Annotated in this window: 108 protein-coding genes, 1 tRNA gene, 1 other RNA gene, 4 pseudogenes and 1 other annotated feature (2 of these 115 cut by a window edge); of the genes and pseudogenes, 59 read left to right on the top strand and 55 right to left on the bottom strand. The window is 51.0% G+C overall.

Annotation, left to right across the window (positions count from 1 at the left end; translation table 11 throughout):
• From ribD to pgpA, 5 genes are all read left to right on the top strand, one after another.
• A protein-coding gene (gene ribD, locus MUG06_RS09725; RefSeq protein ID WP_243078417.1) for a bifunctional diaminohydroxyphosphoribosylaminopyrimidine deaminase/5-amino-6-(5-phosphoribosylamino)uracil reductase RibD crosses the window boundary here: on the top strand, positions 1-308 show its 3' portion. The gene continues 796 nt to the left of window position 1, outside the view; 308 of the gene's 1,104 nt are visible here — the last part of the coding sequence; the start codon falls outside the window, past its left edge; the stop codon is at positions 306-308.
• Between the two features lie 91 nt (positions 309-399).
• Complete coding sequence (ribE, locus tag MUG06_RS09720) at positions 400-870, top strand: 6,7-dimethyl-8-ribityllumazine synthase (RefSeq protein WP_215847456.1); 471 nt, start codon at positions 400-402, stop codon at positions 868-870.
• Between the two features lie 19 nt (positions 871-889).
• Positions 890-1,309, top strand: a complete 420-nt coding sequence (gene nusB, locus MUG06_RS09715) for a transcription antitermination factor NusB (RefSeq protein WP_215847455.1) — start codon at positions 890-892, stop codon at positions 1,307-1,309.
• Positions 1,310-1,364: 55 nt separating this feature from the next.
• Positions 1,365-2,342 carry a thiamine-phosphate kinase gene (gene thiL, locus MUG06_RS09710; RefSeq protein WP_215847454.1) on the top strand — a complete coding sequence of 326 codons (978 nt, stop codon included), beginning with the start codon at positions 1,365-1,367 and terminating at the stop codon, positions 2,340-2,342.
• Complete coding sequence (pgpA, locus tag MUG06_RS09705) at positions 2,329-2,829, top strand: phosphatidylglycerophosphatase A (protein ID WP_215847453.1); 501 nt, start codon at positions 2,329-2,331, stop codon at positions 2,827-2,829. The genes thiL and pgpA overlap by 14 nt, the downstream gene beginning before the upstream one ends.
• A gap of 79 nt (positions 2,830-2,908) precedes the next feature.
• Here pgpA and MUG06_RS09700 read toward each other — a convergent pair whose 3' ends face one another.
• The 4 genes from MUG06_RS09700 to xseB form a co-directional block, all read right to left on the bottom strand.
• The gene (locus MUG06_RS09700; protein ID WP_243078416.1) at positions 2,909-3,883 is read right to left on the bottom strand and encodes an aldo/keto reductase; all 975 of its coding nucleotides are present in this window, start codon (positions 3,881-3,883) and stop codon (positions 2,909-2,911) included.
• Positions 3,884-3,976: 93 nt separating this feature from the next.
• Entirely contained in the window at positions 3,977-5,842 is a 1,866-nt protein-coding gene (gene dxs / locus MUG06_RS09695) for a 1-deoxy-D-xylulose-5-phosphate synthase (protein ID WP_243078415.1), read from the bottom strand.
• A gap of 19 nt (positions 5,843-5,861) precedes the next feature.
• The gene (ispA, locus tag MUG06_RS09690) at positions 5,862-6,761 is read right to left on the bottom strand and encodes a (2E,6E)-farnesyl diphosphate synthase (protein ID WP_243078414.1); all 900 of its coding nucleotides are present in this window, start codon (positions 6,759-6,761) and stop codon (positions 5,862-5,864) included.
• Positions 6,761-7,003 carry an exodeoxyribonuclease VII small subunit gene (xseB, locus tag MUG06_RS09685; RefSeq protein WP_215847450.1) on the bottom strand — a complete coding sequence of 81 codons (243 nt, stop codon included), beginning with the start codon at positions 7,001-7,003 and terminating at the stop codon, positions 6,761-6,763. Before xseB ends, ispA begins: the two co-directional genes overlap by 1 nt.
• A 236-nt stretch (positions 7,004-7,239) precedes the next feature.
• Here xseB and thiI point away from each other — a divergent pair, with 236 nt between their 5' ends.
• Complete coding sequence (gene thiI, locus MUG06_RS09680; protein ID WP_243078413.1) at positions 7,240-8,688, top strand: tRNA uracil 4-sulfurtransferase ThiI; 1,449 nt, start codon at positions 7,240-7,242, stop codon at positions 8,686-8,688.
• Positions 8,689-8,721: 33 nt separating this feature from the next.
• Here thiI and yajL read toward each other — a convergent pair whose 3' ends face one another.
• Both yajL and panE read right to left on the bottom strand, forming a co-directional pair.
• Positions 8,722-9,324, bottom strand: coding sequence for a protein deglycase YajL (gene yajL, locus MUG06_RS09675; RefSeq protein ID WP_215847449.1), 603 nt, complete (start codon positions 9,322-9,324; stop codon positions 8,722-8,724).
• Positions 9,278-10,198, bottom strand: coding sequence for a 2-dehydropantoate 2-reductase (gene panE / locus MUG06_RS09670; protein WP_243078412.1), 921 nt, complete (start codon positions 10,196-10,198; stop codon positions 9,278-9,280). Before panE ends, yajL begins: the two co-directional genes overlap by 47 nt.
• Positions 10,199-10,333: 135 nt before the next feature.
• Here panE and MUG06_RS09665 point away from each other — a divergent pair, with 135 nt between their 5' ends.
• Positions 10,334-10,825 carry a YajQ family cyclic di-GMP-binding protein gene (locus tag MUG06_RS09665; protein WP_215847448.1) on the top strand — a complete coding sequence of 164 codons (492 nt, stop codon included), beginning with the start codon at positions 10,334-10,336 and terminating at the stop codon, positions 10,823-10,825.
• 165 nt (positions 10,826-10,990) lie between these two features.
• Here MUG06_RS09665 and MUG06_RS09660 read toward each other — a convergent pair whose 3' ends face one another.
• From MUG06_RS09660 to MUG06_RS09625, 8 genes are all read right to left on the bottom strand, one after another.
• Positions 10,991-12,355, bottom strand: coding sequence for an MFS transporter (locus MUG06_RS09660; RefSeq protein ID WP_215847447.1), 1,365 nt, complete (start codon positions 12,353-12,355; stop codon positions 10,991-10,993).
• 131 nt (positions 12,356-12,486) lie between these two features.
• Complete coding sequence (cyoE, locus tag MUG06_RS09655; protein ID WP_243078411.1) at positions 12,487-13,374, bottom strand: heme o synthase; 888 nt, start codon at positions 13,372-13,374, stop codon at positions 12,487-12,489.
• 13 nt (positions 13,375-13,387) lie between these two features.
• Positions 13,388-13,717: a cytochrome o ubiquinol oxidase subunit IV gene (locus tag MUG06_RS09650; RefSeq protein ID WP_215847445.1), complete on the bottom strand. Its 330-nt coding sequence runs from the start codon at positions 13,715-13,717 to the stop codon at positions 13,388-13,390.
• Positions 13,717-14,334, bottom strand: a complete 618-nt coding sequence (locus MUG06_RS09645) for a cytochrome o ubiquinol oxidase subunit III (RefSeq protein ID WP_243078410.1) — start codon at positions 14,332-14,334, stop codon at positions 13,717-13,719. The genes MUG06_RS09650 and MUG06_RS09645 overlap by 1 nt, the downstream gene beginning before the upstream one ends.
• A complete protein-coding gene (gene cyoB / locus MUG06_RS09640; protein WP_215847443.1) occupies positions 14,334-16,316 on the bottom strand; it encodes a cytochrome o ubiquinol oxidase subunit I in 1,983 nt (660 codons plus the stop codon). Before cyoB ends, MUG06_RS09645 begins: the two co-directional genes overlap by 1 nt.
• A 4-nt stretch (positions 16,317-16,320) precedes the next feature.
• Complete coding sequence (gene cyoA / locus MUG06_RS09635) at positions 16,321-17,247, bottom strand: cytochrome o ubiquinol oxidase subunit II (protein WP_243078409.1); 927 nt, start codon at positions 17,245-17,247, stop codon at positions 16,321-16,323.
• A 445-nt stretch (positions 17,248-17,692) separates the two neighbouring features.
• Positions 17,693-19,183, bottom strand: coding sequence for a muropeptide MFS transporter AmpG (gene ampG, locus MUG06_RS09630; RefSeq protein WP_243078408.1), 1,491 nt, complete (start codon positions 19,181-19,183; stop codon positions 17,693-17,695).
• 55 nt (positions 19,184-19,238) lie between these two features.
• Positions 19,239-19,817: a lipoprotein gene (locus tag MUG06_RS09625; RefSeq protein WP_215847441.1), complete on the bottom strand. Its 579-nt coding sequence runs from the start codon at positions 19,815-19,817 to the stop codon at positions 19,239-19,241.
• A gap of 280 nt (positions 19,818-20,097) precedes the next feature.
• Between MUG06_RS09625 and bolA the strand changes: the two genes are divergently transcribed.
• The 9 genes from bolA to MUG06_RS09580 all read left to right on the top strand — a co-directional run bounded on the left by bolA (position 20,098) and on the right by MUG06_RS09580 (position 30,490).
• Positions 20,098-20,412: a transcriptional regulator BolA gene (bolA, locus tag MUG06_RS09620; protein ID WP_215847440.1), complete on the top strand. Its 315-nt coding sequence runs from the start codon at positions 20,098-20,100 to the stop codon at positions 20,410-20,412.
• Between the two features lie 293 nt (positions 20,413-20,705).
• Positions 20,706-22,010, top strand: coding sequence for a trigger factor (gene tig / locus MUG06_RS09615; protein ID WP_243078407.1), 1,305 nt, complete (start codon positions 20,706-20,708; stop codon positions 22,008-22,010).
• Between the two features lie 336 nt (positions 22,011-22,346).
• On the top strand, positions 22,347-22,970 hold the full coding sequence (gene clpP / locus MUG06_RS09610) for an ATP-dependent Clp endopeptidase proteolytic subunit ClpP (protein ID WP_215847439.1): 624 nt from the start codon (positions 22,347-22,349) through the stop codon (positions 22,968-22,970).
• 134 nt (positions 22,971-23,104) lie between these two features.
• Positions 23,105-24,376 carry an ATP-dependent protease ATP-binding subunit ClpX gene (gene clpX / locus MUG06_RS09605; protein WP_215847438.1) on the top strand — a complete coding sequence of 424 codons (1,272 nt, stop codon included), beginning with the start codon at positions 23,105-23,107 and terminating at the stop codon, positions 24,374-24,376.
• Positions 24,377-24,568: 192 nt separating this feature from the next.
• Positions 24,569-26,923: an endopeptidase La gene (gene lon, locus MUG06_RS09600; RefSeq protein WP_243078406.1), complete on the top strand. Its 2,355-nt coding sequence runs from the start codon at positions 24,569-24,571 to the stop codon at positions 26,921-26,923.
• A gap of 215 nt (positions 26,924-27,138) precedes the next feature.
• Positions 27,139-27,414, top strand: coding sequence for a nucleoid-associated protein HU-beta (gene hupB, locus MUG06_RS09595; protein ID WP_243078405.1), 276 nt, complete (start codon positions 27,139-27,141; stop codon positions 27,412-27,414).
• Positions 27,415-27,660: 246 nt separating this feature from the next.
• Positions 27,661-29,529, top strand: a complete 1,869-nt coding sequence (gene ppiD, locus MUG06_RS09590; protein ID WP_243078404.1) for a peptidylprolyl isomerase — start codon at positions 27,661-27,663, stop codon at positions 29,527-29,529.
• 140 nt (positions 29,530-29,669) lie between these two features.
• Positions 29,670-29,993: a helix-hairpin-helix domain-containing protein gene (locus MUG06_RS09585; protein WP_243078403.1), complete on the top strand. Its 324-nt coding sequence runs from the start codon at positions 29,670-29,672 to the stop codon at positions 29,991-29,993.
• A gap of 98 nt (positions 29,994-30,091) precedes the next feature.
• The gene (locus MUG06_RS09580; protein WP_243078402.1) at positions 30,092-30,490 is read left to right on the top strand and encodes a YbgC/FadM family acyl-CoA thioesterase; all 399 of its coding nucleotides are present in this window, start codon (positions 30,092-30,094) and stop codon (positions 30,488-30,490) included.
• A 41-nt stretch (positions 30,491-30,531) separates the two neighbouring features.
• On the opposite strand, the gene queC is transcribed toward MUG06_RS09580, so the two are convergent.
• Positions 30,532-31,227 carry a 7-cyano-7-deazaguanine synthase QueC gene (gene queC, locus MUG06_RS09575; RefSeq protein WP_243078401.1) on the bottom strand — a complete coding sequence of 232 codons (696 nt, stop codon included), beginning with the start codon at positions 31,225-31,227 and terminating at the stop codon, positions 30,532-30,534.
• 41 nt (positions 31,228-31,268) lie between these two features.
• On the bottom strand, positions 31,269-32,987 hold the full coding sequence (locus tag MUG06_RS09570; RefSeq protein ID WP_215847433.1) for an SgrR family transcriptional regulator: 1,719 nt from the start codon (positions 32,985-32,987) through the stop codon (positions 31,269-31,271).
• A gap of 94 nt (positions 32,988-33,081) precedes the next feature.
• Between MUG06_RS09570 and cof the strand changes: the two genes are divergently transcribed.
• On the top strand, positions 33,082-33,903 hold the full coding sequence (gene cof, locus MUG06_RS09565; RefSeq protein ID WP_243078400.1) for an HMP-PP phosphatase: 822 nt from the start codon (positions 33,082-33,084) through the stop codon (positions 33,901-33,903).
• Positions 33,904-33,937: 34 nt separating this feature from the next.
• Here cof and MUG06_RS09560 read toward each other — a convergent pair whose 3' ends face one another.
• A complete protein-coding gene (locus MUG06_RS09560) occupies positions 33,938-34,972 on the bottom strand; it encodes a PLP-dependent cysteine synthase family protein (protein ID WP_243078399.1) in 1,035 nt (344 codons plus the stop codon).
• 116 nt (positions 34,973-35,088) lie between these two features.
• Here MUG06_RS09560 and MUG06_RS09555 point away from each other — a divergent pair, with 116 nt between their 5' ends.
• The 5 genes from MUG06_RS09555 (at position 35,089) to amtB (ending at position 41,027) form a co-directional block, all read left to right on the top strand.
• Positions 35,089-35,550, top strand: coding sequence for an Lrp/AsnC family transcriptional regulator (locus MUG06_RS09555; protein WP_243078398.1), 462 nt, complete (start codon positions 35,089-35,091; stop codon positions 35,548-35,550).
• A 24-nt stretch (positions 35,551-35,574) separates the two neighbouring features.
• A complete protein-coding gene (locus MUG06_RS09550) occupies positions 35,575-37,344 on the top strand; it encodes a SmdA family multidrug ABC transporter permease/ATP-binding protein (RefSeq protein WP_243078397.1) in 1,770 nt (589 codons plus the stop codon).
• Positions 37,337-39,112, top strand: coding sequence for a SmdB family multidrug efflux ABC transporter permease/ATP-binding protein (locus MUG06_RS09545; protein WP_243078396.1), 1,776 nt, complete (start codon positions 37,337-37,339; stop codon positions 39,110-39,112). The genes MUG06_RS09550 and MUG06_RS09545 overlap by 8 nt, the downstream gene beginning before the upstream one ends.
• A gap of 257 nt (positions 39,113-39,369) precedes the next feature.
• Positions 39,370-39,708: a P-II family nitrogen regulator gene (gene glnK / locus MUG06_RS09540; protein ID WP_003850469.1), complete on the top strand. Its 339-nt coding sequence runs from the start codon at positions 39,370-39,372 to the stop codon at positions 39,706-39,708.
• Positions 39,709-39,740: 32 nt separating this feature from the next.
• The gene (amtB, locus tag MUG06_RS09535; RefSeq protein WP_215847429.1) at positions 39,741-41,027 is read left to right on the top strand and encodes an ammonium transporter AmtB; all 1,287 of its coding nucleotides are present in this window, start codon (positions 39,741-39,743) and stop codon (positions 41,025-41,027) included.
• 67 nt (positions 41,028-41,094) lie between these two features.
• On the opposite strand, the gene tesB is transcribed toward amtB, so the two are convergent.
• Positions 41,095-41,958, bottom strand: a complete 864-nt coding sequence (gene tesB, locus MUG06_RS09530; protein WP_215847428.1) for an acyl-CoA thioesterase II — start codon at positions 41,956-41,958, stop codon at positions 41,095-41,097.
• Positions 41,959-42,149: 191 nt separating this feature from the next.
• On the opposite strand from tesB, the gene MUG06_RS09525 reads away from it, so the two are divergent.
• Complete coding sequence (locus MUG06_RS09525; protein WP_215847427.1) at positions 42,150-42,707, top strand: YbaY family lipoprotein; 558 nt, start codon at positions 42,150-42,152, stop codon at positions 42,705-42,707.
• 40 nt (positions 42,708-42,747) lie between these two features.
• Here the strand turns inward: MUG06_RS09525 and MUG06_RS09520 are convergent, their stop codons facing one another.
• Positions 42,748-43,059, bottom strand: coding sequence for an MGMT family protein (locus MUG06_RS09520; RefSeq protein WP_243078395.1), 312 nt, complete (start codon positions 43,057-43,059; stop codon positions 42,748-42,750).
• A gap of 174 nt (positions 43,060-43,233) precedes the next feature.
• On the opposite strand from MUG06_RS09520, the gene ffs reads away from it, so the two are divergent.
• Positions 43,234-43,330, top strand: an RNA gene (ffs, locus tag MUG06_RS09515) — signal recognition particle sRNA small type.
• Positions 43,331-43,489: 159 nt separating this feature from the next.
• Here ffs and MUG06_RS09510 read toward each other — a convergent pair.
• From MUG06_RS09510 to MUG06_RS09500, 3 genes are all read right to left on the bottom strand, one after another.
• Positions 43,490-43,705 carry an HHA domain-containing protein gene (locus MUG06_RS09510; protein WP_243078394.1) on the bottom strand — a complete coding sequence of 72 codons (216 nt, stop codon included), beginning with the start codon at positions 43,703-43,705 and terminating at the stop codon, positions 43,490-43,492.
• 24 nt (positions 43,706-43,729) lie between these two features.
• On the bottom strand, positions 43,730-44,107 hold the full coding sequence (gene tomB / locus MUG06_RS09505) for an Hha toxicity modulator TomB (protein WP_215847425.1): 378 nt from the start codon (positions 44,105-44,107) through the stop codon (positions 43,730-43,732).
• A gap of 148 nt (positions 44,108-44,255) precedes the next feature.
• The gene (locus MUG06_RS09500; RefSeq protein ID WP_243078393.1) at positions 44,256-44,606 is read right to left on the bottom strand and encodes a hypothetical protein; all 351 of its coding nucleotides are present in this window, start codon (positions 44,604-44,606) and stop codon (positions 44,256-44,258) included.
• Between the two features lie 350 nt (positions 44,607-44,956).
• Between MUG06_RS09500 and MUG06_RS09495 the strand changes: the two genes are divergently transcribed.
• Genes MUG06_RS09495 through MUG06_RS09485 form a run of 3 tightly spaced genes read left to right on the top strand, consistent with a single transcriptional unit; the run spans position 44,957 to position 47,354 of the window.
• Positions 44,957-45,625 carry an ATP-binding cassette domain-containing protein gene (locus tag MUG06_RS09495; protein WP_243078392.1) on the top strand — a complete coding sequence of 223 codons (669 nt, stop codon included), beginning with the start codon at positions 44,957-44,959 and terminating at the stop codon, positions 45,623-45,625.
• Complete coding sequence (locus MUG06_RS09490) at positions 45,622-46,461, top strand: metal ABC transporter permease (RefSeq protein WP_243078391.1); 840 nt, start codon at positions 45,622-45,624, stop codon at positions 46,459-46,461. The genes MUG06_RS09495 and MUG06_RS09490 overlap by 4 nt, the downstream gene beginning before the upstream one ends.
• A gap of 14 nt (positions 46,462-46,475) precedes the next feature.
• Positions 46,476-47,354 (top strand): metal ABC transporter substrate-binding protein, encoded by an 879-nt coding sequence (locus MUG06_RS09485; RefSeq protein ID WP_243078390.1) that lies wholly within the window; start codon positions 46,476-46,478, stop codon positions 47,352-47,354.
• 45 nt (positions 47,355-47,399) lie between these two features.
• On the opposite strand, the gene ykgO is transcribed toward MUG06_RS09485, so the two are convergent.
• The 4 genes from ykgO to MUG06_RS09465 form a co-directional block, all read right to left on the bottom strand.
• Positions 47,400-47,540 carry a type B 50S ribosomal protein L36 gene (ykgO, locus tag MUG06_RS09480; RefSeq protein WP_215847420.1) on the bottom strand — a complete coding sequence of 47 codons (141 nt, stop codon included), beginning with the start codon at positions 47,538-47,540 and terminating at the stop codon, positions 47,400-47,402.
• A 13-nt stretch (positions 47,541-47,553) separates the two neighbouring features.
• Entirely contained in the window at positions 47,554-47,808 is a 255-nt protein-coding gene (locus MUG06_RS09475; RefSeq protein ID WP_215847419.1) for a type B 50S ribosomal protein L31, read from the bottom strand.
• Positions 47,809-47,975: 167 nt separating this feature from the next.
• The gene (locus MUG06_RS09470; RefSeq protein WP_243078389.1) at positions 47,976-51,131 is read right to left on the bottom strand and encodes an efflux RND transporter permease subunit; all 3,156 of its coding nucleotides are present in this window, start codon (positions 51,129-51,131) and stop codon (positions 47,976-47,978) included.
• Positions 51,132-51,147: 16 nt separating this feature from the next.
• The gene (locus MUG06_RS09465; protein WP_215847417.1) at positions 51,148-52,350 is read right to left on the bottom strand and encodes an efflux RND transporter periplasmic adaptor subunit; all 1,203 of its coding nucleotides are present in this window, start codon (positions 52,348-52,350) and stop codon (positions 51,148-51,150) included.
• Positions 52,351-52,492: 142 nt separating this feature from the next.
• On the opposite strand from MUG06_RS09465, the gene acrR reads away from it, so the two are divergent.
• Positions 52,493-53,131: a multidrug efflux transporter transcriptional repressor AcrR gene (gene acrR, locus MUG06_RS09460; RefSeq protein WP_243078388.1), complete on the top strand. Its 639-nt coding sequence runs from the start codon at positions 52,493-52,495 to the stop codon at positions 53,129-53,131.
• Here acrR and rsmS read toward each other — a convergent pair.
• Both rsmS and MUG06_RS09450 read right to left on the bottom strand, forming a co-directional pair.
• Positions 53,128-53,283, bottom strand: coding sequence for a pleiotropic regulatory protein RsmS (gene rsmS / locus MUG06_RS09455; RefSeq protein WP_243078387.1), 156 nt, complete (start codon positions 53,281-53,283; stop codon positions 53,128-53,130). The genes acrR and rsmS overlap by 4 nt on opposite strands.
• Positions 53,284-53,374: 91 nt before the next feature.
• Positions 53,375-53,905, bottom strand: coding sequence for a primosomal replication protein (locus tag MUG06_RS09450; protein ID WP_215847414.1), 531 nt, complete (start codon positions 53,903-53,905; stop codon positions 53,375-53,377).
• Positions 53,906-53,962: 57 nt separating this feature from the next.
• On the opposite strand from MUG06_RS09450, the gene MUG06_RS09445 reads away from it, so the two are divergent.
• From MUG06_RS09445 to htpG, 6 genes are all read left to right on the top strand, one after another.
• The gene (locus tag MUG06_RS09445; protein ID WP_243078386.1) at positions 53,963-54,352 is read left to right on the top strand and encodes a DUF454 family protein; all 390 of its coding nucleotides are present in this window, start codon (positions 53,963-53,965) and stop codon (positions 54,350-54,352) included.
• Positions 54,353-54,496: 144 nt separating this feature from the next.
• Positions 54,497-55,048 (top strand): adenine phosphoribosyltransferase, encoded by a 552-nt coding sequence (apt, locus tag MUG06_RS09440; protein WP_215847412.1) that lies wholly within the window; start codon positions 54,497-54,499, stop codon positions 55,046-55,048.
• Between the two features lie 158 nt (positions 55,049-55,206).
• Entirely contained in the window at positions 55,207-57,243 is a 2,037-nt protein-coding gene (gene dnaX, locus MUG06_RS09435) for a DNA polymerase III subunit gamma/tau (RefSeq protein ID WP_243078385.1), read from the top strand.
• Positions 56,585-56,646 (top strand) — a sequence feature (DnaX frameshifting element). It overlaps the preceding gene by 62 nt.
• A 55-nt stretch (positions 57,244-57,298) precedes the next feature.
• Entirely contained in the window at positions 57,299-57,628 is a 330-nt protein-coding gene (locus MUG06_RS09430) for a YbaB/EbfC family nucleoid-associated protein (RefSeq protein ID WP_215848326.1), read from the top strand.
• Positions 57,628-58,233 carry a recombination mediator RecR gene (gene recR, locus MUG06_RS09425; protein ID WP_215847411.1) on the top strand — a complete coding sequence of 202 codons (606 nt, stop codon included), beginning with the start codon at positions 57,628-57,630 and terminating at the stop codon, positions 58,231-58,233. Before MUG06_RS09430 ends, recR begins: the two co-directional genes overlap by 1 nt.
• 97 nt (positions 58,234-58,330) lie before the next feature.
• Entirely contained in the window at positions 58,331-60,205 is a 1,875-nt protein-coding gene (gene htpG, locus MUG06_RS09420) for a molecular chaperone HtpG (RefSeq protein WP_243078384.1), read from the top strand.
• A gap of 35 nt (positions 60,206-60,240) precedes the next feature.
• On the opposite strand, the gene MUG06_RS09415 is transcribed toward htpG, so the two are convergent.
• On the bottom strand, positions 60,241-61,110 hold the full coding sequence (locus MUG06_RS09415) for a LysR substrate-binding domain-containing protein (protein WP_215847410.1): 870 nt from the start codon (positions 61,108-61,110) through the stop codon (positions 60,241-60,243).
• A 195-nt stretch (positions 61,111-61,305) separates the two neighbouring features.
• Between MUG06_RS09415 and MUG06_RS09410 the strand changes: the two genes are divergently transcribed.
• The 4 genes from MUG06_RS09410 (at position 61,306) to MUG06_RS09395 (ending at position 65,376) form a co-directional block, all read left to right on the top strand.
• Positions 61,306-62,169: a DUF6024 family protein gene (locus MUG06_RS09410; protein ID WP_243078383.1), complete on the top strand. Its 864-nt coding sequence runs from the start codon at positions 61,306-61,308 to the stop codon at positions 62,167-62,169.
• A 128-nt stretch (positions 62,170-62,297) separates the two neighbouring features.
• Positions 62,298-62,942, top strand: coding sequence for an adenylate kinase (gene adk, locus MUG06_RS09405; RefSeq protein WP_215847409.1), 645 nt, complete (start codon positions 62,298-62,300; stop codon positions 62,940-62,942).
• A 114-nt stretch (positions 62,943-63,056) separates the two neighbouring features.
• Positions 63,057-64,016, top strand: coding sequence for a ferrochelatase (hemH, locus tag MUG06_RS09400; RefSeq protein WP_215847408.1), 960 nt, complete (start codon positions 63,057-63,059; stop codon positions 64,014-64,016).
• A gap of 58 nt (positions 64,017-64,074) precedes the next feature.
• Positions 64,075-65,376, top strand: a complete 1,302-nt coding sequence (locus tag MUG06_RS09395; protein ID WP_215847407.1) for an inosine/guanosine kinase — start codon at positions 64,075-64,077, stop codon at positions 65,374-65,376.
• A gap of 58 nt (positions 65,377-65,434) precedes the next feature.
• Here MUG06_RS09395 and ybaL read toward each other — a convergent pair whose 3' ends face one another.
• Positions 65,435-67,144: a YbaL family putative K(+) efflux transporter gene (gene ybaL / locus MUG06_RS09390; protein WP_243078382.1), complete on the bottom strand. Its 1,710-nt coding sequence runs from the start codon at positions 67,142-67,144 to the stop codon at positions 65,435-65,437.
• Between the two features lie 423 nt (positions 67,145-67,567).
• Between ybaL and ushA the strand changes: the two genes are divergently transcribed.
• Positions 67,568-69,334: a bifunctional UDP-sugar hydrolase/5'-nucleotidase UshA gene (ushA, locus tag MUG06_RS09385; protein WP_279233930.1), complete on the top strand. Its 1,767-nt coding sequence runs from the start codon at positions 67,568-67,570 to the stop codon at positions 69,332-69,334.
• A gap of 45 nt (positions 69,335-69,379) precedes the next feature.
• On the opposite strand, the gene MUG06_RS09380 is transcribed toward ushA, so the two are convergent.
• Positions 69,380-69,811 carry a multidrug/biocide efflux PACE transporter gene (locus MUG06_RS09380; RefSeq protein ID WP_243078529.1) on the bottom strand — a complete coding sequence of 144 codons (432 nt, stop codon included), beginning with the start codon at positions 69,809-69,811 and terminating at the stop codon, positions 69,380-69,382.
• An 89-nt stretch (positions 69,812-69,900) separates the two neighbouring features.
• Between MUG06_RS09380 and MUG06_RS09375 the strand changes: the two genes are divergently transcribed.
• Entirely contained in the window at positions 69,901-70,770 is an 870-nt protein-coding gene (locus tag MUG06_RS09375) for a LysR family transcriptional regulator (protein WP_243078381.1), read from the top strand.
• Here MUG06_RS09375 and ybaK read toward each other — a convergent pair.
• From ybaK to copA, 3 genes are all read right to left on the bottom strand, one after another.
• Positions 70,767-71,246: a Cys-tRNA(Pro)/Cys-tRNA(Cys) deacylase YbaK gene (gene ybaK / locus MUG06_RS09370; RefSeq protein WP_243078380.1), complete on the bottom strand. Its 480-nt coding sequence runs from the start codon at positions 71,244-71,246 to the stop codon at positions 70,767-70,769. The two genes, MUG06_RS09375 and ybaK, sit on opposite strands and share 4 nt — an antisense overlap.
• Positions 71,247-71,443: 197 nt before the next feature.
• Entirely contained in the window at positions 71,444-72,247 is an 804-nt protein-coding gene (locus tag MUG06_RS09365; RefSeq protein WP_215847405.1) for a TraB/GumN family protein, read from the bottom strand.
• A 69-nt stretch (positions 72,248-72,316) separates the two neighbouring features.
• Positions 72,317-74,830 carry a copper-exporting P-type ATPase CopA gene (gene copA / locus MUG06_RS09360; protein WP_243078379.1) on the bottom strand — a complete coding sequence of 838 codons (2,514 nt, stop codon included), beginning with the start codon at positions 74,828-74,830 and terminating at the stop codon, positions 72,317-72,319.
• Positions 74,831-74,926: 96 nt separating this feature from the next.
• On the opposite strand from copA, the gene cueR reads away from it, so the two are divergent.
• The gene (gene cueR / locus MUG06_RS09355) at positions 74,927-75,343 is read left to right on the top strand and encodes a Cu(I)-responsive transcriptional regulator (RefSeq protein WP_243078378.1); all 417 of its coding nucleotides are present in this window, start codon (positions 74,927-74,929) and stop codon (positions 75,341-75,343) included.
• Here the strand turns inward: cueR and MUG06_RS09350 are convergent.
• From MUG06_RS09350 to tesA, 5 genes and pseudogenes are all read right to left on the bottom strand, one after another.
• On the bottom strand, positions 75,319-75,777 hold the full coding sequence (locus MUG06_RS09350; RefSeq protein ID WP_243078377.1) for an NfeD family protein: 459 nt from the start codon (positions 75,775-75,777) through the stop codon (positions 75,319-75,321). The two genes, cueR and MUG06_RS09350, sit on opposite strands and share 25 nt — an antisense overlap.
• Positions 75,777-76,695: pseudogene (locus MUG06_RS09345) on the bottom strand (SPFH domain-containing protein). Before MUG06_RS09345 ends, MUG06_RS09350 begins: the two are co-directional and overlap by 1 nt.
• A gap of 57 nt (positions 76,696-76,752) precedes the next feature.
• On the bottom strand, positions 76,753-77,610 hold the full coding sequence (locus MUG06_RS09340) for a co-chaperone YbbN (protein ID WP_215847400.1): 858 nt from the start codon (positions 77,608-77,610) through the stop codon (positions 76,753-76,755).
• Between the two features lie 79 nt (positions 77,611-77,689).
• On the bottom strand, positions 77,690-78,463 hold the full coding sequence (locus tag MUG06_RS09335; protein ID WP_243078376.1) for an SDR family oxidoreductase: 774 nt from the start codon (positions 78,461-78,463) through the stop codon (positions 77,690-77,692).
• 29 nt (positions 78,464-78,492) lie between these two features.
• Complete coding sequence (tesA, locus tag MUG06_RS09330; protein WP_215847398.1) at positions 78,493-79,119, bottom strand: multifunctional acyl-CoA thioesterase I/protease I/lysophospholipase L1; 627 nt, start codon at positions 79,117-79,119, stop codon at positions 78,493-78,495.
• On the opposite strand from tesA, the gene ybbA reads away from it, so the two are divergent.
• From ybbA to MUG06_RS09315, 3 genes are all read left to right on the top strand, one after another.
• A complete protein-coding gene (ybbA, locus tag MUG06_RS09325) occupies positions 79,087-79,773 on the top strand; it encodes a putative ABC transporter ATP-binding protein YbbA (protein ID WP_215847397.1) in 687 nt (228 codons plus the stop codon). The two genes, tesA and ybbA, sit on opposite strands and share 33 nt — an antisense overlap.
• On the top strand, positions 79,770-82,187 hold the full coding sequence (gene ybbP, locus MUG06_RS09320) for a putative ABC transporter permease subunit YbbP (protein WP_243078375.1): 2,418 nt from the start codon (positions 79,770-79,772) through the stop codon (positions 82,185-82,187). Before ybbA ends, ybbP begins: the two co-directional genes overlap by 4 nt.
• Before the next feature lie 88 nt (positions 82,188-82,275).
• Positions 82,276-83,034 carry a class I SAM-dependent methyltransferase gene (locus MUG06_RS09315; RefSeq protein ID WP_243078374.1) on the top strand — a complete coding sequence of 253 codons (759 nt, stop codon included), beginning with the start codon at positions 82,276-82,278 and terminating at the stop codon, positions 83,032-83,034.
• Positions 83,035-83,094: 60 nt separating this feature from the next.
• Here the strand turns inward: MUG06_RS09315 and purK are convergent, their stop codons facing one another.
• The 4 genes from purK to ppiB all read right to left on the bottom strand — a co-directional run bounded on the left by purK (position 83,095) and on the right by ppiB (position 86,008).
• Complete coding sequence (gene purK / locus MUG06_RS09310) at positions 83,095-84,159, bottom strand: 5-(carboxyamino)imidazole ribonucleotide synthase (protein WP_243078373.1); 1,065 nt, start codon at positions 84,157-84,159, stop codon at positions 83,095-83,097.
• Positions 84,156-84,665 carry a 5-(carboxyamino)imidazole ribonucleotide mutase gene (gene purE, locus MUG06_RS09305; protein ID WP_243078372.1) on the bottom strand — a complete coding sequence of 170 codons (510 nt, stop codon included), beginning with the start codon at positions 84,663-84,665 and terminating at the stop codon, positions 84,156-84,158. Before purE ends, purK begins: the two co-directional genes overlap by 4 nt.
• 132 nt (positions 84,666-84,797) lie before the next feature.
• Complete coding sequence (gene lpxH, locus MUG06_RS09300; RefSeq protein ID WP_243078371.1) at positions 84,798-85,514, bottom strand: UDP-2,3-diacylglucosamine diphosphatase; 717 nt, start codon at positions 85,512-85,514, stop codon at positions 84,798-84,800.
• Complete coding sequence (ppiB, locus tag MUG06_RS09295; RefSeq protein WP_215847394.1) at positions 85,514-86,008, bottom strand: peptidylprolyl isomerase B; 495 nt, start codon at positions 86,006-86,008, stop codon at positions 85,514-85,516. The genes lpxH and ppiB overlap by 1 nt, the downstream gene beginning before the upstream one ends.
• Positions 86,009-86,225: 217 nt before the next feature.
• Between ppiB and cysS the strand changes: the two genes are divergently transcribed.
• Both cysS and MUG06_RS09285 read left to right on the top strand, forming a co-directional pair.
• Positions 86,226-87,611 (top strand): cysteine--tRNA ligase, encoded by a 1,386-nt coding sequence (gene cysS / locus MUG06_RS09290; protein ID WP_215847393.1) that lies wholly within the window; start codon positions 86,226-86,228, stop codon positions 87,609-87,611.
• 49 nt (positions 87,612-87,660) lie between these two features.
• Positions 87,661-88,766 (top strand): annotated as a pseudogene (locus MUG06_RS09285) (AAA family ATPase).
• A gap of 26 nt (positions 88,767-88,792) precedes the next feature.
• Here the strand turns inward: MUG06_RS09285 and ybcJ are convergent.
• Together ybcJ and folD are read right to left on the bottom strand one after the other, a co-directional pair.
• Complete coding sequence (ybcJ, locus tag MUG06_RS09280; RefSeq protein ID WP_215847391.1) at positions 88,793-89,005, bottom strand: ribosome-associated protein YbcJ; 213 nt, start codon at positions 89,003-89,005, stop codon at positions 88,793-88,795.
• Positions 89,005-89,871: a bifunctional methylenetetrahydrofolate dehydrogenase/methenyltetrahydrofolate cyclohydrolase FolD gene (folD, locus tag MUG06_RS09275; RefSeq protein ID WP_215847390.1), complete on the bottom strand. Its 867-nt coding sequence runs from the start codon at positions 89,869-89,871 to the stop codon at positions 89,005-89,007. Before folD ends, ybcJ begins: the two co-directional genes overlap by 1 nt.
• 179 nt (positions 89,872-90,050) lie before the next feature.
• On the opposite strand from folD, the gene MUG06_RS09270 reads away from it, so the two are divergent.
• Positions 90,051-90,127 (top strand) — tRNA-Arg (locus MUG06_RS09270).
• A 14-nt stretch (positions 90,128-90,141) separates the two neighbouring features.
• Here the strand turns inward: MUG06_RS09270 and MUG06_RS09265 are convergent.
• A pseudogene (locus MUG06_RS09265) lies at positions 90,142-90,447 on the bottom strand (site-specific integrase); the annotation flags it as partial.
• Between the two features lie 17 nt (positions 90,448-90,464).
• Here MUG06_RS09265 and MUG06_RS09260 point away from each other — a divergent pair.
• A pseudogene (locus MUG06_RS09260) lies at positions 90,465-90,656 on the top strand (IS3 family transposase); the annotation flags it as partial.
• Positions 90,657-90,990: 334 nt separating this feature from the next.
• Here the strand turns inward: MUG06_RS09260 and MUG06_RS09255 are convergent.
• On the bottom strand, positions 90,991-92,301 hold the full coding sequence (locus MUG06_RS09255; RefSeq protein WP_243078370.1) for an amidase: 1,311 nt from the start codon (positions 92,299-92,301) through the stop codon (positions 90,991-90,993).
• A gap of 528 nt (positions 92,302-92,829) precedes the next feature.
• Here MUG06_RS09255 and MUG06_RS09250 point away from each other — a divergent pair.
• From MUG06_RS09250 to MUG06_RS09230, 5 genes are all read left to right on the top strand, one after another.
• The gene (locus MUG06_RS09250) at positions 92,830-93,168 is read left to right on the top strand and encodes a hypothetical protein (protein ID WP_243078528.1); all 339 of its coding nucleotides are present in this window, start codon (positions 92,830-92,832) and stop codon (positions 93,166-93,168) included.
• A gap of 1,390 nt (positions 93,169-94,558) precedes the next feature.
• On the top strand, positions 94,559-94,834 hold the full coding sequence (locus MUG06_RS09245) for a cupin (RefSeq protein ID WP_243078369.1): 276 nt from the start codon (positions 94,559-94,561) through the stop codon (positions 94,832-94,834).
• Between the two features lie 108 nt (positions 94,835-94,942).
• The gene (locus MUG06_RS09240; RefSeq protein ID WP_215847387.1) at positions 94,943-95,104 is read left to right on the top strand and encodes a hypothetical protein; all 162 of its coding nucleotides are present in this window, start codon (positions 94,943-94,945) and stop codon (positions 95,102-95,104) included.
• Between the two features lie 132 nt (positions 95,105-95,236).
• Positions 95,237-95,659, top strand: a complete 423-nt coding sequence (locus MUG06_RS09235) for a DUF4186 domain-containing protein (RefSeq protein ID WP_215847386.1) — start codon at positions 95,237-95,239, stop codon at positions 95,657-95,659.
• A 139-nt stretch (positions 95,660-95,798) separates the two neighbouring features.
• The gene (locus MUG06_RS09230) at positions 95,799-96,116 is read left to right on the top strand and encodes a hypothetical protein (RefSeq protein WP_215847385.1); all 318 of its coding nucleotides are present in this window, start codon (positions 95,799-95,801) and stop codon (positions 96,114-96,116) included.
• A gap of 82 nt (positions 96,117-96,198) precedes the next feature.
• On the opposite strand, the gene MUG06_RS09225 is transcribed toward MUG06_RS09230, so the two are convergent.
• Positions 96,199-97,353, bottom strand: coding sequence for an AI-2E family transporter (locus MUG06_RS09225; protein ID WP_243078368.1), 1,155 nt, complete (start codon positions 97,351-97,353; stop codon positions 96,199-96,201).
• A gap of 365 nt (positions 97,354-97,718) precedes the next feature.
• Between MUG06_RS09225 and MUG06_RS09220 the strand changes: the two genes are divergently transcribed.
• The gene (locus MUG06_RS09220) at positions 97,719-98,042 is read left to right on the top strand and encodes a hypothetical protein (protein ID WP_243078527.1); all 324 of its coding nucleotides are present in this window, start codon (positions 97,719-97,721) and stop codon (positions 98,040-98,042) included.
• 63 nt (positions 98,043-98,105) lie between these two features.
• Here MUG06_RS09220 and MUG06_RS09215 read toward each other — a convergent pair whose 3' ends face one another.
• Positions 98,106-101,873 (bottom strand): NAD(P)-binding protein, encoded by a 3,768-nt coding sequence (locus MUG06_RS09215; protein WP_243078367.1) that lies wholly within the window; start codon positions 101,871-101,873, stop codon positions 98,106-98,108.
• 596 nt (positions 101,874-102,469) lie between these two features.
• On the opposite strand from MUG06_RS09215, the gene MUG06_RS09210 reads away from it, so the two are divergent.
• Positions 102,470-103,162, top strand: coding sequence for a YetF domain-containing protein (locus tag MUG06_RS09210; protein WP_243078366.1), 693 nt, complete (start codon positions 102,470-102,472; stop codon positions 103,160-103,162).
• 23 nt (positions 103,163-103,185) lie between these two features.
• Here the strand turns inward: MUG06_RS09210 and MUG06_RS09205 are convergent, their stop codons facing one another.
• From MUG06_RS09205 to MUG06_RS09195, 3 genes are all read right to left on the bottom strand, one after another.
• Positions 103,186-103,878 carry a GNAT family protein gene (locus MUG06_RS09205; RefSeq protein ID WP_243078365.1) on the bottom strand — a complete coding sequence of 231 codons (693 nt, stop codon included), beginning with the start codon at positions 103,876-103,878 and terminating at the stop codon, positions 103,186-103,188.
• 141 nt (positions 103,879-104,019) lie between these two features.
• Positions 104,020-105,213, bottom strand: a complete 1,194-nt coding sequence (locus MUG06_RS09200) for a zinc-dependent alcohol dehydrogenase (protein WP_243078364.1) — start codon at positions 105,211-105,213, stop codon at positions 104,020-104,022.
• 181 nt (positions 105,214-105,394) lie between these two features.
• Positions 105,395-105,988: a hypothetical protein gene (locus tag MUG06_RS09195; protein WP_243078363.1), complete on the bottom strand. Its 594-nt coding sequence runs from the start codon at positions 105,986-105,988 to the stop codon at positions 105,395-105,397.
• A gap of 572 nt (positions 105,989-106,560) precedes the next feature.
• Between MUG06_RS09195 and MUG06_RS09190 the strand changes: the two genes are divergently transcribed.
• Positions 106,561-107,850 carry an HAAAP family serine/threonine permease gene (locus MUG06_RS09190; RefSeq protein ID WP_243078526.1) on the top strand — a complete coding sequence of 430 codons (1,290 nt, stop codon included), beginning with the start codon at positions 106,561-106,563 and terminating at the stop codon, positions 107,848-107,850.
• Between the two features lie 53 nt (positions 107,851-107,903).
• Here the strand turns inward: MUG06_RS09190 and MUG06_RS09185 are convergent, their stop codons facing one another.
• On the bottom strand, positions 107,904-108,440 hold the full coding sequence (locus tag MUG06_RS09185; RefSeq protein ID WP_309140181.1) for a DUF523 domain-containing protein: 537 nt from the start codon (positions 108,438-108,440) through the stop codon (positions 107,904-107,906).
• 851 nt (positions 108,441-109,291) lie between these two features.
• On the opposite strand from MUG06_RS09185, the gene MUG06_RS09180 reads away from it, so the two are divergent.
• Both MUG06_RS09180 and MUG06_RS09175 read left to right on the top strand, forming a co-directional pair.
• On the top strand, positions 109,292-109,765 hold the full coding sequence (locus MUG06_RS09180; protein WP_243078362.1) for an RcnB family protein: 474 nt from the start codon (positions 109,292-109,294) through the stop codon (positions 109,763-109,765).
• 102 nt (positions 109,766-109,867) lie between these two features.
• Positions 109,868-110,707, top strand: a complete 840-nt coding sequence (locus MUG06_RS09175; RefSeq protein ID WP_243078361.1) for a Cof-type HAD-IIB family hydrolase — start codon at positions 109,868-109,870, stop codon at positions 110,705-110,707.
• 282 nt (positions 110,708-110,989) lie between these two features.
• Here MUG06_RS09175 and MUG06_RS09170 read toward each other — a convergent pair whose 3' ends face one another.
• Positions 110,990-112,135, bottom strand: a complete 1,146-nt coding sequence (locus MUG06_RS09170) for an iron-containing alcohol dehydrogenase (RefSeq protein WP_243078360.1) — start codon at positions 112,133-112,135, stop codon at positions 110,990-110,992.
• Between the two features lie 294 nt (positions 112,136-112,429).
• On the opposite strand from MUG06_RS09170, the gene gntT reads away from it, so the two are divergent.
• Positions 112,430-113,746: a gluconate transporter gene (gene gntT, locus MUG06_RS09165; protein ID WP_215847377.1), complete on the top strand. Its 1,317-nt coding sequence runs from the start codon at positions 112,430-112,432 to the stop codon at positions 113,744-113,746.
• 39 nt (positions 113,747-113,785) lie between these two features.
• On the opposite strand, the gene MUG06_RS09160 is transcribed toward gntT, so the two are convergent.
• On the bottom strand, positions 113,786-114,515 hold the 3' portion of the coding sequence (locus tag MUG06_RS09160; protein WP_215847376.1) for a malate/lactate/ureidoglycolate dehydrogenase. It continues 353 nt past the right edge of the window; 730 of the gene's 1,083 nt are visible here — the last part of the coding sequence; the start codon falls outside the window, past its right edge — the gene reads right to left on this strand; the stop codon is at positions 113,786-113,788.

Genomic DNA, 114,515 nt, shown 5'->3' with positions numbered 1-114,515 from the left:
GCGTCACGCAAATTGGCGTGCCGCTGCGTGAACAGCAGTTGGATCTGGTCGCCATGATGATGCTGCTTGGCAAGCGACAGATTAACAGCGTTTGGGTTGAAGCCGGCGCGTCCCTGGCCGGTGCGCTGCTGCAAATTGGCTTGGTTGATGAGTTGATTGTGTATGTCGCGCCTAAGCTTTTAGGTGATGAGGGACGCGGCTTGTGTCAGCTGCCCGGTTTACAGCAACTTGCTGATGCACCAAGCTTTTCATTCAGCGATGTCCGTCAGGTCGGCACGGATTTGCGTCTGACCTTGACACCGCAATAATGCAGGCGGAAAAGCGAGAGCAAGCCGCCGAAGAGTATGATAGAATCCGCCCCCCTGCGCGGGGCCAAACAAACCCCCTGAAAGGATAAGTATGAAAGTTATCGAAGCTGCTGTTGCTACGCCTGAGGCCAATGTTGCCATCGTTATCGCGCGTTTTAACAACTTCATTAATGACAGCCTGCTGGATGGCGCGATCGACGCTCTGAAGCGTATCGGTCAGGTCAAAGATGAGAACATCACCGTTGTTTGGGTTCCCGGCGCTTATGAACTGCCACTGGCAGCACGTGCGTTGACGAAAACAGGCAAATATGATGCCGTGATCGCCTTGGGCACTGTCATTCGTGGTGGCACTGCACATTTCGAATATGTTGCAGGTGAAGCCAGCTCCGGTATCGCCAGCGTTGCAATGAACAGCGAGATTCCTGTCGCGTTCGGCGTGCTGACCACCGAAAATATCGAGCAGGCCATTGAGCGTGCTGGTACCAAAGCCGGTAATAAGGGTGCAGAAGCAGCCTTGACCGCGCTCGAAATGATTAACGTATTGAAAGCCATCAAAGCCTGATTTTTGTAAGGGGAATTTTGTGAAACCTGCTGCTCGTCGTCGCGCCCGTGAGTGCGCTGTCCAGGCGCTTTACTCCTGGCAGTTGTCTAACAACGACATTGCCGATGTGGAATACCAGTTTCTGGCGGAACAAGACGTCAAAGACGTCGATATTTCTTATTTCCGCGAACTGCTGTCCGGTGTGGCGACCAACAGCGCGTATCTGGATGGTCTGATGAAACCTTACCTGTCGCGTCAGCTGGAAGAGCTGGGCCAGGTAGAAAGAGCTGTGCTGCGCATCTCGCTGTATGAATTGAGCAAGCGTGCTGATGTGCCTTATAAAGTAGCCATCAATGAAGGTATTGAGCTGGCGAAAGTGTTTGGCGCAGAAGACAGCCACAAGTTTGTCAACGGCGTGCTGGATAAAGCGGGTCCACAGATTCGACCCAATCGTAAGTAAATAAAAAGGCCGGCTTGCCGGCCTTTTTTCATTATTGGTTAAGCGGAACGCAACTATGTCTTGTGGTGAATTTGAACTCATCGCACGCTACTTCAATCGCAGAACGCGCAGCCGCCGTGATGTCGAAACCGGCATTGGTGATGATTGTGCGCTTCTGAGCGTGCCAGAAAAACAGACGCTGGCGATCAGCACCGATACGTTGGTGGCTGGCATACACTTCCTTCGTGATATCCATCCCGCAGATTTAGGCTACAAAGCGCTGGCCGTTAACCTCAGCGATCTCGCCGCAATGGGTGCGGATCCCGCCTGGCTGACGCTGGCAATGACCTTGCCTGAAGTCGACGAAACCTGGCTGGCGGCATTCAGTGAAAGCCTGTTTGAGCTGCTGGAATATTACGATATGCAGCTTGTGGGCGGCGACACCACGCGCGGACCACTTAGCCTGACGCTGGGTATTCATGGTCTGGTGCCGCAAGGCCGCGCCTTGAAACGTTCCGGCGCTAAACCTGGCGACTGGATTTTCGTTACCGGCACCTTGGGCGACAGTGCGGCGGGACTGGCGTTGTTACAGCATCGTAAACGTATCAACGATCCGGCGGTTCATGAAGCGCTCATTAAGCGTCACTTGCGCCCAATGCCGCGCATCCTGCAAGGACAGGCGCTGCGTTCTTTGGCATCATCGGCTATCGATCTCTCTGATGGTTTGATCTCCGATCTCGGCCACGTTTTAAAAGCCAGCGGCTGCGGTGCACGCATCAATCTGGACGCATTGCCTTTGTCGCCTGCGCTGCGCGATCATTTTGAGCCGGAAGAAGTTTTACGCTGGGCATTAAGCGGTGGTGAAGATTATGAACTTTGCTTTACCGTGCCGGAAGTGCATCGCGGGGCGCTGGATGTGGCGCTCGGCCATCTTGGCGTACCTTTTACCTGCATCGGTCAGATTGCGCCAGAATCAGAAGGTTTAACGCTGCTGGATAACGGCAAGCCAGCGAAATTCAGTCATAAAGGATTTGACCATTTTGACGCTCGATAAAGACGTAGCAAAAAGCCGTTTGCGGATGAGCAATCCATGGCACCTGTTAGCCACGGGTTTTGGCAGTGGATTAAGCCCTTATATGCCAGGAACGGTGGGATCGGTCGCTGCGATTCCTTTCTGGTTTCTGATGACCTATCTGCCACAGGATATCTATTCACTGGTGGTGTTATTAGGAATCAGTGTCGGTGTTTATCTCTGTCACCGCACAGCCAAAGATATGGGCGTTCACGACCATGGCAGCATTGTATGGGATGAGTTTATCGGCATGTGGATTACGTTGATGGCCATTCCGGTAAACAGCTGGGAATGGGTTTTAGCGGGTTTTATCGTGTTCCGCATTTTCGATATTTGGAAACCCTGGCCGATTCGCTGGTTTGATCGCAATGTACACGGCGGCATGGGCATTATGGTCGATGACATTATCGCTGGGGTCATTTCAGCCGCGATATTGTTTGGCGTCGGCCATTACTGGCTGGCTGTTTAATGACGCATTCCCTCTCCGAAAGGAGAGGGAATTCTCCGATGTGCTGGACACCGCTTAATCATTGAGATTGAGGTCGCTGTTACTCAAATCCCACCGCCGGATGCGGCTGATAAACACTTTCAAGCTCAGCAATGTCGGTTGAATCGAGCTCAACATCCACTGCTTTGACCAAATCTTCCAACTGCTGCGCACGTGATGCACCAATAATCGGTGCCGTTACGGCGGGTTTATGCAACAGCCACGCCAGCGCAACTTGCGCACGACTCACGCCTTTATCCGCTGCAATGGTTTCAACCCGCTTCGCGATTTCAGCATCGTTCTCTTCCGTTGCGCTGTACAGCGTTTTACTCACTTCATCAGAAACCGATCGCGCTGTGGTTTCACCCCACGGACGCGTCAGCTTGCCGCGAGCCAGCGGGCTCCACGGCAACACCGCAATGTTTTTATCCAGACATAATGGATGCATTTCATTTTCTTCTTCACGCTGAATCAAATTATATTGATCCTGCATGCTAACGAAACGCGCCCAGCTATGGCGTTCCTGCGTCTCAAGCGCTTGTGCAAACTGATTGGCATGCATTGAAGATGCGCCGATGTAACGCGCTTTACCGGCTTTCACCACATCATTTAACGCCTCAAGCGTCTCTTCCAGCGGCGTTTCATAATCCCAGCGGTGAATTTGCAGTAGGTCCACATAGTCCATGCCGAGACGATTCAAGCTGTCATCAATGGATTGCAGAATATTTTTGCGCGACAAGCCTTGGGATAAATTACTCATTGGAAAATAGACTTTCGTCGCGACCACGATCTCTTCGCGGCGGGCAAACGCTTTTAAAGCGCGGCCGACGATCTCTTCACTGCTGCCGTCAGAATAGCTGTTGGCAGTATCGAAAAAATTAATTCCTGCCTCTAACGCTTGCTGAATTAACGGGCGGCTACTCTCTTCTGGCAACGTCCAGGCGTGTTTGCCGCGATCCGGCTCACCAAAGGTCATGCAACCCAGACAAAGACGCGAAACCTGCAGATCGGTGGTACCCAGTTGGATGGTTTTCATGATGGCTCCTGCGCAAAGTCGCTGATGATTCGAGGGAATCATAAAGCATAGCAGGCGTTTCGCCCCCCGGTTGGGGAGCGAAAGGTGAGGGGATTACTGTGCGAGCCAAGCCTCAATTTGCTGCTGGATACCTTCTGCATCCAGTTGGTAATCGTGACGGACTTCGTCCTGCGTACCCTGCGGGATAAATTCATCAGGCAGGCCAAGATTCAACACCGGTACACGCAGACGTTTAGCCATGACGTACTCATTGACGCCGCTGCCCGCGCCGCCTTTGATTGCGCCTTCTTCCAGCGTAATCAATGCCTCGTATTTACCTGCCAGCTCTGTAATTAAGGCTTCATCCAGCGGCTTCACGAAGCGCATATCCACCAACGTTGCGTTGAGCGCCTCAGCGGTAGCAGCAGCTTCAGGCAGCAAGGTACCAAAGTTTAGGATGGCGAGTTGTTCGCCTTCACGCTTGATAACACCTTTGCCGAGCGGCAAACTTTTCAGCGGTGTTAATTCGGTGCCTACACCCGTCCCGCGTGGGTAGCGCACCGCGCTCGGGCCATCCTGATAGTGATAACCGGTATAGAGCATCTGGCGGCACTCATTCTCATCGCTTGGCGTCATGATCACCATATCAGGGACGCAGCGCAGATAGGCGAGGTCAAAGGCGCCCTGATGCGTTTGTCCGTCGGCACCGACAATGCCGCCGCGATCGATAGCAAACAGCACCGGTAATTTCTGGATAGCCACATCGTGAATCACCTGATCATAGGCGCGCTGCAAAAAAGTGGAGTAAATGGCGACGATCGGCTTATAGCCGCCGATGGCCATACCTGCTGCGAACGTCACGGCATGCTGCTCAGCAATTGCTACGTCAAAGTATTGATTTGGGTATTCACGTGAGAAGCCCACCATGCCCGAACCTTCACGCATAGCGGGCGTGATCGCCATCAATTTTGGATCGTCAGCCGCCATTTCACACAGCCAGTTACCAAAGATTTTTGAGTAGCTCGGTAAGCCCTCAGCACTCTTCGGCAGTGCGCCGTTTGCCAGATCAAATTTAGGTACCGCATGCCAGGTAATCGGATCTTCTTCGGCAGGCGCATAGCCTTTGCCTTTCTTGGTCATGATGTGCAGGAACTGCGGCCCTTTCAGGCTGCGCATGTTGGATAGCGTATTCACCAGGGTTAGCACATCGTGGCCATCAACCGGGCCAATATAGTTAAAGCCCAACTCTTCAAACAGCGTGCCCGGTACCACCATGCCTTTCAGATGCTCTTCGGTACGTCTTACCAACTCTTTGATGGGCGGCAGGCCGGTTAAAACGCGCTTTCCACCTTCGCGCAGGCGCGCATAGGTTTTACCCGAAAGAATTTGCGCCAGGCGATTATTTAATGCACCAACGTTTTCAGAGATCGACATTTCGTTGTCGTTAAGGATCACCAGCATGTCCGGCTTGATATCACCTGCGTGGTTCATGGCTTCGAAAGCCATGCCTGCGGTGATCGCGCCATCACCGATAATGCAGGCGGTGCGGCGACCTTTGCCTTCTCGCTCGGCTGCAGCAGCCATGCCAAGACCGGCGCTGATTGAGGTAGACGAGTGGCCCACGCTCAGCACGTCATATTCGCTCTCGCCGCGCCATGGAAAAGGGTGCACGCCATTTTTCTGACGAATAGTGCCAATACGATCGCGGCGACCGGTCAGAATTTTGTGTGGATAGGCTTGATGTCCTACATCCCACACCAGATGATCAAACGGCGTGTTATAGACGTAATGCAGCGCCACCGTCAGCTCGACGACGCCCAAACCTGAAGCGAAGTGGCCACTGGAGCGGCTGACGCTGTCTAACAGATACTGACGCAGTTCATCACACAGCGCAGGCAATTTCTCTTTCGGCAGAGCGCGTAGCTCTTGAACCGTGTCCGCTAGCGCCAGTGTCGGGTATTTAGCAATATCAAAACTCATCAGAGACTCATTATGGAAGTTATTTGTCGCGTTCAATTATGAAGCTCGCCAACGCTTGCAAAGCTGTGGTGTCATAGGATTGGGCGGCGAGAATTTCCAGCGCACTAAGCGCTTCCTGATACAAATCCCAGGCTTTTATGCGGGCATTATCCAGCCCCATCAATGAAGGATAGGTGCTTTTACCTAAATCTTGATCGGCGCCCTGACGTTTACCAATCACGGCGGTATCCCCAATCACATCGAGAATATCGTCTTGTACCTGAAATGCGAGGCCAATCGCATCCGCGTAGCGATCGAGTACCGGCAGCGCCAGACGACCTTTTTCCCCGGCAGCCAGCGCGCCCAGACGAACAGCGGCACGGATCAGCGCGCCCGTTTTATGGCGATGAATCTGCTCTAGCTGGGGTAAATCAACGGATTTTCCTTCCGCCGCCAAGTCCAGCGCCTGACCACCACACATTCCGGCTACACCGCTGGCTTTAGCCAGTTCAGATATCATGGCGAGGCGATATTCTGCGCTCACGCCAGGCATCGGCTGGTCCGCCAGGATAGAGAACGCCAGTGTTTGTAATGCATCACCTGCAAGGATGGCGGTGTCTTCACCATATTTTATGTGGCAGGTGGGTTGGCCACGGCGTAACGCATCATCGTCCATCGCAGGAAGATCGTCATGAATCAGGGAGTACGCGTGAATACATTCAACTGCCGCAGCGGGAATATCCAAGCTTACTGGATCGGCATTAAGCATTTCGCCGGTGGCGTAGACCAAAAAAGGGCGCAGACGTTTACCGCCTAATAATGCCCCATATTGCATGGCATTCACCAGAGGAGAACTCTGAAAAGGGAGTGGATCTAATAAGCGCGTCAGCGCAGCATTCACCTGTTGGTGATAAGCGCTGAGCATGTTGGCAAAATCCATTAGTCATTTTCCGGCGTGAAAGAGGTGAGATCGGCGTCTTTATCATCGCTCAGTAAGATGCGCACACGCTGTTCTGCTTGCTGCAGCGTTTGCTGCCCGGTACGCGCCAACTGCACGCCACGCTCAAACTCATTCAGCGCCTCTTCCAACGGCAGCTCACCACTTTCCAGGCGGCTGACAATCTGTTCCAGCTGCTGCAATGACGTTTCGAAGCTGGCTGGCTTTTCGGCTTTTTTCGGCATAATTAGGTGTCGACTCGCGGTTAAGAATCATCTCGCAATCCGACATGGTAGCTGAGACGAAATGATTAGCAAAATAATCAATGTGGCGGCGGTTGCAGAAGCAGTCATCGGACAAAGGTGATATACTCTCGCGCCTCGGATGCGGATGCGCCTCGTAGCCCGCAATTTTTGTGATTTTACCAGCTAAGTGCTGCCTGTTTTAGCACTTATTTGCCCAACGAAGCTGTGTCGCCATCATGAAGTTTATCATCAAGTTATTTCCTGAAATCACCATCAAAAGTCAGTCGGTGCGCTTGCGCTTTATTAAGATTTTAGCCAGTAATATTCGCAACGTTCTGAAAACCGTCAGTGAAGAGATCGCGGTGGTACGTCACTGGGATCACATTGAAGTGCGCTCAAAAGATGAGTCGCTGCGGACATCGATTGCCGATGAGTTAACGCGCATCCCAGGTATTCATCACGTGTTGGCAGTCGAAGACCGTGAATATACCGACATCCACAATATTTTCGAACAGACGCTGGTGCAGTATCGCGATAGCCTGGAAAACAAAACTTTCTGCGTGCGCGTGAAGCGTCGCGGCAAGCACAGTTTCAGTTCGCAAGACGTCGAGCGTTATGTTGGTGGCGGTCTGAACCAGCACATTGAGACTGCAAAAGTGCAGCTCAACAAGCCTGAAGTGACGGTAAATCTTGAAGTTGAAGAGAATCGCCTGACATTGGTCACTGCGCGTTACGAAGGTTTGGGTGGTTTCCCGGTCGGCACGCAAGAAGATGTGCTGTCACTGATCTCTGGCGGCTTCGACTCTGGCGTCTCCAGCTACATGCTGATGCGTCGCGGCAGTCGCGTACATTATTGCTTCTTTAACCTTGGCGGCGCAGCGCATGAAATTGGCGTTCGTCAGGTGGCTTATTACTTGTGGAGCCGCTTCGGTCGCTCGCACCGCGTGCGTTTCGTCGCAATCAACTTTGAACCCGTTGTCGGCGAAATTCTGGAAAAAGTGGATGACGGCCAAATGGGCGTGGTGCTGAAGCGCATGATGGTTCGCGCCGCCTCGCAGATTGCTGAACGCTACGGCGTGCAGGCGTTGGTGACCGGAGAAGCGCTGGGACAAGTTTCCAGCCAGACGCTGACTAACCTGCGTTTGATTGACAACGCTTCAGATACTTTGATTTTGCGTCCGCTGATTTCGCACGACAAAGAGCACATCATCAAAATTGCGCGTGAAATCGGTACGGAAGATTTCGCCAGCACCATGCCAGAATATTGCGGCGTGATTTCCAAAAGTCCAACGGTTAAAGCAGTGAAATCGAAAATTGAAGCAGAAGAGCGCAATTTCAATTTCGACATTCTGAACCAGGTGATTGAAGAAGCCACTAACGTTGATATCCGCGAGATTGCGGAGCAAACGGAAGAAGAGGTGGTGGAAGTTGAAACTGTGGCGTCATTAGGCACTAACGATATCGTGTTGGATATCCGCGCCATTGATGAACAGGAAGACAAACCGCTACAGCTTTCGGCAACGGAAGTGAAGTCGATGCCGTTCTACAAGCTCAGCACGCAGTTTGGCAATCTTGATCAGAATAAAACCTGGCTGTTGTATTGCGATCGCGGTGTGATGAGTCGATTGCAGGCGCTTTATCTGCATGAGCAAGGCTTTAAAAACGTTAAGGTTTATCGACCTTAAGCGAACAAGGCGGCAGCGATGCCGCCTTTTTAATCACTCAAATTCTTGATAGTTGTAGATTCCAGCTGCTAATACCAGCTGCGAAGCGACTTCACGCGCTTTCTCTTTTCCTACCAACAAATCAATCAGCTTCAACGCAAAATCCATTGCCGTGCCTGGCCCTTGGCTCGTCAGTAGGTTAACGCGTGGATCCCATACTACGCGGCGCTCCATCCACTTTTCTTCTGGGATGGTGGATTTAAGGCCAGGAAAACCGGTCATATTGCCCACTGGAAAGAGATCATGTGGAACTAAAACTGTGCCAGCTGCTGCACAAATCGCTGCAACAATACGCTCGGAAAGATGAAACTGGCGCACGGTTTCCACTAACAACGGGCTGTCGCGGAAGGTTTCAGCACCTTTGAGACCGCCGGGCAACACAATTGCCGCATAGTCGTTGTCTGCCACTTCCACTAAAGGCGCATCCGCTAACAGACGCACGCCACGCGAACAAACAATCTCAAGCGCGCCATCGCTTTCTACGCTGGCAGTGATGACTTTCAAGCCGCCGCGCACCAGTAAATCGATGGTGGTGACCGCTTCGGTCTCTTCACTGCCATGTGCCAGGCAAACCAGCACCGATGCGTTCGCGGTCATAATGTAACTCCTTGCGTTTAATCAGTTCAAACAAACGGGTATTTTCCGGCAGCGCCAGACCATGCGCGCGAGCACGGCGCAGCAGGAATCCGGTGATGTAATCGATCTCTGTCAGCCGCTGGGCACGCACATCCTGTAACATGGAGGACGTGTTGGCTGCGGTGCTTTCAATCACATCGAAAACAATCTCTTTTAAATTATCACTGGGGATGCTTTGACCTTCGCGCTCCATCACCCAACTGATCTCTTCGCTTAAGATTTCGATCTGTGCAGCGTGCGCACGCAGCGCACCGTTTTGGCAATCATATTCCACGGTAAGCGGATTAATGATGCAGTTAACCGCCAGCTTGCGCCAACAGGCGGCGCGGATGTTGTCATGCCAGGCCACATCCGGTAATGCGTGATGCAGGGTATCGGCAATGTTGCTGTAAAGCGCACTTTTGCGATTGCCTGGGCCGATATGCGTTATGCCGTTGGCGACGTGTTTAATCACCGTGCCATCACGCATCGCAGCGTGAGTAGTGATGCCGCGCAACAGCGGTTGCGTCATTCCTTTTAGCTCTTCCAGCGTGCCCATCCCGTTATGTAACAATAGAATAGGGCAATCGTCTGGCAGCACGCTTTCAAGATTTTTTACGGCCGGTGAGACCTGCGTTGCCTTGAGCGTGACCAGCAATAACTGGCTCTCAGCCAGAAACAGCGGATCGTTGGCGATAAAGGTTTTGTTGGAAACGTTGCCTTGAGGATCGACGACATTTGCCGAGCAATAAGGCTGCGGCACACGAAGCCAACCTTGAACGTCGTGTCCCTGGCGTGCAAGCGCGGAGAGCCAAATCTGACCTATTGCGCCGCACCCTAACACGGTAATTTTCATACTGCCTCCCGCTGGCGGGCTTATCGTTTTATTATTTACTGACACACATAAGTATAGCTTTGTGTGTCGCGTGATTTTATTTAGCGCCCTTAGACGGGTATTATGCATGCCACTTTAGTGTCAGGAGAAGAAGAGATGCCATCTTTCGATATCGTTTCAGAAGTCGACATGCAGGAAGTTCGCAATGCGGTAGATAATGCCAACCGTGAATTGTCTACCCGCTTCGATTTCCGCAACGTGAGCGCCAGCTATGAGCTCAACGAAAAGAATGAAACCATCAAAGTGCTCAGTGAATCTGATTTTCAGGTCAAGCAGTTGGTAGACATTTTGCGCGAGAAAATGCTTAAGCGCGGCATTGAGGGAGCAGCGTTAGAAGTTCCTGAAGAGATTGAGCACAGCGGAAAAAGCTGGAGTCTGGATGCCAAAATGAAAAAAGGCATTGAATCTGACGTAGCGAAAAAATTGGTGAAGCTGATCAAAGACAGCAAGCTGAAGGTGCAAACGCAGATTCAAGGTGAAGCGCTGCGTGTCACCGGTAAGTCACGTGATGATTTACAGGGGGCAATGGCAGTAGTCCGTGGTGGTAATCTGGGGCAGCCGTTCCAGTTTAAAAACTTCCGCGATTAATCATCTGATTGCGTGCGCAGCGTGACTTTTTTAACATGCTGCAAACGGTAAGGTAATTATCGTAATGGAGCCGCGAGTCAATATCCGTATCTCTTTGATTGTATACACAACTTAAGCGTGTATTGTCGCGGTCAAAGACAAACCCGGCGAAAGCCGGGTTTTGCATTAATTGCTGGCGATGAGCGCTTCAAGCTCAACTCGACTGGTGACTTTGCTGTCAATCTTGATGTAGGCGCTCTTCTCTTCAGGCACGATAAATACGGAGGAAACGCCAGGCTGTGCTTTGAGGCGCTTTTCCAGATTCGGTGCGGCTAACACGGCATCGCTCAAGACGATTCGCAAGCTGCTGACATAAGGCGGCTCCTGCATCGTCATGCTAACAAACAGCCAAACGGTAGCCAGCATGGCGGTCACTAAAAACACCGTCTGCGCATCAAAATGCCCAAACACCCAACCGCCCATGCTGCCGCCAATGGCGACACCGAGGAACTGGCTGGTGGAGTAAAGTCCCATGGCGGTGCCTTTGTAACCTGCGGGCGATTCTTTGCTTACCAAAGAAGGCAAAATCGCTTCCATCAGGTTAAAGGCAAAGAAGAAAAGCTGCACACCAATGACCAGGGTCCAGAAGTGGCCTTCTGCGCCCCATAGCACGATTTCAGCCACCACAATCATACCGACGCAACCCACAAAAACGCGCTTCATGCGACGTTTAACTTCCGCATAAATGATGAACGGAATAACACCTGCAAAGGCGATGAGCATGGTGACCAGATAGACTTTCCAATGCTCTGCCGCCGGGAAACCTGCTTGCTCAAATTGCCCGGGTAACGCGACAAAACTCGACATCAACAAAACATGCAGGCAAAAAATGCCAAAATTCAGTTTCAGCAGACGCGAGTTAGCCATGACTTTGCTGAAGCTGCCTTTCACCATGCCCGATTCGCGATTCAACACATGATGGGTAGTAGAAGGCACCACGAGTAACGTAATAGCAATGCCAAGTGACGCAAGGATAGCAATCATCCAGAACAGGGCGTGCAGCCCCAAAGCGTGAGTAATGATGGGACCTAGCACCATCGCAATGGCAAAGGTAACGCCGAAGCTAATGCCGATAAACGCCATAGCCTTCGTGCGATTCTGCTCCCGCGTTAGGTCGGACAACAGGGCCATTACCGCAGCAGCAATCGCACCGGAACCTTGTAAAGCGCGACCTAAAATGATGCCCCAAATGGAATCACTGCAAGCTGCGATAACGCTGCCTAAAACAAACAGCAACAGACCGCCAACGATTAACGGCTTACGTCCAATACGATCAGAAAGCAAACCGAAGGGAATTTGAAAAATAGCCTGAGCCAGACCATAGATACCAATCGCCAAGCCAATTAGCGTTTCACTCGCGCCCTGTAATGCCATGCCATACGTTGTGAGTACCGGCAGGACCATAAACATTCCCAGCATACGCAGGGAAAAGACAGTGCCAAGGCCCCATGTGGCGCGCAGCTCCACTGGAGTCATTTTATTATCGTTCATTCCAACCTCTGTTAATGTGCTGCAATCATTCTAAGGAGCGGGGCAGGGCGGGTAAAACAATAGTTTTTAAGTAAGGGTAACAAAAAGAAAGGGCGCGAAATCGCGCCCTTGTCATACTGTTGCGGTGCTGATTACCACACGTAAGTCAGCAGGTCTTTTGACGCCGGTCCCATTGAATCAACCGACATCATCACGCTCAGCGCGGTGATGGCAACGATAGAGAAGACGAACAGTTTACGTGCCCAAACGCGATCGTTTGAGGTTTTGTAACCTGATAACGCCATGCCCAACCACCACACGCTTACTGCCGCAGCAACCACCAGATATTTGTAGCCAGCATAACCGCCCAGCGTCAGCATCAAGGTAGCAATCATGAACGCCAGAATGTAGAGCGTAATATGATTTTTTGCCACGGAGATGCCTTTTACTACCGGTAAAACCGGAATGTTCGCTGCCTGGTAATCTTTGAAGCGGAAGATCGCAATCGCGTACGAGTGCGGCATCTGCCACAGGCTAAAGATTGCCAGAAGGATCAGCGCGCCAGCATCAAACTCATTGGTCACTGCACAGTAGCCAATCACCGGCGGCGCTGCGCCAGAAAGACTACCAATCAGCGTGCCATAGACCGAATTGCGCTTCATATAGAGGCTGTAAATGCCGACGTATACGACGAAGCCCATTACCGCCAGCCACATGGCCAGCGGGTTAGCACCGAAATAGAGCAACGCAAAGCCAGCAATACCCAGCGCAGTGGCATAACACAGGCTTACTTTCGCGGAAATGAGGCCTTTAACCAGCACTCGATTCCTGGTTCTCTCCATCTTGATGTCAATGTCGCGGTCAATCACGTTGTTAAAAACACAACCTGAAGCCACTACCAATGACACGCCAACCAGCGAGGTGAGAAACAGGGCGTAATCAATGCTGCCTTTAGATGCCAGCAGAAATCCGCCAATGACAGAAATTAAATTCCCGAAAATAATTCCTGGTTTTGTTACTTGCAGGTATTGCTTAATCATTACGAGCGACTCTTTAGTGGGCCATCATGTTGTAGTTGAGGTTCCACATAATCCACAGCGAGCCTACAACGACAATCAGGATAATGATCGCCGAGAAGACAATGGCCACCATGTTCCAGCCACCCTCAGATTTGCTGTCTAAGTGCAGGAAGTAAACCAGGTGAACCAGCACCTGAATTATCGCACACACCAGAACTACACCGAGAATGGTACCGTGAGATGCACTGCCATCCATTACCATCCAGAACGGAATACCGGTCAGGATGATAGAAAGGATGAAACCGATCATGTATGACTTCACGCTACCGTGTGATGCACCATGTTCGTTAACAGAATGACTCATTACATGGCTCCCATCAGATAAACAACGGTAAAGACGCAAATCCAAACCACGTCCAGGAAGTGCCAGAACAGGCTCAGACACATGATACGCGTGCGGTTAGTGGCGCTCAGACCGCGCTTGGAGATCTGGAACATCAACAACAACATCCAGATCAAACCTGAAGTCACGTGCAGACCGTGCGTCCCCACCAGCGTAAAGAAGCCAGACAGGAAACCACTGCGATCCGGGCCGTAACCTTCAACAATCAGATGATGGAATTCATAGATTTCCATACCGATGAAGCCAAGACCGAACAGGAAGGTCAACGCCAGCCAACCGATAACGGCGCCTTTGTTTTCCTTGTTCATGGAGATAACAGCCATGCCGTAGGTAATGGAGCTCAACAACAGCAGTGCGGTTTCTACCAGAACAAACGGCAGTTCAAAGATATCTTTACCTGCCGGGCCACCGGCAGTGCTATTGACCATAACTGCATAGGTCGCAAACAAGGTTGCGAAGATAATGCAGTCACTCATCAGGTAGATCCAGAAACCAAAGACTTTATTGGCTCCTGCATCGTGATGCCCATGCTCCGCATGGGCGTCGTGGTGGTGTTTAGTCAGAGTTTCAGTTGACATTATTTCAGACCTGCTTTGCTGATTTCGTCAAAGTGCTGCTTCTCAATCTTCTCGACTTCGGCAACCGGAACGTAGTAATCCACGTCTTCGTCGAAGCTCTTCACGATCCAGGAAACGATCATGCCGAGGAAAGAGAGCCCCACCAGCCACCAGATATGCCAGATCAGCGCGAAACCAAAGATGGTACCGAAGGCGGCGATAACAATCGCAGCACCGCTGTTTTTCGGCATATGAATTTCTTCATATTTCTCCGGCTGCTTGTACGCTTCGCCTTTCTCTTTCATTTCCCAGAAAGCGTCACGTTCATGCACATGCGGGATAACAGCAAAGTTGTAGAACGGCGGTGGAGAAGAGGTTGACCACTCCAGCGTACGGCCGCCCCATGGGTCACCCGTCAGATCGCGGTTCTGCTCACGGTCACGTACAGAGACGTAGAACATGGTCAGTTGGCAAATAATACCCATTGCAATCAGGCCAGCACCACACGCTGCAACAACCAGCAGTGAATGGAACTGTGGATCGATATCCTGGCTGATACGACGAGTCATACCCATGAAGCCCAGTGCGTACAGCGGCATAAAGGCAACAAAGAAGCCGATGATCCAGAACCAGAAAGCGCGTTTGCCCCAGGTTTCGTTCAGGGTAAAGCCGAAAGCTTTCGGGAACCAGTAGGTCACGCCAGCCATACAACCGAACACCACACCACCGATGATAACGTTATGGAAGTGTGCAATCAGGAACAGGCTGTTATGCAGAATAAAGTCAGCACCCGGAACGGCCAGCAGAACGCCGGTCATACCACCTACAGAGAAGGTGACCAGGAAGCCAACAGTCCACAGCATGGCAGAGTGCATCTCGATGCGACCCTGATACATGGTGAACAGCCAGTTAAAGATTTTAACCCCGGTCGGGATTGCGATAATCATCGTCATGATACCGAAGAAGGCGTTTACGTTAGCGCCCGCACCCATGGTGAAGAAGTGGTGCAGCCAAACGATGAACGACAATACGGTAATGGCGATGGTCGCCCAAACCAGAGAGGTGTAACCAAATAGACGCTTCTTCGAGAAGGTCGCCGTGATTTCAGCGAACACACCGAAGACGGGCAGAACCAGGATGTACACTTCCGGATGACCCCAAACCCAGATCAGGTTGACGTACATCATCATATTCCCGCCCATTTCATTGGTGAAGAAATGGAAACCGAGGTAACGATCAAGTGTCAACAGCGCCAGCGTAACGGTCAGAACCGGGAACGCAGCGATGATCAGGACGTTGGTGCAAAGTGCGGTCCAGGTAAATACCGGCATTTTGAACAGGCTCATGCCTGGTGCGCGCATCTTCAGAATGGTTACGAAGAAGTTAATACCGGTTAAGGTCGTACCGATACCAGAGAGTTGGAGACTCCATATCCAGTAATCGACCCCGACGCCGGGACTGTACTCCGCGCCGGATAGTGGCGGATAAGCCAACCAACCGGTCTGCGCGAACTCGCCCACACCCAGCGACAGGTTAACCAGGATCACACCGATCGCAGTAAACCAGAAGCTCAGGTTGTTCAGGAACGGGAACGCAACGTCACGTGCACCAATCTGCAACGGAACGGCGATGTTCATCAGGCCAACTACGAAAGGCATCGCCACGAAGAAGATCATAATCACGCCGTGCGCGGTAAAGATCTGGTCGTAGTGATGCGGCGGTAGAATGCCTGCTTCACCGGCCGAAGCCATCACCTGTTGGGTACGCATCATGATTGCATCAGCAAAACCACGCAGCAGCATGACAAATGCCATGATGATGTACATGATACCCAGTCGTTTGTGGTCGATAGACGTCAGCCATTCAGACCACAGATATTGCCATTTACCAAAATAGGTTAGGGCTGCAACGACTGCGAGACCACCTAAAATGATACCGGCGACCGTAACCATGATAATCGGTTCATGGTACGGCACTGCATCCAGTGTTAATTTTCCGAACATCGTATTATTCCTCGGCTCCCGCGGAAGCGGCATGACTCATGTCCATACCTTCGTGCTTAGGCATGTCCATTTTTCCGTGGCTCATCTTGAACTTGTCGATAACCTGCAAGAACAGTTCAGGATTTGCTGTAGAGAAATATTCCACCGGGTGATTTTCGCTTGGCACAGCTACTTTCTCGAAATCATCCATAGTAGTCAGCGTGTTAGGGGCCGCTTTAACTTTGGCCACCCACTGCTGGAATTCCGCATCGTCTTTGGTTGCAATGGCTTTGAACTTCATGCCAGAGAAACCACGACCACTAAAGTTCGCAGAGATACCGTCGAAAATTCCCGGTTCGTTGGCAATCAGATGCAATTTAGTCTGCATGCCAGCCATCGCGTAAATCTGGCTTCCGAGTGTCGGAATAAAGAAAGAATTCATGACGGAATTAGAGGTGATTTTAAAGTTCACTGGCGTGTTTGCCGGGAAGGCAATCTGGTTTACCGTCGCAATACCCTGTTCTGGGTAAATGAACAACCATTTCCAGTCCAGCGCAACCACATCGATCTCAACCGGTTTCACATCCGATTTCAGCGGTTTGCTTGGTTCGAGTGCGTGGGTTGATTTCCAGGTCAACACGCTCAGGAAAACAATGATCAGGATCGGAATGGTCCAAACCACGGCTTCCACTTTATTAGAGTGTGACCAGTTAGGGCTGTACTTCGCGTTAGTGTTGGAAGCCCGATATTTCCAGGCAAACACCACTGCCATCAAGACTGCGGGGATAACGACGATCAACATCAGGCCAAAGGCAGTCAGTATCAGCGAACGTTGCTCCAGTGCAACCTGTCCTTTGGGATTTAACAATGCACTATCACAGCCACTCATTAATAAAGTGCCTGCAATTAATGACAAAATCCCCAAACTTTTATTGTATTTACTGAGTCTCATTTAACGACCTCAATGACAAAGGGCTCTATTGTCGTTTAAGTGTGCGCGCATTTTACGGGAAGGTTTATGCAGTGTAAACCAGCTTAAGGATGTGTCAGATGCGTGTTGACACCTTTTGCTAAGGGTGTCACAGATGTTGCTTGGGGTGACAAATTATTAACGCAGACAAGCAGTTGGCTCCAATATAACAAAAAGCGATGGAAGTAACCGTAAAAAAAACAGGGAAAGGAATAACCCTTACTTTAATTACTCAACTGTTTAACAATTCTGTATCATTTTAGAGATAACTTTAATACAAGATAATTGCGTCCCGGTTTTTAATATCCCTTAGCTATATTATTTTCATCCAGAATTCCTCCTTCAAAAAATAACACGCGTTGATAAAATAGCACGCCTGCAGGTTTTGATGAGGAATAAGCCAATATCGGCAGAAATTAGGCGTACTTTACTTAAAAGTGGTTTCAGGATTTGGCGTTTTTTTCATTGACCAGTAATCCAAAATAACGCCACCCATTACGCCCAGTAGCACCAGTACGATCCCGAGTTCAAACAGGTGAGGTAAAAGGTCTGGGAAACGTTCAAAACCTGCTCCTTTTAATGCCAGCGTACACAACCAGAGTGCGATAACCAGGCAGCCCGTTGTAAACAAACGGCGCGTCCAGCGATAACCTTTGCGATATAAGGTGCGCGGTAAAAACTCACCGCTATTTTGCATTGCATCCAGAGTTTGGCGGCAAAGGGTCAACAGCAGCAATCCTGGCAGAGCGGCTAGCACGGTAAAAGCGTAAAAGGTTGGCCAGCCCCAAAGTTCGACCAGCCAGCCAGCCGCGGGACCGACATAAACCCGGCCGACAGCAGACAATGCAGAGAGCAGCGCAAATTGAGTAGCGGAAAAAGAGCGATTGCACAGTGTCATTAGCAGCGCGACAAACGCTGCCGTTCCCATGCCGCCGCACAGATTCTCAACAAATACTGCGCTGGCCATGCTCCACAAACGCTGATCGGTAATGGCTAATAGCCAATAGCCAAAGTTGGATACTGCTTGCAGCAATCCGAAGAGCATCAGCGCCCGGAACAGGCTCAGGCGCTGCATGAGCACGCCGCCATACAATGCTCCAATAATGGTCGCAATCAGGCCAAGCGTTTTGTTCACTAAGCCGACATCTCCAGCATTAAAGCCGACACCGCGGATCAGGAATGTTGTGGTCAGTGAGGCAGCAAAGGCATCACCGAGCTTATAAAGGATAATCAGCGTGATCAGCAGCCAGGCATTATTACGCTGAAAGAAATCTTTGAGCGGGTCGATAACGGCCTGACGCAAGGAGTGGGGTGTTGAGATAAGCGTATCGGGTTCTTTAGCCAGAAACGTTGCGATAATGCCCGGCACCATCATCAACGCCATCAGCCAATAGGTCATCTGCCAGCCTAAATAACGGTCTGCGAGCCACAACGCCAGCCCACCCGAAATCAGCATTGCCAGGCGATAACCCAAAACAGTGATGGCTGCACCACTGCCTCGCTCTTCGGCAGGCAAAATATCCGTTTTCCAGGCATCAAAAACAATATCTTGTGATGCTGAGCAAAAGGCAACCAGTACCGCAAGCGCAGCCATCAACGTTAAATCTCGACTGGGCTGCATGAACCCCATCGCGATAATGCCTGCAATTAACGCGACTTGCGTTACCAGCAGCCAGCCACGACGGCGGCCAAGGAATGGCGGCGTATAGCGATCCATCATGGGTGACCAGAGGAATTTAAAGACGTAAGCCTGGCCTACCAAAGAAAAGAAACCGATCGTTTTCAGGTCAACATTTTCTACCGTCATCCATGCCTGTAACGTACCTGCAGTTAATGCTAACGGCAGACCGGACGCAAAGCCGAGCAGCAGTAAGACGGCGGCATTTTTTTGGGTAAAGATGCGGAGATAGTGATTCATGCTGACCTTGAGGAGATGCCCGACGCGGTGCCGGGCAGGGGAAAAACAGGTTTAATTAACGCGCGTTTTGCTTGATGAAGTTATTCACGCTGGTATCTTGCGCCATATCAGCAATGACATCGCTCATGGTTGAATTTACAGCGTTGGTGATCTTCTGATTGTTCGCACTGAAGGCACCTTCCACACTGTAAGTCTGGCGATAGTTTTTAACTTGCTTGTTGCCGTTTTTCGCGGTGGCGATGATAGAAATATCGGCTTTAGTTGTAATGCTGTAGCGCACGTTACCTTGCGTTACATCGGCATAGAGATTGTTGACAACGATTTGCAGATCAACGGCGCCGTTAGGGCCCACCATATAACCGCGCGCGGTCATTTGCTTCTCAAGCACTTCCTGAAGCAGGAAACGTAGGTCGCGCGAAGGCGTCAACGTGACGAGTTGTCCATCACGATTCACTTTCGCCAATGCCTGATCGCTACGCTGATCGGCACCGTTAATGCTCACAGTGACACCCATCAGGCTTGGATCTTGCTGCGGCAGCTCGATTTTAGGTTGGATAGTTAATGTATTATTGCTGGATGCACAGCCGGCCAATATAAACGCAGCCAACAGCGGGAATAACAGTTTTTTCAACATACTTGTTCTCGTTAGCATAGTGGGTTGGTTTGCAAAAACTGTCGTCATCATAGCATTGCGCGGCAGTGAAAAAAGCCCCGCATCAGGGGAAATTGATTGTAAAGGCTTTTTTCAGCGTTTTGGATGTTGCAGCCATTTGAGCATCAATCGAGACGGGTTAAGATGCCAGTGTTCGGAAAGTGCTATCAGAATATTTCCGCGCTTCGCTACATATTGCGTCAAAAAACCTACTAATATTTAAACAGATGGGGCACAGCGCTCGCCATTGAGGAGTAAAACAATGATCCGCGAACAAATAGAAGAAAAGCTGCGCCTGGCCTTTGAGCCGGCTCATCTGGAAGTGCACGACGAAAGTTATCGACACAATGTTCCTGCCGGTTCTGAAAGCCATTTTAAAGTGGTGATAGTAAGTGATTGTTTTACTGGGCAACGTTTTCTGGCTCGTCACCGTGCTATTTACGGAGAACTGACTGTAGAACTGGCAGGCAGCGTGCATGCCTTGGCGTTACACACTTACACAGTAAAAGAGTGGGAAGGCTTACAGGATACTGTACTCGCTTCACCGAACTGCCGCGGTGCCGGAACCCTCGCTTAAACCTTTATAAATAAAACGGCCTGCGGGCCGTTTTTCTTTTCGATTTATACATAAACGCGATCCCCAGCGCAAAAAATCAACAAAACTGTTAAAAAGTGGTGAGTTAGCATCCTCGACTCATTCCAGCGATGCCGCTATAATGCTGCGTCTATTTTTCCGGAATGTCTTCGGGACGCTTCTGGTAACAGGGATCAGGTTCTCTTCACGGAAGCCGTCCCGGTTGTTGGATACGGCGCATTAACAATGTGTGGTGTCTGAAGTTGACCGAGCACGTGATTTTTTGAGGTAACAAGATGCAAGTTTCAGTAGAAACCACTCAAGGCCTGGGCCGTCGCATTACGATCACTGTCGCAGCTGACAGCATCGAAAGCGCCGTAAAAAAAGAACTGGTTGATGTGGCGAAAAAAGTCCGTATCGATGGTTTCCGCAAAGGCAAAGTGCCAATGAACATCGTGGCACAGCGTTACGGTGCTTCTGTACGTCAAGACGTGCTGGGCGATCTGATGACGCGCAACTTCGTTGACGCCATCATCAAAGAAAAAATCAATCCGGCTGGCGCACCTAACTACGTGCCAGGCGAATATAAAGAAGGCCAGGATTTCACCTATTCGGTCGATTTCGAAGTTTATCCAGAAGTTGAGCTGAAAGGCCTGGAAAACATCGAAGTTGAAAAACCAGTGGTTGAAGTGACTGATGCTGACGTTGACGCCATGCTGGATACCCTGCGTAAGCAGCAAGCCAACTGGATCGAAACTGAAGCAGCTGCCGAAGCGGAAGATCGCGCAACTATCGATTTCTCCGGTTCTGTTGATGGCGAAGAGTTTGAAGGCGGCAAAGCGTCTGACTTCGTGCTGGCAATGGGCCAGGGTCGCATGATTCCAGGCTTTGAAGAAGGCGTTGTGGGTCATAAAGCGGGCGAGACTTTCACTATCGACGTGAAATTCCCAGACGATTACCACGCTGAAAACCTGAAAGGCAAAGATGCGAAGTTCGAGATCGTGCTGAAGAAAGTTGAAACGCGCGAACTGCCAGAATTTACTGAAGAGTTCATCAAGCGTTTCGGCGTTGAAGATGGTTCAATTGCCGGTTTGCGTACTGAAGTCCGTAAAAACATGGATCGCGAGCTGAAAGGCGCAATCCGTAACCGCATCAAGACCCAGGCAATCGACGGTTTAGTTGAAGCCAACGAAATCGACGTACCTGCTGCGTTGATTGACAGCGAAATCGACGTTCTGCGTCGTCAGGCTGCACAGCGTTTTGGTGGCAACGAGCAGCAAGCGCTGGAATTACCACGTGAGCTGTTTGAAGAGCAGGCTAAGCGCCGTGTTGTTGTAGGTCTGCTGCTGGGTGAAGTGATTCGCACCCACGAGCTGAAAGCTGACGAAGCGCGCGTAAGCACGTTGATCGAAGAAATGGCGTCTGCCTACGAAGATCCAAAAGAAGTCATCGAGTTCTACAGCAAAAATAATGAGCTGATGAACAACATGCGTAACGTTGCATTGGAAGAGCAAGCGGTTGAAGCGGTTCTGGCTAAAGCCAAAGTGACCGAAAAAGCCACTAACTTCCAGGATCTGATGAACCAGACTCAGTCTGCCTGATTCCAGATTTAACCTGACGTGCTAAGCCCGCAACTGAAAAGTCGCGGGCTTTTTTGTTTTTAGCGTTCAGGCGCACAGGCTTTAGCGCTATTCGGTTAATTAATCGGCAAATTATTCACGCATCGCTTTTTCCGGGTTAGCGATTAAGGAAAAGATTGTTATGCTTGAAACAACTGGGCAGCATCCCCAGATAGAGGGAGTATGCAAATAAAACAGTTAAGCTGGCTGATTAACCGTCCTGAAGGTGTCGGAAAGAGACTGAGCATAGTTTTCCCCGCTCGTCTTACGTAGAATCGGTACAGAATGTTGCCAATGAAATTTAATCAGGAGACGGTAATGTCATACAGTGGCGATCGTGAATTTACTGCACCGCATAATGCGCTGGTGCCAATGGTGGTCGAGCAAACCTCGCGTGGCGAGCGTTCCTACGACATCTATTCCCGTCTGCTCAAAGAGCGTGTGATCTTTTTGACCGGGCAGGTTGAAGACCATATGGCGAACCTGATTGTCGCGCAGATGCTCTTTTTGGAAGCAGAGAATCCAGAAAAAGACATCTACCTGTATATCAACTCTCCAGGCGGCGTTATCACCGCTGGCATGTCTATTTATGACACCATGAAGTTTATCAAACCGGATGTCAGCACCATTTGTATGGGCCAGGCTTGTTCAATGGGCGCTTTCCTGCTGACCGCAGGCACCAAAGGTAAACGTTTCTGCCTGCCTAACTCACGCGTCATGATTCACCAACCATTAGGCGGTTATCAGGGCCAGGCAAGTGATATCGAAATTCACGCGCGTGAAATTCTTAAAGTAAAACAGCGCATGAACGAGCTGATGGCAGAGCATACAGGCAAAACGCTGGAAGAAATTGAACGCGATACTGAGCGTGATCGTTTCCTCTCTGCGAGTGAAGCGGTAGAGTATGGATTAGTCGATTCTATCCTGACACATCGCGAATAAGACCCAACTTGCCCTTATCCTTACGCTATAGTTATCAGGATATCGGTTATATTATGGGTTGAATGAATTTCGGCCGTGACGACACGGCCAGCGCCGTACGCCGGTATGGCCTGAGAACTAGAAGAGGTTAACTGATGACAGATAAGCGCAAAGACGGTTCAGGAAAGTTGCTGTACTGCTCTTTTTGCGGCAAAAGCCAGCATGAAGTGCGTAAGCTGATTGCCGGGCCGTCAGTGTATATCTGCGATGAGTGTGTTGATCTGTGTAACGACATCATTCGCGAAGAGATTAAAGAAGTTGCCCCGCATCGCGAACGTAGTGCCCTGCCTACGCCGCATGAAATTCGCCATCACCTCGACGATTATGTTATCGGTCAGGAAAAGGCGAAAAAAGTGCTGGCTGTGGCGGTATATAACCACTACAAACGCTTGCGCAACGGCGACACCAGCAACGGCATTGAACTGGGTAAAAGTAACATTCTGCTGATCGGTCCAACCGGTAGCGGTAAAACGCTGTTGGCGGAAACGCTGGCGCGCCTGTTGGATGTACCGTTTACCATGGCAGATGCAACGACATTAACTGAAGCGGGTTATGTGGGTGAGGATGTTGAAAATATCATCCAGAAACTGCTGCAGAAATGTGATTATGATGTGCAAAAAGCACAGCGTGGCATCGTCTACATTGATGAGATCGATAAGATTTCACGTAAGTCAGACAATCCATCAATCACGCGTGACGTGTCCGGTGAAGGTGTACAGCAAGCCTTGCTGAAACTGATTGAAGGCACCGTAGCAGCCGTTCCACCGCAAGGGGGACGTAAGCATCCACAACAAGAGTTTTTGCAGGTTGATACTTCGAAAATCTTGTTTATTTGTGGTGGTGCGTTTGCTGGCCTGGATAAAGTCATTTCGCAGCGTGTTGAAACCGGTTCTGGTATCGGATTTGGCGCGACAGTGAAAGGCAAATCAGAGAAAGCGTCTGAAGGTGACCTGCTTGCTCAGTGTGAGCCGGAAGATTTGATCAAATTTGGTCTGATTCCTGAGTTTATTGGTCGTCTCCCTGTTGTGGCGACGTTGAGTGAACTGAGCGAAGAAGCCCTGATTCAGATCTTGCGTGAACCAAAAAATGCGCTGACTAAACAGTATCAGGCGTTGTTCAACCTGGAAGGCGTTGAACTGGAATTCCGTGATGAGGCATTGACTGCCATCGCGAAAAAAGCAATGTCACGTAAAACGGGTGCGCGTGGTTTGCGTTCCATCGTTGAAGGTGCTTTGCTGGAAACCATGTACGACTTACCTTCAATGGATGACGTTGAAAAAGTGGTGATTGATGAATCAGTTATTGAGGGGCAGTCAGACCCAATGTTGATTTACGGAAAGCACGAAGCGCAGGCTTCTGGCGAATAAATAATCAATTTAGCCATGTTATTATCTTAAAAAAGGGGAAAATTCTTTCCCCTTTTGTTTTTCTCGCCTCTGTGACGTTGAATGTCGGACGATCATCCCCATATACTCAGATACCTGTGGGTAATTGCATACTTCATTCATGCATGATGCGGTTCCCATCACCTGGCGGACATTAAACTAAGAGAGAGCTCTATGAATCCTGAGCGTTCTGAACGCATTGAAATCCCCGTGTTGCCGCTGCGCGACGTGGTGGTTTATCCGCACATGGTAATTCCGTTGTTTGTCGGTCGGGAAAAATCGATTCGGTGCCTTGAAGCCGCAATGGATCATGATAAGAAGATCATGCTGGTCGCACAGAAAGAGGCTTCAACGGATGAACCTGGCATTAACGATCTCTTCTCGGTAGGGACCGTCGCTTCTGTTTTGCAAATGCTGAAACTGCCGGATGGCACGGTTAAAGTATTGGTCGAAGGTTTACAGCGTGCGCACATCACGACGCTGGCAGACAACGGTGACCATTTTGTTGCTCAGGCTGAATATCTGGAATCTCCAGAGATTGAAGAGCGTGAGCAAGAAGTGCTGGTGCGTACGGCGATCAATCAGTTTGAAGGCTATATCAAACTGAATAAGAAGATCCCACCAGAAGTACTGACTTCACTGAATAATATTGACGATGCGGCACGTCTTGCCGACACCGTCGCTGCGCATATGCCACTGAAATTAGCGGATAAACAATCAGTGCTGGAGATGTCAGACGTGAACGAGCGTCTGGAATATCTGATGGCGATGATGGAATCCGAAATCGATCTGCTGCAGGTTGAGAAGCGCATTCGCAACCGCGTCAAAAAGCAGATGGAAAAAAGTCAGCGTGAGTACTATCTGAATGAGCAAATGAAGGCCATTCAGAAAGAGTTAGGTGAGATGGATGATACGCCTGATGAATACGAAGCGCTGAAACGCAAAATTGATTTGGCAAAAATGCCAGATGAAGCACGCGAAAAAGCGGAAGCAGAACTGCAGAAGCTGAAAATGATGTCACCGATGTCTGCTGAAGCAACCGTTGTACGTGGTTACATCGACTGGATGGTCCAGGTGCCATGGAACGCGCGCAGCAAAGTGAAAAAAGATCTGCGTAAAGCTCAGGAAACGCTGGATATCGACCATTACGGCCTTGAGCGTGTGAAAGATCGCATCCTTGAGTATCTTGCGGTGCAAAGTCGCGTTAGCAAAATCAAAGGGCCTATTCTGTGTCTGGTTGGACCGCCGGGTGTTGGTAAAACTTCACTGGGCCAATCAATTGCTAAAGCGACAGGCCGTAAATATGTGCGTATGGCGCTGGGCGGCGTGCGTGACGAAGCTGAAATTCGCGGTCACCGTCGTACTTACATCGGCTCAATGCCGGGTAAACTGATCCAGAAAATGGCGAAAGTCGGCGTGAAAAACCCGCTGTTCCTGTTAGATGAAATCGATAAGATGTCATCTGATATGCGGGGTGATCCGGCGTCTGCTCTGCTGGAAGTACTTGATCCAGAACAGAACATTGCGTTTAACGATCACTACCTTGAAGTCGATTACGATCTTTCCGACGTGATGTTTGTCGCGACATCGAACTCGATGAATATTCCGGCACCGCTGTTAGACCGTATGGAAGTGATTCGCCTTTCGGGTTATACCGAAGACGAAAAACTGAATATTGCGCTGCAGCATTTATTGCCGAAGCAAATCGAGCGTAACGCATTAAAAGCTCACGAAATCACAGTCGAAGACAGTGCTATTGTCGGCATCATTCGTTATTACACCCGCGAAGCGGGCGTACGTAGCCTTGAGCGTGAGCTGTCGAAGCTTTGCCGTAAAGCAGTGAAATCGCTGTTGATGGATAAGACCAAGAAACACATCACCATTAACGGTGAGAACCTCAAGGACTTCCTTGGTGTTCAGCGTTTCGATTATGGTCGTGCCGACAGCGAAAACCGTGTAGGTCAAGTGACCGGTTTGGCATGGACGGAAGTTGGCGGCGATTTGCTGACTATCGAAACCGCCTGTGTACCGGGCAAAGGTAAATTGACTTATACCGGTTCACTGGGTGAAGTGATGCAGGAATCGATTCAGGCTGCGTTAACTGTGGTACGCGCTCGTGCTGAGAAACTGGGCATCAATGGCGACTTCTACGAAAAACGTGATATTCACGTTCACGTACCTGAAGGCGCTACACCTAAAGATGGTCCAAGTGCCGGTATTGCTATGTGCACCGCATTGGTTTCTTGTCTGACGGGTAACCCAGTGCGCGCAGATGTTGCGATGACAGGTGAAATCACCTTGCGTGGACAAGTCTTGCCGATTGGTGGTTTGAAAGAAAAACTGCTGGCAGCGCACCGTGGTGGTATTAAAACTGTGCTAATCCCAGATGACAACAAGCGTGATTTGGAAGAAATTCCACAAAACGTTATTGCCGATCTGGACATTCATCCGGTTAAACGTATTGAAGAAGTGCTGAACCTGGCACTGGAAAATGCACCATACGGAATACAGGTCGCGACAGCAAAATAGTGATTAACGGCAAAAACCGTTAAAAAGCAGAGCTGGCAAGGCAATTGGCGCTTGCCAGCTTTTTTTTGTGCCGCTAGTTTAGGTGGCTGTGGAAGCAGCGTTCTAAGAGAATTACCGTTGTTTCGGCATAACAGGCTTGATATAACTTGCTGCGCGTTCGTGTTCGGCGGGAAGCGCGGATACGAAGTGAAATAATAAAAGAGGGGATGAAAAGAGTGAATAAGTCACAATTGGTCGACAAAATTGCTGCAGATGCTGACATTTCTAAAGCAGCAGCGGGACGTGTTTTAGATGCATTCATGGGCTCTGTTTCTGACGCGCTGAAAGGCGGCGATGAAGTGGCGCTGGTGGGTTTCGGCACTTTCTCCGTGCGTGACCGTGCTGCACGTACTGGCCGCAATCCACAAACCGGTAAAGAAATCACTATTCCGGCAGGCAAAGTACCCGGCTTCCGTGCGGGTAAAGCATTGAAAGACGCAGTCAATCAATAACAACGAATGCATTCATTGGAGCATTTTCTTCAGTGGATTAGGGGACGGTTAACGCGTTCTCATGTAACATACGGGCACATCGATTTGATGTGCCTTTTTTTATCCTGAAGCGGCGAAAAGAGGTCGTGAGACGTGTCTCAGCAGGATTAATGCTGCCAGCTAAACTTGCAGCTGCGTAATGGGCCAGCAACACGGCGTATTACGCCCGAGCTTTACATTCACACTACAGCGGAGTGTTGTCATACCATGATGGACAATTTACGCGCGGCGTCGAACCATGTCGTGCTCAAGATTATTTTGGGGTTGATCATTCTCTCCTTTGTGCTGACGGGCGTTGGCAACTATCTGATTGGCGGCAACAGCGATTATGCAGCCAAGGTTAATGGTCAGGAGATCAGCCGGGCACAGCTGGAGCAGGCGTTCAATAATGAGCGTAATCGTCAGCAGCAAATGTTGGGCGAACAATTCTCTCAGCTGGCAAGTAATGACGGTTATATGCAGCAAATTCGCCAGCAGGCGCTTTCGCAACTGGTTGATCAGGCGCTACTCGACGCTTATATCAAAGATCTGCACATCGATATCAGCGATGAACAAGTCAAACAAGCCATCTTCAATCAGAAGGCTTTCCAGACCAACGGCAAATTTGATAACGCTAAATACAACGGTTTGATCTCCAGTATGGGCTATTCCGCCGATCAATATGCGGAAGCACTGCGTAAACAGTTATCAAATCAGCAATTGATCAATGCGGTAGCCAATACCGATTTCATGCTGAAAGGTGAAACCAGCAAGCTGGTAGACCTCGTTTCACAGAAGCGTGATATTCGCCAGGCGACGATTGATGTCAATGCGCTTGTTGCCAAACAATCCGTCACTGATGATGAAATAAATCAATATTATCAGCAACATAAAAGCAATTTTATGGCGCCAGAGCAATTCCGTGTTAGCTACATCAAACTTGATGCGGCAAGCATGCAGCAGAATCCCAGCGAAGCTGAGGTTCAAAGTTGGTACGACCAACACAAAGCTGAATATTCTCAGCCACAGCGTAATCGTTATAGCGTGATTCAGACCAAGACCGAAGCGGATGCAGAGGCGTTATTAACGCAGCTGAAAGCAGGTGGGGACTTTGCTGAGCTGGCAAAAACCAAATCCATCGACCCGATTTCGGCACGCAAAGGGGGCGACATGGGTTGGTTAGAACCCGCGACAACACCTGATGAACTGAAAAACGCCGGCCTGACGGAAAAAGGCCAGATGTCAGCAGTGATCAAATCTTCTGTTGGTTTCTTGATTGTCCGTCTCGACGATATCCAGCCAGAGCAAGTTAAGCCATTTGCCGAAGTGCAGAGCGCAGTGGCAGATAAAGTGAAGCAGGAAAAAGGCGTTGATGCTTTCTACAAACTTCAGCAGAAAGTGAGTGAAGCAGCCAGCAACGACAATGAATCGCTGGCGGGTGCTGAACAAGCGTCGGGATTAAAAGCCACTGAAACAAACTGGTTTAGTCATGACAGCCTGCCCAAAGAACTCGATTTTGATGCGGTTAAACAAGCTATTTTCAACGGTGGTTTAGTCGGTCAGAACGGTGCGCCAGGTAATAATTCAGACATCATCAGCGTCGATGGCGATCGTGCTTTTGTTCTGCGTATCAGTGAACACAAAGCGGAAGCCGTGCAACCGCTGGAACAGGTTAAGGCGCAGATTAGCGATACATTGAAGCACGAGAAAGCGCAGCAGCAAGCTAAAGCGCAAGCGGATAAGCTGCTGGCAGATTTGAAGGCCGGCAAGCAAGATGCTTTAACTGCAGCGGGCTTGACGCTGAGCGCGGCCACGACGGTTGACCGCAACGCGCAAGATCCGGTTGCTCAGGCAGCCTTCAATTTGCCACAGCCAGCAGACAACAAACCTTCATGGGGTGTAAGTGAAGATATGCAAGGCAATGTGGTTCTGGTAGCGGTGGATAAAGTTAGCACCGGTAGCATGCCGCAGGCGCAGATTGATGAAATGGTTAAAGGTGTGACGCAGAACAATGCTCAACTGGCATTTGAAGCGCTGCTACAAAACCTGCGTAAAGAAGCAAAAATTAAGTACGGCGCTGCTGCACAAATGCAGTAAGCCTCGCAAATAATCAGGTAATCACTGAAACAAACAAAGGCCGCTTTCGCGGCCTTTTCCATTTTTGTTTTTTGTCTTTTGAGTCAATCCTGCCTGCGTGAAATGCTGTGACTGCTGTTAACCACAAGGAGAAACACAGCATGGCAAAATCCACTTTATATGCACTTTGTCTTTCACTGGCGCTTGGCGGCGCGCTTTATCAAACCGCACTGCATGCCGAAGAAGCGTCAGCTGAAGCGCAGGCAGCGCAGATTTTCTTGCCACAACAGGATCAAATCAGCATCAATGAGGCTTCTGCTGAACAGCTGTCGAAGGTTATGAATGGTGTCGGTTTGAAAAAAGCCCAATCAATTGTGAGTTACCGCGAGCAATATGGCGCCTTCACGGCGATTGAACAGTTAAAAGAGGTGCCGGGGATTGGTAATGCGTTAGTCGAAAGAAATGCCTCACGTTTGAAATTGTGAAGTGACACACATCTCTGACAGATAGCCTGCCGCAAAGGTTGGGTTTTGCTAAGTTTAACAGGTCCAACCAGTTATTCATTTGCGGCAGGAGTTTTTAAATGCGAACCACTATTAAAGTGCGTGGCTATCATCTGGATGTTTATCAACATGTTAATAATGCACGATATCTTGAATTTCTGGAGGAGGCGCGCTGGCAATGGCTAGAAGAAGCCGACGCTTTTAACTGGCTGGTAGAACAAAGGCTGGCTTTTGTGGTGGTCAATATCAACATCAACTATCGTCGCCCAGCGGTGCTGGGTGATGTACTCGAAATAGACAGTGAGATTACGCAATTAAACGGCAAAAGCGGCATTATTGCGCAGCGCGTGTTATTAGCGGGAGAAGAAACTGTAGTGGCAGACGCAGCGCTGACCTTTGTCTGTATCGATTTGCACAGCCAAAAAGCGGTGCCAATTGAAGGAGAATTACGTCAACGCTTGCAAGGATTAATGATGTAATCGCAGGGCAGGGCGGCGAATGAAACATTCGCCGCCTGTGATCAGTTTAAACCCGTTTTACTTTTCATCGCTGCCATGATGCCAGAACGATCGTTGAGATAAAGCTGCAAGCCATTGGCGCGCAAATGACAGGCTGCACACTCTCCGCAGCCATCGCCTTTAATGCCGTTATAGCAAGTTAATGTCTGCTCACGCACTAACGTCAGGTGTTGCCAGTAATCCGCCAACGCCCAGGTTTCAGCTTTATTCAGCCACATTAAAGGCGTTTCAAAACGAATATTGCGCGCCATGCCCAGGCTCACGGCATGATTCAGCGCCTTAACAAATTCGTCACGGCAATCGGGATAACCAGAAAAATCGGTTTCGCATACACCGGTAATCACTGCTTCTGCTTCGACTTGATACGCATAAACAGATGCCAATGTCAGAAACAGAATATTGCGACCAGGAACAAACGTGCTGGGTAAGCCGCTGGCGTCGGGATCGTAGGCAGGCACGGGAATATTATCGCGTGTCAGACTGCTTACTGCGAGTTCGTTTAGCATCGTGACATCCAGCACTTTATGCGCACGCGCCCCTAGCTGGAGCGAAAGTTCACGTGCGACATCAATCTCTTCGCGATGACGCTGACCATAATCAAAGGTGACGCAATGCACTTCATCATACTGCTGGAGTGCCTGAATTAAGCAGGTGGTGGAATCTTGTCCACCACTGAAAACGACAACGGCGCGTTTCATGGTGTTTATCCTGATCAAAAATTGGTGTCTATGGTAATGCCTCAGTCTGTCGCTGAACAGCTGTGTGAAGTGCTAATCGGCGGCGGTATCCAGGCGCGATTAAAATCGAACCATCCTAAAGTGTTAAGCTGAAGCCCTTCCACCCCCGGCGGTGCGGAAATTTGGTAACGGTAGTTAAAGAGCGGAAGCAATACACCACCGATCATGAGCTGTTGATAGAGTTGATGCAAAGCCCTGGAGCGATCGTCTGGACTATCAATTTGCTGCAACTCACAAAGCTGCTGATACATTGCCGCGCCTTGCTCAGAATGCCAAAGTGGCTGCCACAGCGGGTCTATCTGCAGCCAGGTCGCCAGGGTAAAAACCGGTGCATCACCAATCAAACGATCGCCCATGACTAAATCAGCATCGGCGAGCGAATGAATATCTCGCCAGCTTTTCACTTGGTGAAAAATGATTTCAAGCTTGCAGCCATTTGCTAACAGGAGCTGCTGTAATGCCCGCGCCATCTCATGCAGTTCAACCGGCAAGTGATAGTGCAGTGTCAGGTTAGCAGGTAACGGGTGTTGTTCCTCTTTGAGCTGAGGTACCGGCCAGCCGGGCAATAACTCTCTGCTTGGTGTGATGAGACCCTCATCCAAAGGTAACTGAGTAATGATGTCGCTCTGTTGCACCAGATTAAATAAGCGACGTGCCTGACCAGGTGTAAATCCACTGCGTGGGCGACAAACCAGATAACAAAAACCCAGGCTAATGCTCCGGCTGACGGGACGTAAGCTGTCCAATTCATCAGTATCACCAATAGCGATTTGCACCGGATGGCGGCAACTGGTGCCCAACGTACGATCAAATAGCTGTGGCGTAATCCAATACTCTATCGCTTGCAGGAGTGGAAGCTGTAAATGCCAGCGCGCGTGGCTTTCGATTCGTACCAGTTCAGGTGTGAAATGCTTTAGCTTCCAGGGACCGCTGCCAATGTGAGTATCAACAGGATGCGGCAGCAAACAGAGTTGGTGAGCCAATCTGTGCGGCAACCAGTAATCGCTTTGCTTTAGCTGAAAACGCAGCGCGAGTGGATGGGGCGCATCGATATGCACCACATCGGCAAGCAACTGACGTACGCGCGCGTTCTGTATGATCTTTTCAAATTGCGCCACGAGGTGACTGGCCTGAATCGGCTCGTCGCTATGCCAGAAAAGCTGCGGACGAAGCCAGAATAACCAAACTCGTCCCTGTTCCTGATGTTGCCAGTGGTGCGCAAGATCACCAATAGGATCATCATTCTGAAATCGCGTCAAACCGGAGAAAAGTTGATGTACCAAATGTTGTTCGGCCCGGCCACTGATCTGTAACGGCTGCACACTTTCTAATGGCCGATAATAAGGAATACGCAGTACCGGCGCATTGTTCTGCCACTGTGCGCCCATCAAAGGCTGTAGCAGGCTCATTAACTTCTCCGGTGCAACTTCCATAACCTGTAAGGCTTCTGTCGCATCGCCTGATGCTAAACGGCTATGCAACAATTGCTGGCGCAGCTGCTCTGGTGCAAGAATAAATTCCAAACGCCCCTGCTTACCACGACCCGGTTCGCCTTGCCAGCGTAGCCAACCTGCTTGCTGCCATTGCGACAGCAGCGTGCGCAGATGGCGCTCACTGCAAATGCAGTAGCGTGCCATTTCTGCCACGCACGTTTGTTGTGGAGCGCCCTGACTTTGCTGCCACAAGCGCTGAAACTGATTAAGACGATTAAGTTGGCGCATAGTAAACCCGGAACAATTTTCTAAAAGTATTCACTATTACTTCCGCAATTAACAGGCGATAGTAGCTCAACAGTTTTTCAGCGGGAGATAAGTGATGGCACGTTTAGCAGCATTTGATATGGATGGCACATTATTACTGCCGAACCATCAGTTGGGCGGCGAGACGTTAGCGAGTTTACAGGCATTACATCTTCGCGATGTGCAGCTTGCGTTTGCTACCGGTCGGCACCTGCTTGAAATGCAAATCCTGCAGCAGAAAATCACGCTTCCCGCCTGGCTGATCACAGGTAACGGAACGCGCGTGCACGACAGACAAGGCAATTTGCTGTTCGCAAGCGACTTACCGCCTTCCGTTGCGGAAGAGGTCATTCACACGCACTGGGATACAACGGCATCCATGCATGTGTTTAATGATCAAGGCTGGTTCACTGACAAAGCGGTTCCTGCGCTACTTGCGGCCCATCAGATGAGTGGTTTTCATTATCAATTGCGCGATCTGAAATCTATCCCTGCACATGATGTGACAAAGGTCTGTTTTATTGATGAACATACGCGCTTGTGCAAACTTAAAACTCAGCTTGAAGCGGCATTAGGTGCGCAGACAAACATCTGTTTTTCGGCGTGGGATTGTTTGGAGGTCTTACCGCTTAACTGTAACAAAGGCAGCGCATTAACTCTGCTCTGTCAGCATCTTTCATTAACTTTGGCGGATTGCATGGCATTTGGCGATGCAATGAACGATCGAGAGATGTTGGCGCAAGTGGGCAAAGGTTTCGTGATGGGCAATGCGATGAGCCAGTTAAAAGCTGCGCTGCCGCATCTGCCCATTATTGGTCATTGCGAGACACAGGCGGTGTCTCACTATTTAAATCACTGGCTTTCCACACCTGACCTCGCGTATTCCCCCGAATGCTGAGGATTGCAGTGAACCGGACAGGAAGTCCGGTTTTTTATTCCAGCTCGCGCAGCCAGGGTTGAATATCGCCGATATTTTTTGCTACCCATTCCGGCTGATAATAGCTGTCGAGGTAACGCTCGCCGCTATCACACAACAGAGTGACTAACGCGCCTTTTTCGTTGTTTTCACGCATCCGTTTTGCCACCTGAATCATGCCCCAAAAATTGGTGCCGGTAGATGCGCCAGGTTTGCGTCCCAGTAATTTTTCCAGCTTCAGCATCGCAGCAATGGTCGCGCCATCCGGTACTTTCATAATCTCGTCAATGACATCTGGCATAAAAGAGGGCTCTACACGTGGCCGGCCAATGCCTTCAATCATGCTGCCACGTGTACTATGCAAACGCGTATCGCGGCTGTGCCAGTAATCAAAAAACACAGAGTGTTGCGGATCGACCACTAATAAATGCGTATCGAAGCCTTGATAGCGAATGTAACGCCCTAGTGTGGCAGAAGTGCCGCCCGTTCCTGCGCTCATAATCAAGGTATGCGGGGTAGGATAAGGTTCAAGCGTCATCTGACGAAAAATGCTCTCGGCAATATTATTATTACCGCGCCAGTCAGTTGCACGCTCCGCATAGGTGAACTGATCCATAAAATGCCCGTTCATTTCACGCGCCAGCCGCTCCGATTCCGTATAAAGCTGGCAAGGATCCTCAACAAAATGGCATTGCCCGCCATAAAAAGTAATTTGCTCTATTTTACGTTTAGCGGTGCTGGCGGGCATCACGGCGATGAACGGCAAACCCAGCAGTCGCGCAAAATAGGCTTCAGATACTGCGGTGCTGCCGGAAGAGGCTTCAATGATCGGGGTATTTTGCTTTATCCAGCCGTTGGCCAGGCCATATAAAAACAGCGAACGCGCCAGACGATGTTTTAAGCTGCCGCTCGGATGGGTACTTTCATCTTTCAGGTAAAACCAGATGCCAGGGAAATCGGCCAGATCAAAGCGGATCAAATGGGTTTCTGCGGATCGTTGAAAATCTGCGTTGATTTCTTTAATGGCGTGGCGAGTCCAGCAAGTGTGCATGTTAAGCATCCGGCAGCGTTAATGGCGGCTATTTTAAGGCACTGGTGGGAAAAAGAGATTGCTATATTGCCGCTAAAATCACGTTAATAGAGAAAATATTTCTACGGAAAAGCCAAATGCCGGATAAAACAGACTTTAAAATGCTGGCGCTGCTGCAGCAGGATTGTACGTTATCGCTGCAGGCGCTGGCGGATGCGGTTAATCTCACCACAACGCCATGCTGGAAACGCCTGAAAAAGCTGGAAGAAGATGGCATTATTCGCGCACGCGTTGCCTTGTTGGACGGTGAAAAACTCGGTTTATCGCTGACGGCGTTTATGTTTGTTAAGACGCAGCAACACAGCAGCGACTGGTATCAGGCGTTTGTGTCGGTGGTACGAAGTATGCCCGAGGTGATGGCCTTTTACCGTATGGCGGGCGAATATGATTACCTGCTGCGCGTGCAGGTTGCCGATATGAAAAGCTACGATGGCTTTTATAAGCGCTTAGTTAACGGCGTTCCGGGTTTGATTGATGTGACCTCCAGCTTCGCCATGGAAGAAATTAAATACACCACGGCTTTACCTGTCGCCCCTTGAGGGCAAAAGATTGAGAGCAGCGTTGTGCGATTATTCAGCCAGTTAAGTTGGTATTTTATACGTGAGTGGCGACGCTATGTAGGCGCCGTCATCCTGTTGATCATTATTGCTATTCTGCAGTTGTTACCGCCGCATGTGGTGGGCGTTATTGTGGATGGCGTTACGCACCATAGTATGAGCACTGGCCAAATCATGATGTGGATTGGCATCATGCTAGCAACCGCGATAGTGGTTTACCTGTTGCGCTATGTCTGGCGCGTGCTGCTGTTTGGCGCCTCTTATCAGCTCGCGGTAGAGCTACGTGAAGATTTTTATCGTCAGCTAAGTCGCCAGCATCCCGCCTTTTATTTACGCCATCGTACTGGCGACTTAATTGCGCGCGCAACAAATGATGTGGATCGCGTGGTTTTCGCCGCCGGTGAAGGCGTGTTAACACTGGTCGATTCACTGGTGATGGGTTGCGTCGTGCTAGTGGTGATGAGCACGCAAATCAGCTGGCAATTGACCTTGCTGTCACTGATACCCATGCCGATTATGGCGCTGGTGATCCATCGTTACGGCAACCAATTACATCAACGCTTTAAACTGGCGCAGGCAGCTTTTTCCAGCCTCAACGATCAGACGCAAGAAAGCCTGACCAGCATCCGCATGATCAAATCTTTTGGTCTTGAGCAGCATCAGTCGCAGCAATTTTCTGACATTGCCCGCGACACAGGTGAAAAAAATCTGCGCGTGGCCCGCGTTGATGCACGGTTTGATCCCACCATTTACATCGCGATTGGCTTTTCCAATCTACTGGCGATTGGCGGCGGCAGCTGGCTGGTGTGGCACGATCAAATGACGCTAGGTCAGCTCACCAGTTTTGTAATGTATCTCGGTCTGATGATTTGGCCCATGTTGGCGCTGGCGTGGATGTTTAATATTGTCGAGCGCGGTAGTGCAGCCTGGAGCCGAATTCGCGTCCTGTTGTCGGAAGCGCCGGCGGTAGAAGATGGTGAAAAAACACTGCCTGCAGAGCCAGGTCTTTTGCAGGCGGCGATCCGTGAGTTTCGTTATCCTGCCAGCTCCGGGCCGGTATTAAGTCATCTCAATTTCCAACTGAAACCCGGCGAAATGTTGGGCTTATGTGGTCCAACCGGCAGCGGTAAAAGTACGCTGCTTAGCTTGATTCAGCGCCACTTCGATATTCAACAAGGCGATATCCGCTATCACAATCTGCCGCTCCCGCAATTACGCATTGATAGCTGGCGTAGCCGCTTAGCCGTGGTGAGCCAAACGCCCTTCCTGTTTTCGGATAGCGTGGCGAGTAACATTGCGCTGGGTAAACCCAATGCTTCGCAGGAAGAGATTGAGCAAGCAGCCAAAATGGCCTGCGTTCATGATGACATCTTACGTTTACCGCAAGGGTATGAAACAGAGGTGGGTGAGCGCGGCGTGATGTTATCGGGTGGGCAGAAACAGCGGCTTTCGATTGCTCGTGCATTATTGCTGAATGCAGAAATCCTGATCCTTGATGACGCCTTGTCCGCGGTGGACGGCCGTACAGAACATGAAATACTGCATAACCTGCGCATCTGGGGCAAGAATCGCACCTTGATCATCAGTGCACATCGTCTGTCAGCGTTAACTGAAGCCAGCGAGATTCTGGTGCTACAGCAAGGTACGGTCGCGCAACGTGGCAATCACGATACGCTAGTGGCAGAGCCAGGTTGGTATCGCGATATGTATCGTTATCAGCAATTGGAAGCCGCGCTAGACGACGACGAGAATGAAAAAGGAGTGCCGCATGGCTAAGTCACAACGCTTGTGGCCAACACTGAAACGCCTGCTGAGCTACGGTAAACCCTGGCGTAAGTCCTTGTCGATAGCCGTCGCAATGCTGTGGATTGCCGCTGCCGCTGAAGTCACGGGCCCAGTTCTGGTCAGCTACTTTATCGATAAATTAGTGGCGAAACACCATATGCCTTGGGCTGTGGTGGCTGGGCTGGTGGTGAGTTTCATTTTGCTGCAATTGTTGGCTGCTGCGCTGCATTACTGGCAGGCACTGCTGTTTAATCGCGCGGCGATAGGCGTGGTGCAGCGATTACGCAGCGATGTGATGAATGCGGCTCTGCGTCAGCCGCTGAGCGCGTTTGATACGCAGCCGGTTGGGCAAATCATCTCACGCGTTACTAACGATACCGAAGTGATCAAAGATCTCTACGTTACGGTGGTAGCAACAGTGTTGCGCAGCGCAGCGTTAGTCGGCGCGATGATGGTCGCGATGTTTAGCCTTGACTGGCGCATGGCGCTGGTGGCGATGTTGATTTTCCCGATGGTGCTGGTGGTGATGTTGATTTATCAGCGCTACAGCACGCCTATTGCACGCCGTGTACGCAGTTATCTGGCTGAAATCAACAACGGTTTTAATGAAGTGATCAGCGGCATGAGCGTGATCCAGCAGTTTCGTCAGCAGGCGCGCTTTGGTGAGCGCATGGGCGAGGCCAGCCGTTCACACTATCTGGCGCGCATGGAAACGCTGCGGCTGGACGGATTCCTGCTGCGGCCTCTATTAAGCCTGTTCTCGGCCTTGGTGCTGTGTGGCTTGTTGATGCTATTTAGCTTTTCCATGCCGGGCGTATTTGAAGTGGGCGTACTTTACGCTTTTATTACCTATCTGGGACGCCTGAACGAACCTTTAATCGAACTAACCACCCAACAATCGATGTTGCAGCAGGCGGTAGTATCGGGTGAGCGCATTTTTGAGCTGATGGATGCCACCCAACAGCAATATGGTAGTGATGATCGCCCCCTCGCTTCAGGTCGTATCACCTTTAACAACCTGAGCTTTGCCTATCGCGAAAATCGCGATGTGCTGAGTAATATCAATCTTGAGGTTCCTTCACGCGGGTTTGTTGCATTGGTGGGACATACCGGCAGTGGAAAAAGTACGCTGGCCAACTTATTAATGGGTTATTACCCGGTGACGCGCGGCGAGATTCGCCTCGACGATCGTCCGATAAGTGAACTGACACATTCGGTGCTGCGACGTGGTATTGCGATGGTGCAGCAAGATCCGGTCGTGTTAGCGGACACCTTGTTGTCCAACGTACGCTTAGGCCGCGATATCAGTGAAGAGGCGGTCTGGCAGGTGCTTGAGCAAGTCCAACTGGCACCCTTAGCCCGCAGCATGCCCGAAGGCATTCACACCCGGCTGGGTGAGCAGGGCAATAATCTCTCTGTTGGGCAAAAACAGTTGTTGGCGCTGGCGCGGGTGCTGGTCGAATTACCGCAAATCCTGATTCTTGATGAGGCCACGGCCAATATCGACTCTGGCACTGAGCAGGCTATTCAGCAAACGCTGCGCACTTTAAGGCAGCACAGCACATTGGTGGTGATTGCTCACCGCCTTTCAACCATCACCGAAGCCGATACAATTTTAGTTCTGCATCATGGACAAGTTGTGGAGCGTGGCAATCATCAGCAACTGCTCGCGCAGCAAGGCCGCTATTGGCAAATGTATCAGTTACAGCAAGCAGGGGATGAACTTGCTTCGGGCATGCCCTTAACAACAGAAGGGTGATCTGCACCTTTTTTGCGCGCTTTTATCAGATTAATCTGTATAAATGCACTTCTTTGAGGCTGAAGGCACCAAAGAAGTGCAGTCGTTTCTCTTAACTCCCCCGCTTAAACTATTCTCTGTGTTATCCATCACAAAACAAAGCTAGCTCCAGCGCGCCTGACTCACTGATTAATCGCTTTCGATATTTGTGGCACACGCTTTGCTTATATCTCTGCGTGTCCATGAGACTCACCTATTTAATACCCGGAGGGGATCCTATGAAGCTGGTTACCGTAGTGATTAAACCATTCAAGCTGGAGGATGTGCGTGAAGCTTTATCCTCTATTGGCATTCAGGGGCTGACCGTCTCCGAAGTTAAAGGTTTTGGTCGTCAGAAAGGGCATGCCGAACTTTATCGTGGCGCTGAATACAGCGTTAACTTTCTGCCGAAAGTGAAAATTGATATCGCCATTGCTGACGATCAGCTTGACGAAGTTGTGGACGTTATCAGCAAGGCGGCTTACACCGGTAAAATTGGCGACGGTAAAATTTTCGTGGCTGAACTGCAGCGCGTAATCCGTATTCGTACCGGCGAGACCGACGAAGCAGCTCTGTAATTTAAGCTCAGTAATGTGATGGGATGGATAAAATGAATAAAGTTTTGACTAAGTTGGGCCTGACCAGCCTGGCACTGTTACCATCGCTCGCGATGGCTGCACCTGCCGTTGCGGACAAGGCTGATAACGCATTTATGATGATTTGCACCGCGCTGGTGCTGTTTATGTCAATTCCAGGTATTGCCTTGTTTTACGGCGGGTTAATCCGTGCAAAAAACGTGCTGTCGATGCTGACTCAGGTTGCCGTAACGTTCTCTCTGGTTTGCGTGTTGTGGATGGTTTATGGCTATTCGCTGGCCTTCAGCGAAGGCAATGCGTTCTTCGGCGGTTTCGAGTGGGCAATGCTGAAAAATATCCAGCTGACCGCCGTGATGGGCAGCTTCTACCAGTATATTCACGTTGCATTCCAGGCCTCTTTCGCCTGTATCACCGTCGGTCTCATTGTCGGTGCGATTGCTGAACGTATTCGCTTCTCTGCAGTTCTGATTTTTGTGCTGGTTTGGTTGACGCTGGCGTATCTGCCTATCGCTCACATGGTGTGGGGCGGCGGCTATCTGGCTCAGGACGGCGCGCTGGACTTTGCTGGCGGTACCGTGGTGCACATCAACGCCGCTGTTGCGGGTCTGGTGGGTGCTTACCTGGTCGGCAAACGTGCTGGTTTTGGCAAAGAAGCGTTTAAACCGCATAACCTGCCAATGGTCTTCATGGGTACCGCGATTCTCTATGTCGGCTGGTTTGGCTTTAACGCCGGTTCAGCTTCAGCAGCTAACGAAATCGCTGCGCTGGCCTTCCTGAACACTGTTATAGCAACAGCAGGCGCAGTCTTGTCCTGGACCTTCGGCGAGTGGGCTGTTAGGGGTAAACCTTCTCTGCTGGGTGCGTGTTCCGGCTTTATTGGTGGCCTGGTTGCGATTACTCCCGCGTGTGGTTATGTCGGTGTCGGTGGTGCGTTGATCATCGGTCTGGTGGGTGGATTAGCTGGCCTTTGGGGCGTCACAACCTTGAAGAAATGGCTGCGTGTTGATGACCCGTGTGATGTGTTTGGTGTGCACGGCGTGTGTGGCATCGTAGGGTGTATTCTGACCGGTGTTTTCGCTTCCTCTTCACTGGGCGGCGTGGGTTACGCAGAGGGCGTTACCATGGGCCATCAGGTTTGGGTACAGATCTTCAGCGTTGGCGTTACCATTGTTTGGTCGGGCGTGGCCGCATTCATCGGCTTCAAACTGGCTGACATGATTGTGGGTCTGCGTGTACCAGAAGAGCAGGAACGCGAAGGTCTGGACGTCAACAGTCACGGCGAAAACGCTTACAACCAGTAAGAAATCGCTTCAAAAAGAGCTGTGCGCTAAAATAAAAAATATCAGGGGCGATCAATCGCCCCTGTTTTTATTCATTTCGCTGACGCATTACCCCTTCCTGCACTGTTGATGCCACCAGTACACCTTGTTGATTATAAAACTCACCCCGCACAAAACCACGTGCGCCAGACGCAGAGGTGCTTACCACGCTGTAAAGCAGCCACTCGCTGAAATCGAAGGGGCGATGAAACCACATAGAATGATCAATGGTAGCGACTTGCATATCGGCTTCAAGAAAGCCTTTACCGTGCGGCTGAAGCGCAACGGGCAAGAAATTTAAATCGGAAGCGTATCCCAAAACATATTGATGCAGGCGCAAATCATCGGGCAGAACGCCATTAGCGCGGATCCAGACCTGGCGAACGGGCTCATCGACATGGCCTTTTATCGGGTTATGAATCTGAACCGGGCGAATCTCCAATGGACGTTCAGCGATAAATTTTTCTCGGACTTTTTCCGGCAGCAAATGTGCCATTTTTTGCGCCATCATCTGCTCAGAGGGCAAATTATCTGGGCCGGGTACCGAAGGCATTTGATTCTGATGCTCGAAACCACTTTCGGGGGCCTGAAACGAGGCGGTCATATAGAAGATAGGATGACCATTTTGCACCGCGCTGACGCGGCGAGCACTGAAGCTTTTGCCATCCCGTAAGGTTTCGACATCGTAAATAATGGCTTTTGCACTGTCGCCGGGACGTAAAAAATAGCTATGAAACGAATGAATGATGCGATCTTCAGGGACCGTTTGTTTGGCGGCATACAGCGCTTGCCCGACAACCTGACCACCAAAAACCTGGCGCAAACCGAGATCCTCGCTTTGACCACGGAATAAACCCTCTTCGAGTTTTTCCAAATTTAATAAATTCAGCAGATTTTGCAGTGCCTGGCTCATCGCGCTTTCCTCAGAAAAGTAACCTGCTCAGTTTGAAAGATCCGACCAGTTGTCGTCAATCAGACTTTCGCCTGAGTGCCAGCCAGGCAAATTTCCGAATTCTGTGCCAACATTAAGGACATACGGCGAGTGAAGCGCTGTACTGCAGATTCGCTGCTGATAATCATTTTGATCAAATGGAGACGACATCAATGAAATTCTGGCAAGTGTTCAGTGGATTAGCATTGGCGGTGGCTGTCGCAGGGTGTGCCGATAAAGGTAAGCCGGTTGCAACGCCGACTTTAGGTTCCGCAGTGGCAGGACAGCAAGCGGCAATTACCCAGCCAAACGTTAGCGGTTCGGTTTATATTCGTCAACGCATTGCGTTGCCACCGGATGCAGTATTAACCGTTACGCTTTCAGATGCTTCAATGGCAGATGCACCCTCTAAGGTGTTGTCACAGCGCGTAGTACGTACTGAAGGCAAACAGGCACCTTTCCAGTTTATCCTGCCTTTCAACCCAGCAGATATTCAGCCTAACGCGCGTATCTTGCTGAGTGCAGCGATTACTGTTGACGGCAAAATGGCCTTTATCACGGATGCGGTAAAACCCGTGATCAATCAGGGCGGTACCAAAGCGGAACTGTTGTTGGTTCCGGTTCCACAGATGGCAATGCCAACCCAACCGGGCGCAGCGACAACGGTGCCATCAACCTCCCCGACGCAGGTGACACCATCCTCTTCTGTACCCGCGCCAACCAGTCTGTAACGCTGTTCTGGGGCGACGCCGTTCGCCCCAAATTTATTAATTAATAGCACCAACGATATTTTTCCAACGCAATCTTTCCCTCATCGCTGACCTCAATACCTTCGGCTTCCAGCGCATCGCGTTGCCGAAGCAGGTCATCACCTTGCAATGAAATTGTGCCGTGACGGTTAACCACTCTATGCCAGGGCAAAGTACTGCCTGCAGGCAGGCGCTTTAACACGCCGCCGACTTGTCTTGCCGCTCGGGGCGAACCTGCAAGTTGGGCAATTTCACCGTAAGTGATGACCTTACCGGCTGGAATGGCGGCGACAATTTGCCAGATACGTTGCTGAAAGCTGTCGGGTTGGTCCATCTGCTTGTCCTGTCGCAAAAAATGGCTTCAACTTTAGCATGACAGACGAGAGGGGAATGCGCGGAAGTGCTTGTTGTTCAAGAAAGCAACGGTCATCCCGTCTGCGCTTGCAATTGCCAAGGGCTTCCCCGATAATGCCTGCGCTCTCGTAATGAGGGCTATCAATGGGGGCCCTGTTGGTTCTCCCGCAATGCTAGCTTGTGAACTCGGTCAGGTCCGGAAGGAAGCAGCCGCAGCAGGTGACGTGTGTGCCGGGATGTAGCTGGCAGGGCCCCCACCCAATTTTATCCTCCCCCTCTTTCTACTCAAAAAACGATGCTCAAAAAAAGCAGGCAGGCGAAACTCGCCTGAGGCCGATCCATTGCCGGCAGGCGAGATTATTAAGTCTGGATAGATGCGTTGTAGGGAAAAGACGTAAAGCAGTGAAGGACTAACGTACGAATTTCCACACCGAAACGGGAACTTTGTCGTAAAGCTTATTCATTGTCAGTTCAGCTAAACGATGATCGGCTGCAGAGTAAAATACGGCTAGTTCGTTGTCAGGTAATTCGTACTTATTTTTTTCAATGACCCTTTCAAGGGTATCGATTGAGCGACAACGACGCAGTCGCATCAAATAATCCGTTTTAGTTAGGGCTTTGTTCATAAATAAACCGTTCTCACGTAAGTACTATAACGAATGGCTTGGTTGCTGGAGAAAAGCGCACTCTTCAGTGAACAGATTAAATAAGCGTTTAGCTGAACGTTGCCATCGTTGGAGATCTTGCGTATTGATACCGTAATTACTGAACAACATAAAGGTATCGTCAAGATATTCATCGATTTGCGAAATCAGCGCTTCATCTTCAACATGCTTAATTTTGTAATTCATCGTGAAAGAGGCGATATGCTCAATCAGATCATTGAGTTGTAAATTGCTTTCAGAAGTGGGGTCATTAACCCAGCCATGATGGCTATCAGTCAACGTTGCCATACTTTCGTCAAACAGGCTCTCACACAGATATTTGAGCTGGGCAATATCATGCCGTTTCGGTGAGTATTCGTCCATCTTTTTCCCCTCCGTAGCAAGCACAGTTACCGCGATGCGGGGTGATAAAGCAAAGCGGCCAGGAAGCGATTATATAGAGCTGTTAATAAACGGAGTGCTTTAAATATAGTGTAAAACCATTAGTTTTGCTCACCTCCATTACTAAATATTACAATTCGTCGGCGGGAGAAGGACGCGTATTGTCAATTAGCTCAAACGCCAGCGCACCGGGCACGATTTGAAACATTACCTGCTCTTTTTGCGTCATGGTTTCATTTAGATCCAAACACGGACTAAATAAATTCCAATCAAAATGGTAAAGCATTTTAAATCTATTCGGCCCGACAACTTCTATTGAATTTATTTTAAAACTCTCTGGAACTAACAGGGCATTGTGTGAATACCACTGTAAATCTCCGGCAAGCGGTTCCGCTATTTTGAGAATATTCCGCTGAATGATCGTTTCTATTTTAGCGATATCTGTTTCGCAAGGTGCAATATCACATTCAATATGCAGCATATCAGGGTCTGTAATTACAATTGATAAACCTATGATTAATGTTCTGCAAGAAGTTTGCAAGCGAGATACTGAGCGGACGAACGATAGCTGAGATAGGTTATTATTTAAGTTGTTGATTATAATCTAATTTAATGATTTTTTCCCCTCAATAATTTGCCCGCTACGTTATCTTTTGAAACATTTTGAACACTTCCCCTGACAAAAGAATCGCGTATCATAATTGTTATGTTATAACATTTAGGTGCAATTATGAATCACAGTGGATTACTGCTGTCGTTGAACAGGCGATTGCTTATCGCGTTGGCACTGATTGCACTGCTTAGCTGTGCGATGGAGTGGGGAATGTATCAATGATTGTTTTTAAATCGCTTCGTGCAGGCTATCAGGGTCAGGCCGTTACCCCCGTGATCACGGGTCAGCTGTTAGCAGGCAGCATGACAGCATTAATGGGTGCCAATGGCAGCGGAAAATCAACCTTATTAAAAACTATTGCCGGTTTACTGCCGCCTATAACAGGACAATGCGAGCTATTGCTACCGCGAAAAGAGAGGGGTTGGCTGCCACAACGTACCGAGCTGGAAACGCGTTTCCCGCTAACTGTATTTGAGTTGGTTTCGATTGGCTGCTGGCCGCGCTGTGGTTGGTTCGGCGGTATTACTCGTGCTTTACGTAAAGAGATTTGGCTGGCGCTTGAAGCGGTACAAATGATGGATTATGCCGATGCGCAGCCAGCGACCTTGTCAGGTGGACAATTACAACGCGTTCTGTTTGTTCGCCTGATGTTACAACGCAGTCGTCTATGGCTGCTGGATGAGCCCTTTAATGGTATCGACAGCCAAACGGTTACTTTGCTCATGTCAATCCTGCAGCAGCAGCAACAAGCGGGTACCACCTTGCTGGTGGTTCTACACGATCGCCCCTTAGTCGCACGTTATTTCACAGATGTTTTGTCGATGGATGACGCTTCCCATAGCCAAATGCCGACACATTCACTGCCGTTACGGAGAGTGGCACCGTGACGCTGCTTCAACCCTTTCTTGAATTTGGTTTCATGCGCCGTGCGCTGGTTGCCTGCATCGCTTTAGCCGTTAGCGCGACGCCGCTCGGCGTGTTCCTTTCGTTACGAAGGATGAGTTTGATTGGTGACGCGTTATCACATGCGGTGTTGCCGGGCGCAGCCATCGGTTATTTGATCTCAGGACTTTCATTAGTCGCGATGGGCATTGGTGGCTTGATCGCGGGCTTAGCCGTGGCGTTGCTATCAGGCGCAGTCAGCCGTTACACGCCGCTAAAAGAAGATGCCAGTTTTGCCGGTTTCTATCTTGGTTCGCTGGCGTTAGGGGTGACATTAGTGTCACTGCGAGGCTCGAGCGTCGATCTGTTACATGTGCTGTTTGGTTCGCTGCTGGCGGTAGATAACCCGGCATTGCTGCTGGTCGGTGGCATTGCTGCTTTTACTTTGCTGATGTTGGCGCTGATCTACCGGCCTTTAGTGATTGACGCGTTCGACCCCGATTTTTTACGTGCGCAGGGTAAATGGAGCGCGCCGCTGGTGCATGGCCTTTTTCTGATGTTGGTAGTGCTGAACCTGGTTGCTGGCTTTCAGGTGTTGGGCACCTTGATGTCGGTAGGATTGATGATGTTACCCGCGGCAAGTGCTCGTTTCTGGAGTCGTCATCTGGTTGCCATGCTCGCCATTGCCATGCTGTTAGCCGTGATCGCTTCATTTATTGGATTGATTCTTTCCTGGCATTTTTCACTGCCCGCTGGACCGGCGGTGGTGCTGAGTGCCGCCATGCTGTTTTTCATTTCTATTTTGACAGGGCCGTGCGGTGGCATTTTGCACCGCCATTAATTTAAGAGGTTTTTATGAAAAAGTTACCGGTTAGCCTGGCGATCGGCGTGATGGCGATCAGCCCATTTTCCATGGCTAAAACTGTAAATGCCGTAGCCAGTTTCACTGTGCTGGCTGACATCGTTAAGCAGGTTGGCGGCGATCAGGTAAAAGTAAAAAGTCTGGTAGGGCCAGATGGCGATCCTCATACTTTTGAGCCGACACCACAAGACAGCCTGGCGCTGTCAAAAGCTGATGTGGTTTTCGTCAGCGGTTTAGGGCTGGAAGGATGGATGGATCGCCTGGTGACAGCATCGGGCTATAAAGGTCAGCCCGTCGTGGCTTCTCGCGGTGTAACGACGCGTAGCATGGAGGAAGAGGGCAAAAGTATTACCGATCCGCATGCATGGAACAGCATGCAAAATGGGGTGATTTACGCAACGAATGTGATGAATGCATTAATCAAAGCCGATCCTGATGATGCCGCCGCGATTCGTCAGCGTGGCGAAAATTATATTCAGCAGCTTAAAAAACTCGATAGCTGGGCAAAAAAGGCTTTTCAGGCCATTCCGTTAGAGAAACGGAAGGTATTAACCAGCCACGATGCCTTCGGCTATTTCGGACAGCGTTATGACGTTAGTTTTCTGGCCCCGGTTGGATTTTCAACGGAAGCAGAAGCCAGCGCGAGCGATGTCGGCAGTTTGATTGATCAATTAAAACAGCAGCACATCAACAGCTACTTTATCGAGAATCAGACCGATCCCCGTCTGGTGAAACAAATTGCCAGCGCGACCGGCGCACAGCCTGGCGGTGAACTTTATCCCGAAGCGCTTTCTGCCGCATCTGGTCCGGCTGCAACTTATGAGGCCGCCTTTAAACATAACGTTAATGCCATGTTGAGCAGTATGCGTTAAGCATAAAAAAGGCCGGGAATTCCCGGCCAATCATCACGACACATCCTAGTGTTTTTTCTTTCTTCCCTGCACCGCTTTAAAGCGCGGATTGGTTTTACAAATCACATAAATACGACCTTTGCGTCGCACCACTTTGCAGTCTTTATGGCGATGTTTAGCGGAACGCAGCGAACTCAATACCTGCATGATTTATCTCCTGTTATTGACGGCCCAAAAAGCGACCGAAACGCTGGTTAAAGCGTGCTGTGCTGCCTTCTTTGGTGAAATCTTTCTGTTTACCGGTGTAATGAACATGTGAGGCAGATGAGACATCCAGCGTCACGTAGGGCAGCGTCTCGCCCCTAAACTCCACGGTGCGATCGGTTTTAATCGTCGAACCGATTTTGAACCAGGCATCAGCTGAGGTGTCATGGAATACCACCTGACGATATTGCGGATGAATATTGGCTTTCATAAACTCACCTTTATGTAATGTTATAATATAACAATATTATGCGCCGTCAGATGTCTCAATGCAACCGAAGAAAAAAAACACGATTAACGAAGCGTGTGAGAACGGAAAGTGGCGGGTTTCGCAGGCAATAAAAAAGGCCGCTTGCGCGGCCTTTTTAGCATCACACCTTAGTGTGATTGGGTATGTTCGACCGGATGGCCTTTTTCAATTTCGGCTTTGTTCTTGCCGAAGCGGCGACGCACCACGACAAAGAATACCGGAACAAAGAAGATAGCCAGCGCGGTAGCCGTTACCATGCCGCCCATTACGCCTGTACCTACTGCGTTCTGTGCGCCGGAACCCGCGCCTGTACTGATCGCCAGAGGCATTACGCCAAGGATAAAGGCAAGCGAGGTCATCAGGATTGGACGCAGACGCATACGTGATGCTTCCAGCGTCGATTCAATCAAGCCTTTGCCCTCTTTATCCATCAAATCCTTCGCGAATTCGACGATCAAGATGGCGTTCTTAGCCGAGAGGCCAACGGTTGTCAGTAACCCCACTACAAAGTAGACGTCATTACTCAAGCCACGTAGCGTAGTGAATAGCAGCGCACCCACCACCCCGAGCGGTACCACCAGCATGACTGAGAACGGAATCGACCAGCTCTCATACAAGGCGGCGAGACAGAGGAAAACCACAATCAGCGAGATAGCATACAGCGCCGGTGCCTGGTTTCCTGACAAACGTTCCTGGTAGGACATGCCGGTCCAGTCATAGCCGATGCCGGTTGGCAGCTTCGACGCTAACTCTTCCATCAGGTTCATCGCTTCACCAGAACTTTTACCTGGCGCAGGCTGACCAAGGATTTCCATCGCAGGCAGACCGTTATAGCGTTCCAGACGCGGAGAACCGTATTGCCACTTCGCCGATGAGAAGGCCGAGAAGGGCACCATGGTTCCGCTGCTGTTGCGCACGTACCACTTGCTGATGTCATCCGGCAGCATACGTGAATCAGCTTTACCCATCACATACACTTTCTTCACGCGGCCACGGTCAATAAAGTCATTGACGTAGGAACCGCCCCAGGATGCAGCCAGTGTGGTGTTGATGTCGCTCAACGACACGCCCAACGCCTGTGCTTTTTCCTGATCGATGGTCAGTTTGTACTGCGGTGTATCTTCTAACCCGTTCGGACGCACACCAACCAGCGTGTCAGAGTGCTGTGCAATCATACCAAACAGCTGGTTACGCGCTTCGGTTAACTTATCGTGACCCAGGTTGCCCTGATCGATCAGTTCAAAGTCGAAGCCGGTAGCGTTACCCAGTTCGATAATTGCGGGCAGGTTAAACGGAATAACCATGGCATCTTTGATCGCACCCAACGCTTTCATCGCACGTCCAGCGATGGCGGGGACTTTTAAATCACTGCTTCCACGTTCATCCCAAGGCTTGAGGCTGACAAACGCAATACCGGTATTCTGGCCACGGCCGGAGAAACCAAAGCCATTGACGGTAAATACGGAGTTAACGCTGTCTTTCTCTTTGGTCAGGAAGTAATCCGTCACCTGATCCAGCACTTTCTGGGTACGTTCTTGCGTGGCACCCGCAGGCAACGATGCCTGAGCTAACAGCAAGCCCTGATCTTCTTCCGGCAGGAAGGAGGAGGGTAGACGTAAGAACAGGAAAGCCATGCCAACCACAATCACCAGATAAATCACTAAATAGCGACCGGTGCTGCGAACGATGTGACCCACACTGTCAACGTAGTGGTTGGTGCTCTTGTCGAACAGACGGTTAAACCAACCGAAGAAACCAGTGGTTTTGCCGTGGTCCCCTTTTTTGATGGGTTTCAGCATGGTGGCACAAAGCGCAGGCGTCAGAATCAACGCCACCAGCACCGAAAGGGCCATAGCCGATACGATGGTAATGGAGAACTGACGATAAATTACGCCGGTTGAACCGCCAAAGAACGCCATCGGTACGAATACCGCTGACAGTACCAGCGCGATACCCACCAGCGCGCCCTGAATCTGCTCCATCGAACGTTTGGTCGCTTCTTTTGGCGGTAATCCCTCTTCCGCCATCACGCGCTCAACGTTCTCAACCACTACGATGGCATCATCCACCAGCAAGCCGATGGCGAGCACCATCCCGAACATCGTCAGGGTGTTTATCGAATAACCAAACGCACTGATAATGGCAAATGTACCCAGCAACACCACCGGCACCGCAATCGTTGGGATCAACGTGGCGCGGAAGTTTTGCAGGAACAGATACATGACCAGGAACACCAGTACGATCGCTTCCATCAGGGTTTTCACCACTTCAAAGATGGAAATTTTAACGAATGGTGTGGTGTCGTACGGATAAACCACTTTCATGCCAGCAGGGAAGAACGGTTGCAGCTTCGCCAGTTCTTGTTTTACCGCATCTGCGGTATCCAGTGCGTTAGCACCGGTTGCCAGTTTGATACCGATACCGGATGCGGGTTTGCCGTTGTAACGTGCGATGATCTCGTAATTTTCACCGCCGAGTTCAATTTTCGCCACATCACGTAAACGCACCTGCGAGCCATCGGGATTCACTTTCAGCAGGATTTTGCCGAACTCATCGGTAGACGTTAAGCGAGTTTGCGCGATGATTGATGCGTTAAGTTGCTGGCCTGGCGCAGGTGGCGTTCCACCTAACTGACCTGCTGCAACCTGAGCATTCTGTGTATCCAACGCGCTGATCACATCAACCGGCGTCAGCTGATAGTTATTCAGCTTATGCGGGTCCATCCAGATACGCATAGCGTACTGCGCACCAAACACCTGCGTATCACCAACACCTGTAGTACGGCTGATCGGATCTTTAATGTTGGAGGCAACATAATCAGAAATATCATTCTGCGTCATGCTGTCGTCATCACTAATGAAACCGGCCACCATCAGGAAGCTGCTGGAGGATTTCTTAACCTGAATCCCTTGTTGCTGCACTTCCTGCGGAAGCAGAGGCATTGCCAGTTGCAGTTTGTTCTGCACCTGGACCTGGGCAATATCTGCGTCAGTTCCAGACTGGAAAGAGATTGTCAGCGTCAGCGTACCGGATGAATCACTGCTTGAGGACATGTACATCAGTCCGTCAATGCCGTTCATATTTTGCTCGATAACCTGCGTTACCGAATCCTGCAGCGTTTTCGCATCCGCACCTGGGTAGGTGGCCTGAATCTCAATTGCCGGCGGCGCAACATTGGGATATTGCTCTATCGGCAGTTTGAGAATCGATAGCACACCCGCCAACATGATGATGATGGCGAGGACCCACGCAAAGATGGGTCGATCGATAAAGAACTTAGCCATGTATCAACGGCTCCTGTTATGACGATGATTTTTCAGACTGAGACTGCGATTGCGAGTCAGGTGCAGCTTTAGCATCGTCTGAGACTTCTTGTGGCGTAACCTGTGCGCCCGGTTTTGCACGTTGCAGACCTGTCGTAATCACACGTTCGCCCGATTTAACACCGTCCGTCACCAGCCATTTGTCGCCAATGGCCTGAGCGGCATTCACGGTACGTGATTCGACTTTATTGTCAGAGCCCACCACCATTACCGTCGCCTGACCGGTTGGCGTACGCGTTACCGCTTGTTGCGGTACCAGCAAGGCTTCTGGGTTGGTTCCTTCATCCAAACGTGCACGTACAAACATGCCCGGCAACAATGAATGTTGTGGATTTGGGAAAATCGCACGCAAGGTGATAGAGCCAGTGGTTTCGTCGACGGTTACGTCAGAGAATTCCAGTGTGCCGGGTTGAGAAAAGCTGCTGCCATCTTGCATCAACAGGGTGACGTTTGCTTTACCGTCAATCTGTTTCAGCTTGCCTGACTCCAGTTCTCCACGCAGGCGCAGGAAATCGTCGCTGGATTGCGTGACATCAACATACATCGGGTCAAGCTGCTGCACGGTAGCCAGCGCGGTAGTTTGCGCGCTTTGCACCAATGCACCTTCCGTAACGGAAGATTTACCGATACGGCCGCTGATAGGCGAAGTTACTTTGGTGTAAGCGAGATTGATACGCGCTGTTTCGACGTTGGCTTTTGCCACTTGAACTGCAGCATCATTCTGCGCAGCAGTCGCAACCGCGGTGTCATAGTCTTGCTGACTGATGTACTTAGTACCCAGCAGAGGTTTGTAACGTTTCACCGTGAGCTGAGCAATGCGCGCATTAGCTTCAGCCTGAGACAAATCGCCTTTGGCGCTGTTATAAGCGGCCTGATAAGTTGCAGGATCGATTTGATAAAGCGATTGACCCGCTTTTACATCACTGCCTTCAACAAAATTACGCTTCAGAATAATACCGGAAACTTGAGGCCGAACTTCAGCCACGCGATACGCGGAAGTCCTGCCCGGTAATTCGGTAGAAATTTTTAAAGGTTCGTTTTTTAACGTGACAACACCTACTTCAGGAGGTTGTTGCTGGGCGGCTTGTTGGGATTTACCATCATCACATCCTGTTAACAAAAAGCTGCCTGATAACATCAGGACGGCCGCCAGAGGCGATAATCCTCTGATTTTATTCATAAATAAACCTCTAGAGTTCGATATCAAATGATCAATGGATCACAAACCGAAAAACCCATTGCTGCGTCAGATCGCGGGTCGTGCTATGGTACATACATTCACAAATGTATGTAAACTTGCCTGTTTGTAAAAAAAGTTACCTATGGCACGAAAAACCAAAGCGCAAGCACTTGAAACTCGACATCAAATTCTTGATGCCGCCATTATTCTGTTTTCACAACAGGGTGTTTCTGCCACCTCATTAGCAGATATCGCCGCAGCCGCTAATGTCACGCGCGGTGCCATTTACTGGCATTTCAAAAATAAAGCTGATGTCTTGCATGAAATCTGGTTGCGATGCGACGCCGGGCTTGATGATGTGGAACTTGAGTATCAGACAAAATACCCGGGCGATCCACTTTCTGTTTTAAGGGCGATGTTAGTCTATATCTTTGAAGCAACAGCAAAGGATCCACAACGCCGCGCCTTGATGGAGATCATATTCCATAAGTGCGAATTCGTCGGTGAAATGGCGGCACTGAAAAACATTCAGCAGAGTTTACTGCTTGAGTGTTACCAAAAAATAGAAGACGTTCTGCGTCAGTGTATTGAAGCAGAACAGCTGTCGCCGCATCTTAACACGCGTCAGGCAGCGCTTATTATGCGCGGTTACGTTAATGGAATGATGGAAAGCTGGTTATTTACGCCGGAAAGCTTCGATTTAGCCGGTGATGCCACACAACTGGTTGAAGCGTTTATTGATATGTTACGGCTAAGCCCAACCTTAACCGTTAACGTTTAATCAGAATGGCTGTTGTCGCGTTTTCTTTCAAAATCGCGTTGTACCATGGCCAATGCTGAGAGCACCGTTTCTACTGGAAGCTGATGCTCTTCCAAAAGTTGAATCAAATCCACCGCCAGCTTGACGTCGTCAGGGGCATTTTCCAAAGACATAATCTCTCCTTAACAGGGGACGTCGTTACTGTCCCATCTCTTATGCCAGCGTATCGCTCTTAATAATAGAAGCAGACATTGCCGTGACGTTTTATTCGCTTTCACTGCCACTACGCAGCGATAACGCCCATTCAACAGAACGGATAGCCTGTCGACAACGCGCCATTCTGCCTTCAAGAATTTCCAAATCTTTTTTCAACTGCTGCTGTACCGCCAGGGTTTCAGCCAACGCCATGCGCTGCTCGCGCTGATCGATCATGGCCTGCAATCGTCGCTCATACTCACGATATTCCTGATATTTGGATTCTCGCAGATTCCGCTGCGGTCGCTCGCGCCAGGTGCGAATTTGCTGGGTACTCGCTTCTCGTTGCAGGGCTGCGATTTGATCTACCAAACGTTCAGCTAACCAGGCACTTCGAGTCAGATCCTCTGCCTCTGTACACAATCGCTGAAAATTTTGCTCAATTTCTTGCAGATAGTCGGCCAGTCTTGTGCCTTTAGCACGGAAGAGTTGACTGTCGAAGCGTGGTTGACGACAGCGTCCATCGGGATGGCGGGCAATCTCTTCACGCAAGCTAAGAATGCAATGATGCAGTCGCTGATGAACGGAACTCAGGCTCATAATCCGCCAGCCAATTGTGCTAACGTGTGCGAACTCAGGAATTTTTGGGCGGCATTCATGCAACGCATTGTGTTATTAACCCTCGGCTGGCTGGCAATTGTGCTGGGCACATTGGGTATTGTATTACCTTTATTACCTACCACGCCATTTATGCTCTTGGCGGCTTGGTGCTTTGCCCGTTCTTCACCCCGCTTTCATCACTGGCTGCTGTGGCGCTCACCCTTTGGCCGTTATCTTCGCCACTGGGATCAACATCGTGCCATGCCGCCAGGCACGAAAGGTCGCGCTATCTTACTGATTGTTATTACCTTTAGCGTTTCCATTTTTTTGGTGAAAATCGTGTGGGTACGTATCATGCTATTGGTGATGTTAGCGTTGCTGGTGGCATTTATGTGGCGTATTCCGGTGGTGGCAGAAACGGCGGATCCGCCGCAGACACCGCGATAAAGTTGCATTTATCCGGCCATTTGCTTAGATTTGGGCGTCTTCGTGCGTGGCTTTCCCTTGTGAATACTCTCCCGCTGAGCCTTTTAATAGGTATTGGCGCTATAGAAGCTGCGCGAAACAGAATTTTTTACCAGGCGTAACATTATGACCGACACTGCGCAGCAGCTTGAATACATTAAAAACAGCATCAAAAGCATTTCTGATTATCCGAAACCGGGCATCCTGTTTCGTGACGTCACCAGTTTGCTGGAAGATCCAAAAGCCTATGCGGCGTCAATCGCGCTGCTGGTCGAGCGTTATCGCAACAAAGGCATCACTAAAGTTGTAGGAACCGAAGCGCGTGGTTTTCTGTTTGGTGCGCCAGTGGCGTTAGGTTTGGGCGTGGGATTTGTCCCCGTGCGTAAACCGGGCAAACTGCCGCGCGAAACTTACAGCGAAACCTATGAGCTGGAATACGGCACCGACCAACTGGAACTGCACAAAGATGCTATCCAACCGGGCGATGTGGTGTTAGTGGTTGATGATCTACTGGCAACCGGCGGCACCATTGAAGCGACAGTGAAATTGATTCGTCGTGCCGGTGGTGAAGTTACGGATGCCGCTTTCATCATTAACCTGTTTGATTTAACGGGCGAAACCCGCCTAAAAGCGCTTGGCGTAGAGTGCTACAGTCTGGTCAACTTCCCCGGCCACTAAACGATTCTGCAGGCCTTGCCGCAAGGCGAGGTCTTCACACGCTTCACTGAGATAACCAGTGATAGGCAGATGCATTTCTCGCTGTTAGACTACTGCAACGATATACAGGAGTTGCAGATCTCTGCGCTCACCTTTCCATCCAAATTCGTCGAATCCACATGAGCTATCAGGTACTTGCGCGAAAATGGCGTCCCCAGGCTTTTGCTGATGTTGTTGGTCAGGAACATGTTCTGACGGCGCTGGCGAATGGATTGTCTCTGGGACGTATCCATCATGCTTATCTCTTCTCCGGCACGCGCGGGGTAGGGAAAACCACCATTGCGCGTCTGTTGGCCAAAGGTCTTAACTGCGAAACGGGTATTACCGCGACGCCGTGCGGCCAGTGCAATAATTGTCGCGAGATTGAACAGGGCCGATTCGTTGATCTGATTGAGATCGATGCGGCTTCGCGCACCAAAGTGGAAGACACCCGCGATCTGCTCGATAACGTTCAGTACGCACCGGCGCGTGGCCGCTTCAAAGTCTATTTGATCGATGAAGTCCACATGCTTTCGCGTCACAGCTTTAACGCGCTGTTAAAAACGCTGGAAGAGCCGCCATCACACGTTAAATTTCTGCTGGCAACCACCGATCCGCAAAAACTGCCGGTGACCATTCTTTCTCGTTGTCTGCAATTTCATCTCAAGGCGCTGGATGTCGATCAAATCCGCCAGCAGCTTGACCATGTTCTACAGCAAGAACAGATCGAAAGTGAACCGCGCGCGCTGCAGCTTTTAGCCCGCGCTGCGGATGGCAGTATGCGCGATGCGCTGAGCCTAACCGATCAGGCGATTGCGATGGGGCAAGGCGCAGTAACCAGCGCAACCGTCAGCACCATGCTGGGCACGCTTGATGGCGAACAGCCGTTGGGACTGATCGAGGCCGTGGTTGATGGCAACGGTGAAGAGGTGATGTCGCTGTTGAACCAGGCGGCGTCGCGCGGTGTGGAGTGGGAAGCTCTGCTGGTTGAAATGCTGCGTTTACTGCATCGCATTGCCATGGTGCAATTGCTGCCGACATCATTAAATGATGATGAAGAGAGCAATGCGCAGCGTTTGCGTGAACTGGCGCGCGTCGTGCCGCCAGCGGATGTGCAGCTTTATTACCAAACCTTGTTAATGGGACGCAAAGATTTACCGATTGCGCCCGATCGCCGCATGGGCGTTGAAATGACGCTGCTGCGTGCGCTGGCTTTTCACCCTAAAGCGCAGGTTGCTGATCCCGTAGCACGTTCAGCCTTGGTGGCGCAACCGGCAGAAGTACAGCCACAAAATCCGCCGGCACAGCCTCAAGCTGCCAATTTGCAGCCGCAACGTTCGCCCGCGCAGCCGCAAACTGCAAAGTCGCAGCCACAACCGACGGCGGCACAGCCACAAATGGCACCGCCTGATGCTGCACCTGCGACGCAGCATCATGAAACGTCGCCAGCGGCGGCACCGGATCCCTCTTTATCCAGCTCCACCAGTCAGCTCCTGCAGGCGCGCACGCAACTGTTGCGCCAGGGAGCGAACAAACCAAAAAAGAGTGAGCCGGCGGCGCCTGGAGCGCGGCCGGCCAACTCCGCGCTGGAGCGGCTGGCTTCAGTCACTGAGCGAAGCCAGCAGCGCATGCGAGATAGCGCACCTGCCGCTCCGGTAAAAAAAGAGGCCTATCGCTGGAAATCGCAGAACCAGACGGTGGAAATTGCCGAACCCATCGCTACGCCAAAAGCCTTGCGTTCTGCGCTTGAGCATGAGAAAACCCCTGAGCTGGCGGCACGGCTGGCGGAAGAAGCGTTGCAGCGTGACAGTTGGGCTGCTGAAATCGCCACCCTGCAGTTGCCTAAGCTGGTACAGCAGTTAGCCTTGAATGCATGGAAGGAAACCACTGAGAACGGTGTTTGTTTGCACCTCCGTTCCAGCCAGCGCCATTTGAATTCTACCGCTGCGCAGCAGGCATTAAGCGCAGCGTTAAGTCAGGCAGCCGGACAGACAGTTGAACTGTCGGTCATTGAAGACGATAATTCTACGGTGTTGACGCCACTGGAGTGGCGTCAGGCCATTTACGAAGAGAAGCTGGCGCAAGCGCGTCAGTCGATCACCAGCGATACTCACATTCAGACGCTGCGTCGCTTTTTCGATGCCGATCTGGATGAAGAAAGTATCCGACCCGTTTGATCACGCTGCCGCTGTCCAATGGATAGCGTTGTGGCCACAGCTGAGAGAGAAAACTATGTTTGGTAAAGGCGGATTGGGTAACCTGATGAAACAGGCCCAGCAGATGCAAGACAAAATGGCCAAAGTTCAGGAAGAGATCGCTGCACTGGAAGTCACCGGTGAATCAGGCGCGGGTCTGGTAAAAGTCACCATCAACGGTGCGCATAACTGTCGCCGCGTTGAAGTCGATCCAAGCCTGTTGGAAGATGACAAAGACATGCTGGAAGATCTGATCGCTGCGGCATTCAACGATGCAGCACGCCGCATCGATGAAACCCAGAAAGAGAAGATGGCGGATGTCTCTTCAGGCATGCAATTGCCGCCTGGCTTCAAGATGCCGTTCTAATGCAAACCAGTCCACTGCTTGAGTCTTTGATGGAATCGCTGCGCTGTCTGCCTGGCGTTGGGCCGAAATCGGCACAGCGCATGGCATTCCAGCTGTTGCAGCGCGATCGCAGCGGTGGCATGCGGCTGGCGCAGGCGCTTACACGGGCCATGTCGGAAATCGGTCATTGCGCCGATTGCCGCACGTTCACCGAGCAGGAAATTTGCACCATTTGCGCCAATCCCCGGCGTCAACAAAATGGGCAAATCTGTGTGGTGGAAAGCCCGGCAGATATCCACGCCATTGAGCAAACCGGGCAATTTGCCGGTCGCTACTTTGTGCTGATGGGCCATCTTTCGCCGCTTGACGGCATTGGCCCGGCGGATATTGGCCTGGATCGCCTTGAGCAGCGCTTAGAGAGTGAAACCCTCAATGAAGTGATTCTCGCGACCAACCCAACGGTTGAAGGCGAAGCCACTGCTAACTATATTGCCGAGCTGTGCGGGCAATATGGTGTCGATGCAAGCCGTATCGCCCATGGCGTTCCGGTGGGCGGCGAACTTGAAATGGTTGATGGCACCACGCTGTCGCACTCGCTGGCCGGTCGCCACAAGATTAAATTTTAAACGCTTGCCGGTGTTATGTAAGACACCGGCTTGAAATCCTCGTACTTATCCCCACATCTTCCTCAACGTTTGTTCAACCTGTTTTGTTGAGGTAGCAATGACCATGAAAGGACAAGAGACCCGTGGCTTTCAGTCGGAAGTAAAACAACTTCTGCACCTGATGATCCATTCTCTCTATTCAAACAAAGAGATTTTCCTGCGCGAACTGATTTCCAACGCCTCAGATGCGGCGGACAAGCTGCGTTTTCGTGCGCTGTCTGATGCCAGCCTCTACGAAGGTGATGGCGACTTGCGCGTGCGTCTCTCTGTTGATAAGGACAACCGCACCATTACGCTGAGCGATAACGGCATTGGTATGCGTCGAAACGAGGTGATTGATAACCTCGGTACGATTGCGAAATCAGGTACCAAAGCGTTTCTTGAATCCATGGGTTCTGACCAGGTCAAAGACAGCCAGCTCATCGGCCAGTTTGGTGTCGGTTTCTATTCCGCCTTTATCGTGGCAGACAAAGTTTCCGTGCGCACCCGCGCAGCGGGTGCAGCTGCTGACGAAGGCGTGTTCTGGGAATCAGCAGGGGAAGGCGAATATACCCTCGCGGATATCACCAAAGACGATCGCGGCACCGAGATCACGCTGCATTTACGTGAAGGTGAGGATGAGTTCCTTGATGCCTGGCGTGTGCGCAACATCATTGGTAAATACTCTGATCACATCGCGCTGCCGGTTGAAATCGAGACCAAAGACGAAGAAAACGACACCACCAGCTGGGAAAAGATCAACAAAGCTCAGGCGCTGTGGACGCGTAACAAGTCTGACATCAGCGATGAAGAGTACACCGAGTTCTATAAGCACATCGCACATGACTTCAGCGATCCAGCGATTTGGAGCCATAATCGGGTTGAAGGCAAGCAGGAATACACCAGCCTGCTCTATATCCCGGCACGTGCGCCATTCGACATGTGGAACCGCGATACCAAGCATGGCCTGAAACTCTACGTACAGCGCGTGTTCATCATGGACGACGCTGAGCAGTTCATGCCGAACTATCTGCGCTTTGTTCGTGGCCTGATTGATTCCAACGATCTGCCGCTGAACGTCTCGCGTGAAATTCTGCAAGACAGCCGCGTAACCCAAAGCCTGCGCGGTGCGCTGACCAAGCGTGCGCTGCAAATGCTGGAAAAACTGGCAAAAGAGGACAGCGACAAATATCAGACCTTCTGGAAAGAGTTTGGTCTGGTGCTGAAAGAGGGCCCTGCTGAAGACAACACCAACCAGCAAACCATCGCTAAATTGCTGCGCTTTGCAACCACGCAGAGCGAAGGTGCAGAGCAAACCATTTCGCTGGAAGACTATGTTAGCCGCATGGTAGAAGGGCAGGAGAAGATTTACTACATCACTGCCGACAGCTATGCCGCAGCGAAGAGCAGCCCGCATCTGGAACTGTTCCGCAAAAAAGGCATTGAGGTTCTGCTGCTCTCCGATCGCATCGACGAATGGATGATGAGCTACCTGACCGAGTTCGACGGCAAAACCTTCCAATCTGTCAGCAAAGCGGATGATTCGCTAAGCAAGCTGGCCGATGAAGAAACCGAAGAGCAAAAAGAAGCCGAGAAGGCGCTGGAACCGTTCGTTGAGCGCATTAAAACGTTGCTGGGCGAGCGTGTTAAAGAGGTGCGCTTAACGCATCGTTTAACCGACACGCCAGCGATTGTCACCACTGACGCTAATGAAATGACCACGCAAATGGCGAAGCTGTTCGCGGCTGCGGGTCAGGAAGTGCCAGAGGTGAAATACATCTTCGAAATCAACCCCGATCACCAATTGGTCAAACGCGTTGCGGATACGCAAGACGAAGCGCACTTTGGCGAGTGGATTGAACTGCTGCTGGATCAGGCGCTATTGGCTGAGCGCGGTACGCTGGATGATCCGAACCAGTTTATCCGTCGCATGAATCAGCTGCTGACGGCCTAAACTATCAAGCCGGTGACGCACATCACCGGCTTTTTTTATGGCTGCGCAGCGTCGCGGAGCCAATGTCGAAACAGGCTTATCTCGGCATCGTTTCGCCGCGCTTGCTTGGTCATCATCCAGGTTGCGCGTTCAACCCGCACAAAGCCTACGGGCGCAATCAACGTGCCATCTTCAAGCTCCTTTCGAACCAGCAAACGCGGCGCCATGATCACGCCGAGACCATTGCGTGCCGCCTGAATACCCAACGTCAGATTTTCAAAATGCTTACCGGGACGAAAATTCCCGCGCACGCCTGCGGCTTTTGCCCACTCTGACCAGGCATGTAAGCGTGTATCGGCATGGAGCAGCGGCAATTCTGCCAGATCCTGTTCGCTGCGAAAGCGTTGGGCAAACAGGGGTGAGCAGAGCGGGCCAATATAGTCTTCGCTAACCAAGGTGGCATCAATATCGCCATCCGGTGGCTGCTCGTAGCTGAGGATCAACACGTCAGTATGTTCGCTGCGCAACTGATCAACGTCAGCCAGCGCCTGAAACTGAACGTCGATTTCGGGATGTCGCTGATAAAACGTCGCAATACGTGGAATCAACCATTGCGAGAGAAAACTGGGTGAACAGGAAACTTTAAGATGATGACGCATGCCAGTACGAATACTTTCACTGGTGCTGTGTAATTCGCTGAAGGCTTTCTGGCAACTGATGAGTAAGCGCTCACCATGTGAGGTTAATTTGACGCGTCCATTAGAACGGACAAATAACGGCTTGCCCATCCAGTTTTCAAGCTGGCGTATCTGATGACTGATAGCGCTATGTGTGACGTGCAGGTGTTCGGCCGCCAGACTAAAGCTGCTGTTCAAAGCGGCCTGATGAAAATAGTGCAGCGCCCTCAGCGGTGGTAGCCCGGTCATACTCATCCCCTGTGTAAAAACCTAACAGGGATTGTCAGTTTATATCATTTTAAAGTCCAGCCGCATTGACCTACCCTTTAGGGCAAATTCTGGCGGGTTGACTGATGCGTTTGTCTGTGCCTTTATCGGCTATTTCCGCCTTGCTCAAGACGAGCCGCTCGCCATCACACTGCAAAAACACGAGAAAAAAGTACGATGGCTTCCTCATCTTCTTCATCTGAGCGTGCTTCAAAGGCGCGAGATAGGTTGCGCCTCACATTGTCACGACTCTATAAACTAGAGCAGTTCGATCTGTTCTTTACTCCGTCGTTACATGTTGCGCGCATACTGCTCTCCCAACTCTTTTTTCGCCAGGAACAGGCACGTAATCAAACCCGCTACGCTTCCCATTATCCTGTTACCGAACTCAATGTACTGCCCGCTATTCCACTGATGTCAGGCAATATCACGCTCATTCCGCATATTGAAATGCCGCGCGGCGTAATACGAACGTTGAGCGATTGCCAAAAGCAGGGTGTGACCGATGCCAGTGAAAGCTTTGCCAGCATGCTGCATGAGTCACTGATCAATGAGGCTCAGCTGTTTGTCACCCGTTTTGATCGTCACGCTGAGTTAGGGAATGATTTAGTGCTGGTGGCGCTGCGTACACAGGATTTCAGTACGTTAGTACGCAGCGAATTGCGCCTGTTTGAACAAGGTTTAACGCTGGAAAATGCGATTCAACATACCCTCAAGCGAATGGACGATGATGACTGGCGGCCTTATAACGCTGCGGTTGTGGATAATATCTCGATCTCCTCGCCGGTAATATTGAATTCCAGCCATCAGCCTGGCTTGCCGTTTGCCAGTTTTTATTTGCCCGCTTCGCTGCTGGCGACCTTAAAGAGTTCGGACGAGATGATGTTGTGGCCAAAACTGGAACGCTTGCAGTTCAATGCCAATGTGCGCGGCGGTGGCAAAAAAAGCGTCAATGTGACGCATCAGGTGTGCAAGCGGCTGCAAAACTTGTTTGCCGCTAGCAACAAATCTGAAAAAGGCGCAACGTTGAATCGCTACTAGGTATCCGAGAGGAAAGCCAATAAAGTAGACCTGACAGGATCCGCGCCTTTCTTGTGATGCGCGGATCATAATGGTATGTTCTTCGCCTTCTCAGATAGATCAATGCGATTCGCAAGGGGATTTACGCAATGCGTATTATTCTGCTCGGTGCTCCGGGCGCAGGTAAGGGGACTCAGGCCCAATTCATCATGGAGAAATATGGCATTCCGCAAATCTCCACCGGCGACATGTTGCGTGCAGCAGTTAAAGCAGGCTCTGACCTTGGCAACCAGGCGAAAGCCATTATGGATGCTGGCAAGCTGGTTACTGATGAATTAGTGATTGCGCTGGTAAAAGAGCGTATTACACAGGAAGACTGCAAAAACGGTTTCCTGCTGGACGGTTTCCCACGCACCATTCCTCAGGCAGACGCGATGAAAGATGCCGGCATCAACGTTGATTACGTGCTGGAGTTTGCTGTACCGGATGAACTGATTGTTGAACGCATCGTGGGCCGTCGCGTCCATGCGCCATCTGGCCGCGTTTATCACGTCAACTTTAATCCACCAAAAGTGGAAGGCAAAGATGATGTGACGGGCGAAGAGCTGACCACCCGTAAAGATGATCAGGAAGAAACCGTGCGTAAGCGCCTGGTGGAATACCATCAGATGACCGCGCCGCTGATTGCTTACTACAGCAAAGAAGCTGAGGCGGGCAACACCGCTTATCACAAAATTGATGGCACCCGTAAAGTGCCTGAAGTAAGCGCAGAGCTGGCGAACATCCTCGGCTAAGTGCGTTGGGGCTGGTTATGCTGGCCCCTTTTGCAGTAATCGCTGTTACCTCCCACTAATTCCGCTACAATTTCCCTCGTTTTCACGCACCCCCGTATTCGTCAAGGAATAGCAATGAGGCAAGATAAGCCCGGCGTGTTACTGGTAAATTTAGGTACGCCAGACGCCCCAACCACACCTGCAGTTAAACGTTATCTAAAACAATTTTTGAGCGATCCGCGCGTTGTCGATACGCCGCGCTGGCTTTGGTGGCCGATCCTCAATGGCGTCGTTTTGCCATTCCGATCGCCAAAAGTCTCAAAACTGTATGCTTCGGTCTGGATGGAAGGCGGTTCGCCGTTGATGGTTTTCAGCCAGCGCCAACGTGATGCGCTTGCGGCAAAGCTCGATATGCCGGTTGCATTGGGCATGAGTTACGGCAATCCCAGCCTGAAAAGTGCCGTCGACAGTTTAATGGCGCAGGGCGTAACGCGATTGATCGTGCTGCCGCTTTATCCTCAATTTTCCTGCTCCACCGTGGCTGCAGTATGGGACGGCTTAACCGCGGTATTTAAAGATTACCGCTCGCTGCCTGATGTCGAGTTCATTCGCGATTATGCTGAGCATCCCGCTTACATTGCTGCGTTAAAAGCCTCGGTTGAACGCTCTTTTGCCAAGCATGGTCAGCCCGATCTGCTGGTGATGTCTTATCACGGCATTCCACAACGTTTTGCAGATGAAGGCGATGACTATCCGCAGCGCTGCGCGGATACGACCGCAGCCCTGACTAAAGCGCTGGGCCTGCGCGACGACCAGTTTAAACTGACTTTCCAGTCGCGTTTTGGTCGTGAGCCTTGGTTGACGCCTTATACCGATGAGACGATGCAAGGCCTGCCGGCCAAAGGTATCAAGCACGTTCAGGTAATGAGTCCTGGCTTCTCGGCAGATTGCCTGGAAACGCTGGAAGAGATCAGCGAGCAAAACTGCGAGTTCTTCATGCACGCAGGCGGTGAGAAGTTTGAGTACATCCCAGCTTTAAACGATGATGAAGCTCACATCGACATGATGGTGCAGCTGGTCAACGCACGCCGTTAATTCACAGGCAGAGAGTGTGATATCATTCTCTGCCTGTTTTCCCCCTACGGCAGCCTTCATGAAATTTCCCGGCAAACGAAAATCCAAACACTATTTCCCTGTTAGCGCTCGCGATCCTTTATTGCAACCCACTCAACACGACGTTGAAGAAGGCAGCTGGGTGGTGGGTATCGATCAGACATTGGTTGATATCGAAGCCAAAGTGGATGATGACTTTTTAGCTCGCTACGGTTTAAGCGCAGGCCATTCTTTAGTGATTGACGATGCCGTTGCTGAAGCGCTTTACACCGAGTTAATGCGTGAAGAGCTGATCAGCCATCAGTTTGCGGGCGGTACCATTGGCAACACCTTGCACAATTTTTCCGTGTTGGCTGATGATCGCTCGGTACTGCTGGGCGTGATGTGTAATAACATTCAAATTGGCGGTTACGCTTATCGCTATCTTTGCAATACTTCCAGCCGCATGGATCTCAACTATCTGCAGGGTGTTGATGGCGCGATTGGACGCTGCTTCACTTTAGTTGGCGAGCAGGGCGAACGCACCTTTGCTATCAGTCCCGGCCAGATGAACCAGTTGCAGCCAGCCAACATCCCGGAAGCGGTGATTGCGGGTGCCTCGGCGCTGGTGTTGACATCCTATCTGGTGCGTTGCAAAGAGGGCGAGCCGATGCCGCATGCCACGCTACAAGCAATTGAGTACGCAAAAAAGCATAACGTGCCGGTGGTGCTAACGTTGGGGACTAAACACGTCATTGGCGATAATCCGCAATTCTGGCGCGATTTCCTGCGCGATCACGTCTCTATCGTGGCAATGAATGAAGAAGAAGCCTATGCGTTAACCGGCGAAGCGGATCCGCTGCTGGCATCTGATATGGCGTTGGAATGGGTAGACCTGGTGCTGTGTACCGCAGGCCCGACGGGTTTATACATGGCGGGTTATACCGAAGACGAATTCAAGCGCAAAACCAATCATCCGTTGCTGCCCGGTGCGATTGCAGAGTTTAACCAGTACGAATTCAGCCGCGTAATGCGTTTGCAGGATTGCCAGCAACCGCTGCGTATTTTCTCTCATATCGCACCTTATATGGGCGGTCCAGAGAAAATCATGAATACCAACGGTGCGGGTGATGGTGCTTTGGCGGCTCTGCTACATGACATTACGGCGAACAACTATCACCGTCTTAAAGTGGCGAATTCCAGTAAACACGCCCGCCCTTATCTGACTTACTCTTCGCTGGCGCAAGTGTGTAAATATGCCAACCGCGTCAGTTATCAGGTGTTGAACCAGCATTCACCGCGCCTGACGCGCGGCTTACCAGAGCGTGAGGATAGCCTGGAAGAGTCCTACTGGGATCGATGATTTAAGCGGGTCGGTTCGAGAAGGTCCTGTTAATGACCTTCTCGCCTTAAAGAGGGGATTAGCTGTTGGTCGTGACCCGTACAGTTTCGCAGGCTAAATCCTGATGATCTTGCGCCATCTCCTGTTCGAGCATCAGCAACATGCTATTGGCAATCTCACGCTCGCCCATCACCACGCGCGTTGCGCCCCGTTCCATGATGTACTCCACTTCGTCGTCATAATGTGCCCGCGCGATAATCTCAATGCTTTGATGTCTTTCACGGGCAGCTGCCACCACTTCGCCCGCTTCATAGCCATTGGGAATCGTCAGCAGCAGCCAACGGGCGCAGTCTAAACGTGCCAGCTCCATAGTTTCGGCGCGAGCGGCGTTGCCCAGCACCGCTCTGATGCCGCGTTCACGCAGCGCTTCAACGCGAGGACGTGAATTTTCTACCACCACCAGCGGCACATTCGCCTCCAGCAACTTCTCACCAATCAGGCTTCCCACGCGGCCATATCCCACAATCACCGCATGATTACAGATATCGACCGGAATTTGCTTCTCTTCTTCAATCGCCTCTTCCAGCGTTTGCTCTTCCATGGTTTCAGTTTTTGCCAGATAACGTTCTAGCAAGGTAAAGAGAATAGGATTCAGCATAATGGACAGAATGGCGGCGGCGAGCACCAAATTACGCCCTTCTTCGGTCAGGATATTCAGGGAAATACCGAGCCCTGCGAGAATAAAGGCAAACTCACCAATCTGCGCCAGACTCACGGAGATGGTTAACGCTGTTCGACGTGAATGACCCAGCAGCGTGACCAGCAACCAGGCCGCGACCGATTTACCCACCACGACAATCACCAGCGCACCCAGCACCGCTAACGGCTGTGTCACTAAAATCATCGGGTCAAACAACATCCCTACCGAAACAAAGAACAGCACCGCAAACGCGTCGCGCAGCGGCAGCGTGTCATGTGCGGCACGGTGGCTCAATTCAGACTCGTTCAGCACCATGCCCGCGAAAAACGCGCCCAAGGCAAAGGAGACATCAAAAAATTCTACAGCACCAAACGCAATGCCCAGCGCCAGCGCCAGCACCGCGAGTGTGAAAAGCTCGCGCGAACCGGTTGCGGCACTTTTGGCAAGGATCCACGGCACCGCGCGACGTCCTACCACCATCATCAACACCATAAAGGCAGCGACTTTACCTATGGTCAACAGCAGATCCCAGGCAAGTAAGCTCGCGCTGGCGTTGCCTTCTTCAAACATTCCGGCAATCGCAGGCAGCAGAACCAGCGCCAGCACCATCACTAAATCTTCGACGATTAACCAGCCAATGGCGATTTGCCCGCGTTGACTATCAATCAGTTGGCGTTCTTCTAAGGCGCGCAGTAACACCACGGTACTGGCGGTTGAAAGACAGAGCCCAAACACTAGGCCCGTCATTAATGACCAGCCCATCGACCACGACAAACCCATTCCCAGCAAGGTTGCTACGGCAATTTGCGCAATAGCACCGGGAATAGCGATGTGTTTTACCGACATCAAATCTTTTAAAGAGAAATGCAGACCCACCCCAAACATCAGCAAAATGACGCCTAATTCCGCCAGTTCGGGAGCGAGGTTGGTATCAGCGACAAAACCGGGCGTAAAAGGGCCTGCCAGCACGCCAGCCATTAAATAGCCGACTAACGGAGATATTCGTAAGCGATTAGCCAGCATGCCAAGGAGAAAAGCCAGAACCAGTGCCCCGACAATGGTGGTGATCAACGGTGTGGTGTGATGCATGCCTGTCTCCTTGTGTGCAATTGTATCCGCTTGTAACAAATGAGTTTAATGCAAATAGCAGTGGTACGCTGAATAATTTGTGGGATTAAGGGAAAAAACTCATTAAATACGAAGAAAACGCAATCGAACCTCTATTTTTACTCATTATCTTTAATATTGGCCGTAATAGCGGTTAATCAAGGGACGTAAGGAAAAATAATTATCCCTCTAAAAGTCGTATGACACGACGGATACGCCAGAGAAAAGGTGTTATCGCCAGACCAGACATTCCAGGAAGGTAAATCAGCGCTTTAAGAACATCCGCTTAATTGACCCTAAGCGTGTTTGGCCTTGAGTTAAAGAGAGGAATGTGCGACACAGGAGGTCGATTTAGCGAGCGAGCCCGTAGATAAACGGGCCAGATGCGTGATAAGGAGATTGGCTTTGTTAATACCACGATGGTCAGGAAAAGGAATAGCGCTGTTACTGGCGCTGACACCCATGCTTTCTCAGGCCGCTGTGCCTGATCGTACCTACCGTTTTAGCCTCCTTCATACCAACGATGAGCACGGACATTTCTGGTTCAACGAGCAGGGCGAATATGGCCTGGCGGCGCAAAAGGCCTTGATGGATACACTGCGCTATGACGTGCAGGCCAAAGGCGGCGGTGCGCTGATCCTGTCTGCGGGTGACGTCAACACCGGCGTGCCTGAATCGGATGAGCTAGATGCCGAACCCGATATTCGTGGCATGAATCTGATTGGCTATGATGCCATGGCGTTAGGCAATCACGAGTTCGATAAACCGCTCGATATCCTACGTAAGCAGGAAAAATGGGCAAAATTCCCGTTTTTAGCCGCAAATGTCTATCAAAAAAGCAGCGGACAGCGCCTGTTCAAGCCTTGGGCTGTATTTAACCGTATGGGGCTGAAAATTGCTGTGCTCGGTTTGATTACCCCGCAAACCGCGCAGTTGGCGAATCCGGCTGCGTTGAAGGATATTGAGTTCCGCGATCCCATCAGCGAAACAGAGAAAGCTGTGGCTGAATTACGCGCCACTGAAAAGCCTGACGTGATTGTCGCGTTGACGCACCTGGGTTATGACGAAGACGGTAAACACGGCAGCAATGCACCGGGCGATGTAACGTTAGCGCGTAGCCTGCCAAAAGGAACCCTCGATCTGATTGTCGGCGGCCATTCTCATGATGCGGTTTGCATGGAAAAAGAGAACGTCAGCGTCAAAAATTATCAGCCAGGTCAGCCTTGTCAGCCCGATCAACAAAACGGTGTCTGGATCATGCAGGCTGATAAGTGGGGAAAATATGTGGGTCGCGGTGACTTCACTTACCGCAATGGTGAAATCACGCTGGCGTCGTACCAGCTGGTGCCGGTAAATCTCAAGCATAAAATCAATAATATGGATGGCAGCGAATCCTGGCTGACCTGGCAAGAAGAGATCCCAAAAAATACCGCGATGATGAAGTTGTTAACGCCCTATCAGAAGCGTGCAGACGCGAAGCTGATAGTGAATGTTGGCAGTACTGAGGGCGTATTTGAGGGTGAAAACGACAAAGTGCGCGCTGAGCAGACCAACCTTGGGCAGCTCATATTGCGTGCGCAGATGGCACATGCCAAAGCTGACTTTGGCGTGATGAGTGGCGGAGGCATACGCACTTCACTGAAGTCCGGCAAGATTAGCTGGCGTGATTTATTGCAGGTACAACCGTTCGGTAATCAGGTGGTTTCAGTCACGCTGACCGGTGCGGAAATCAAAAAGTATCTGGCGGTAGTGGCCAATATTAAACCCAACTCTGGTGGTTACGCTCAGTTCAGCAATGTGAGCCTGGTAGCAGACGGAAAGTCAGTGAGCGAGGTTCGCATCAAAGGGCAACCGATTGACGACAAGCAAAGCTATCGCATGGCGACCAACAGCTTTAACGCAGCGGGCGGAGATGGTTATCCACGACTCGATAATCACGCGGGTTATGTGAATAGCGGCGATGTTGATGCGGAGGTTCTACGTAATTGGTTTAAGACGCATTCGCCGCTTAAAGCCAGCGATTACGCCACCAAGGGTGAGATTATTCATCTGACGGAAGCGGAAATAAAGGCGCGTGATGAAGCGGCAGAAAAATCCCGTAAGCGCAACTATCCACAAATGTTTTTGGCGTGGATTTGGCCTTGGGGTCGGGAAACCGCTAACGTCCAGTAAAGCGTGAAAGGTAAAAATGAGGAGGCGCTAGCGCCTCCTTTTTTATCAGATTTCGCAAGAATTACGTGCAATCCAGCGTTGACGTAGTTTGTCCCACACCCAGTTGTAGACGATGGTGTAGGGCAAGAAAAACAGGAAGAAAGCAATTTCTACCAACAACGCCTGCCACAGCGTGATGTTCAGCATCCATGCGGCAATCGGTAAACCGATCACTATAAACCCCCCTTCAAAGCCCAGCGCGTGTAAAGCACGCACGCCAAAGCTACGTTTCTGGCCAGGCGGATAGAAACGGTCAAATCCGCTGTTATAGATCATGTTCCACAACATGGCGACAGTCGACAGCATGATGGCCAGCGAGCCCATTTGAAACAGCGGTTTATCCATGGCCCAGGCGGCAAGCGGCGAAACCGTGAGGATCGCTAACGTTTCAAAACCTGCAGCATGTAAAAAACGTTCTTTCATTGAGCGAGTACGCATCATAAAACTCCTTTGGGTGATGCGGCGCAGTTTCTCACGGAAAAATGCTAAGATAAAATGAATAGCTATCGATAAAAGCGATGGATGAAATGCGGTATTCCCCCGAATCCCTTGAAGCTTTTGTACAAACTGTCACCAGCGGTTCATTTTCTGCCGCTGCACGAGCGTTGGGTAAAAGCCAATCCACCATTAGCACCGCAGTGGCGAATCTGGAAGATGACCTCGGCTTTATCCTGTTCGATCGTAGCGGCAGGCAGCCTCAGCTGACCCAGCAAGGCCGGCGGGCATTGCCACAGGTGCAGCAAATTTTGGCGGCCAATGAGCGGCTAAGTACGCTGGCGGTTCAGCTCTCAGAAGGGGTAGAACCGCGCCTGAGTTTTGCCGTTTCTGATTTTTGGCAAACCGATCACCACGAACATCTTCTTAAGCAGTTTGATGCGCGCTACCCCGACATTGAACTGGAATGCATGATGGCGGAAGACGAAGATGTGCTCGATCTGCTGCAAACAGGCCGTGTGCATTTGGGTGTGGTTCGCGCTCAGCCACGACTGCCTGATGATATTGCGATGGCGCGTTTGCAGGTAGAAGCGCAGATGGCGATTTACTTGCATCGCGATTATCCCTTGGCGCAGCAAGCGATCATCCGCGAAAACCAGCTTGAGGAAGTGCGTCATTTACGTCTGAATACATGGGTTGATCAGCGGGAAACATCCCCGCTGGGGCGCGTTTGGTCTGCACCTAACTATCTTTTACTGCTGGAAATGGCTGAGCAGGGTTTTGGCTGGAGCATTCTACCGCGCTGGTTAGTGAGCCAGTTTGGTCACGGCGTTTTGCAAGAGCTGCCGTTAGCGGGCTGGCCGCAGCATATTGCTATCGAAGTCATTTGGTCGCGCCGTAATCCGCCGGGTCCCGCCGGACGATGGATGATCGATCAACTCTGCGCCCAGCCGCGCGTTTAGTCGCGGCGCGCAATATCGGCGAACGGTGCATCCAGCAGGCGTGCAAGATCCTGAGGCGCTAATTCGATATCTAAACCCCGCTTGCCGCCAGAGATAAACAGGGTGGTAAATGTCGCAGCGGAGTGATCGATCACCGTCGGCAAACGCTTTTTTTGCCCTAAGGGACTGATACCGCCCAGCAGGTAGCCGGTAACGCGTTGTGCGATGTGTGGATCGGCCATATCCGCTTTTTTTGCCTTCAAAGCTTTAGCGACTTTTTTTAAATCGAGCTGGCTGGAAACCGGTGTGACCGCCACGGCCAGCTGTTTTGCGTCACCATTTAAGGCAACAAGCAACGTTTTGTAGACCTGACGTGCATCCAAATTCAGTTTACGCACCGCCTCATCACCAAAATTTGTTTCCTGACTATCGTGTTCATAAGGGTGCAGCGTAAAGCTGACTTTTTGTTTTTCCAGAAGATTTACCGCGGGCGTCATAGTCGTACCTGTTTTAATCAGCTGATCAGAAAAATCTTATTATAAAAAGAGGTGAATAAAGGTGGCGAAAATTTGTTCTTTAGGTGAGAATTGGCCCGCGCCAGCAACTTGATTGCTGAGTGATAACCAAAATCATAAACAAATTCCTCTTTGACGGGCCGATAAAACTATCGGCTCTCTTTTTTTATAGTGCTTTTTTAAGGCGCTCTAAGCAGACCGGGCAAATTATCCTCGCCGTAAAGATGCAGCGCACCTACCGCAACCACATATTTACCCGCAGGCAATGCCTGTAATGCATCACGCCAGTGCACATTACGTTGACTGATCAGCGTATCGTTCAGCGCCTGACTAAACGTGCTCGGTAACGCAATCTCTGGCTGACGCGGCGGTGTATCCAGCCACCAGCTCACCATCATCTGAAGCAAGCGCGCATTGGTGTGCCAGTGGATCAGCGTATCTTGCAGCAGCGCCATACCGTCATCAGGCAACGCTTTCAACAGCGCAATTTGCGTATCCGCGCCTTCCAGTTCAATGATCGGCTTTTGCCAGTTTTTCGCCGCCTGTAACAGCTGATAATCGATGCCGTAATCGGGGCGCAGACCGAGTCGTTGTGCTTGTTGCGCCTGAAGCATTAGCGCGATTTGCCACGCAGGCAGTGTAGTAAACATGCTGATGGCAAGGTTGAGTTCATTACACAGCGCCACCAGTTTTGCCATCGCTTCAGCATCAATACGTTCGGCTAAAGGCGCACGTTCGCCGCTGTTATCAAAAGGCGAACCGCCTTGTGTAATGTCCGCTTCAACGATCAACGCATCGGCTTGCTGCAACTGGCGCAGTAAACGGCTGGGCAACGGCTGCATATCACGTGTGCCCATATGAATGCTGCCGACCAGATGCAATTTGCGATCGCCAAGCCGAACGTCCATTGCCGGCCAACGATAGTGTGTAGGAAACAGTCGACTGATTAATCCGCGCAAAGTGTGCCAAACGCTACCTGTCATTCCCTGTCCTTAATTCGCTGAAAACACCATGCTAGCGATTTCAGCGGTCGAAAAACAGCGCCGTAACGGCTATTGCTGACGTGGCGGACGATAACGTAGCAGGCGATTGGCATTACTGACTACGGTTATTGATGAGAGCGCCATCGCTGCACCTGCCACAATCGGACTCAACAGCATGCCGGTTAGCGGATAAAGCACGCCAGCGGCGACAGGAATGCCGATACTGTTATAAATAAAGGCACCAAATAAGTTCTGTCGAATATTGCGCAATGTTGCTGAAGAGAGCGCTAAAGCATCCGCAACGCTGTTGAGATCGGCGCGCATTAAGGTAATCGCCGCCGTTTCTACCGCCACATCACTGCCGCCACCCATTGCAATGCCGACATCCGCCTGCGCCAGCGCAGGTGCATCATTGATGCCATCGCCAATCATGGCAACCACGCGGCCTTGCTGCTGCAGATGCGCTATCGCATCCGCTTTGCCTTCCGGCAGCACGCCAGCGATCACTTCATCAATACCGGCTTCTGCGGCGATAGCGCGTGCCGTTTTTTCATGATCGCCGGTTAACATAATCAGACGATATCCCGACTGATGCAGCCGTTGGAGAGCATCACGGCTACTGTCACGTAAGGTGTCGCGCAAGGCAATCAAACCCGCTAATTTACCGTCCTGCGCCAGCAACACTGGCGTTGCGCCTTGCTGGGTAAGCCGATCAATATCAGCTTGAGCAGAATGGCACTCGATATGGTGATCGCGCATCAGCGCCACATTACCCAACAGTAACCACTTGTCGTTGAGTATGCCGCTGATGCCTTTGCCGCGTATTGTACGAAATTGCTCAACGTCAGGCCGTTTAGCTTCACCCGCTTCAGCCACGATGGCTTTTGCCAGCGGATGACTGGCTGATTGCTCAAGTGCGGCGGCAGCCTGCAAAATGGTATGACGATCGGCATCGCCCCAGGCAATAACGTCAGTCACCTGCGGTCGGCCTGCTGTGAGCGTACCGGTTTTGTCGAACACCAAGGTGTCTACTTTGCTGGCACGTTGTAGTGCATCGGCATCGCGCACCAGCACGCCTAGCTCAGCAGCGCGACCGACACCCGCGATGATCGACATCGGCGTGGCTAAACCCAGCGCACAAGGGCAGGCGATGATTAACACGGTGGTGGCGATAACCAGCGTGTAAGCGATTTGCGGCTGTGGTCCGAAAAGATACCAAATCAAACCGCTGATCACCGCTATCGCCACCACCACAGGAACAAACACGGCTGAAATGCGGTCGGCTAAGCGGCCAACGTCAGGTTTACTGCTTTGCGCCTGACGCACTAAATGAATAATGCGCGACAGCGCCGTGTGATTACCGGTGGCGCTGGCGATGAAGCGCACCGCACCATCCTGAACCAGCGTGCCCGCGTAAATCTTATCCCCTGTGGATTTACCCTGCGGCACGGCTTCACCCGTTAGCATCGCTTCATCTAACCAGGCTTCGCCGTCCTGAATCTCGCCATCCACGGGTACGCGATCGCCGGTTACTAATCGCAACGTCATACCCGATTGCACTGCGCTAACCGGCAGCAGCGATTCACCTTCTTCAGTCATTACGCGAGCTTGTGCGGGAGTGAGATCGAGGAGGCGCTCCAGCGCTTTGGATGAACGCTGACGCGCACGCTGTTCCAGTGCATGCCCGAGATTGATCAGGCCGATAATCATTACGCTGGCTTCGAAATAGAGGTGGCGCGCCTGCAGAGGAAAGAAGTCTGGCCACAACACCACGCTGAAGGAGTAGATCCATGCCGCAGCCGTACCAAGTGCCACCAAGGTATCCATGGTGGCAGCACCATTAAGCAAGCTGCGCCAGGCGCTGCGATAAAAGTGATTACCGCTGATGACCATGACTAACAGCGTAATAATACCCAACACCCGCCAGGTTGAGTGATTGCTGGCACTCAGCATCATGTCGCCAGCCATGCCCCAGATCATCAGCGGCACGCCAAACAGCAGCGCTAAAGCTGCTTGCCAGCTAAAACGTCGCATGGCTTTGCGGGCACTGTTTTGCTGTTTCTCACGGCGTTCCTGCTCATCTTCAATGACTTGCGCGCCGTAGCCTGCGGCATCAACGGCCGCCACTAACTGCTGTGGCTCAACGTTGCCCAACACCAGTGCGCTACGCTCGCCTAAATTGACGCGCGCCTGACTCACGCCCTTCACCTGTTGCAGCGCTTTTTCAACCCGACTAACACAACTGGCACAACTCATGCCGTCAATCAGTAAAAAATGCGCGGGTAGCACTTTTTCTGCCGGTTGAGAAAAGGACTCCGTTGTCAGCGCCTTCGGCGTCGGCTCTGTTGCTGTCAACGGTTCAGCCTTTGGGTAGCTGTCGTCTGCTTTTAATGTGGCTTGATAACCTGCTGCTTCAACCGTCGCAATCAGTTCGGCAGCATCAGCATCGCTGACAATTTGCGCCTCCTGCTGCGTGACGTCAGCCTGTTTAACATCGCTGCGCTGTTCCAGCGCCTCTTTTACGCGTTTAACGCAATGGCCGCAGGTCAATCCATCCAGCGCCAAAGAAATAGTCTGTGACATGCTTAACTCCTCGTTTCATGACATTTGACCGGGCGGTCACTTTCGATTAGTTATAAAGCGTAAACCTTCCATCAAGGGGAAGGTCAAGGAGAGAAAATGAACATCAGCGATGTTGCAAACAAAACCGGGCTGACCAGCAAAGCGATTCGGTTTTATGAAGAGAAGGGCGTCGTCACGCCGCCACTGCGCAGTGAAAATGGTTACCGCAGCTATAATCCGCATCATATTGAAGAACTCAACTTATTGCGCCAGGCGCGACAGGTTGGCTTCACCCTTGATGAGTGCCGCGAACTGGTGTTGCTGTTTAACGATCCCGCTCGCCACAGCGCAGATGTGAAAGCGAGAACGCTACAAAAAGCAGATGAAATTGCGGCGCATATCGAAGAATTACACGCCATGCGCGCCCGATTATTAGCGCTGGCTGAAGCCTGTCCGGGTGATGACAGCGCTGAATGCCCCATCATCAATAACCTAACAGGCTGCTGTGCTCAAACGGCAGGAAAGCGTGGCTGAATGCGCAACGTGATGCCTTCAACGGCAATCACTTCAACCTGGGTTCCCGCCACTAAATCTTGTTCGGCCTGTACGCGCCAACTGCTGTCGCCGATGCGTACGTGACCCAAGCCGTTTATCAGTGACGTATCAAGCGTCAGGTGCATGCCAATCATCTGGCTACCGCGCTGATTAAGGGAGTTTGGCTGCTGCTGGCCTTCACGGTAACGGATCCAACGATACCAAAAGAAGACGCAAACCAGCGTTAACACAGCAAACATTGAGCCTTGGGTCGTCCAGCTAAAGGGAATAAACCACTCAATGATTCCCACCATCACTGCTGCCAGGCCGCTCCACAGTAAATAGCCGCTGGTGCCGAGCATCTCAGCCGCTAAAAGCAGGCCACCTAAGGTCAGCCAGAACCAGTGGGGATGCGCAATAATATCGACCAGCATCAGCGTTTCGACTCAGGACGTGAATCTTTAAGCAACTCGCTGATACCCGCGACGGATCCCAGCAAGCTGCTGGCGTCCAACGGCATCATCACCACTTTGCTGTTATTTATTGGCCTCGCCAATTTTTTGCAATGCATCGGTATATTTCTGAGCAACGAAGTAATTAATGGCCTGGATATCACCCGCCGCAATCGCTTCGGAGACCATTTTGGTGGCACGCGCTTCGGCTTCCGCCTGACGTTCACGCGCTTCGGCCTGCAAAAATGCGGAAGTTCTTTCGCCTTCGGCCTTGAGTATTTGCGACTGCTTTTCGCCCTCGGCGCGCAGAATAGCCGCCTGACGTACACCTTCAGCGGTCAGGATGTCGGCGCGTTTGGTTCGCTCTGCTTTCATCTGAGCATTCATGGCACCAATCAACTCTTGCGGCGGACGCACATCGCGAATTTCGATGCGGGTAATTTTCACGCCCCACGGATTAGTTGCTTCATCAACGATGTGCAGTAAACGCGTATTGATGCTGTCGCGCTGCGATAACATTTCGTCCAGCTCCATGCTGCCAAGCACAGTACGCATGTTTGTCATGGTGAGATTAATGATCGCCAACTCAAGGTTACTGACTTCATAGGCGGCGCGAGCCGGATCAACGGCCTGAATGAAACAGACGGCGTCGATGGTGACATTAGCGTTGTCTTTAGAAATGATCTCTTGCGATGGGATATCCAGCACCCGTTCCATCATGTTGATCTTGCGACCCACACGATCCATAAACGGCACTACCAGACTTAAACCTGGTTGCAATGTTCGGGTGTAACGACCAAAGCGTTCCACCGTCCATTGAAAACCTTGCGGTACAATTTTGACACAGGCCCACACAGCCACCAGCGCCAGTACGATGAGTACCGGAATAACAGTCAACATATAACCTCCAGATTGTCAGATTGACGGGCCGAGTCGCTTCGGCCCGTTGTTACTCACCTAGTAGAGCAGTGAGTAAAGCTGGCGGCGATAGCGCGCGGCGAGTGCATCGCCGGTCCCTAGCGCAGCCAAAATCTCTTGCAGCATTTTCCGCGCCTGACCGTCAGCCGCGTTCAAATCGGTTTTAAGGAAGCTAAACAGCAGTTCCAGCGCTTCTTCGTTGCGGCCAACCTGATGCAGCTGTAACGAAAGTTTAGCAGCCAGTTCAGCGTTAGAAGGATCGCTTTCTAACTGGGATTGTAACTGCTGAATCTCTGGCGTATCGGCGGCTTGCTTCAGCAACTCGATCTGCGCGATCAGGCTTTGATAGCGGGTATCCTGATCCTGAAGCGGCACCACTTTTAGCACGGCTTCTGCTTCATCGCTGCGGTTCAGGGTAATTAATACTTCTGCCAGCAGAAAGCCGATTTCGCTCATTTGGTTGCTCAATTGCCAGGCATCTTTCAGCAGCGGCAACGCTTCAAGCGGTTTACCTTCGTCGATCAGCGCCATGGCTTGCTGCGCTTTCAGCTCTTCTTCACGTGGTAAAACTTTTTCCAGCAGGGCACGAACTGCCTCTTCCGGTTGCGGTCCCTGGAAACCATCAACGGGCTGACCGTTCTGGAACAGATAAACCGTTGGGATAGAGCGCAATCCAAACTGCGACGCCACCATTTGCTCTTTATCGCAATCGAGTTTGGCAAGGATAAACTGACCCGCGTATTCCTGAGCTAAGCGCTCCAGTAATGGGGTAAGCTCCTGACAATGCTGGCTACGCTCAGACCAAAAGTAAAACAGCACGGGCAGCTGTGCCGACTGCTCAAGAATCTGATGCAGGTTGGATTCGTTGATGTCGATAATCGAAGCTTGTGGTGACATGAATAAGTCTCTTTGCAGAAAGTGTTCTAAGAATATGGGGCCAACGGGCCGCGCTTCAAGTTGAATTCAGGTTGAGCGGTTAATGGCTACGCAAAATGCGATCCATCATCCAGCCCGGAAGCAAACGTTTCAGCAAGCCCATAATGTGTGCGACCAGCGTCACTGGATAACGCAAACGCGGATGCTTGCTCTCCAAAGCATGGCGCAATTTAGGCAGAATGGCTTCTGGCGGCAAAGTAAAACGTGCGGCGATACCGGGATTGCGCACCGGTTTATTTTGCTCACCTTGCGTTACGTTGTCGGTGAATTGCGTTTTGATCGGACCGGGTTCAATCAGGCTGACACGCACGCCGCTGCGGTAAACTTCCAGGCGAAGCGCATCGCTCCACGCTTCCAGCGCATATTTGCTGGCGGCATAAGCACCACGGCCAGGTGTAGAAATGAGACCTAACACCGAGCTGGTATTAATAATGCGCCCATTCCCGCTGGCTTGCAGTGCGGGCAGCAAGCGCATCGTGAATTGGTGCGTACCGAAAAAGTTCGTCGAGAATTGCTGCTCCAGCTGTTGGCGAGAAAGTGTATGCAGCGGCCCATATACGCCAAAGCCGCCATTGTTAAACAGAGCAAACAGGCGGTTTTCCGTTAGGGCGATCACGTCATCAGCGGCACGATCTACGCTCGCGGGATCGTCGAGATCCAATTGCAGCCCAATAAAACCGAGCGTATTCATCCGCGCAACGTCTTCTGTTTTACGACAGGCAGCAATGACTTTGTAGCCGCGTGTCAGCAGATCGTTGGCGGCAGCCAGCCCAATTCCGCTGGAACAGCCGGTTATTACCACGGTTCTTTGCATTTATTTACCCATTTTCGCGCTCATTGTCGCTACTGCTGCTTAACTAAAGGAGCGAGTTCTTTTGCCATTAAATTGGCAATAAAAGGTTGTGCATCAGGGTTTGGATGAATGCCGTCCTGCTGCATCCACTCAGGTTTCAGGTAAACCTGCTCCATGAAAAAGGGCACCAGAGGAATGTTGTACTGCTGTGCCAGATCGGGATAGATCCCGCTGAACGCTTCCGTATAACGACGTCCATAATTGGCCGGTAAACGAATCTGCATTAGCAGGGGTTTCGCGTTGGCTGCTTTTACGTCGTCGATCACTTTGCGCAGATTCAGGGCGATGGCGTCAGGCGGAAATCCACGCAGACCGTCATTACCGCCCAATTCGATTAACACCCATTGTGGTTGATGCTGTTTTAATAGCGACGGTAAACGCGCCAGTCCTTGTGCAGCGGTATCGCCGCTAATACTGGCGTTAATCACTCTGGGTTGCTGTTGCCACTGTTTATTGAGCAGACTGGGCCAGGCGGCGGAAGCCGACATACGGTAACCGGCGCTGAGGCTGTCGCCCAATACCATCAGGGTATCAGCCGCAGCAAGACGAGACACCAGCAGAAGACACAATAACAGGAAGGGATAATGCCAGCGGAAAACGTTGTTGAAGTTCATCATCTTACTAAGTCCGTCGGTCAGGGAGAGCATCAGCTGACCATCCTTACCGGAGTTGAGTTAGTTGTCAAACCGGCTGAAACCATCGCGTTGATTGGCGAATCAGGTTCAGGAAAATCCACGTTACTCGGTATTTTAGCTGGCCTCGATGATGGCAGCAGCGGCGAGGTGAATCTGATGGGCAAGCCGTTGCATCAGATGAACGAGGAGCAACGCGCCGCGCTGCGTGCTAAGCAAGTCGGCTTTGTTTTTCAATCATTTATGTTAGTCCCAACGCTAAATGCGCAGGAAAATGTGCAGTTGCCCGCGCTGTTACGTGGCGACAGCGATCGCCAAAGCCGCGAGCAGGCACGAGAACTGCTTAATCAGTTGGGATTAGGTGAGCGTCTGCATCATCTGCCCGCGCAACTTTCCGGTGGTGAGCAGCAGCGTGTGGCGCTGGCACGTGCTTTTAACGGTCGGCCCGGCTTGCTGTTTGCTGATGAGCCCACCGGTAATCTGGATCGTAAAACCGGCGATCGTATTGCCGATTTACTGTTCTCACTCAACCGCGATTTTGCGACCACGCTGATTTTGGTCACGCATGATGAACAATTGGCGGCGCGCTGCGATCGGCGTTTACGGTTGCGCGATGGCAAGCTGTGGGAGGAGCAATGATTTGGCGCTGGTTTTGGCGTGAGTGGCGCTCGCCCTCGCTGCTGATCGTTTGGCTCGCATTGACGCTGGCGGTCGCTTGCGTGCTGGCATTGGGTTCCATCAGTGACCGAATGGAAAAGGGGCTAAGTCAGCAAAGTCGGGATTTCATGGCGGGTGATCGCACCTTGCGCAGCAGCGATGTGGTGCCTGATGCCTGGCTAGCGAAAGCGCGTGAAGAGGGATTGTCAGTCAGCAGTCAGCTGAGCTTTATGACCATGACTTTTGCTGAACAAACGCCGCAGCTGGCCTCGGTAAAAGCGGTTGATAATCACTATCCAATGTTTGGTGATTTGCAAACCGATCCGCCGGGTCTGAAACCGGTTGAAGGCACAGCGCTGGCGGCCCCACGTTTAATGGCGCTGCTGAATTTAAAAGTCGGCGATCGATTGGATGTCGGGGACACCACGCTGCGCATTGTCGGGGAGGTGATTCAGGAACCGGATGGCGGCTTTAATCCGTTTCAGATGGCGCCGCGCTTGTTGATCAATCTGGCAGACGCAGCAAAAACCGGTGCCATTCAACCAGGCAGCCGGCTGACCTGGCGCTATAAATTTTCTGGTGAATCTGAGCAGTTGGCGAACTATGACCGCTGGATTCAGCCGCAGCTGAAAGCCGATCAGCGCTGGACCAGTATCGAAAATTCCGAAGATGCATTAGGTCGCTCGATGCAGCGTGCTCAGCAATTTTTGCTGCTTTCAGCTCTGCTAACATTGATGTTGGCGATTGCGGCGGTAGCGGTGGCAATGAGCCATTACTGTCGCAGCCGTTACGATTTAGTCGCAGTGTTGAAAACGCTGGGTGCCACGCACGGCGCCTTGCAAAAGCTGCTGATTGGTCAATGGCTGGCGGTGCTGCTGCTGGCGGCTGTGTGCGGCAGCATGGTCGGGCAGGGCGTTGAAGCGCTGTTAATGGCGATGCTGAAACCGGTGCTGCCGGCCAGCTTGCCCGCTGCCAGCTTGTGGCCGTGGGTGTGGGCGGTGGGTTCACTGTTCGTGATTTCGCTACTGGTGGGATTGCGGCCCTATCGCTTGCTGCTGGCGACGCAGCCATTACGCGTCCTGCGACGGGATGCGGTGGCGAATATCTGGCCATTAAAATTCTACCTTCCTGCCATGGGTGCGCTGGTCGTTGTCTTGCTGGCGCTGCTGGTCGGCGGCAGCAAAATGCTGTGGGCGCTGCTGGCGGGTGTGGTGTTGCTGGCTGCGTTGCTGTCGCTGCTCGGCTGGGCAACGCTGCTGCTGCTGCGCCGTTTAGTGGTGCGTAATCTGGCGCTAAGGCTGGCAATCAATCGTCTGCTGCGTCAGCCCGGCATCACGCTTAGCCAGCTTTCTGCATTTTCGCTGTCATTTATGTTGTTGGCACTGTTGTTAGTCATGCGCGGCGATTTACTGGATCGCTGGCAGCAACAGCTCCCTGCAGACAGTCCAAACTTCTTTCTGCTGAACATGACAGAAGATCAGGTACCGCAGGTGCGGGATTTCTTGCAGGCGCATCAAATCAAACCGGAAACCTTTTACCCTATCGCTCGGGTCAGATTAAGTGAGTTAAACGGTAAAGAGGCGGATCCCAAAATGGATAACGCTTTAAACCGTGAACTCAATTTAACCTCGCTCACTGAGCGCCCTGAACACAATCCGCTGGTAGCGGGCAACTGGCCTCCAAAAGCGGGTGAAGTGTCGATGGAGGTTGAGCTGGCTGACCGGCTGGGACTGAAACTCGGGGATACCTTGACCTTCGAGGGTGATACGCAAAAGTTCAGCGCCAAAATCACCAGCCTGCGCAAAGTGGACTGGGAGAGTTTGCGACCTAACTTCTTCTTTATCTTTCCACCTGGCGCACTGGACGCACAGCCGCAAACCTGGTTAACCAGTTTCCGCATGGATAACAATCCCGCTTTGCTGGCACAGCTAAATCGCCAGTTTCCCACGCTGAGCCTGCTCGATATCGGCAGTATCATGCGGCAGATCGGACAGGTACTGGCGCAGGTAAGCCAGGCACTGGAAATCATGGTGGTGTTGGTTACGGCTTGTGGCGTATTGCTGTTGATGGCACAAATTCAAGTCGGTATGCGACAACGCCGTCAGGAGTTGGTGGTGTATCGAACGTTGGGGGCCAGCAAACGTTTATTGCGATCCACACTGTGGTGTGAATTTGCGCTGCTCGGTGTGGTATCGGGTGTTGCGGCGGCATTAGGAGCGGAAGCGGCTTTGTGGGGATTGCAGCGTAAAATTTTCGACTTTCCCTGGCAGCCTGACTGGACGCTGTGGCTGGCCTTGCCGATCGGCGGTGCGCTGCTACTGTCGGTGTGTGGTGGCTGGCTGGGCGTGCGGTTGTTAAAAGGAGAGGCGCTGTTCAAAAATTTTAGCGCCGGATAGCACTAAACGTCCAGGCCAGACTTAAGACCTGGTCTGGACGTGTCGTTTGAAATAATCAGGTCAATTATTCCGCAAAGAGTCGCTTACATTGTCACATTCACCTTTATCGCTCCCCCTTGCCATCAAGCCCGTTACTGACACTGCCTGCTGCAAAATTTGCCAGGGCCGCGCCACGCTCTATGGCGTTACCGATTTTAATACCGCTTGTTATGCAAACAATGTGAACCGCTATGTTTATCCCCTTACCGGGGTTGCGATTTATTATCATCAGTGTCAGCAGTGTGGTTTGATTTATACCCATGCGCTGGATGACTGGCGTCCGGCAGATTACCAGCAGCACATTTATAACGAGGATTATGCGCAATTCGATCCTAATTATGAGATCAACCGCCCGCTTAAAAACCGTGATTTTATTTTGCAATTATTCAAACGCTATCATGGCAGCAAGATGCTGGATTACGGTGGCGGCAGCGGCACGCTGGCGAAATTAATGCGAGAAGAAGGGATCGATATGATCGCCTGGGATCCGTTCATTGCAGGTGATTATCCCGAAACGGCTGCCTATGATTTTATAACTTGCTTTGAGGTGCTTGAGCACACGCCAGATCCGCATCAAACCGTTGCAGAAATTACGCGTTTTTTGAAAAAAGGTGGGGTGTTTTATTTCAGTACCGGAACCCATGACTCAGTCAGTCATCAAGGAATGAACAATTGGTATATTGCGCCGCGTAATGGCCACATCACCCTCTATTCTGAAGACTCTTTGAACACGCTATTTACCGCGCACGGCTACCAAATAACGCATTTGAATGAGTGGTATCACGTTGCGATGAAGATGAGAGATTAACGCGCAAAGATGGAATGGATTGTTCCCTCTGTCAGAGAAGAGGGAACAACAGGCAAAGCGTTATAATTTAGCCACTGCCCAGGCAATACCGCTCACATACTCTTCTGGAAGCTGTGACACCAACGCATTCAGTGACGCTTTCAAACGTGCCTGATCGTTGTCGGTCAAATTCAGATGGCCAACTTTACGACCCGCACGCACTTCTTTGTCGTACCAATGCAGGTGTACCAGCGGCTGCTGCAGCCAGTTGAGATTCACGGCGGTACCAATTAAGTTCACCATCACCGAAGGGGCAATCACCACCGGTTTTGGCAGCGCCAGACCCAATATCGCCCGCAGATGCAGTTCGAACTGGCTAATTGAAGCGCCATTTTGCGTCCAGTGGCCACTGTTGTGCACGCGTGGAGCCAGTTCGTTGATCAGTAAACCTTCTGGTGTGACAAAACACTCCATCGCCATCACACCAACATAGTTCAGTTCATGCATGATGGCGCTGAGCATCGCTTCAGCCTGCTGCTGCTGAGCGCTGTCTGCCTGCGGAAAAGCCACGCTGGTGCGGAGAATGCCATCCTGATGGAGATTATGAGTCAACGGATAGAACACAGTGTTGCCATCCTGACCGCGTGCGCCGACCAGTGACACCTCACCTAAAAAGTTGATGCCTTGCTCAACAATACATTCGCCGTAGCATTCGTCTGGCAACGAGTCCGTTTCATTGGCGCGCAAACGCCATTGACCACGGCCATCGTAACCGCCCGTGCGGCGCTTCACGATGGCCAGTTCACCCAGCGTTTTAAACACCGCTGGCCATTCTTGTTTATTGGCCAGCAACTGCCAGGGTGCGGTAGCAAGATTGAGCTGGTCAAGCAGCTGCTTCTGCGTAAGGCGATCGGCCAGGCGAGGAAAGATATCGCGGTTCACGAAAGCCGGATGACTCGCCAGTTCGCGCGTCAATGCCGTTTCAGGCCAGCGTTCAATCTCGGCGGTAATCACGCTTTCAGCAATCGGCAGCGCATCGGGATCAGCGTCCAAACCCACAGGATAAACGGCAATACCCAGCGGTTCACCCGCCTGGCGCAGCATACGGCCCAGTTGACCATTTCCTAAAACACAAACCGGCTTCATGCTTCCACCCGCGGGTCCGGGTTATTCAGCACGTCGTCAGTTTGCGTTTGACGCCAGATGGCGAGGCGGGAAGCCAGCGCCGCGTCATGAATCGCCAGAATCTGTGCCGCCAGCAGCGCCGCATTGGCAGCACCCGCTTTGCCGATGGCTAAGGTGCCAACGGGAATACCGCGTGGCATCTGCACAATGGAGTAGAGGCTGTCGACACCGCTGAGTGCTGCACTCTGCACTGGAACACCCAACACGGGCAGCAAGGTTTTAGCCGCCAGCATGCCAGGCAGATGTGCCGCGCCACCTGCACCCGCGATAATCACCTGATAGCCATTTTCAGCAGCCGTTTCGGCAAAGCTAAACAATTTATCCGGCGTGCGGTGCGCTGAAACCACTTCAACATGGAAGGGCACGTCCAGGCTGGTCAGAATTTCCTCAGCGAACTGCATGGTGGCCCAGTCACTTTTGGAACCCATAACAATAGCAATGCGAGCCGGGGCGGCGTTGGATGACATGCGGTCAACTCCTGTGAATAAACAAACAGACCTGGCCGGGCGGACAGGTTTTGAAGGGCACAGAGAATAGCATGAGAAGAGAGCAAGGAAAACGGTTGCGTCAGGCTAAAACGGGCCAATTCAGCCCGATTTTTAAAAGTTAAATTCGATCAGTTGAATACCGCTGGCGTCCAATTGGATCATTGAGCCTTCGCTATGCCAAGCGCCTAAAACGGCACGCTCAGCAGCTTTGCCTTGCAGCGTCAGAGCGTGAATAGCGGGGCGATGTGTATGTCCATGAATCAGCAGACGTACCTGCTGGCGTTGCATCGCGGCTTCAACAGCCTGCTGATTAACATCCATGATGGTCAACGACTTATGCTGATTAGCTTGTTTGCTGTCGGCACGCATGCGCGTTGCGATGCGTTTACGAATAAACAGTGGCAGCGCGAGAAACAGCGTCTGAATCCAGCGTTGATGCACCTTAGCGCGAAAGCGTTGATAGCCTTGATCGTCAGTACATAATGTATCGCCATGCATGATCAGTAATCGATGACCGTACAGTTCAAGAACCTGCTCTTCTGGGAGTAGCGTCATGCCGCTGTCGCGCGCAAAGCGTCGGCCAATCAGGAAATCGCGGTTACCATGAATAAAGTAAACCGGTACGGGCAGGGCGCGCAGTGCATTCGCGATTTTTTGATGCAGCGGATTGGGATCGTCATCGCCAATCCAGGCTTCAAACAGATCGCCAAGGATATACAACGCGTCGCAATGCGGCGCTTCGCGCTGTAAAAAATGCAGAAAACCGGCGGTAATCGCCGGTTCTTCCTGACACAGATGTAAATCTGCAATAAATAACGTGCGCGACATTACTCGCTAACGGTCACTTTCTGGATGACAACGTCATCTTTTGGCACATCCTGGTGCATGCCGCTGCGGCCCGTTGCTACCGCTTTGATTTTCTCAACCACGTCCATGCCTTCAACCACTTCAGCGAACACGCAGTAACCCCAGCCTTGCAGGCTTTCGTCACGGAAGTTCAGGAAGTCGTTGTCAGCGACGTTAATGAAGAACTGGGCAGTCGCGGAGTGTGGAGCAGAAGTACGCGCCATCGCCAGAGTACCGCGGGTGTTCTTCAGGCCGTTGTTGGCTTCGTTACGAATCTCTTCTTTCGTCGCTTTCTGCTTCATGCCCGGCTCAAAACCGCCGCCCTGAACCATGAAACCGTTAATTACGCGATGGAAAATGGTGTTGTCGTAGAAACCTTCACGGCAATAATCCAGAAAGTTCTGTACGGTTGCCGGCGCTTTGTCATCGAAGGTTTTGATCACGATATCGCCATGGTTCGTCTGGAAAGTTACCATTTTTGTTGTCCTGTAAAGGTTGTCGTCAGTCACTCAGGCCGCATCATAGAATGGCGTGCCCATTTTTCTCGACGGTTCTTATATCATAATTTGCAATGACGCGTCAGCAGGGCGGCGCAGTTGGCTTGCTTTGCATCGCACGAGCGTTAAAAATACGGCACAATGTCTGAATACCCAAAATAAGTGCCAACCGCACACGTTAATACGGAAACGTTCAATGCTTAAGATCTATAACACCCTGAGTCGACAGAAAGAGGAATTCAAACCCATCCATGCCGGTAAGATCGGTATGTATGTATGCGGCATCACGGTGTACGACCTCTGTCACATTGGTCATGGTCGGACGTTTGTGGCATTTGACGTGGTAGCGCGCTATTTACGTTATACCGGTTATGATCTGAACTATGTGCGCAACATCACCGATATTGATGACAAGATCATCAAACGTGCTAACGAAAACGGTGAGAGTATTGAAACCCTGACCAACCGCATGATTGCAGAGATGCATAAGGATTTTGCGGCCTTGGGTATTCTTCCGCCCGATCAAGAACCACGCGCCACGCGTCATATTGCGGAAATTATTGAGCTGGTTGAGAAGCTGATTGCACGCGATCATGCCTACGTCGCGGACAACGGCGACGTGATGTTTGATGTCATGAGCGACACCGATTACGGCGCGCTTTCGCGACAGGACCTGGATCAACTGCAAGCCGGTGCGCGTGTTGAAGTGGCAGAAGTGAAACGTAATCCCATGGATTTCGTGTTGTGGAAAATGTCGAAAGCGGACGAACCGGCGTGGTCCTCGCCGTGGGGAAATGGTCGTCCGGGCTGGCACATTGAGTGCTCGGCCATGAACTGCAAGCAACTGGGCGAGCATTTTGATATCCACGGCGGCGGTTCTGATTTGATGTTCCCGCACCATGAAAATGAGATTGCTCAGTCAACCTGCGCGCATGACGGGCCTTACGTCAATTACTGGATGCATTCCGGTATGGTGATGGTAGACCGCGAAAAGATGTCTAAATCGCTGGGTAATTTCTTCACCGTGCGGGACGTGTTGCAGCATTACGATGCAGAAACGGTACGTTACTTCCTGATGTCTGGCCACTACCGTAGTCAGCTTAATTACGGTGAAGATAACTTGAATCAGGCGCGTGCGGCCTTAGAGCGTCTTTATACTGCGCTGCGCCACACGGATAACAGCGTGGCGGCGAGCGGTGGCAATGATTTCGAGGCCCGTTTCCGTGCCGCGATGGATGATGATTTTAATACCCCTGAAGCTTATTCAGTGCTGTTCGACATGGCGCGTGAAGTGAATCGCCTGAAAGGTGAAGATGCAGCATCGGCGAATGGATTGGCGGCAAAACTGCGTGAAATTGCCAACGTTCTTGGCATTCTGCAGCAGGATCCTGAGCAATTCCTGCAAAGTGGCGCGCAGGTGAACGATGAAGAAGTGGCGGAAATTGAGCATTGGGTGAAAACCCGCGCCGAAGCCCGAGCGGCTAAAGATTGGGCGCAAGCCGATGTGGCACGCGACAAGCTGATCGAACTCGGCGTAATAGTTGAAGACGGCCCGCAGGGATCAACCTGGCGACGCAAGTAAACTGAAGAGGGCGAGAAATCGCCCTTTTTTATTATGCGGATTTTTTATTATGTCGATTGAGCAGCTTCAGATTCGCGGCTTCCGTTCGGTAAGGGATTTGACCCTGCCGCTGCAGCAGTTAAACGTGGTGAGCGGCCCAAACGGATGCGGCAAATCCAACCTCTATAAAGCGGTGCGCCTGCTGCATGAAGCTGCCTGCGGGCAACTGGCCTTGGCATTAGCGGAAGAGGGCGGCATCCAAAAAGCGATGTGGGCCGGAGGTTTGCGCCAAGGCGATCGCCGACACGATGCCAAACGGCTTTCTCTCGCGGTGCAAATGGATGATATGGATTATCAGCTGGAGGTTGGCTTTCCTGAGCCGCTTGCAACGAGCTTGTTTAACCTTGATCCACTGGTGAAGGAAGAACATCTGTGGATGAGTGGTCATCAACGGCGTCCTTCAGCCTGCATTATGCAGCGTAAAAATCAGACTGCTTTTTTGCATAATATTGACGGTGAGCGCATCGCTTATCCGGCGGTATTGCACCCGGAAGAGTCGCTGTTCGGGCAGCTAGGTGAACCGCATCGCTATCCTGAACTGTCACAACTGCGTGAGCGACTGCGCCAATGGCGTTTCTATCACGAGTTTGCTGTCTGGCCCGGTTCGCCCATTCGCGCACCACAAATTGGCGTGCGTGCGCCGGTGCTGGCGCATGATGGCAGCAATCTTGCAGCAGCCTGGGCCACTATTGTTGAGCGTGGTCATCATGAATTGTTGTTTGAGGTGGTGGGTGAAGCGTTTCCCGACAGCGAGTTTCACGTTGATGTGCAGAATGGCCGGTTTCAAATGCTGATGTCGCGCAAAGGTATTTTGCGGCCGTTGGAGAGCGCTGAGTTTTCAGATGGCACACTGCGTTTTCTCTGTTTAGTCGTGGCGCTGCTGAGTCCGCGACCCCTCAATTTATGGCGCTGAATGAGCCTGAAAACAGTTTGCATGAAGATTTATTACCCGCTCTGGCGCGGTTAATTGCTGAGGCCAGCCAGTTCAGTCAATTGTGGATTACCAGTCACTCGCCCAAACTGGCCACATTGATTCGTCAGCATACGGCGTTGAATCATATTGAGCTGGAGCAAATAGAAGGCGAGACGCGCGTGGTGGGAGAAGCGTGGGTTTAAGGCGTCCCCGCAGGGACGCCAGAACATCATGCGGTCACGGTGATGCGTTGACCTGCGTATTCAACCGTTTGACCAGAAACGATTTTACAACGCTTACGGGTTTCAATCGCGCCGTCGACCCGCACTTCACCATCAGCAATTACGACCTTGGCCTTTGCGCCACTTTCAACCCAGCCTTCCAGCTTGAGCAAATCACAAAGATCAACGTGCGGGAATTTTCCCAGAGAAAAGTTCGCCATTATTTCACCTCATTGTCGTGAAATTCTTCACACGCCTGCAGCGTATTCTGAATCAACGTTGCTACTGTCATCGGGCCTACGCCGCCCGGTACTGGCGTGATATACGCTGCGCGCTCAGAGGCCGCTTCAAAATCAACATCGCCTACTACTTTCCCGCTTTCTAAACGGTTAATGCCGACATCAATAACAATCGCGCCCGGCTTGATCCAGTCGCCTGGAATGAAGCCCGGTTTTCCGACCGCCACCACCAGCAGATCGGCGTGCTCAACGTGATGACGTAAATCTTTGGTAAAACGATGGGTAACGGTGGTGGTACATCCCGCCAGCAGCAGTTCCATGCTCATCGGGCGACCAACAATATTTGATGCGCCAACGACCACGGCATTGAGGCCGTAAGTGTCAATGTTATAACGCTCAAGCAACGTGACGATGCCGCGCGGCGTACAAGGGCGCAGTTTTGGCGAACGCTGGCACAGACGACCGACGTTGTAAGGATGGAAGCCATCAACGTCTTTATCCGGTGTGATACTTTCCAGCACCTTGACGTTATCAATGCCCGCTGGCAGCGGCAGCTGTACCAAAATGCCATCGATTTCTGGGTCATTGTTGAGATCGTCAATCAGCTGCAGCAACCTGGCTTCGCTGGTGGTAGCGGGCAAATCGTAAGAGCGGGAGATGAATCCCACTTCCTCGCAGGCGCGGCGTTTGCTGCCGACATAAATCTGCGATGCAGGATTTTCACCTACCAGAACGACTGCCAAACCCGGTGCACGTTTTCCGGCTGCCAGACGTTGCTTCACTTTTTCCGCAACCTCAAGACGCACCTGCTGCGCAATCGTTTTACCGTCAATAATTTTTGCTGCCATCAGAGAGGAAATCCACTGTGTTGTGTTAAATCGGGGAAGGTGCCTATTTTGTCAGAAGCGCGACGCGCTGTCAGTTTTTGAATTGCTGACATTGTCTTAAACTTCAGCAACCATGCTGATTGATAAGTCAAAAGCGTTGACTCATTCGGGTCGGCCCGTATAATCCTCGCCATCTCCATGCGCCCTTAGCTCAGTTGGATAGAGCACCGGCCTTCTAAGCCGTAGGTCACAGGTTCGAATCCTGTAGGGCGTACCAATCCTTTCAAGCACTTACGCAAGCTTCAATCCTACCTGATTTCCTCCTTGTGTCTTATTTGTGTCGTGATCACCTAAAAGTAAGTCAATTTTGCGCGCATGCTCCGTTAAGTGGTTCGGTGCCAGGTGAGCATAACGACGTACCATTTCAATACTTTCCCAGCCACCCATCTCCTGCATTGCCGATAACGGAACGCCAGCCTGAATCAACCAGCTTGCCCATGTGTGCCGAAGGTCGTGAAAGCGGAAGTCATCAATACCTGCCCGTTTTAATGCTGCCCGCCATGCGGTATTGGAATCTACGCGCATCTTCCTGACGCTTGCTGTTGTGGTTCCGTCATTGCCACGACAATGCGGTTGCGGAAAGCTTTTTCCCGCTACTGAAACGCGACCGGATAAAGAGAAAGATCTACGGAACGCGGGAAGAAGCCCGCAGTGATGTTTTTGATTACATCGAAATGTTTTATAACTGTAGGCGTCGGCATGGTTCGAGTAATCAGATGCCACTTTCTGAATACGAAAACCAATATTATCAACGACTCGGAAATATCTTGATGATCCGTGGCGATTCAAGAGAAACAAATATGCATTGCGTTAATCCTGATATCGGTTTCGATCAGGCATTATGGTTGGTGATGTATTCAGACTGAGCAGGTTAGCTACGCGTTAGAGCAGTCGCAGACCATTTACTGGTCATATTTGATGCGATTGAAAATCAACTGACGATACCATGATCGCGCCATCCGCCTCACCAACGACCAACATATATTCATGGCACAGGATCGCCTTTTAATCACGGGGCCAATGAACAGATAACAGCTACGGACCACATTACTTTTAACGTGATGTCTGTTTTGTCCATACCTATATTTCATTGCTCATGAGGGCGCATTCACACCCCAACGCCAGAGAGAGCAAAGAAAATTCATCCGACTCCTTCCCCAGAATTTCCATTCCTACCGGCAGCCCCTTTTGCGTCCTGCCACACGGCATTGTTATGGCGGGCAAACCGCTGATGGCGGCCAGTTCAGGCGCACAGCCAGGGGGCATTTTATTGAGGCTTTCTGGCAGTCGGCGAACCGTGGGATAAAGAAAACCTTCGATACGATTCTGTTCTGCAGCCAGCCCGAGTGCATGGGTTAATCGTCGCTGAAAGCGGCGTCCACTCAACCACAACGGGTTTTTCAGGCTTTGACATTCCAGCATTTTTTCAAGCAGCGGGATAAACTCAGCCAGACACTCACCGGAATCCACAATTCCCCGCAGCGTTGTCGGCACGGCTGTTTGTGCCGCCAGCCAGCTGTTTATGGCGACCGGGAATTCATACATGCTCAGGCAAGACTGTGATTCAACCTCCGCCAGAATGGGCAGAGCGATCTCTACGATGACTGCGCCTGCCTGGCGTAATCTCTCCAGCGCCTTGTTCCAGACCGTTCGCTCATCGCTATTTTCTGACTCCAGCGCGCGAATCACGCCTAATCGCACGCCTTTCAGCGATGTTGGCGATAATTCAGCAACCTCTTCACCGTGCAGAATGCCATGTAACAGCGCTGCATCCCGGACACTGTGGGCCATGGGGCCAACGGTATCCTTGCTCACGGATAGCGGCGCAACGCCCGCGAGCTGCTGTCTCCGGAAAGCGGGACGCAGTCCGACCAACCCGGTGTAGCTGCATGGAATGCGAATCGAACCACCGGTATCGGTTCCCAGCGCACCATCTGCCATTCCGGCAATCACAGAAGCAGCACTGCCCCCGCTGGATCCGCCTGCGGTTAACGCCGGACACAGTGGGTTACGGACATCGCCCCCCAGAGAACTCCGCGAGCGAACATCAAAAGCAAACTCTGACATATTCGCCCTTGCTAGAATAATCGCCCCTGCTTTACGCAGACGCTGGATCACTAACGCATCCTTAGCCGCGATGACCGATTCCAGCGCCTTACACCCCAGCGTTAGCGGCAAAGACGCACAGGCAATATTATCTTTTACAATGAGGGGGATGCCATGCAAGGGCCCCAAGCTTTTCTTTTCGCGGCGTAATTGCTGACACTTTTCTGCTTGAGAAATGGCCTCCGGGTTTACCCCGAGAATCGCGTTAAGGTGCAGGTTCTGCTCGACTATCTCCAGTCGTCGGGCGATCTCTTCCCGGCAGTCAGACGGTGGTACAAGACGCATAGTTCGCATTGAGTGATTACCTATTTCAACTTAAACCTGCGGGCAAATTTCATGGCTGTTCTACTCCCAGCCTAATCCCGCAGGATACCTGTTCTTTCTACACCCTCATGGTTGCATACGTATGCAATCTAAAAACTCATTTACCTCACAAAAACAAAATAATTATTTATAACCAAAACACCAATTACTCATTACCGGCAACATCCCCCAGCCAGACGGCTATATGTTTCATTGTCGACACTGGCTGGAAACAGGCTTATGTTATTAATTCTCAAAGAGACCAATAGCCTGCATCAATCAAAATCCCTTCATGAAGAAGATTATGGCTGAAACGATTTCAATGCGACTTACAGAGCTCATTGTCTTTAGTTATTTGTTTCCCATTGCATCAGTTTCCCTTTGGCATTTATCCTGCTACATGTTTATGAGAACAAGGAAGTGAGCAAATTAAGCATCGAGGCTCTTTACGATACGGTTGTCAGATTTATTTACCTGCATTGAAAATTCAACGGAGTTTTGTTGGTCATGATTAAAAAAATAATCTGTTTAATTTCTTTAATGATGTTCACTGCTTCCGCCTTCTCGGCAACGCAATGTGGCCCTTTCTATTTAAAGGCTAATAAAAGTGGTTGGATTTATGTCAATGGTGAACGGTCAGAGACGCAGAAAATTACCTTTCTGAAAGAGAAAGATGACTATGACAACGTTAAGTTACAGTGGCGGGTAAAAAACGCTAAAGCGCCAGGTATGCTGGGAATGGAACAAATATATCGAGATGGCAAAGCGATTTTGAATGTAGAGGTGATTCGTACTCACCAAAGCCAGATACGTATACATGGCACATACGATTGCGAAAAAGTCGACTAAAACAAATATTTATATAACCCGCTTCGGCGGGTTTTTTATTGGAGTCAATATGCCATTTCAAGTCAATTACAGGCTGGGACACCTTGTGAAAATCGACATGTTGATTTTTCTGATGTGTATCTACTGTGTTCAGTAAGAGCCAATCCTGAAAAGTTGGCTGAGCATTGCGAATCTTGCAGTTGAATTGTAGCTCGGCGGCCATGGAAGTGAACCAGCAGACGTAACGCGAGCGGCTCTGTTATGTCTTGTCATTCTTACCCAACACGTTCATTAGCGAAACGGCTAAAAATTAGTGCCGACATAATAAAAAGTGCATTAGTAATACAATATAAGATTTTGCCCTCATGCCTATCTACCATTCAAGTGTTAGGCTGCATTGTTGCTGCTAATCCTCCTAAGCGGCAGGATGTAAATGGTCATCACGGTGAATACTGTGGGTAATCGAACATGAGCCGGTTTGGCCATTCAATGGCTTACCGGGAGGCACCCGGAGCAGCAGCTTTATCTCAGCCACATCCTCTGAATTCTTTTAAGTGAAGGAGAATTTACGGTGTGGTTGTTTTAATGTAATTCTGGCGTTAGCCCTTATGCTATTACCCTCATATCGAACGCGCTTAATCCCCTGACACAGCGAAATATTACGGTTTCAGTAGGATGATTTTTCGCCTCTATAAAGTTACATTTCATTTGCATCTTATTGACGAGTTGTTAGAATAAGTCTTAAGAAAAGCGGTTGGTGCTGAAATCCACATTACGCATTCTGCTTTTACTTTAGAAATAGCCACCGGACAGGGTGGCTTTTTTTATGGCCTAAAAGGCAGCGCTGTAAGCGCATTCTGGCAAGGTGAAAAGACGCTCAACGCGTTGTTAAGGCTTCGGAATTTAACCCACAATTTCGCCATCCGCGTTAATGTAATGAGGTTGTACTCATGCTCTAACCGTGCGCCAACGGTGCTGCGTACCATGTCGTAAAGCAGGGAGATCATTTGCTACCAATGCGCAACTTCAAGACTATAAACATCAAGTCATCCGTCATCGGTGCTGCATTTTTTCGCCGTCATGCCGCCGCCCATAAAAGCGTCCGTTGCCAACCGAAATGTGGACGATTTTGATCTGAACTTCTTTTATTCTCTTTATTGAATTGGCCCTAAATTGGCGACTCTGTCGCAGCAGCAGAAAGGCGGCGAACGCCGCTCCAGCAATGCCCAATGTTTTTTGGATTCAGCCGTTAAGTTGTGTACCAACTCGGTCGAAGTGCCCAGCGCAGGGGCAAACTCGTTGGCCGTACTCAGCGATAACATAGTCAGCGGCAGCTCGTTCTTCACCCCAGCGCAGTAGCGCAAAAGCATCATTGTCTATGCTTAAGGCAGGCCAATACTCAGGAGGCGAGATGACCGAGCAAGAATTCCGAAAATTATTAGCGGATAAAGGGTTTGATGAACCGGTTTGGGTTGAGCGAGCTCCCGAAACGCAACTCGATAACCATGTGCATTCTTTTGAGGCGATGGCGCTGATTACTCATGGCGACATCACCATTTTTACGGAACACAGCGAAAAGACTTATCAGGCAGGAGAGATTTTTCATCTGCAACCCAACGTGCCGCATCGCGAGGAATTTGGCGAGCAGGGCGTACGTTATCTGTCGGGAAGGAAAGAGAGTGCTTAATCACCGCAGATAACGCGCTATTCTCACGCTTTCGTGAAGTGCCGCACGCCTTGTTGGGGTGGGAGGACTACAGTTAACAGACCAACCACAGCAATCACGGAGGTCACCATGTCTGAACGTCCCGATTATGAAGAACCGGTTCCTGATGATGCCGAATATCCGGCATATGAAGATGACGATGAAGAGTTACCTGAAGGATCAGATGAAGGGATTGATCCGCTGGAAGATGAAGATGGAAATGACTTTCCCGATCCTGCTAAAAACATCTAAAAACTCAAAACCGCCTCCAGGCGGTTTTTTTAATTCGGACATCACTCGATTCTGCAGCCACTCAAAAACGTGAATAAAATCCAGTATACTTTTCACCGCTGTTTTGCCTTTCCATTCGTTCACTGAGGTTTTATGACGCCACTCGACGATCTTTTTCAGCGTCTGTCGCGCTCTCCATTCAGGCAGCGCTTTGCATTGGGTAAAATTGAATATGATTATTGCCTAAATAAAGGCGAAGTTCAGGTACGCGAACATGCGGCTGACTTCATCAAACAAAGGTTGGCAGCAGCCGAACCAACTAATGACGGCAAGCAAACGCCGATGCGCGGTCATCCGGTATTTATTGCTCAACATGCTACCGGCACCTGCTGTCGCGGCTGTTTGCGCAAGTGGCACGCGATTCCTCAGCATCAGGCATTGACGACTGAGCAACAGGCGTATGCCGTTGAAGTCATCCTGCACTGGATTCATCAGCAAATGCAGAAGCCTGCGCCTGTAGCAAAAACGCGCAAAGTGAAAAAACAGGACACCAACCCACAGCTCGATCTGCTTTAACGGTGAATTATGCTGTTTTTTGGTTAAATTTTCGGCGCTCAAGCCACTTTCTTCATTCCTGGTTTATTCTTAAATCTTTCTACAACCTCATATGCCAGGATAATTACCTGACACGGCACTTTTTATAAAAGAGGGAATTATGAAGAAAACAATGATTGCACTGTCTGCACTTTTACTGGCGTCCCCTGTTTTCGCCGCAACGACTACCGATAACACGGTTGCTGAAGCGCACAAAGGCGCCGATACAGCGAAAGAAAAACTGCATCAATCTCAGCACCAGGGCGAAGAGCTGAAACTCAAATCTAAAAACGCAGCGGAAGGCAAAAGCAACGCCACCAGCAGCAAGATTGAGGAAGGCGCGCAGAAAAACTGGAACAAGACCAAAGAAGGCACTGAGAAAGGCTGGGATAAAACCAAGCAGGGTGCAGAAGATTTGAAAAACAAAGCAACTAACTAATTGATTTAGCAAGTTGTTTAAAAGAAAAACCCACCAATGCGGTGGGTTTTTTTATGGTTGGCATATTCACAATCTGGAAGCATTACTCTTTAGCGGGGGTGTCCAGCTGCTTTTTGCTTTCTTCAACTGCGGTGTCCGACTGCTTTTTGCCTTCCTCGATAACCTCTTCATCAAGCTCTTCAATGTTCTGGCGGTTATCGCGCCCAGAGAGCAAATTCCAGCAGGCGATAAACAGCGCAGCAATCACCGGACCAATAACGAAGCCGTTGATGCCGTAAATTTCCATTCCGCCTAACGTGGCGATCAGAATCATATAGTCTGGCATTTTGGTGTCTTTGCCCACCAGCAGTGGGCGCAGAATGTTATCCACCAGGCCAACCACAATCACGAAGAAGCCCACCAGGAACAGACCTTTCCACAACGCACCCGTGGCAAAGAAGAAGATGGCGGCAGGTGCCCAAATAATCGCAGAACCCACGGCGGGGATCAGGGATAAAAAGGCCATCAACGCGCCCCATAACAGGCTGCCATCAATGTCGATGAACCAGAAGGCCAGTCCACCCAAAATACCCTGCACAATGCCTACGACTACCGTGCCTTTGACAGTTGCACGCGAGACAGCGGCAAATTTTCCTAACAAATGGTGTTTAACGTAGGTCGAAAGCGGCAGCGCTTCTAAAATCAGATGCACCAGATAAGAGCCATCTTTCAGTAGGAAGAACAGCAGGTAAAGCATCACGCCAAAGCCCACGGTAAAACTAAACGTGCCTTTACCGATGATAAATACGCTGCCCGCCGCATACTGGCCGCCTTTCAGGGCAAACTCAGAGAGTTTTTGCTGAATTTGCGCTGCATTATCCAGATTATGCTCCGTTAGATAATGCTTCGCCCACTGCGGTAAATGCTGCATTAACTCAGCAAAAACCGTTGGAAACTGGGTCGAATTACCCTGCAATTTGGTATACACCGCGTTGATTTCTACCGCTAACGAAGAGGCAATAATCATCAACGGCGTGAACACGATCAAACAGATACACAGCAAGGTCAGCAGCGAAGCCAGCCCGTTGCGGTCGCCCAGTTTGTTGCGCAGCAGTGATTTAAGCGGATGAAAGATTACCGCTAATACCGCAGCCCACAAAATGGGAGAAAAGTAAGGGGATAACACATCGAAGAAGGCGACTGTTACGATCGCCAAAATCAGCAGGAAAAACCCAATATTCAATCCTTTAAAGCGCATTGAAAAACCTCATATAAAACATTCCTTGGTCAACCTAAAGTCATTCCGATTACGGCATTTACAACCGATGAGGTCATCAATACATAACCGACAATAAGAAAGGTTTTTTGTTTTTTTACCGCAGCCAGCGCCAGCAGGATCAGAGCCAATCCCAAAAAGGGATGGCAAGCAGTGAAAAAGTCGACATCTTCTCTCCTCAGGTTCTGGGCCTTTTAACGACGCGCGTTGGTGTGCCTACCGCAACAGGCGGGACAGAAGCCTACATTAGCGTAGCGGGTTCGTTTGAAAAAAGTAGATTAAGAATATTAATGAAAGCAGCGGAATCTGCCGATAAGAGAGTAACCGAGCAAAAAACGAGCAAGATAATGAAAGAACTGAGGCTAATCATCGTCGCCATGATGCTGGTGGGCTGCGCGACCAAACAATATCCGCAAGCACCTGCGGTGACGACAGAAGAAACCACCGCTTTTGATTGCAAAGCCGTTGAACAGGAAATCGTTAAAGCCCACAGCGTACAGAGTGAAATCAGCGAAACGGGCCGTTTCGATGTGCTGACGGTGCTGGGGTTTATTGGTGACTTTGGCTTGGGAAATGGGTTGGCTAAACATTCCGCCACTAAAAAAGCGGATGTGCGGCTAAATCAGTTAGAAAGTTTAAAAACCACTAAATGCCTACCCGCCGTGGCCTAAAGCCAGGCAGTCGTCTATAAAAAAGCCAGCTCAGATGAGCTGGCTTGATTTATATTCCGTTATTTATACGCGAGTACTTTGCGATGGCAGCTGCATTTTCACGTTTTCAGCTGCACGTTTTCCGGCAAGAAAAGCGTGGTCAGAATTGTAATATTCCCACTCGCTGTAGCGTCCCGACAGATGAATATCCTGAGTAAGCAGCCATTGGCGAATCAGGGCCACATTCGCCTGGCGAGCATGATCGTAAACCACATACGCATAAGGCATATCTACCTGAGTGGCAGAGATAATCGCATCTTCAGGACGAATCATGCCCACTTTGATGCAGTCTTCACGGCAGCGTTCAATCAGTGCGTCACCTTGCAGCATGAGTGGCTTCTCTTTGCTGTAGGTCATTTCACATGTCAGGCCAAATCCGCCGGGTGAATTGCAGTGCGGGCTGGCATTGCCTTGAACAAAAATACGATGGAACAGCGTGTCACCCGGATAGTAAATCCAGTGCTTTTCAGTCAGGTTGGCGCGATCAATGCCTAAATTCACACAGCGTACCGAGACGTATCGTAGTTTTTTGGCAGCAAGCTGCACATTTTCAGGGACTTCATCACCCATTATTTTGATCAATTCCGGCAACGGCATGGTGCTGATCAACTGTTCATATCGGTAATGACGCCCATCCGCCAGCATGGCGATATGCGCCTGCGGCAAGATTTTCACCAGCGCCGCATCGGTTTCCAGCGTACATTTCAGATGCGGTAAAAAGCCTGACATCAACGCCTGAAAACCGCCGTGTAGCGGATAGCCAAAACGCGCATTCGGCCCAACCGGTTTCGCCAGCGGTTGGATTGCACCCTCTATGATTTGTGCCAAATCCGGTAATGGCACGCGACCGCCAAGCCAGGAGGTTTCCATCTCAGAAAGCGGCACCTTCCAGAGCTTTTTGTTGTAAGGCAGGGCAAAATGGCGGGCGATGCCTTTTCCCCAAGTGCGCATAATAAACTGCTCGAAATTCTCAGCGCTTTCTTCGCCTTCAACTGCACAGGAATCGCCATCGGGTATCGCGCCGTCAGCACAACAATCACGGCGCTGACGCGCCACATCCAGCGGCACAGTGCGCGCTTCCGTCTCACCGTAACGGGCATCAATGGCGCCCAAAATACACTCTTTCACCACGTCGGCAGGCAAGCCATACAGTGCTGACTGGAAAGGGTAACGCGTATAAATCCCGTCGTTGTAAACCCAGGCTTCGCGTTCTTGCCAATGTAAGTTATCGCCTAGCAACATTTCATAAAGTTGCAGGACATAAGGATCTTGCGAAAACATAATGTGCCCGGCGTAATCGAAGGTAAAACCGTTGTCTTCAATTGAACGGCACCACCCACCGGGTGACGCATTTTTTTCCAGCACAACTGCGCCTTCACCGTAATGATAACCCGCGCTCAGGCCGGTCGGCCCGGCACCAATAATCAGGCAGGGCACCGCTTCAGACTCTTCAGTGGGTGGCGTTAACCAGCGCACTGCCGAATCGTTTTCTGTGGGTTCACCGCTGCGCTGCGCGGCATCGTTCTCCTGTATCAGCGCCTGCTGCATCAGTGCGTGGATCTGCTCTGCGGTACGATCCCAAGAGGTGGCGGCTACCTTTGCCTGCATTTTTTTTGCCAGCGTCAATCGCTCATCAGACGGGAGCTGCAACGCCGCTTCACAAGCCTGGATAAATTCCGCAGGGTTATGCGCCACCGCAACCAAATCGGCATAATGACGTGCCACGTCGACAATGGCGGTGCTGACAATCGGCAGTTGCGCCGCCATGTATTCCAGCACTTTGGTCGGTGAGATATAGCGAGTCGATGCATTGATGGCAAAGGGCATCAGGCAAACATCCCAACCCGCAAGGAACTGCGGCAGCGCCTGATAAGGCTGCTGACCAAGCCAGTGAATATTGGGCCGCTGTGGCAAATTGGCCGGATCAATTTTAACCACCGGGCCAACCATCACGATTTGCCATTCAGGATGGCTATCCGCCAGCGCGGCAATCAGCGGCAAATCGATACGCTCATCCAGCACGCCGTAATAGCCAAGGCGCAATGGCGGAACGTCATCATGCAAAGGATGATGATTGCTGCGATCCAGCGCTTGCTCAAAATGGATTGCATCAACGCTGCTGGGAAAACAGTGTACCTGCGGATGTTTGTCTTTTTTCGCTTCATACAAACTGGTGCCGCCGGTAAAGACTAAATCAGCGCGCGTTAACAACGCAGATTCGCGCTGCTGCAATTGGCGCGGAGCTTGATGAAAGGCGGAAAGTTCATCCATGCAGTCATAAATCACCAGCGCGGGCTTGAAGGGCGTCAACAACGGCAGTGCCATCGGCGTGTAAAACCACACCAGCGGGCGCTCATTCTCTTCCAGCAAACTTGCCAACAGCAGTTGCAACGGCGCGATTTGGCTATCGTGAAAACCGGGTGCCTCAATATCCGTATGCGGCTGGATTACGGTAATGTTTGCGGCGGGGGCGCTCTGTTTCAATCCTGCCGGGCCTGCCTGATACAGCGGTTCTTCAACAAATAACACGCGGTAATAGCGTGCCAGACGCGTCAGCAAATGCTGTGGCCGTTGGAAGACAAATCCCCACCGTAAATGACTGAATACAATTAAAACCGGTTGTTTCATAGTGTTCTCCTGATCGTGCTGGATAGAGAAGGTAAGAGCTTGTAAGGCATGCTGTGCCTGGCGAAGGGCGCTGGCGTAAGGTTGCTGCAGTTGGCGCGCAAAGGGATCGGGGCCGAGTCGATCAAGATCCCAAAGTCCACTTCGGGTCCAGAAGCCAGGATCTTCCCACAGCGGTCGGTCGATGATGGGATAAAGGCAGATGCCGAGCAGCTCAACGCCTGACAACTGCGCCTGCGCTACTTGCGCGCTGACTTGTAAAATCCACGCACCGCGTCCGCTGCCGACGTGGCTGGTTTCCGCTAACAGCAAAGGGCGTCGATAGCGTTGATATACATGTGAGAGCATCTCATTCAGCGGTTTGCGCTGTGCATCGCCCAAGTGCCAATAAAGTCGGCGGTTGCTGGTGTTTTCCCATTGATTGTCGTGGTAGTAATTGACGCCCACGAGATCCAAATAGCGTGGAGCCCCCCCCAGTTCGGGATTGCGCTTGCCGCTCAACATGTCCCATGCCTGATATTGCGTCTCACACATGCTCTCCGCCTGTTGCTGGCTGGCCTCGCTTTCATCTTCAGGCACAATGTGAATCAGCGGATCGCAGTGCAAAATTCGCGCGCGCGGATCGGCCTGCCAGATCGCGTCACACGCTGCCAGCGTGGCGCGCACCAACTGTTGCTTGGCGGCATCGGCCCGATCCTCTTGAGGAATATCGGGCAACGCGAACAGACCAACCGAAATACCCCAACTCAGAAAAGAGATTTCGTTGATGGGGGAATAAACCGGCGCGTCGTCATACCAAGGCGCAAGAAAACCCGCCAGCGCTCCGCAGAAAGCGGCGAAGCGCGGAATAAAGTCAGCATCGAACAGGCTGACATTGGATGGCCAACCGTAATGACAAATTGTCCAGCTCAGTTGAATGCCGTGCTGTTTTGCCATCGCCATACGCTGCGCCACGGATGAAAAGTCATAGCTGTCATCGCGTTCACACAGTCGCCAACCGACACTTTCGCGTGCCGTGTTGATTGCAAAGGGCTTGAGTGCGGCGTAATCCTCTGCGCAGCGCGCCTGATGAGCATTGATATGGTTCATTGCCAATGCTTCACCGTGCGGATTAACGTGATCGGCACCTTCATAGCCAGCCTGCCAAAAACTGGAAAATGGCGTCATTGCATCTCCTGTACAAAAAAAAGAGCAAAAGCCTCTCGCTGACATGTCGTCGGAGGACGAGTCAGGTAAGAAGAGAAATACGATGCAGACTGGCTGGCCTAACCCTTCTGATTTGTCAGACGATCCATGCGAAAAACGATGAACGTTTGTGCGGGCAAGAAAATGCATCCCAGGCAAACAGAAGATAGCGGGAGAAGCGCTAACGCTATCGAGGTTTTGATTTGTATAGGTTTCTCATACATTTCAAATGAAAAAGGAAACCTTACTGGAAAGTATAGGTAAGCACGATTTTTAAGCAAACTATTGAAGTAAAAAAGAAAAAGCAAAGCGGTAAAGTGGTTCCGGTCTTTAACAGGAAATCTCTTTGTAAACATTAGACTTTAAGAGGAAGGGGGCAAGATCTGTTTTTAACGGAAGAAGATCCTTTTCGGTTTAATACGATCTCAGGATTAATAACACGCGCTCCGCTTTAAATGCCGCTCCCACTCTCTTTTGCAACTTTAAACCGGCTTGATTATGGTATGGCCTAAATAATCAGGCATGCAGGGAAAGGTGTCGCTTAGTGCGCTCACCTCTCATCACTCAGGATGTTTTATATGCTTTCATTCGACTGGCATCGATTTTTGCTCAACGACCAACCGGCTACGTTTTTGTTTGAAGTGGTGGTGCGCGTATTACTGGCTTATGTCGTGGTGTTTACCTTTCTTAAGGTATCGGGAAGACGGGGCGTGCGTCAGCTGTCACTGTTTGAGCTGGTAGTGATTTTGACGCTGGGATCGGCGTCCGGTGATGTCACTTTTTATGATGATGTGCCGGTATTGCCGGTGGTTTTAGTGTTTATCGTGATGCTGGCCTTATACCGCTTCACCACGTTTCTCACTGCGCGTAGCGTGCGCTTCTCTAAGTGGATACAGGGCGATGTTGTCACGCTGATCAAAGAGGGCCTGTATGTTCTTGAAAGTCTCGACAAGCTCAATATTTCTGAAGATGAGTTTTTTATGGAACTGCGTCAGGATGGAGTAGAACATCTCGGGCAGGTTCGACTGGCGCTGATTGAGGTCGATGGGCAACTCAGCATTTATTTTTATGATGATGATGAAATGCGTGCAGGACTCAGCGTGTTGCCACCGGAACATCGGCAGGATTTTGCGCAGATCCCTTTCACGGCTTTGTACGCGTGCACCCATTGCGGGCAGACGGAAGAGATAGAAAAGGGGCAGAGCAGAACCTGTTCGCGCTGCAAAGAGACGTTATGGTCGGTTGCGCTAAGAACTCGCCGTCTGCATTAGTGAATAACGGCGAGGTTAGCGTGTCAGAAAAAGGTGACTAACTTTTTCTTTTGCTGGCCTTCGCCATCAAAATTATTCTCTGCCAGCCAGCCGGATAGCGCCTGATTGATACGCGGCCATTCACTGTCAATCATTGATAACCAGTCGGTATCCCGATTGCGCTGTTTGCGCGTCATCGTCTGGCGAAAGCGTCCCTCAAAAGTAAACCCTAGCCTTTCAGCAGCACGACGCGAAGCCAGATTGGTCGAGTCACAGCGCCAGGCTACGCGGCGGTAGCCCAGAGAAAAGACCGTCTTCAGCAGCAAATACAGGGCTTCTGTCCCGATAACATTGCGCTGCATCAGGGGCGACCAGGTGACATGACCTATCTCAATCGCACCGTTATCCACCTCAATATTGGCAAAGCACACCACGCCTACTGGGCGCTGCGTTGTTTTATCTACTACCGTAAAGGGCACTAATTCCAGATTATCGACTTTATCGATTACCCAAAACCTCAACTCTTCAACGGAGTTGGGTTTGTTAGTACTCAACCAGGTCCAGTCACGATCATCTTCCGCCAACGAAAAAGCCTGATACAGCGCTTCACTGTGCTCAGGGTCAAGCGGCGCCAAAAGGCAGTAATTCCCTACAATCGCCTGACGAAGAGGTTTTGCTACGGGTTGCCAGTCAGGCAGGGCCCATCCGATTTGCTGTCCATATTGATTGATGTTCACGCTGCCTGTTCCTGCAAAGTGTTGAAGAGAATAAACATAGGTTTTTGCAGCAGCAATGTACAGGCAGGTCGAAGCGTGGGCGTGAGGCAGGTCGAGAACTAAAAGGTAGGCGGGGCGACAAAATAAGCCGCCCCTTGGGAATTACAGCGTGGCTTGCGTGGCTGCCATGCCCGGTACCAGAATCACTTTGCGGCAATCCTCTTTGCGCTTCTCAAAAATCTCATAACCGCGTGCAGCGTCCTCCAGCGGCATGTGATGGGTAACGATCTCTTCCGGGGTCAAATGCCCTTGCTCGATTAAATTCAACAGATCTGGCAGGTAAGCATGGACATGCGTCTGGCCCATTTTAAAGGTAAGCCCTTTATCGAACGCATCACCAAACAGAAAGCCGTGAATGAATCCAGCGTAGACGCCCGGTACGCTGACAATGCCACCTCGACGTACTGCGGCAATGCACTGACGCAACGCTTTGCCGCTGCTGCCTTCCAGTTTTAAATTGGTGAGTACGGTTTCAGTCAAGCTGCCTTTAGCCTCAAAGCCAACGGCATCAATAACCGCATCGACACCCCGATTGCCGGCACTGTTTTCAATGATAAAGGCGGCAGGATCGTCGTTTTTGTCGAAGTTAATCGGGATTACACCGTAACGTTCCCGCGCAAATGTCAGTCGATAATCATTATGATCGACCATAAAAATCTGCTCGGCACCTTCCAGTCGGGCGCAAGCCGCACTCAATAAGCCGACTGGGCCCGCACCAAAAATCGCTACGCTTGAGCCTTTTTTGATTTCGGCATTTTTCACGGCTTGCCAGGCAGTAGGCAGGATATCGGAAAGGAACAGCACCTTTTCATCCGATAAAGTCTCCGGCACTTTAAACGGCCCGGCGTTGGCTTTAGGGACGCGGACATATTCGGCCTGGCCTCCCGGCACGCCACCATACAGTTTGCTGTAACCAAACAGCGCAGCGGGTGGCGTAATTTTTTTACGATTGATTATCGCGCCTCTGCCGCTGTTGGTGTTTTCGCACGCAGCATATTGATGCAGATGGCAGAAAAAGCAGTCGCCACAGGCGATGACAAAAGGGATGACAACGCGATCGCCTTTAGCGACGGCCGTGACGCCGCTACCGGTTTCCACAACTTCCCCCATAAACTCATGGCCAAAAATATCGCCGTGATCGGTTCCGGGAATTTTGCCGCGGTATAGGTGCAGGTCTGAACCGCAGATTGCTGTGGCAGTCACGCGCAGAATAATGTCATCAGCGGCTTCAAGCCCTGGATCGGGCACGTTATCAACGCTGACTTTATGTGGGCCATGGTAGGTTAATGCTTTCATCTGTTCGACTCCTTTGATCAGTGAATTGCCGTCTATTCAAGAGGAACACCGTTGCGGCAATATCAGAATGACTCAGGGTGGGGAATGCAGAATACATTTCCGCCAGGTTATTCAACCTGCATTGAAGTGTAGCTAGCTCAATTTAAGTAAGCCGAGCGGCCCAATGGCATAAGCGTAGGATTTAAGCGGATTGGCTGTTTTTGTCGTCATTTACTGGCGTGATCGCCGGAATCTGAGGGTTTGCGTGTTGCCAGCCAAGCGTATCGGCAATGGCTCGTCGGTAAGGCGTATCGATTTGCGCCGGGACCTGCTCAATGTAACTTCGCGCGTGGGCGCGTTTATCGCCAGACAGCTGTTGAAGGTAGTTGAGTACCTCCTCAACGCTGGGTATGCGCCCTTCAGTAAAATCCACGCGCGCGGGCAGGCCAGTCCAGATCAAGGCTTCAATGCCCTTGCTGCGTGCCCATTTCTCTATTCCTCCCTCGGCTTTATCACCGATCAACATCATGCCTAAGCCATCCACACGGTCGTCTGGAATGCCTTCGCGCTTGCGCAGTGATTTGCAGGCTAATGCAAGTGACGATGTCGACATCCAGGCCCAGAAGACGGGAATCGGGTCGGCATTCTGGCAGATCGCAGTGGCTAATTCACCGCCATCGCCGATGCGACAAAATTCAATCTGCATCAAGGGGCCGTCTGCTTGCCAGTTTCCTGCAAGTGGCAATACGTCAGGCTTCCAAATCAGCGATCCCCAACCCAGGCAAGCAATTTTCATGTTTTAACTCCTGTTAAGCCGTTCAAAACAGTGCAAATCAATTCAACGGGACTGTTTAAAGTCTGGCAAAGATTACGTCACGACGGCAGGAAAATTTACAGGCAGTTAAACGTTCGGGGCACCTCTAACCAAGCGCGATAAGGTATGCGCCAGCAGGTCGACAATCATCGCAACAATGGGAGTGCCAGTATTTTGGCCGGTTTAAATCACAACATGAACAGTTGCCAGCCACCCGCTAAGAAAGTGCACGTCGTGCAAAATTTGCCCGTTTCTACCGCGTTTAACGCTTAAGTTGCCGCTGAACTTGATGTTAAACCGTCAAGTAGTGTAAAAAGATGCCGCGCAATCGATTACGTTTTAAAGGGTGGAGACGCGTTTACGGGGCTTCGTCCCTGTTGACCACCTGAACGCTAAGGCAGCGGATTTTCTTGAAGTTGCGCCCGTTGTCATTGATCTCACCGGCACATCGCGCTTGTGCTCATCCTTGTGAAGCAGGGCAGAGCAGCAAGTGGACGTTAATTTTGCAGTCGCAAAACGCAGCGGCGTTGATTGCACGTTTATTGGATCACCAGATGAAAAACACGCAAACCGGCACGCTGGGTGCCCTTGAGACGTCAACGGAAAAAGGTTGGCAGAAAACCGACACCATGTGGATGTTGGGATTGTACGGCACCGCGATTGGCGCCGGCGTGTTGTTCTTGCCAATCAACGCAGGCGTTGGTGGCTTGCTTCCGTTAATCATTATGGCGATTCTTGCCTTTCCCCTGACTTTTTTTGCACACCGCGCGCTAACACGCTTTGTCCTTTCAGGCAAAAATCCTTCGGGCGACATCACTGAAGTGGTGGAAGAGCATTTCGGTACGGGCGCGGGAAATGTCATTACGCTGCTCTATTTCTTTGCAATCTATCCCATTTTATTGATGTACAGCGTGGCCATTACCAATACGGTTGAGAGCCTGATCGTTAACCAGTTGGGGTGGGTTGCACCGCCGCGTGTGCTGCTGTCGCTGGTGCTGATTATGGGCATGATGACCATTGTGCGCTTCGGTGAGCAGATGATCGTTAAGGCAATGAGCGTGTTGGTCTATCCCTTCGTGGCCGTTTTAATGTTAATGGCGTGCTATCTGATTCCTCACTGGCACGGTGCGGCGTTGCAAACGATGGAGGTGAATCAGAGCAGCGGAAACGGTTTATGGATGACGCTGTGGCTGGCAATTCCGGTGATGGTGTTTTCTTTTAATCATTCGCCCATCATCTCTTCTTTTGCCGTGGCGAAGCGTGAAGAGTATGGCCAGGAGGCGGAGAAAAAATGTTCACGCATCCTGGCATATTCGCATCTGTTGATGGTTGTGACGGTAATGTTTTTTGTTTTCAGCTGTGTACTGAGCCTGTCGCCAGACGATTTGCATGCAGCAAAAGCGCAGAACATCACCATTCTTTCTTACCTTGCCAACCACTTCCACGTACCGGTTATTGCCTGGCTCGGCCCTATTATCGCGATAGTTGCCATTACTAAATCGTTCCTGGGGCATTATTTGGGCGCGCGTGAAGGCTTTAATGGGCTGGTGAACAAAGCGCTGCGCAGCCAGGGAAAATCGGTCGCGCCGAACACGCTGAATCGCCTGACTTCACTGTTTATGCTGCTTACCACCTGGCTGGTGGCGACACTTGATCCCAATATACTCAGCATGATTGAAACGCTTGGCGGGCCGATCATTGCGGTGATTCTGTTTCTGATGCCGATGTATGCCATCCAGAAAGTCCCGGCAATGCGCAAATACAGCGGTAAAATCAGCAATGTGTTTGTGGTACTGATTGGTCTGATCGCAATTTCAGCGATTTTCTTCTCACTGGTACGTTAAACGTTTAGCGCCGCTATGCGGCGCTTAATCCGGCGCATTTTTTTAACTTCTTTTTACTTCAATCGGATTGCAATACGCTGGTCTGCGAGTTGTTCAAGATGAGACACCAATTCACCAGCCTGATGCTCGGCAAAAACAGTAATGCCGTGCTGACGAAGAAGTGTTGCCGCCACGCCAGCGCCGGGATGCTGCTGACCGCTGAAAGATCCATCGTAAATTCTCTGGCTGCCGCAGGTTGGGCTGCCATCGCTGAGTAGGGCAAAGCGGCAACCCGCATCCTGAGCCGTTTTTAGCGCCAGCCATGCCCCAAGTAAATAGGGTTGTGTGACATCGCTGCCATCGCTTTCTACAATCATCGCCCGCCCGGCCAATACATCCTCACCTGAGCCGCCAATAATTTCAGCCGGTAAACGTGGCGTTGCTAAACCGGCTGCCAGTTCGGGGCAGTGAACGACTAAACGATTTTCTCGCTGCCAGCGATCGAGGGTATCCAGCACCAGCGCTTTATCGCTGCCGTTGTAACGCACACGGAAGCCCATCAAACAGGCGCTGATCAAAATTTTCTCTTTAACGTTTCCTGAAGTCTTAATCAAAACCGTTCTCGCTAGCGTTGATTTATCTGCTGGTTACAGCGTTCAGTTATTAGCATGTGAGTGAGGGAACGAATAATGAGTAATGCTTAACTGAGATGCCTTAACAGCAGTACAGAACGGCTATACCGGGGAACCGGCATGTTTTATGAGATATAAGCTGTGAGACATGCGTTTTTTTTATTTATTCCTGTTTTTATATTTATCAGGGCAGTCTTGATTTAATTTTTATCGCTATCTGGTCAGAGCACAGACCTATTTCTGCTGAGTTACGAAAGTAATTTTTGTCCTTATTATGGATTTTATCTTTTTTGGAAATGTTTATTTACGGCTGAGTTAATAAGTGAAAATTATTTTGTATAACATGACAATTTTTCACCCATTCGCTGTGCTGGAGATGCTATTCTTGCGCTGCGGCACTAGTGATGTGGTGTTGTGTGCTTCAGTTTTCCCTTAATAAAATGTAAGGGTTTTACCCCGTTTGGTTGGTGTGGATATTTAATCCCCGATCGTTTTCGATCGGGTTTTTATTCACCTTTACTCTCCCCCGCATTATGCCGTTATTTTCATTCTTCAAAGGTTACATTTCAGGCATTGGTTTTTTAACGCTATTTCATCAGAAAGTTCTTATTTATTCTGGGTTATTTAAATGCCTGAAAGTCTGCTTTGCTAAATAAACTTTCAGCGCCATCTGTATCAAAAGTTATGACAATCGTTAAGGAATCGATAAGGCAGCGTAATAGTGTGTAAGTTACCGATCTTTAAGACTTTTGGAGATGCTGAACACCCTCCATATGGATAATAGTCATCTCAACGGCGATACATCAGCCGTTGCCATTGGAGGTAGTACCATGAAAAAAACAACATTAACGTTTATCGCTTCACTTTTAGCATGCAGCACACTGTTTTCAAGCGCGTCTTGGGCTGATGGCCCGGGCGATCACCATGGGCAACCGTGGCAGCAACAGCAGGGCGGTGGCGACCGTCATGACGATCGCGGACGCGGGGCGGGTCATGATGATCATCACAACCAAGGCGGCCCTCGCGGCGATCATGACAATCGTGGCGGCTCTCACGCTGACTATCATGGCGAACGCGGTAATGATCGCGATCACTTCGCCTGGAACGGCCACGACTTCCGTCGCGGCCACTCAGTACCACACGAATATCGCGGCGACCATTATCGCGTGAATGACTGGCATGAACGCGGTTTACGTGAACCGCCACGCGGTGAACACTGGGCCTATATTGACGGTAACTATGTGCTGATCGCTGCTGCTACTGGTGTGATTACCTCACTGATCCTGAGCAACGCGTTCCATTAATTTCCCTCACGGATGGCTACGGCCATCCGTGCTTCTTTCCGCTTCCTTCTCACCAGGCTATTCTGACACTTCATTCTGAGGTTCCCTTTTTAAGGAGTCATGATGACGATGGTTAAAATGGTTGCGGTTGATATGGACGGCACCTTTCTTGATGATAAAAAACAGTACAACTCGCCTCGCTTTCTCGCCCTTTATCACCAACTCAAAGCCCGCAACATAAAATTTGTCGTCGCCAGCGGCAATCAGTATTACCAGCTCAAGTCTTTCTTTCCTGACATCGCCAGTGAAATTGCATTTGTGGCTGAAAATGGCGCATGGATCATCGATCGTGATGAGGAGCTTTTTTGCGGCGCCTTTTCTCGCAGCGACATTAACGCGGTGATCGATACGCTGCAAAACGGCCATTATCCGGGTTTGCGCTATCTGCTCTGCGGCCGCAACAGCGCTTATTATTTCGATGATACCGATGAAAAATGGCTAGCGAAAATGCGTCATTACTGCCATCGGCTGAAAAAGATCGGCAGCCTCGATGAAGTACAAGATGACAAGCTGTTCAAATTCGCACTTAACCTCTCTGATGATTACGTCGAACCTTTGATGGCTGATATTACGCGCTTACATCAAGGCGCGGCGGCAGCGACCTCCAGCGGGCATGGCTCTGTTGATTTAATCGTTCCGGGCAACCATAAAGCGCACGGTCTCGATTTGCTGGCGAAACGCTGGGGCATTTCGCATGACGAAGTGCTGGCTTTTGGCGATGGCGGCAACGACCTGGAAATGCTTAAGCAATCTGCATTCAGTTTTGCGATGGAAAATGCGCCGCAGCGGGTGAAAGAGAGCGCACGCTACCTGGCTCCGCACAACAACGAGCAGGGCGTATTGCAGGTGATTGAGCACATGCTAGCGGGCGAGGCACCTTTTACACCTACACCTTCGCGTTGACTGGATTTATCCTTTGCTTTACCGATATTCAAAAATGACATTATCGACTTTTAAATTATCATATCGGGGTTAAACACCGCGTTAGAAGCGATAGGCTCAAGCTGGATGGGCGCGGCGCTTCGCTAGTGTGTGCAGTGGCGCAGCGCGATGGCGGCGAAGGAAATTAACGCGCGGATTGCCGGAAAATATTCAGGCGCCAGGTGATGAAGCTGGCGCAGGTGAGTTCAGTATTTAAAAGGGTGGATTATCACCGAGCAACATTCAAGCCTGCCCAGCTTTGCTTCAAAGCATCGGCCATGCCTGCACAATCATGGATCGCATCTCATCTTTGCTGTAATCCACCAAGGAATTTTTGCTGTTGGCGCGCGCCAGAATCCACTCTACCTCCTGATGCGTTAGTGCAGGGCCATCTTGCCAAAATGGTGTGATCGCCTGCTGCTGCAGCCAGTTTTTCATGTAACGCGCCGGAGAGTCCGTGGCTTCACTAAACAGCTGAGCATGAAGCGCTGTCATTAACTGTTGCTGCTCAATGTGGTGGCTTTCTGCCAAAACCTCAAGAAACGGAAACAGCAGCCGCCCACAAACTTCGCCATGATGAAAAGGCTTGAGTGCACCTAGCTCGCCGGCGATACCGTGAATCACTCCTAAACCGGCGCTGCTCAAGCTAACACCGCCTAACCATGAAGACATCATCATCGCTTCACGCGCTTTATCACCTTCTGCATCGTCACGATTTAATTGGGGCCACGCTTGAACAAACTGCTTTAAGCCCGTTAACGCCAGCTGGCGGGTAAACAGATTCCCTTTATTTGATAAATACGCTTCAAACAGATGGGTAAAGGCGTCAATGCCGCAAGTTGCCAGGACTTTATCGGGGGCATTTTTTAACAGATCGGGATCGAGAATCGCAACCTGAGGCACAAAGACTGGATGGCGCAGTGAGGCTTTTACCTGAATATCGTGTTGATCGGTCACGACCGCATTCTGCGTCACTTCGCTGCCGGTTCCGGCTGTAGTCGGCACCGCAATCATCGGCAGGGTAACTGGCTGAACGGCGCTGTCGCCGACTTTCTCTAAATAACGCGCCGTCGGCAGCGGATGCTGCATCATCGCACTAAATGCCTTAGCGGCATCAAGCACGCTGCCGCCCCCGATGGCTACAACGCGATCGACATGGCCACGCCAACGTGTGACCCAGGCATCAATATCAGCGGGCGACGCTTCATTTCGCACAATTTCATAGCCGATGATGTGATCGTTCAACGTTGACTTTAGCCGGGCATAAGCTGGGCTTTGCAGAAATGATTGACCACAAAACAGCAGGGTCGGCTGCTGCTGTAGCGCTAACAGCGGCACCAGTTTATCAATGCTTCCACGGCCAAACAGAGTTCGTTGATTGCTATACAGCTCACTCAAATTCTCACTCACCTGCGCATCCTTTTAAGTTTTCGCTAAGATTTGAGTGTAACTAAAAGCGCGCCGCTGGCCTCTGCAAACTTTCTGATAACGCGTTGGCAAAAAGTTGATCACCTTCGCAAAACAGAAATTCACTATCGAGAGGGTGATGCTTTCATCGCGATGTTACCCTTAACATGTTATCGGTAACAGCGTTTGTCGAGGTGTTAAAACATCTTACAGACGTTAAGTTCTGTCACCCTTTGGGGACCACGATAACAAACCAGCACTGAGCCAGCTCGTCAGTGCGCATGGTGGAGAAAAATTATGCCATTACTTTACGTGGCGATCGGCGTTGCGTTACTGCTACTGCTTATGATCCGCTTCAAACTCAATGGTTTCATCGCGCTGATTCTGGTAGCGCTGGCGGTCGGTGTGATGCAGGGCATGCCGGTCAATAAAGTTATTACTTCAATTAAAACCGGTGTGGGCGGAACACTGGGCAGTTTGGCGCTGATCATGGGTTTTGGTGCCATGCTCGGTAAACTGCTGGCCGACTGTGGTGGCGCCCAGCGCATTGCGACGACGTTGATTAAGAAGTTTGGCGTCAAGTATATTCAATGGGCGCTGGTGCTGACCGGTTTCACTGTGGGTTTTGCGCTGTTTTACGAAGTTGGTTTCGTCCTGATGTTGCCGTTGGTGTTCAGTGTTGCCGCATCGGCGCGTGTGCCGCTGCTGTACGTCGGTGTGCCAATGGCTGCTGCACTTTCTGTTACGCACGGCTTTTTGCCTCCACACCCTGGCCCAACCGCTATCGCGACCCTGTTTGACGCTGACATGGGTAAAACGCTGCTGTTCGGCACCTTGTTGGGGATCCCAACCGTTATTCTGGCGGGGCCGGTGTATGCGCGTTTCCTGAAGAAAATTGATAAACCCATCCCAGAAAGTTTTTACAACCCTAAAACCTTTACTGAAGCGGAGATGCCAAGTTTTGGCGTGAGCGTTTGGACTGCGTTGATTCCAGTGGTGTTGATGGCTTTGCGTGCGGTGGCGGAAATGCTACTGCCAAAAGGGCATGTACTGCTGCCTTACGCCGAATTCTTCGGCGACCCGGTCATGGCAACGCTGATCGCGGTATTGATCGCTATCTTCACCTTCGGCCTGAACCGCGGTCGTAGCATGGAAGAGGTGATGGATACGCTGACAGATTCGATCAAAATCATCGCAATGATGCTGTTGATCATCGGCGGCGGCGGGGCATTCAAGCAGGTATTGGTGGACAGCGGCGTAGATAAATATATCGCCAACATGATGAACCAAACCAACCTGTCACCTATTTTCATGGCCTGGTCGATTGCTGCGGTGTTACGTATTGCGTTGGGTTCTGCCACCGTGGCGGCAATTACTGCTGGCGGGATTGTGGCACCCTTGATTGTTAGCAGTGGCGCCAGCCCGGAGCTTATGGTGATTGCCGTCGGTTCCGGTAGCGTGATCTTCTCGCACGTAAACGACCCAGGATTCTGGCTGTTTAAAGAATATTTTAACCTGACGATTGGCGAAACGATTCGTTCATGGTCAGCGCTGGAAACCATTATCTCCGTATGTGGTTTGATCGGCTGCTTACTGCTCTCTTACGCCCTATAAGCAAAAACCGCCGCGACAACGTGTCGCGGCGGTTTTACTTTATACTGCCAACAAACGGAACGCGTTTAGCTCTTCATCTGGCATGCCAGCCTGTGCCGCTGCCTGACATATCTGCTGCCAGCTGGTGGCATCTAACGGAATGCCTAAACGATCGCGCGCTTCGCGATTCGCTTCTTCCCATTCACCTGGCACCTGAATATCCTCATCACCACTTTTCGGTGAGCGTTTTACCCATTCAATAAAAGCTTCGGCTTCTTCTTGCATCGCTGGCGCGTCAAAAGCAGCAGGATCAAGGATGATAGTGGTCATGCAGTTGAAGATGGCGTCACTGTTGCTCTGCACTGTGGCATCGTGAGTGGTGCGCCCACCCGACAACGCGCCACCGAGAATCTCGCACATTGCCGCTAATGCGTAACCCTTATGCAGGCCAAAAGGCAGTAAAGAGCCAAACGGCTGTTGATGCATCACACCTGGTTGCGTGGTGGCATGACCTTGGTGATCAATCAGATAACCTGGCGCGACCTCAATGCCTTTATTCCAGGCAACCCGCGTTTTGCCATAAGCAATACCGCTGGTAGCGAAATCAAGCAGCAGCGGTTTAGCATTTTGTCTTGGAAAAATGGCGCAAAATGGGTTAGTACCAAAACGGCGATCGCTGCCACCAAAGGGTGCCACCATGGGATCGCCCATAACGTTAACGAAGTGGAACGAGACCAAACCCGCTGCTGCACACTGTTCTGCCCAGTGACCAATACGACCAATATGATGT

The sequence above is a fragment of the Pantoea sp. MQR6 genome (assembly GCF_022761075.1).
In the GTDB taxonomy this organism is placed as follows: domain Bacteria; phylum Pseudomonadota; class Gammaproteobacteria; order Enterobacterales; family Enterobacteriaceae; genus Pantoea; species Pantoea phytostimulans.
This window is presented reverse-complemented; position numbering and strand designations above follow the sequence as displayed.

What these genes read in the sequence shown, in the direction of transcription:
- ribE (WP_215847456.1), top strand. Translation starts at nt 400, where the DNA reads ATGAAAGTTATCGAAGCTGCTGTTGCTACGCCTGAGGCCAATGTTGCC.
- thiL (WP_215847454.1), top strand. Translation starts at nt 1,365, where the DNA reads ATGTCTTGTGGTGAATTTGAACTCATCGCACGCTACTTCAATCGCAGA.
- MUG06_RS09700 (WP_243078416.1), bottom strand. Translation starts at nt 3,883, where the DNA reads ATGAAAACCATCCAACTGGGTACCACCGATCTGCAGGTTTCGCGTCTT.
- dxs (WP_243078415.1), bottom strand. Translation starts at nt 5,842, where the DNA reads ATGAGTTTTGATATTGCTAAATACCCGACACTGGCGCTAGCGGACACG.
- ispA (WP_243078414.1), bottom strand. Translation starts at nt 6,761, where the DNA reads ATGGATTTTGCCAACATGCTCAGCGCTTATCACCAACAGGTGAATGCT.
- xseB (WP_215847450.1), bottom strand. Translation starts at nt 7,003, where the DNA reads ATGCCGAAAAAAGCCGAAAAGCCAGCCAGCTTCGAAACGTCATTGCAG.
- thiI (WP_243078413.1), top strand. Translation starts at nt 7,240, where the DNA reads ATGAAGTTTATCATCAAGTTATTTCCTGAAATCACCATCAAAAGTCAG.
- yajL (WP_215847449.1), bottom strand. Translation starts at nt 9,324, where the DNA reads ATGACCGCGAACGCATCGGTGCTGGTTTGCCTGGCACATGGCAGTGAA.
- panE (WP_243078412.1), bottom strand. Translation starts at nt 10,198, where the DNA reads ATGAAAATTACCGTGTTAGGGTGCGGCGCAATAGGTCAGATTTGGCTC.
- MUG06_RS09665 (WP_215847448.1), top strand. Translation starts at nt 10,334, where the DNA reads ATGCCATCTTTCGATATCGTTTCAGAAGTCGACATGCAGGAAGTTCGC.
- MUG06_RS09660 (WP_215847447.1), bottom strand. Translation starts at nt 12,355, where the DNA reads ATGAACGATAATAAAATGACTCCAGTGGAGCTGCGCGCCACATGGGGC.
- cyoE (WP_243078411.1), bottom strand. Translation starts at nt 13,374, where the DNA reads ATGATTAAGCAATACCTGCAAGTAACAAAACCAGGAATTATTTTCGGG.
- MUG06_RS09650 (WP_215847445.1), bottom strand. Translation starts at nt 13,717, where the DNA reads ATGAGTCATTCTGTTAACGAACATGGTGCATCACACGGTAGCGTGAAG.
- MUG06_RS09645 (WP_243078410.1), bottom strand. Translation starts at nt 14,334, where the DNA reads ATGTCAACTGAAACTCTGACTAAACACCACCACGACGCCCATGCGGAG.
- cyoB (WP_215847443.1), bottom strand. Translation starts at nt 16,316, where the DNA reads ATGTTCGGAAAATTAACACTGGATGCAGTGCCGTACCATGAACCGATT.
- cyoA (WP_243078409.1), bottom strand. Translation starts at nt 17,247, where the DNA reads ATGAGACTCAGTAAATACAATAAAAGTTTGGGGATTTTGTCATTAATT.
- ampG (WP_243078408.1), bottom strand. Translation starts at nt 19,183, where the DNA reads ATGAATCACTATCTCCGCATCTTTACCCAAAAAAATGCCGCCGTCTTA.
- MUG06_RS09625 (WP_215847441.1), bottom strand. Translation starts at nt 19,817, where the DNA reads ATGTTGAAAAAACTGTTATTCCCGCTGTTGGCTGCGTTTATATTGGCC.
- bolA (WP_215847440.1), top strand. Translation starts at nt 20,098, where the DNA reads ATGATCCGCGAACAAATAGAAGAAAAGCTGCGCCTGGCCTTTGAGCCG.
- tig (WP_243078407.1), top strand. Translation starts at nt 20,706, where the DNA reads ATGCAAGTTTCAGTAGAAACCACTCAAGGCCTGGGCCGTCGCATTACG.
- clpP (WP_215847439.1), top strand. Translation starts at nt 22,347, where the DNA reads ATGTCATACAGTGGCGATCGTGAATTTACTGCACCGCATAATGCGCTG.
- clpX (WP_215847438.1), top strand. Translation starts at nt 23,105, where the DNA reads ATGACAGATAAGCGCAAAGACGGTTCAGGAAAGTTGCTGTACTGCTCT.
- lon (WP_243078406.1), top strand. Translation starts at nt 24,569, where the DNA reads ATGAATCCTGAGCGTTCTGAACGCATTGAAATCCCCGTGTTGCCGCTG.
- ppiD (WP_243078404.1), top strand. Translation starts at nt 27,661, where the DNA reads ATGATGGACAATTTACGCGCGGCGTCGAACCATGTCGTGCTCAAGATT.
- MUG06_RS09585 (WP_243078403.1), top strand. Translation starts at nt 29,670, where the DNA reads ATGGCAAAATCCACTTTATATGCACTTTGTCTTTCACTGGCGCTTGGC.
- MUG06_RS09580 (WP_243078402.1), top strand. Translation starts at nt 30,092, where the DNA reads ATGCGAACCACTATTAAAGTGCGTGGCTATCATCTGGATGTTTATCAA.
- queC (WP_243078401.1), bottom strand. Translation starts at nt 31,227, where the DNA reads ATGAAACGCGCCGTTGTCGTTTTCAGTGGTGGACAAGATTCCACCACC.
- MUG06_RS09570 (WP_215847433.1), bottom strand. Translation starts at nt 32,987, where the DNA reads ATGCGCCAACTTAATCGTCTTAATCAGTTTCAGCGCTTGTGGCAGCAA.
- cof (WP_243078400.1), top strand. Translation starts at nt 33,082, where the DNA reads ATGGCACGTTTAGCAGCATTTGATATGGATGGCACATTATTACTGCCG.
- MUG06_RS09560 (WP_243078399.1), bottom strand. Translation starts at nt 34,972, where the DNA reads ATGCACACTTGCTGGACTCGCCACGCCATTAAAGAAATCAACGCAGAT.
- MUG06_RS09555 (WP_243078398.1), top strand. Translation starts at nt 35,089, where the DNA reads ATGCCGGATAAAACAGACTTTAAAATGCTGGCGCTGCTGCAGCAGGAT.
- MUG06_RS09545 (WP_243078396.1), top strand. Translation starts at nt 37,337, where the DNA reads ATGGCTAAGTCACAACGCTTGTGGCCAACACTGAAACGCCTGCTGAGC.
- glnK (WP_003850469.1), top strand. Translation starts at nt 39,370, where the DNA reads ATGAAGCTGGTTACCGTAGTGATTAAACCATTCAAGCTGGAGGATGTG.
- amtB (WP_215847429.1), top strand. Translation starts at nt 39,741, where the DNA reads ATGAATAAAGTTTTGACTAAGTTGGGCCTGACCAGCCTGGCACTGTTA.
- tesB (WP_215847428.1), bottom strand. Translation starts at nt 41,958, where the DNA reads ATGAGCCAGGCACTGCAAAATCTGCTGAATTTATTAAATTTGGAAAAA.
- MUG06_RS09525 (WP_215847427.1), top strand. Translation starts at nt 42,150, where the DNA reads ATGAAATTCTGGCAAGTGTTCAGTGGATTAGCATTGGCGGTGGCTGTC.
- MUG06_RS09520 (WP_243078395.1), bottom strand. Translation starts at nt 43,059, where the DNA reads ATGGACCAACCCGACAGCTTTCAGCAACGTATCTGGCAAATTGTCGCC.
- MUG06_RS09510 (WP_243078394.1), bottom strand. Translation starts at nt 43,705, where the DNA reads ATGAACAAAGCCCTAACTAAAACGGATTATTTGATGCGACTGCGTCGT.
- tomB (WP_215847425.1), bottom strand. Translation starts at nt 44,107, where the DNA reads ATGGACGAATACTCACCGAAACGGCATGATATTGCCCAGCTCAAATAT.
- MUG06_RS09500 (WP_243078393.1), bottom strand. Translation starts at nt 44,606, where the DNA reads ATGCTGCATATTGAATGTGATATTGCACCTTGCGAAACAGATATCGCT.
- MUG06_RS09495 (WP_243078392.1), top strand. Translation starts at nt 44,957, where the DNA reads ATGATTGTTTTTAAATCGCTTCGTGCAGGCTATCAGGGTCAGGCCGTT.
- MUG06_RS09485 (WP_243078390.1), top strand. Translation starts at nt 46,476, where the DNA reads ATGAAAAAGTTACCGGTTAGCCTGGCGATCGGCGTGATGGCGATCAGC.
- ykgO (WP_215847420.1), bottom strand. Translation starts at nt 47,540, where the DNA reads ATGCAGGTATTGAGTTCGCTGCGTTCCGCTAAACATCGCCATAAAGAC.
- MUG06_RS09475 (WP_215847419.1), bottom strand. Translation starts at nt 47,808, where the DNA reads ATGAAAGCCAATATTCATCCGCAATATCGTCAGGTGGTATTCCATGAC.
- MUG06_RS09470 (WP_243078389.1), bottom strand. Translation starts at nt 51,131, where the DNA reads ATGGCTAAGTTCTTTATCGATCGACCCATCTTTGCGTGGGTCCTCGCC.
- MUG06_RS09465 (WP_215847417.1), bottom strand. Translation starts at nt 52,350, where the DNA reads ATGAATAAAATCAGAGGATTATCGCCTCTGGCGGCCGTCCTGATGTTA.
- acrR (WP_243078388.1), top strand. Translation starts at nt 52,493, where the DNA reads ATGGCACGAAAAACCAAAGCGCAAGCACTTGAAACTCGACATCAAATT.
- rsmS (WP_243078387.1), bottom strand. Translation starts at nt 53,283, where the DNA reads ATGTCTTTGGAAAATGCCCCTGACGACGTCAAGCTGGCGGTGGATTTG.
- MUG06_RS09450 (WP_215847414.1), bottom strand. Translation starts at nt 53,905, where the DNA reads ATGAGCCTGAGTTCCGTTCATCAGCGACTGCATCATTGCATTCTTAGC.
- MUG06_RS09445 (WP_243078386.1), top strand. Translation starts at nt 53,963, where the DNA reads ATGCAACGCATTGTGTTATTAACCCTCGGCTGGCTGGCAATTGTGCTG.
- apt (WP_215847412.1), top strand. Translation starts at nt 54,497, where the DNA reads ATGACCGACACTGCGCAGCAGCTTGAATACATTAAAAACAGCATCAAA.
- dnaX (WP_243078385.1), top strand. Translation starts at nt 55,207, where the DNA reads ATGAGCTATCAGGTACTTGCGCGAAAATGGCGTCCCCAGGCTTTTGCT.
- MUG06_RS09430 (WP_215848326.1), top strand. Translation starts at nt 57,299, where the DNA reads ATGTTTGGTAAAGGCGGATTGGGTAACCTGATGAAACAGGCCCAGCAG.
- recR (WP_215847411.1), top strand. Translation starts at nt 57,628, where the DNA reads ATGCAAACCAGTCCACTGCTTGAGTCTTTGATGGAATCGCTGCGCTGT.
- htpG (WP_243078384.1), top strand. Translation starts at nt 58,331, where the DNA reads ATGACCATGAAAGGACAAGAGACCCGTGGCTTTCAGTCGGAAGTAAAA.
- MUG06_RS09415 (WP_215847410.1), bottom strand. Translation starts at nt 61,110, where the DNA reads ATGACCGGGCTACCACCGCTGAGGGCGCTGCACTATTTTCATCAGGCC.
- MUG06_RS09410 (WP_243078383.1), top strand. Translation starts at nt 61,306, where the DNA reads ATGGCTTCCTCATCTTCTTCATCTGAGCGTGCTTCAAAGGCGCGAGAT.
- adk (WP_215847409.1), top strand. Translation starts at nt 62,298, where the DNA reads ATGCGTATTATTCTGCTCGGTGCTCCGGGCGCAGGTAAGGGGACTCAG.
- hemH (WP_215847408.1), top strand. Translation starts at nt 63,057, where the DNA reads ATGAGGCAAGATAAGCCCGGCGTGTTACTGGTAAATTTAGGTACGCCA.
- MUG06_RS09395 (WP_215847407.1), top strand. Translation starts at nt 64,075, where the DNA reads ATGAAATTTCCCGGCAAACGAAAATCCAAACACTATTTCCCTGTTAGC.
- ybaL (WP_243078382.1), bottom strand. Translation starts at nt 67,144, where the DNA reads ATGCATCACACCACACCGTTGATCACCACCATTGTCGGGGCACTGGTT.
- MUG06_RS09380 (WP_243078529.1), bottom strand. Translation starts at nt 69,811, where the DNA reads ATGCGTACTCGCTCAATGAAAGAACGTTTTTTACATGCTGCAGGTTTT.
- MUG06_RS09375 (WP_243078381.1), top strand. Translation starts at nt 69,901, where the DNA reads ATGCGGTATTCCCCCGAATCCCTTGAAGCTTTTGTACAAACTGTCACC.
- ybaK (WP_243078380.1), bottom strand. Translation starts at nt 71,246, where the DNA reads ATGACGCCCGCGGTAAATCTTCTGGAAAAACAAAAAGTCAGCTTTACG.
- MUG06_RS09365 (WP_215847405.1), bottom strand. Translation starts at nt 72,247, where the DNA reads ATGACAGGTAGCGTTTGGCACACTTTGCGCGGATTAATCAGTCGACTG.
- copA (WP_243078379.1), bottom strand. Translation starts at nt 74,830, where the DNA reads ATGTCACAGACTATTTCTTTGGCGCTGGATGGATTGACCTGCGGCCAT.
- cueR (WP_243078378.1), top strand. Translation starts at nt 74,927, where the DNA reads ATGAACATCAGCGATGTTGCAAACAAAACCGGGCTGACCAGCAAAGCG.
- MUG06_RS09350 (WP_243078377.1), bottom strand. Translation starts at nt 75,777, where the DNA reads ATGCTGGTCGATATTATTGCGCATCCCCACTGGTTCTGGCTGACCTTA.
- MUG06_RS09340 (WP_215847400.1), bottom strand. Translation starts at nt 77,610, where the DNA reads ATGTCACCACAAGCTTCGATTATCGACATCAACGAATCCAACCTGCAT.
- MUG06_RS09335 (WP_243078376.1), bottom strand. Translation starts at nt 78,463, where the DNA reads ATGCAAAGAACCGTGGTAATAACCGGCTGTTCCAGCGGAATTGGGCTG.
- ybbA (WP_215847397.1), top strand. Translation starts at nt 79,087, where the DNA reads ATGCCAGCGGAAAACGTTGTTGAAGTTCATCATCTTACTAAGTCCGTC.
- tesA (WP_215847398.1), bottom strand. Translation starts at nt 79,119, where the DNA reads ATGATGAACTTCAACAACGTTTTCCGCTGGCATTATCCCTTCCTGTTA.
- ybbP (WP_243078375.1), top strand. Translation starts at nt 79,770, where the DNA reads ATGATTTGGCGCTGGTTTTGGCGTGAGTGGCGCTCGCCCTCGCTGCTG.
- purK (WP_243078373.1), bottom strand. Translation starts at nt 84,159, where the DNA reads ATGAAGCCGGTTTGTGTTTTAGGAAATGGTCAACTGGGCCGTATGCTG.
- purE (WP_243078372.1), bottom strand. Translation starts at nt 84,665, where the DNA reads ATGTCATCCAACGCCGCCCCGGCTCGCATTGCTATTGTTATGGGTTCC.
- lpxH (WP_243078371.1), bottom strand. Translation starts at nt 85,514, where the DNA reads ATGTCGCGCACGTTATTTATTGCAGATTTACATCTGTGTCAGGAAGAA.
- ppiB (WP_215847394.1), bottom strand. Translation starts at nt 86,008, where the DNA reads ATGGTAACTTTCCAGACGAACCATGGCGATATCGTGATCAAAACCTTC.
- cysS (WP_215847393.1), top strand. Translation starts at nt 86,226, where the DNA reads ATGCTTAAGATCTATAACACCCTGAGTCGACAGAAAGAGGAATTCAAA.
- ybcJ (WP_215847391.1), bottom strand. Translation starts at nt 89,005, where the DNA reads ATGGCGAACTTTTCTCTGGGAAAATTCCCGCACGTTGATCTTTGTGAT.
- folD (WP_215847390.1), bottom strand. Translation starts at nt 89,871, where the DNA reads ATGGCAGCAAAAATTATTGACGGTAAAACGATTGCGCAGCAGGTGCGT.
- MUG06_RS09255 (WP_243078370.1), bottom strand. Translation starts at nt 92,301, where the DNA reads ATGCGTCTTGTACCACCGTCTGACTGCCGGGAAGAGATCGCCCGACGA.
- MUG06_RS09245 (WP_243078369.1), top strand. Translation starts at nt 94,559, where the DNA reads ATGACCGAGCAAGAATTCCGAAAATTATTAGCGGATAAAGGGTTTGAT.
- MUG06_RS09240 (WP_215847387.1), top strand. Translation starts at nt 94,943, where the DNA reads ATGTCTGAACGTCCCGATTATGAAGAACCGGTTCCTGATGATGCCGAA.
- MUG06_RS09235 (WP_215847386.1), top strand. Translation starts at nt 95,237, where the DNA reads ATGACGCCACTCGACGATCTTTTTCAGCGTCTGTCGCGCTCTCCATTC.
- MUG06_RS09230 (WP_215847385.1), top strand. Translation starts at nt 95,799, where the DNA reads ATGAAGAAAACAATGATTGCACTGTCTGCACTTTTACTGGCGTCCCCT.
- MUG06_RS09225 (WP_243078368.1), bottom strand. Translation starts at nt 97,353, where the DNA reads ATGCGCTTTAAAGGATTGAATATTGGGTTTTTCCTGCTGATTTTGGCG.
- MUG06_RS09220 (WP_243078527.1), top strand. Translation starts at nt 97,719, where the DNA reads ATGAAAGAACTGAGGCTAATCATCGTCGCCATGATGCTGGTGGGCTGC.
- MUG06_RS09215 (WP_243078367.1), bottom strand. Translation starts at nt 101,873, where the DNA reads ATGACGCCATTTTCCAGTTTTTGGCAGGCTGGCTATGAAGGTGCCGAT.
- MUG06_RS09210 (WP_243078366.1), top strand. Translation starts at nt 102,470, where the DNA reads ATGCTTTCATTCGACTGGCATCGATTTTTGCTCAACGACCAACCGGCT.
- MUG06_RS09200 (WP_243078364.1), bottom strand. Translation starts at nt 105,213, where the DNA reads ATGAAAGCATTAACCTACCATGGCCCACATAAAGTCAGCGTTGATAAC.
- MUG06_RS09195 (WP_243078363.1), bottom strand. Translation starts at nt 105,988, where the DNA reads ATGAAAATTGCTTGCCTGGGTTGGGGATCGCTGATTTGGAAGCCTGAC.
- MUG06_RS09190 (WP_243078526.1), top strand. Translation starts at nt 106,561, where the DNA reads ATGAAAAACACGCAAACCGGCACGCTGGGTGCCCTTGAGACGTCAACG.
- MUG06_RS09180 (WP_243078362.1), top strand. Translation starts at nt 109,292, where the DNA reads ATGAAAAAAACAACATTAACGTTTATCGCTTCACTTTTAGCATGCAGC.
- MUG06_RS09175 (WP_243078361.1), top strand. Translation starts at nt 109,868, where the DNA reads ATGACGATGGTTAAAATGGTTGCGGTTGATATGGACGGCACCTTTCTT.
- gntT (WP_215847377.1), top strand. Translation starts at nt 112,430, where the DNA reads ATGCCATTACTTTACGTGGCGATCGGCGTTGCGTTACTGCTACTGCTT.